Source organism: Tardiphaga sp. GW821-FHT12E02 (genome assembly GCF_058807155.1).
Map to the genome: position 1 here is coordinate 1 of NZ_JBXAQK010000001.1, position 114,485 is coordinate 114,485.

The window sequence follows — 114,485 nt, forward strand, 5'->3', positions numbered from 1 at the left end:
CTGTCGGTACAGACGGCGCGTTCAGGGTGACGAGCGGCCTGCCGAAGGATCTGGTCGTAGGGTCCGCCCGGACAAGGGAGCGAAAGGAGCCGGCGCGGCGGCCTGAAGGCAAAACGGTAAGCCCGATGGGGCCGCGGCGCGCAAAGCGGCGGCAGCGTTCGACCAGCAGCAGCGGAACGCGAACAGGCGCAGCGTCGAGCGGACATAGCTGAGGCGAAGCAGCGGGAACGACGATCGGCACGTATCGCCGAAGCGCAACAAGCATTCGAGGTCGCAGAACAGGATCACGACGCCCGAGAAGCCGCCTTACAGGCGGAACGCGAGAAGCTCGACGAGCGGGCGGATGCGGAACAGCTACGCTGGGAGAGACAACGTGACAAGTTGCGCACCACCCTGGATCGCGCGAAGAAGCATCGCTGACGAAGCCGGTTGCTGGCGAGCGAGCGGCTGCTGGGGCGGCGTGCGAGGGCGCAGAGCCGGATATTTGTCCGCCGATGGCGAAACGAACCGGCAGCGCTGATCTTCCTCTTCATGGCGGCCGCGTGCCGGCGTGGCTGGCGACCCGCATGTCGTCGCTCGGGGAGGTCGTGACACAAGCAATCGTGCACCATTACGGCCGGGACGAATTCCTTCGCCGCCTGTCGCATCCCTTCTGGTTTCAATCGTTTGGCGCGATGATGGGGATGGACTGGCATTCGTCTGGGATCACCACCAGCGTCATCGTCGCCCTCAAGCGAGGTCTGGGGCCGCTCCAGCACGAACTCGGCATCCCATGTCTGCGGCGGCCTTGGTCAGCATCGCGCAAGACGCCGGATGAGCTCCGCGCGCTCGGCGACCGCACAGGCCTCGATGCAGTCGCCCTCACGCGCGCCAGCCGTCTGGTCGCCAAGGGCGATACCGCCGCCGTACGGGACGGCTTCGACCTTTATCTGCACGGCTTCTTCGTCACAAATCCCAGCGCCACGCATCGCCAGCCGTCGGCGGCCAACGCCACCATTTGGGCTTGCCAAATCAGGGAAATGCTTGGCCAGCCGAGCACAAAAATCATGATCGGTCCGTCGGCCGGCCCACGCTCGACGTAGCTCGTCGTATGTCGAGGCGAGCTCGTGGCACGCCGCCTAAGTGACAGTTGGGCGTCGGGAATGCTTGGATTCATTGACTCAACAATCTTCATTCGCTCCGATCTCATTCGTGCGTCCACGAACCTGCGCGGTGCCCATCGAGGACCGCCGCATCCCTCCTATGAGAGACCTGTAACGTCCTTGTCCGCAAAGAGGGAACGCCGTTTGGCATTGCCCTCTGGCGTGCCGGGCATGATTTTCTACGTAGAGTGCAACCGAAGTTCCTCGAAACGGCTGGTCGGCGGTATGTTTTCTCCTCAATCTCCTCTCGGTCGCCTCCTGGCGGCACCCATGCAACCGGGCCGTCTGGAATGGATCGGCGTACGGCCGGGACGCCGCGTGGCGCTGGAAGCGTTGCACACCGCCACCATGACCGCCGGCGTTGGCATCGAGGGGGACAGGTATCGGACGACCCATAACGGTCCGCGACAGGTGACCCTAATCGCTGCAGAGGATCTCGCGGCCATTGCGGCCTTCATAGGCATGCCTTCGCTCGCTCCCGACCTGCTGCGCCGAAACCTGCTCACGTCCGGGCTCAATCTGCATGCGCTCAAGGACCGTCGCTTCCGCGTCGGCACAGTCGTGCTCGAAACCTCCGGCGAATGCGCTCCATGCAGCCGGATGGAGGAGACACTGGGAGCAGGAGGGTACAATGCCGTCCGGGGCCGCGGTGGCATCACCGCCCGAGTCATCGGAAGCGGGACGGCCAGCCTCGGGGACTCGATCGAACGCATCGAATGAGTGACAAAGGGAAGCGATGGTCGCGCCATGTCGCAACGGCCTGGCGCCATCGAGAGTTCGGCTCCAGCCTGGGACGTCGACGTGCCGCCGCTAGGCCGCTACGCTGGAGGCCGTCTCGATCCTCGCCTCCTCCCGCTTGGCATTCATCAGATTCAGCAGGTGGGCAGCGGCTCGTGCATCCGCCAAGGCGCGGTGGTGATCTTTCAATGCGATCCCGAAGGTGACGCACAGGTTACCCAAGCTATATGACTTGTGGCCCGGAAAGCGCCTGCGCATGCCCGCACAAGTGCACACCTTGGGAAACCTGAATCGCCGTTCGAGGCGTTCGAATTCGCGGCTGATGAAGCCGTAATCGAAATTGACATTGTGAGCCGCGAAGATTCCGTCGCCCATGAAGTCCATGAAGCTGTCGGCGACCTCCGCGAACAATGGGGCGCCACGTACCATCTCGTTTGTGATCCCGGTGAGCTGCACGATCTTGGCGGGTATCGATTTCTGCGGGTTCAGAAGCGAATGCCACTCGCCAATGACTTCGTGATTTCGGATCTTCACCGCCCCGATTTCGGTGATGCGGTCCGAAGATGCCCAACCACCGGTGGTCTCGATATCGACGACAACATAATCCTGCTCCGGATCGAACCGGTAGTCGACGCGGCCGATCTCGGCGGAGATGCCTGCGTCGCCGAGTTGCCGGAGACGCGTCAGTTGGTTGCGGCGGATCACATCGCCTTCCGCCTTAACTTCGATAAAAGAAACCCGACCGTCCTTCGCCAGCATGAGATCCGGAAAGCCGTCGCGCATCGAGCGGAAATCATCGCACATGGCCCGGACGATCGCGGAAAGGCCGTCGTTGTCCGCCCCCGCAAGCAGCAGACGCAACGCGTCCATATCGACGTGATCCCACGCGAATACACCGTTCGGCCGTCCCCATCTGGCAGCCACGGTCTTCAGAAGAGCGTTCAGCGCTTCCCCCGACCGCACGGCGGCGAGCTTCGCCTCGATCTGGTCCGCGAACCGCCGCGAAAAGCTTTTGTCTCTCAGACATTGCGGCACCCAATCGAATCCGCTGTGCAGTTGCCCGGATTCGAAAAGCTCGTCCCAGAACAGCAACCCAAAGAGCGACTGCCACAGCGTGTTTTCGGCGAAAAATACCTTGTAGCCCCGGCGTCGCATGACGCCCGCGACGCCGGCCTCCGGATTCCCTCGGTGGGTGTCATCGACCGTGATCGTGCTTCCCGCGCGCAGCAACTCGGTGCAAGCGCTTGTCCTGCGCCCACCAAATTTGCGCGCGTAAAAATCACTGGCGAAGGTAAATTCCTCGTCTGTCGCCGGATCGTCTATCATTCGGCGGAGCAGCTCCTCCGCTTCGGCCTTGTCGCCAGCACCGTATGCAAGGCGCACGAGCCGCTCGCGGCAATCAGCCGATACGCCGGCACTGTAGAGCTGGCGGGCAAGATCGCGCTCGCCCAATTTCTCGAAAAACTGGCCGACTTGGCAGGCAGCGCGTCCTCGCAGGTCCGCAGCATAATCGCTCGGACACGGGGGACCGCAGAGTATCTCGCCGATCGCCTGCCGATAGATCTCTACCGACTTCGTCGCGAGACCGTCGAGCAGCCGGGTATAGTGAAAACACGCCCTCGCCTCCGCGCCGTCCGTGAACCTAGCGCTGAACGACGATGTTTTGTTTATCCGCAGGATTCCGAGATCGCGCAGGGCGAAATTCTTGAGATCGTCTTCCGTCTTTCCGAAATACAGGTAGAGCAGAAATTCGACCGGTCGCGTATCGTCCAGCGCGACGAACCGCTCTCCTCCGCAATGACGCACTGCGGTCTCGAACGGCACACTCGTCATATAGAAGTCAACGAGCCTCGGCTTTGACCACGAGGTGCGCGGTTCTGGAAAGCCACCGTTCTTCGCCCCTTGCAGCAGTTCGGACTTCGGCAGGCAACGCAGGAAGCGATCGTAATCAGCATCGCGCAGTGGTCTGGCGTGGCCACTCGCATGCAGATCTGCCAGCGCCCGATCGACGTCGGCAATCTCTTCGTATCTGAAGTGACCACGATTGAAGATCGCACCACGCCGGTTGATCATCCGGATCAACAGACACTGGGCATCTCGCGTGAAGCCATTGAACCGCGAAACGAACGCGCGATGCTCGTCTGTGAGAATCGAGCCATATGTCGCCTCCACGAGAGACAGCATCTCGGTAAAGCGGTCGAGGTAATAGTAGACCGGTAGAACGGGCGGCTTCATGAGCGAGAAAACGCCGAGAGCGGACCGATGGCGGCGGCTGTCTGCTCGATTTCTTCAGGGGGCCAAGTCGGCATCGACTCGCTCCGAAAACTTCTCAAGTATACGGGTGCGGATTCCCTTGCGGGCATGACCTCGCGTTTTCCGCAGCTCGTTCCAGAGCCGGACGAGTTCCTGCTGTTCGTCTTTTTCCATCACCGTCCTCCGTCGCGCACAAAGAACATAAGAGGAACGATATTGCAAGATGGAGGTTGGGCTGTGGCACAACGGAGTTTTGAAAAATGGCTGACAACACGCAGAAGGATCCGAAAGACTGGGTCTCCGGATCCGATCCGATGACAGGGGCTCAGGGCTCCTATTTGAAAACCCTCAGCGAGCAGGCTCACAAGCCGGATCCGACGACTGAGGCGCTGACGAAAGCCGAGGCTTCCGAGCTGATAGACGAGCTCCGCGAAGACGCTGACCTGTCCAAAGGTTGAAAGATTGGCCGCCCGCTCTGCGCATCATGGCAACTGTCATGACCTTCCTTCTCAAAACCAAAAATCAGGCGTTAGCGAGGTCGTGAATGATGGGCCGCATGCCATTCGGCGTGATCTCGAGCGTCTCAAGCGTGATCGGCAGTTTGAAACGCCGCCGTCCCGCGCTGCCCGGGTTCAGATAGAGCACCCCGCCGATCGTTTCTAACTTCGGCACGTGAGAATGCCCGGAAATGACGACATCGATGCCGAGCGCGTTCGGATCTAGCTCAAGCGTCTTGTGATCGTGCAGGACGAAGATCGATCGATCGGCGATCCGCACGGTCCTGATCTCAGGGAACTCATCGGCCCACGCGCCTGTATCCACATTCCCGCGGATCGCGCTAACCGGCGCGATGCGGTCGAGAGCGGGGACGATATCCGGACTTCCGATATCGCCGGCGTGGATGATGTGATCGACGCCGGCCAAGCATCGTTCCGCCTCCGGTCTCAGCAAACCGTGTGTGTCCGAGATGATCCCGATCTTGAATGTCATCAATCGGACTATCGCGCGCGTCTGATCTCGTCGCGCCTCATAGGCATCGCGTCGACCTTGCCGAACAGATCATCCGCCCCCACCGGCTTATCGGACAATATCGCCGTGTTGCCATCCTTGCCGACGAGCAACACCTAAAATCTCTTACCATCGGCCCCGAGCAGCGATCGGATCTGACGAGATCGCTCGCTGCCGTCGGCCGCCTCGCTTAGGACGATGGCACGCTCGGTCATTCCTTTCACGGCAGAATGATAGATACGACGTTGCTCTGCAGCCGCGGGGTCTCCAAGCGGAGCGACAACGACTAATACACGGTTCTTCCACCGAAACTGATCAAGCGGCGCAGCCTGAACATCATTCATGCTTACGGTCATCCCCGCCAAAATCGTCATGCCGAGAATTCGTAACTTCATCTTGAGCTCCCGCCCCTTCAGGCCCGCGTCTCATGCCCGGTTTGGAACGATCGTCGATACAAGAAAGAGCCTGTCAACCGGCTTGGCCAGATTACGAAATTTAGCCGCACTAGTATTGCCCCAGCGCGGCTTTCAAGAATCTCGCGGTCTGGCTCCGCTCACTCTTCGCGACCAGGACCGGGGCTCCGGCGACCACCACTCGCCCCCCTTCATCTCCCGCGCCGGGACCCATGTCGATGACCCAATCGCTCTCGGCGATCACTGTCATATCGTGCTCGACCACGATCACGGTATTGCCGGCATCGACGAGACCCTGCAACTGCTTCATCAGCTTCTCAACGTCGGACGGATGCAAACCGGTGGTTGGCTCGTCCAACACGTACAGGGTCTTGCCCCGCTGGCTCCGCTGCAGCTCCGTTGCAAGCTTGATGCGCTGAGATTCGCCTCCACTCAATTCGGTCGCCGACTGCCCGAGGCGGATATAGCCCAGGCCGACCGCCCGGATGACGCTTAGCGAGCGCCGCAGTGACGCGTCTTCAACGAAAATCGCGAAGGCATCGTCCACGGTCATGGCCAGTACGTCGGCGATCGATTTCTCGTGGATCTTGATTTCAAGGGTTTTGGCGTTGTAGCGTGAGCCGTGGCAGGTGGGACACGGCGCGTACACGCTTGGGAGAAACAGCAATTCCACGCTGACAAAGCCCTCGCCCTGGCAGGTCTGACGGCGTGCAGACACCGGATCGAATGACGGCAGATTGCCGACGAGATTTGTCCGGACCGACATGCCATCGATCTCCCGGGAAGCTAGGTCCGACCTCCATTTGGCCGACCCTGAATTCCAGGGGCGCCAGCGCACTTGTGCGAACAGCGAAATAGGCCGGCATCCTGCCCTCGGCGTACATGATGCCTTCGCAGCTTAGCAACTTCGCTGCGGATCTATTCGCCTGCACCCAATGTTCCGCTCGGGAGTCCGCTTCGATCTTTCCGATAAACCCCGGCAGTTCGAATCCATTCGCATCGCGAGGAGCAGCCAATGTCGACGGCGAAAGATTCAGCGAGCTCAAAAGCAGCCGTCGGTGCTGGAGGCGCTCGCCACGAAGGAAGTGGTCCGCATTGGGGCTCCCGCTTCGAACAGCGGCCACCACAGCCGCCCGCGGAAGCGCCTGATTTCGTAATCTCGACGGTCTGCAGCTTGCGCCACCACGCGGAAGGCGATCGGTGCTTCCGCAGCGTCCACCTTCTCGATCGCGATGGCTCCTTTATCCCAGACGATGTGACCCTTTCGGTTTTGATGACCGCGCGGAACGACTTCGACGCTGCAGGGGATCGTGACGGGAACGATGAGAGGCTCACTTAGGGGCGACATTAGACCTCCGAGTTCGACCACCATACGGAACGCAGCAGGCGAGTGCGGGAGCCATCACGCCACCTTCTTCCGGCGCCGATCAAGACGCTCACCCGGCTCGACCTCGTAACGCGGCAGCTTGAGAATCTCCGGCAGCATCACGTCCGGCGGGACCTCCCCGTAGTTCTCGCCTTCGGTGCGGGGCGCATGGCCCTGGATGGCATCGCGCTTTTCCGCGTCCAAACCTGCCTTGCGGGCTACGGTCTTGAACCGATGACGCCAACCATGGTTGGGGGCGACGGTCGGATCAGTGATCTTAAGATCCTCCCGCACCCAGTTTGCCAGCTTATTGCCGACGGACGTGTAGGTCGGGTTTTTGCGGTCTTTCTTGCGCTGGCGCTCGATAGCGTAGAACAGCGGGGTCTCGCCCTTTTTCTGCTGTGCGAATTCCACGAAGCCCTGCTCGATCAGGTGCGGGTGGATGGGCACGCTTCGGGCGCGGAGAGTCTTCACGGTGCCCGCTTCCGGACGAATGTGGACGCACCAGATGCCGTCGTAAGTGTGGACGTCCATCGCCCGGAGTTGCGTCATCTCGTTGATGCGGGCGCCGGTATAGGCGCACAGCCAAGGCACCCAGCGCCGAGCCGCCCGGTTCTCCGCCGTCATCAGATCGCTCATCGGCGCCATTGCCGCGGACAGGATCTTGGCGGCCTCATCATCCCGGAAGCCGCGCATTTTGACGTCCTTCTTGCGAACGACCTCGACATGCACGTCGGCGGAGGGATCGGACGGGAGGCGTGTCATCCGCTTGGCCCACCCGAAGAAGCTCTGTGCCGCGGAGATGTGAGCGAACCTCACGGTCTTCGGCGTGATCTTCTTTTCTAGCAGACTGTCCCGCCATCCCAGGATGTGTTTCTGGGTAATCTTGGCCATGTCGCGCGTTCCTGCGAAAGCCATCAGGGCTTCCATGATGGGGAGCCAGCGCTTCACCGTGGACGCCGCCAGAGCGCGGCCGCTCGGGCCGATGTATTCCGGCCAGAGCTTGTCAAACTGATGTTTCGGGTCCGCAGGCGGATCGTAAGCTGGAAACTCCTCGGCGGCGGGGTTCTTCTTGTACTTGCCGTCGGCGTTTTGAAGGAGCTCCTCGAGCGCGATCGTCTTGGCATCGACATAGGCTTCCAGGAACAACTGAAGGCGTTCTCCGACCAGGATGACGCCTTTCGACGTCAGGAAGTCGCGCGCTTCCTCGCTGAAGCCGACGTAAAGATGACGGTCGTGCATGGGGATGCCGGGCGGCGGAAACCGGCGGCGTTTGGTGTCCCTCAGCTCGGCCTCGACCTCAGCGACCTTGCCCGGCTCGTCGCTGCGCGCCGCGATCGTTTCGCGGTAGAACTCGCCAGCGAGTCCGGCGATCTGCCGGGAGGACATCTGCGTCGGCTTCTCTCCGACGAGGCCGACCTTCCACTCGCGCTCGAGGCGCAGATTGTGTTCCGCGCAGAGGGCGACCGCCTCCTCCCAGATCGCGGTTTCGAGCGAGAACTTGATTTCGGCGGGCATGCCAAACTTGCGGTATCGCGCCGGAATACGCCGACGGAACCAGTAGGAGGTGCTGCGTGGGTTTATCCAGGGTGAGAGCATCTTCTTCGCAATTCGGCGCATGTTGTGGCCACCTTTGTGTACCACCGGACCGATTGCAAAAGCCTTGTTTCGAAAGAAACAATTTGAATTTCAGGGCTTTAGGGGAGCTACTGGCGGAGAGAGAGGGATTCGAACCCTCGAAACGGTTTCCCGTTTACACGCGTTCCAGGCGTGCGCCTTCAACCACTCGGCCACCTCCCCAGTGCGCCTCTCATGACGGCTGCACGACCGATTTGCAAGCGCGCGCCGGCGCGGATCGGCGCTTTTTCGCAATTATCTGGAAAATATGGGGATTTCGCTACCTGGCAGGCCGCATCTGCCGCGAAATCATCGCAGCAGAACAGCCAGATCTCAATGCAGACGAGACGTGGCCGCCGCCGAAGCGACCGAATGAACCGGCCAGACCACCGGGGCTGCGCCCGGCATATTGTCGTTCTGCGCGGTGTCGTTGAGTGCATGGGCATCCTGCAACGCACCAACGAAATCGCTGAACCATTCCTGGATCGTGCCGGCGCGCAGCTTGGCCATCATCGCTTCCCAGCGCATCCGGCGCTCGAGCAGCGGCATCGAAAAGGCGGTGGCGATGGTGCGGGCCATGCCGTCGATATCGTGCGGATTCACCAGCAGGGCGGTATCGAGCTCATTGGCAGCACCGGCGAATTTCGACAGCACCAGCACGCCGGGATCGACCGGGTTCTGAGCCGCGACATATTCCTTGGCGACCAGATTCATGCCGTCATGCAGCGGCGTCACCACGCCGACCTGGGCCGTGCGGTAGAGGCCGGCGAGCACGGTCTGGCTGAAGCCCTTGTTGAGATAGCGGATCGGCGTCCAGTCCACCTCGCCGTGGCGGCCATTCACATCGCTGACCAGCTTGGCGAGCTGATTCTGCAGGTCGCCATAAGCCTCGATATTGCCGCGCGACAAAGTCGCGATCTGCAGCAGCGAGACCGAGCGCTTGAGCTGCGGCTTCGCCGTCAGCATGCGATCGAATGCTTCGATGCGATTGACGAGACCCTTCGAGTAATCGACGCGATCGACGCCGATTGCGAGCTTCTCGCCATTCAGGCTGCGACGCAGCCGCGACACATCTGGATGCGACGACGATTTCGCTGCGAAGGCAGCGAACTTTGCGGGATCAATGCCGATCGGGAACACGGCGCAGCGCGACGCGCCATAACGTGACTGTACGGTGCCGGCGGACACCTCGAGACCGAGATCGCCTTCGACATAAGACAGGAAATTGTCGCGATCACCATCGGTCTGGAAGCCGATGAGATCGTAAGCCAACATCGCTTCAACCAGTTCGCGATGATGCGGTACCCCGCCAAAGATATCGCGGGTCGGCCATGGCGTATGCAGGAAGAAGCCAAGCGGCTGCGTCACACCAAGCGTGCGCAACTCGGCGCCAAGCGCGAGAAAATGATAATCCTGAATCCAGAACGCAGTGTCGGGCTTGCGGAATTTCAACAGCGCACGCGCGAAGAACGAGTTCACTTCGCGATAGGATTGATAATTGTCCTGCGTGGTGCGGATCAGATCGGTGCGGGAATGCAGCGCGGGCCACAGCGCCGAATTGGCGAAGCCTTCATAATAGCCTTCGTAATGGGCGGCCGGCAGATCGAGCATCGCCAACGCGCCCGCACCCAGGGCTTCAATTTCAGCGAACGGTTCTTTCTGCGCGCCTTCGCGCAAACGACCGGAGGAACCAACCCAAATCGCGCCGGACTTCTCAACCACGGGCAGCAATGCTGCAGCCAATCCTCCCGTCATCGGTTCATTGGCCGAAGCGCGGGAGACACGGTTTGAGACGACGACGAGATTCACAAGATTCCCTCCTGATGGCTGGTCGAGAATAAACGTCCGTTCATCAATATGGTTCCTGGTCATCATTCGACCCGAATGAAACCAAATTCGGGCACGTGGGAATGGAACCGGACATTTTTGTGGAGTTCCGTCGCTTCATAGTGACGCGACGAAGCCCTTACGCGAGTTTTGCATCATCGATCAGAAGTCGTCCGAGCCACGCACGCACGTCGCGCGGCTCAGCGAAATGCCCTGCAACCCCTTGCGCATGTCGGCCCACGGAGAATGCCAATCCATTCATGCCGGGCATGATGGCGAATACGCTCTCATCGGTCACATCATCACCGAGGAAAATCGGACGCCGTCCCTTGAACGGTTCATGCGTCATCAACTCGATCACGCCGGTCGCCTTGGTGAATCCCGACGGCTTGATCTCGCAGACAAACTTGCCAGGCAGCACTTCGATCGGCGCATTCGGCAGATCGGCGCGGATCGCCGACACCGCATCATAGATCGCCTTCTCCGCATGGGGCGCGAGGCGATAATGCAGCGCGAGTGAATAGCCTTTGTCCTCCAGCAGGATTCCGGGCGAGAGCTTTGCGATCGCAGCTAGCCGCCGCTTCAATTCCTTGTCCATCGGTGGTGCACCGGATGAGACGGATTCCACCTCACGCGCAAGCCGCATCTCGGCGCCATGGCCGCCGACCGCAGGGAACTGCTGCGGCGCGAAGATCAAATCGATATCGTTGACGGAGCGGCCGGACACCAGTGCCATGGCGCCATTGGTCCGCTGCAGCAGCTTGCCCATATTGGTGGCGAGATCCGGTGGCACCCAGACTTCGCGCGGCGTCGGTGCCATATCGAGCAATGTGCCGTCGATATCGAGCAGCAGCGCGCATTCGGAAAGACGCGGCAATTCGATATCGACATGGTCGAAAATTGCGGATGCAGCGGGCGGCGCTTCATCCAAAGCGATTTCGATGATTTTCTGCGGTGAAGTCATGATGTCACTCCGTCGCGGCCAATGGCCGTGCAACTGATTCAAGCGGCTTGCGTTCCGCCGCGATGGCATAGCGCCAGCCGACGATCGCAGCTGCGATCATCAGGACAGCACCAAGGAGATAGCCGGCGAACACGCTGTTGCGCGAACCGGTATCGATGAGGACGCCAAACAACGCCGGGCCGGCGATGCCACCGACACCGGTGCCGATGGCGTAAAACAATGCGATCGCCAGCGCACGAACCTCGATGGGAAAGGTCTCGCTCACCGTGAGATAAGCAGCACTGGCAGCGGGTGATGCGAAGAAGAAGATCACCATCCAGGCAATCGTCTGCGTCTGCGCGCTCAGCACGCCGATGGAAAAGAGATAGCCGGAGCCGGCGAGCAGGATGCCGGACATGCCATAAGTGAAGGCGATCATGGTGCGACGACCGATCGTATCGAACAGCCGCCCGAGCAGCAGCGGCCCGAGGAAATTGCCGGCCGCGAAGGGCAGCAGATACCAGCCGACATGGCTGGACGAGATGCCGTAGAAATCCGTCAGGATCAGCGCATAGGTGAAGAAGATCGCATTGTAGAAAAATGCCTGCGCCGCCATCAGCACCAGCCCGACAATCGAGCGCTGGCGATAGGACACCAGCAGCGTCTTCGCGACTTCCGCCAGCGGCGTGTGATCACGCTGGGTCAGCTTGATCTTCGGCAGGGAGGCGATCACATCAGGTGAGGGCTTTTGATGCGCTGACGCTTCAATGTCGCGCACGATCTCTTCTGCCCGCTCCGGCTGGCCATGGATCATCAGCCAGCGCGGACTTTCCGGAATCCACATGCGCATCAGCAACACCACGAGGCCGATAGCAGCGCCGGTGAAATAGGCGATGCGCCAGCCATAGGCTTGCGACACCACGGCGGGATCAAGCAGCACAATGGCACAGACGGCGCCCATCGCCGCGCCAAGCCAGAAGCTGCCATTGATGACGAGATCGGTCCAGCCGCGATAGCGCGCCGGCACCAGTTCCTGAATCGTTGAATTGATCGCCGTGTATTCACCACCAATGCCGGCACCAGTGAGAAACCGAAACAGCGCGTAGCTGGCGAGGCTCCAGGAGAACGCCGTCGCCGCAGCCGCTGAGAGATAAAGTGCCAGCGTGATGAAGAACAGTTTCTTGCGGCCGATGCGATCGGTGAGCCAGCCGAAACCGAGTGCGCCAGTCACGGCGCCAGCGAGATAGGCGCTGCTGGCGATGCCGATATCGAGATTAGAGAATTTGAGGACGGGGTCGTCCTTCAGGGCGCCGGACAACGCGCCGGCAAGCGTGACTTCAAGCCCGTCGAGAATCCAGGTGACGCCAAGCGCAATCACGACGCGGGTGTGAAAACCGCTCCAGTGCAGATTGTCGAGGCGCGATGGAATATCGGTCTCAATTACACGCGCACCCTGCGCCGGCAGCCCGTCCGGCGCTATCGCTGGCGCGTTATTCATATCGCCCTGCTCCGAAGCATCGACACTGGGGCCCCTCGGTTCAAAGGCAAGACGGCAACACCAAAACGAAGATCACCCGACGCCCACAGGCACGGGTCGATTTGGTCCTGACAGAGAATTCCCACGCCGGGCTAACCGGTTGCCGCTGCGAAGGTTCCCGAAGAGGGCCGCAGTAGCCCGCAGGACGGATTAAGCGCAGCGGAAACCCATCCTGCGATCTCGAAGGGCGCGGTGATGGGTTATCGCTCCGGCGCTGCGTGCCTCCACTCAACCATCCTACCGGCTCGAGACTGGCGCTTGACAATGCCTGCGTTCCCCTCCCTTATTGCGACTAGTTCGCATTAGCATTCGCAGTAAAGACGAGGGTCCAGCTTGGGTTTGGGGAACTGGGTATCGGCGGCGGCGCTTTCCGGAGCGGCCTGCATCCTTGGGGCGAGCGCCGGCGCGGTGCGCGCGCAGGAAGCGTTGTCGGAGATCACTGTCACCGCAGAGCGCGAAAAGAAGGAGGCTGACGCCTTCCAATCCACCACCCAGCTCTCCGGCGAGGCGCTGCAGCGCGCCACCTCGTCGTCCCTCGCCGATCTGCTGGCGACCCAGCCCGGCATTGCCGCCTCGACCTTCGCGCCGGGCGCGAGCCGGCCGAATATTCGCGGCCTCGACGATTATCGCGTGCGCATTCAGGAAAACGGCGTCGGCAGCCAGGACGTCTCGGATTTCAGCCAGGACCATCAGGTGCCGGTCGATCCTCTCACCGCCGACAAAGTCGAAGTGATCCGCGGCCCGGCCACGCTGCGCTATGGCAATCAGGCGATCGGCGGCGTGGTCAATGCCGTCAACAACCGCATTCCGGAGGCGATAGTGCCGAACGGCTTTGCGGCCAAGATCAAGGGTGGCGGCTCATCGGTGGACAGCAGCGTCGATGGCGCGGCAAGCATCGATGCGTCAGGCAATAATGTCGCCATTCATGTGGATGCGTTCGCCCGCCGCGCCGGCGACTACCGCATTCCCGGCGGCGGCGTGCAGGCCAATACGCGCCAGCAATCCGAAGGCCAGGCCATCGGCGGCTCGTATATCTTCGATGGCGGCTATATCGGCACCGCGCTCCAGCACATTACCAGCCTCTACCACATTCCTGGCATCGCCGAGTCCGCGAGCCGCACGCGCATCGATCTCGAACAGACCAAGTGGACGACCAAGGGTGAATGGCGCGCGCCGAACGACAAGATCGACGCGATCCGCTTCGCCGTCGGCGTCAGCGACTACAAGCACAAGGAGCTCGGCATCGGCGGCGACGGCGTCGATGGCCTGCAAAACACCATCACCAACAAGGAGATCGAGGGCCGCATCGAGCTCGATCATGCGGCAGTCGCAACGCCATTCGGCGCGCTGACCGGCAGCTGGGGCATCCAGGCCTCTAATCGTAAGCTCGGCACCGCCGGCGTGTTGGGCGGCCTGCTCGCACCGACCAATACGGACGCCGTGGGCGGCTTTGCCTTCGAGCAGTTGCAACTGAACGATACTCTGAAGCTGCAGGCGGCCGGCCGTATCGAAACCCTCACGGTTTCCGGTATGGCCGCAACCTTCCCTGCCAATTTCCTGCCGCCGCCCGATACGTTCACCGAAACATCCGCGACGCGTAACTTCACGCCGATGAGCTTTAGCTTCGGCCTGCTGCAATCGCTGCCGTGGGACATGGTGGTGTCGCTCAATGCCAGCCGCACCCAGCGCGCACCCGCAGCACCCGAACTGTTTTCGCGCGGCTCGGACGGCGCCTCGGGCACATTCGTGATCGGCAATCCCGATCTCAAGATCGAGACGGCCGAGTCTGTCGAACTCGGCCTCAAGCGCACGGCCGGCCAGTTCCGTTTCGAGGCCAGCATCTATTACACGCGCTATCTCGACTTCATCTTCAAGCAGCTCACCGGCAATTTCTGCACCGATGTGTTCGCCAGCTGCGGCGCGGCAGGCCCGCTGATGCAGGTCGCCTATGGCCAGCGCGATGCGAACTTCCGCGGCGCTGAATTGATGGCGCAGCTCGACGTTGCCCCCATCCATGACGGCATGTTCGGCCTCGACGGCCAGTTCGACGTGGTGCGCGCCACTTTCGCCGATGGCAGCAGCGTACCGCGCATCGCGCCGATGCGGGTCGGCGGCGGCGTCTGGTGGCGCAGTGCGGAATGGTATGCACGGCTCGGCCTGCTGCATGCCTTCACCCAGAACGACATCGCCGAGTATGAGACACCGACCAATGGCTACAATCTTTTGAAGGCCGAAGTGAGCTACACGCACACCTTCACGAAAATCGACGGCGGCATGCGCGACATCACTTTTGGTGTGGTCGGCGACAATCTGCTCGACGAGCGCATCCGCAACCACATATCGTTCAAGAAGGCCGAGGTGTTGCAGCCCGGCCTTGGCGTGCGACTGTTCACGACCTTGCGATTCTAACCGCCATGACCTTGGAATCGCTCCAGTTTAGATCACAACACGCCGCCACGGTGGCGACATCGCCGGTGTCGGGGGATATGGTCCGCCGCACTTTGCACTTGGCCACGATCCACGGAATGCAGCTTCGATGACCGGCTCCCGCTCCACGCTCCTTCTCGCCGCCGCAGCACTCGCCACGCTCACCGTTAAACCCGCCTTCGCCGCCGGCGCCGAGGGACTGCTGCCAGCCAATCTGTCGCCCTGGGGCATGTTCCAGAATGCCGACATCGTGGTGAAAACCGTGATGGTCGGCCTCGCTTGCGCCTCGCTGGCGACCTGGACGGTGTGGCTCGCCAAGACCATCGAATTGCGCCGCGAAACCGATCTCGCGCATAGCCGGCTCGAAATGCTGGAGAGCGACACCTCGCTGCGCCAGGTCGAACGCGACAGCGCCGACGCCCGCGATGCCGTTGCGCAACTGATCCACACCGCCGTGCGCGAGACCGAGCTTTCGCACGGCATTTTCGACGACGGATTCAAGGAGCGCATTGCGTTGCGGCTCGAGCGCGTCGAAGGCGCAATGGCGCGGCGCATTGCGCGCGGCACCGGCATCGTCGCCACTATCGGCTCGACCTCGCCCTTTATCGGCCTGTTCGGCACGGTCTGGGGCATCATGAATGCGTTCATCGGCATCGCCGAGACCAAGACCACCAATCTCGCGGTCGTTGCTCCCGGCATCGCCGAGGCGCTGCTGGCCACCGCACTGGGCCTCGTCGCCGCGATCCCGGCCGTCATGATCTACAACGCGCTGGTGCGCAGCATCACCGGCTATCGCGCGCTGTTGGGCGACGCCTCCGCACAGGTCATGCTGCTGATCAGCCGCGACCATAGCCGCCGCGGCATGCCGCTGGCGCGGGCAGCAGAGTAAGAGCGATGGGCTCCAGGTTAGGCAGCCGTATCGGCGCGGGCGACGATCTCGAAGTCAATCACGAGATCAATGTCACGCCATTCATCGACGTGATGCTGGTGCTGCTGATCATCTTCATGGTCGCAGCGCCGCTGGCCACCGTTGACATGGGTGTCGATCTGCCCGCATCGACCGCCGAACCGCAGCCGCGGCCGGACAAGCCGGTCTTCGTCACCGTGAAGCCGGACATGACGCTGGGTATCGGCGAGGACGTGGTGCCGCGCGAGGGACTGGGCGAGGCGCTTGGCACGGCGACCAGGAACAACAAGGACGAACGCATCTTCGTGCGCGCCGACAAGGCCGTCAGCTATGGCGACCTGATGGAAGTGATGAACATGCTGCGCAATGCCGGCTATCTGAAGATCGCTTTGGTCGGCCTCGACGGACGTGCCGCGCTGCAATGAACGCCTTCGCTCTCCATCACCCCGGCGACAAAGCCGCCTGGCGCTGGACAGGCTCGGCGCTGGCGATCATCGCCATTCACGCCGGCCTGATCGCGGCGGGCATCGCGTTCTATCAGAACCACGCACCGCCGGGCGTTGCCGAAACCACCGTGATGATCGATCTATCGCCCGTCTCGGCCGCGCCGGAAGCGCAGGTGCAGGACGTGGCACCCGGTCCGCAGATGCAGGAAGCCGAGGCGCCGTCCGCGCTGCCGGAGCCGCAGGCGCAGCAACAGGTCGAAGAACAGATTCCGCCGACACCTCTGATGGAGAAGGCCGAGGTTCAAGCCCCGCCGGAGCAGAAGGTCGAACCGACGCCGCCACCGCCGGAGCCCGCCAAGGTCGCGCCCGAACCACCGAAGCCGATCCCGGTGAAGCCGAAGCCCATCCAGGCCGAGGTGAAGAAGAAGCCGGTCGAGAGCAAACCGGCGCCGCGCACCACCGCGCCGCAGCGCGCCGAAAACACCGCGCCGACGACGTCGGCCGCCATGGCCGGCGCCTCGCGCGCCGCCATCGTGAGCTACAATCAGCTCGTTCAGTCCCATGTGCAGCGCTACAAGCAGTATCCGTCCGGCGCGCGCAACGGACAGAGCGGCAAGGTCCGCACCATGGTGGCGTTCACGCTGAGCCGTTCCGGCAGTGTTTTGTCGGTGCGTGCGATCGGCTCGTCGGGCAATCCGGCCTTCGATGCCGAGACCGTGGCAACGGTGCGCCGCGCACAGCCATTTCCGCCCTTCCCCGCCGAGATGGCGATGTCGAGCCAGTCGTTCACGCTGCCGCTGTCGTATGATTTGCGGTGAAGCTGTAGGGCGGATGAGCGCAGCGTCATCCGCCGTTCTTCGCCACACATACTCGGCCGGCGGATGACGCCTTCGGCTCATCCGCTCTACGATTACTGCGCCGGGTTGGCCCGCTCGAACTGCCGCAGCAATTTATTCCCGCGCTCCACCGCTGCATCGAGCGCCTGCTGTGCCGGCTTCCTGCCCGCGAACGCCGCTTCCAGCTCATCCTCGATGGCATCGCGGATCAGCGTGAAAGAGCCGAGTCGCAAGCCCGTCGAATTCTCCGTCGGCGATTTGAGCGTAATCTGCTCGATGGATTTTTCCGTGCCGGGATTGCGCTGATAGAAGCCCTGCGACTTTGTCAGCTCATAGGCCGCACGCGTGCTTGGCAGATAGCCCGTGTTCTGATGCCATGCCGCCTGAATGTCCGGTTGCGACAGGAAGGCGAAGAACTTTGCGACGCCCTTGTATTCGTCACGCGGGCGATCACGCAGCACCCACAACGTGGCGCCGCCGATCATCGAATTCTGCGGCGCACCGGCCACATCCGACCAGTAAGGCAGCATGCCATAGCCGACGTCGAACTTTGCATTCTTGAGAATGTCAGCGCGTGTGCCGGACGAGCCCAGAAATATTCCGCATTCACTCTTCTGGAAGCGTGGCTCCGCGGCCGTCGCGCGGCCGCCATAGTCGAACAGCTTTGTCTTCTGCCATTCCGCCAGCTGCGCGATATGGCGCACCATGGTCGGATTGTTGATGGTCAGCACCGCATCGAGGCCGCCGAGACCGTTGGACTTGGTCGCCATCGGAATATTGTGAAACGCCAAAAAATTCTCGACATTGATCCAGGACGGCCATGACGTGGTGAAGCCGCAAGGGGTGCCCGCCGAGCGCAGCCGCTTGGCCATGCTGGCCAGCTCCGGCCATGTCTTCGGCGGCTGCTCGGGATCAAGGCCGGCCGCGCGGAACAGATCCTTGTTGTAGTACAGGATCGGCGTCGAGGCATTGAACGGAAACGACAGCATGTTGCCCGCCGTATCCGTGTAATAGCCTGTGATCGCCGGCAGATAAGCCGATGGTGTGAAGTTCTCCGCCTGGTCGCGCATCAGCTCATAGACCGGATAGGTCGCGCCCTTGGCCGCCATCATGGTCGCCGTCGCGATCTCGTTGACCTGCACGATGGCCGGCTGACTTCGCGAGCGGAAGGCGAAGATCGCCGACGTCACCGTCTCCGTATAGTTGCCCTTGTAGACAGGAACGATGCGGAAACCGGTCTGGGTGGCGTTGAAGTCGGCCGCCAGCTTCTCGACCTGCCGGCCCAGCTCGCCGGACATGGCATGCCACCACTGCACCTCGATGGCCGCCCGCGCCGGCGCGATCGCCGGCAGCATGGCCGCGAGCAGCGCAAAACATCCCAGCGCGAGTTTTCGCATCATGAAAATGACATGTCCGACAAGGTTTTAACGGGCCGCTGCGTACGGCCAAGGGCGAATTAAGCATGAACCCGCCACCCTGTGTTAAATTCCGATGCCTTTCGGTTCAATCGCAAGTATAGCTGCAAGAGCTTAGACTTAGTTTGTCCGCCAGATGAACCTTTCCCGAAGCCAGATGACACACTCGTGGTGACAAGCCAAAGTGAAGTATCCGAAGGTCAGGAAGGGCTGGCGGCTCAGGGCCGGACCGGCATCGTCGGGCTTGTGCGCGCGATTCCGATCCGCTGGCGCATTCTCTCCATTGCAGCACTGAATTCGGCCGTTGTCCTCGTCCTGGCCGGCCTGATCTGGAGTGGCTCCCGCGTTCTGTCCTCAGCCTGGGAAGATGTGCGCCAGGTGCGCCAGTCCGACCAGGTGCTGGCGCTCTTGGAAAGCGAGACCGGCCGGCTGCAGAACCTGATCCATCGCTATATCAACCAGCCGAGCCCCGAACTCTTCGCCGAGATCCTGCTGCTGCGCGAAGCCGTGCTGGGCACGCTGAACACCCGCGCCTCCACCGACCCGATGATTTCGGGATCGGTCGAGGAACTGGAGCGCGTGACGGAACGCTTCCTCTCGGGCTTCGGCGAGCTGCGCGCGCTGCAGACCACCATCGCCAAGACTTATGAGGACCAGGTGCTCGGCCCGGCCAAGGACATGGCGGGTCTCTATTCCATCATCGAAGGGGCCACCGGGCAGCGCGATGCCCTGATCTGGCCGGCGCTCGGGAAGTCACGCGAAGCCTTTACGGCCATGCTGGTGGCGGCGAATTCCTACTATCTCTCGCTGGCCTCGGCCGCCGCCGAAGAGGCCCGCCGCAATGCCGAGACGATCGAACGCACCATTCCGGTGATGACCGATCTCTCCGACAATGACCTGCAGCGCATCGCCCTGCAGCGGCTACGGGGCCGCGCCATCGCCTTGCGCGAAGGCCTCGCCAAATTGTCGGAGCAATTGTCCAGCCGCACCGATCTGCTGCGCAACTCCATCGATGCCAGCCAGGCCGAAACCATCGCCGCCATCGATGGCCTGTCGGTGAAGATGCGCCAACGCGAACAGGCTGCGCAAACGACCTTCGCCCGTACGCTGGCCGCGATCTCCCGCAATGTGATGGTGATTGCAGGCGCTTTCCTCGGCATCATCCTCACTGCCGGCATCATTATTACGCTCAGCATCCGCCTGCCGCTACGCCAGATCATGACCTCGATGCGAGCCATCACCTCCGGTGATCTCGATCGCAAGGTGCAGGGCACGACCGCTACCGACGAAATCGCCGCAATGGCGCGCGCCGTCGAGGTGTTCCGCCAGAATGCCATCGCCAAGCGCGACGCCGAACTCGAACTGCGCGCCGCCAAGGAAAGGGCCGAGAGCGCGCTGGTCGAACTCAACACCGCCCAGCAGAACCTGATCGATGCCGAACGCCTCGCCGCCCTTGGCGGCCTCGTCGCCGGCGTCGCCCATGAGGTCAACAATCCGATCGGCATCAGCCTCACGGTGGCATCGAGCTTCGCCCGTCGCGCCGAGATGTTCGATGCCGAACTGCGCTCGAAGTCCCCGCTCAAGCGCTCGCAGCTGGAGGATTTCGTCAGGACATCGCAGGATGCTGCGCAGCAACTCGTCGCCAACCTGCATCGCGCGGGCGACCTCATCCAGTCGTTCAAGCAGGTCGCCGTGGACCGTTCCCATGCCGAGCGCCGTCAGTTCAACCTCTCCGAGGCCACCGACCAGATCATCGCCAGCCTGCGGCCGGTATTGAAGAAGGCGCCGATCAGTATCACGGTGGATGTACCGGACGGCCTGCTGGTGGACGGCTATCCCGGCTCCTATGGCCAGATCCTGACCAATCTGTTCCTCAACGCCGCCAATCACGCTTTCCCGGAAGGGCATCCCGGCGCGATTTCGATCACCGCCAAGGCGCGCGGCAGCGATGACATCGAGATCAGTTTCTCGGACAATGGCGTCGGCATGAGCCCTGACGTACAACGGCAGGCATTCGATCCATTTTTTACGACGCGCCGCAACGACGGCGGCACAGGCCTCGGTCTGCATATCGTTTACAATCTGGTCACCCAGCAACTGGGCGGCCGCATGATGCTGGAATCCCGTTTGGGGCAAGGCACGACATTTCGAATTATCATGCCGCGTAGCGCCACCGGTGCCGCCGGCTCATTTGACGGGACGACGCAGCAATGGCCGACCAGGACGATGTCCTCTACCTGATCGAAGACGACGGCGAGGTACTCGAAGAGTCCCATGCCCGCAAATGGAAGATCGCCGTCATCGACGACGATCAGGCGGTGCATGAAGGCACGCGCTTCGCGCTCAGCGACTATGCGCTGAACGGCCAGTCGCTGGAAATTCTTTCGGCTTACTCCGCGGCCGAGGGCCGCGAGCTGATGCGCCAGCATCCCGACATCGCCGCGGTGCTGCTCGATGTCATCATGGAAACCGACGATGCCGGTCTCGCCCTCGTCGAATTCATCCGCAACGAGCTGCATAACGAAACCGTCCGCATCATCCTGCGCACCGGCCAGCCCGGCCAGGCACCCGAGCGCCGCGTGATCGTCGATTACGACATCAATGACTACAAGGCGAAGACCGAACTCACCGCCGACAAGCTGTTCACCTCGCTGACCGCGGCGCTCCGTTCCTATCAGCAGCTCGAACGCATGGTGCAGACCCGGCGTGGCCTCGAAATCATCCTCGACGCCGCATCCACGCTGTACGATTTCCGCTCCATGCAGCGGCTGGCTGAAGGCGTGCTGACCCAGATCGCCTCGCTGCTCAATGTGGACTGTGCGGGCATCCTGGTGCTGCGCGATGGCGGCAGCGGCCAGGAAGACTTTGCCGTGCTCGCGGGCTCCGGCTGCTACAGCCGTTTCACCGGCTGCCCGAAACCGGATCTGCTCGACAAGGATCTGCGGCAGATGGTGGAAGACGCCTTCCGCCGCCGCAAACATGACTTCGACGATCACCGTACCGTACTTTACATCCGCACCGGTTCTGGCCGCGAAGTGGTGGTGCTTCTGCAGGCCGAGCGCGAACTTTCCGAGACCGACCGCTCGCTGGTGGAGCTGTTCGGCAGCCGCCTGTCCATCGCCTTCGACAATGTGATCCTGTATCAGCAGCTCCAGGTCGCCAATACGCAGCTCGAGGATCGCGTCACCCAGCGCACCCGCGCGCTGATGCAGGCCAATCGCCGGCTCTCAGCACAGTGGCTGCGGCTGCAGCGCGCCAATGGCTTCAAGAACGAAATTCTCGGCACCGTCGCCCATGACCTGAAGAACCCGCTCGGCGTCATTCTCGGCCGCACCGAGATGCTGACCGAGCTGATCGCTGCAGGCTCGGCGAAGGAAGGCGTCGTCGCCCAGATCGATCACATTCGCGATGCCACCAAGCGCCTGACTTCGATGGTCGATCACCTGATCTCCGACGCCATGGCCGATGCCTTCGATATCACCATCCGCCGCGAGCCCGTCGATCTCTCGGCATTGGTCACCGAAGTGACCGAGGCCAATCGTCCCTCGGCCGTCAACAAGCAGCAGCAGCTCACGGTGTCATCGCCCGGCCATTCCGATCTCACAATGTGCGATGCCGATCGCATGCGCGAGGCAATCGATAATCTCGTCAGCAACGCGATCAAATATTCGCCCATCGGCGGCAAGATCGATATTCTCGTCGATGGCGATGCCGATCATGTCCGCATCAGCGTCAGCGATGAGGGCGCAGGCCTGTCGCCGGAAGATCTCGACCGCCTGTTCGGCCGCTTCCAGCGTCTGTCCGCCAAACCCACCGGCGGCGAGAGTTCGACCGGCCTCGGCCTCTCCATCGTCAAGCGCATCGTCGACATGCATGGCGGCGAGGTCACCGCCGACAGCGCCGGCCCCGGCCAGGGCGCGACATTTTCCATCCTGCTGCCGGCCACCATCGAGGCCCAGTCATGAGCACGAGCCCGCATATCATCGTCGTCGATGACGAAGCACCCGCCCGCGAGATGGTCGGCGATTATCTGAAGATGCACGGCTTCACCGTGACGCTCTGCGACGGCGGCAAAAGCCTGCGCGGCGAGATCGACACCAAGGTGCCCGATCTCGTGGTGCTCGACCTCAACATGCCCGAGGAAGACGGCCTCTCGATCATCCGTGATCTCAAGAGCCGCATCAATGTGCCGGTGATCATGCTCACCGCCACGGCGAGCCCGATCGACCGCGTGGTCGGCCTCGAACTCGGCGCCGACGACTACATCGCAAAGCCCTGCGAGTTGCGCGAGCTGATGGCACGCATCCGCTCGGTGCTGCGCCGGAGCGGGCCGGCCAAGGCTGCTGCAGAGGCCGCACCGGCAAAGAACAGCAAGGATCATCTCGTCCGCTTCGGCACCAAATGGCTTGATCTCGAAGCCCAGGCGCTGCGCGACGAGGAAGGCAACGAACATCCGCTCACGGCGTCCGAATTCGGCCTGCTGAAGGTGTTCGCCGCCAATCCGAAACGCGTGCTGTCGCGCGAGCGGCTGCTGGAGCTCGCCAATGCCCGCGATGCAGAAGCGTTCGACCGTGCCGTGGACCTCCGCATCATGCGCATCCGCCGCAAGATCGAGCCCGACCCGACAAAACCCGCCGTGATCCGTACAATCCGCGGGGGCGGCTATTTGTTCTCGCCCGCCGGCGAGAAGGCTTAATCCGCCGTCCGGAATGCTATCTCATTAGAAACATTCGATTTTCATGCCCGAATGTTTCGTCGCCCCGGCCCCGACGAAACAATTCTTCCCTACCACGAAACCATTTTCCGCTTTTCAAGCCGCCGTCCTGAAACCGGCAAACCTTAACAACTGGATCCAACGAAACGCCCATCACCGGCGTTTCACCGGGAGCCAGTCATGCAGAACGTCATCGCACTCAACGCCGCAGGCCGTCAGGGCATCATCACCGCTCGGGCCACCACGGACGAGATGCTGCTGGAACGCATCGCCGAGGGCGATCGCTCCGCGATGCACACGCTCTATGCCCGTCACAATGTCCGGGTCTATCGCTTCGTATTGCGCATGCTGCGCGACGTCACCGCGACCGAAGATCTGGTCAGCCAGGTGTTCCTCGACGTGTGGCGCACCGCCAGCCAGTTCGAGGGCCGCTCGCAGGTCTCCACCTGGCTGCTGTCGATCGCGCGCTTCAAGGCGCTTACCGCGCTACGCCAGCGCCGCTATGAGGATATCGACCAGGACGAGGTGATGGACGTCGCCGACAGCGCCGACACGCCGGAAGCCTCCCTGGACCGCAGCCGCACCAGCGAAATCCTGCGCGCCTGCGTCGCCAAGCTCTCGCCGGCGCACCGCGAGATTGTCAATCTCGTCTACTATCACGAGAAGTCGGTGGAAGAAGTCGCCGGAATCGTCGGCATCCCCGCCTCCACCGTGAAGACGCGCATGTTCTATGCCCGCAAGCAGCTCGCCGATCTCCTGCGCAATGCCGGCATCGACAGTATTGCGGCGTAATCCAGCTTTTTCCTCCCAACCTCCAAGCCTCCACCCGGACAGGATGCCTCCTGCTCCGGGTTTTTGTTTGCCCGCGCTTTTAATCAAATCGTCACTCCCGCCAACGACCATGCCGGTAATTCACGGGTTCACGTGCTTGTGCTGCGATGCTATGCACTGCCGTACCGTCAAATCGGGAGAGACCGGATGATCGACCTCCGCCGCCTGCTCGGGCTTGCTGTCATTGCAGCAGCCGGACTGACATTGTCGATCACGCATGCCAGCGCGCAGATGCAGCGCCCCGATGTCGGCGACGAGCCCGGCCTGATCGCCGACGACTCCATCGAGTTGCCGCCGGAATTCCAGAAGCAGATGGTGCTCTACCGCACCACCGAGCCACCCGGCACCATCATCATCTCCACCAACGAACGCTATCTGTATCTCGTGCAGGGCAACGGCCGCGCCATGCGCTACGGCATCGGTGTCGGCCGCGACGGTTTCCAGTGGCAGGGCCTTGTGAAAATCTCGCGCAAGGCGGAGTGGCCGGACTGGACGCCGCCCGCGGAAATGATCCAGCGCCAGCCTTATCTGCCGCGCTTCATGGCCGGCGGCCCCGGCAATCCCATGGGTGCCCGCGCGCTCTATCTCGGCGCCACCGTCTATCGCATCCACGGCACCAACCGGCCCGACACCATCGGCACCGCTGTCTCCTCCGGCTGCTTCCGTCTCGTCAATGCCGATGTCAGCGATCTCTATGAGCGCGTGCCTGTCGGCACCAAGGTCGTGATCCGGCAGAAGCCGGAAATCTGAGCGCTGCCGCTCATCCTTTGCATCACATTCTGCCAGACAATCAGGGGGCTGACCGCTCATGGCGATGAAACGCACTTTCGTGACCGGCCTTGCCATCGGCCTCGCGGTCGCCACCGCCGTGGCTGCCGCCGCGATCACCTATGAACGCTACGACACCAAGACGCTGAAACGCACCGTCAAGCGCGACGCCGTGCTGTGCGGCGTCAATCAGAGCCTGCCGGGCTTCTCGGCGCCGGACGCCCAGGGCAACTGGACCGGCTTCGATGTCGACTTCTGTCGCGCGGTGGCCGCCGCCATCTTCGATGATCCGAAGAAAGTGAAATTCGTCGGCCTCGATGCCAATGAGCGCTTCAAGGAGCTGCAGAGCCGCAAGATCGACATTCTCGCGCGCAACACCACCTGGAGCATGTCGCGCGAAAGCAATCTGGCACTCTATTTCCCCGCCGTCTCCTATTACGACGGCCAGAGCTTCATGATCCCGAAGTCGCGCAATATCGACTCGGCGCTGGAGCTCGATGGCAGCAAGGTCTGTGTCCAGGACAACACCACGACGGTGCTGAATGCGCAGGACTACTTCCGCGCCAACAACATCAAATACACCGAAGTGAAATTCCCGAAGCTGGAGGACGTGCTGAAGGCCTATAATTCCGGCCAGTGCGACACCTTCACCGCCGACGCCTCCCAGCTCTATGCCCTGCGCCTGACGCTGGCGAAGCCGGATGATCATGTGATCCTGCCCGATGTCATCTCGAAGGAGCCGCTGGCTCCCGTCGTCCGCCAGCGCGACGACGACTGGATGATGATCGTGAAATGGACGCTCTATGCGATGATCAATGCCGAGGAGCTCGGCATCACCTCAAAGAATATCGACGAAGCGCTGAAGTCGAAGAAGCCCGACGTGATGCGCCTGGTCGGCACCGATGGCGCCTATGGCGAGGATCTCGGCCTGTCGAAGGACTGGGCCGCCCGCATCATCCGCCATGTCGGCAATTACGGCGAGGTGTATGAGCGCAATGTCGGCGACGGCTCGAAGCTGAAGATCCCGCGGGGATTGAACCAGACCTGGAGCAATGGCGGCATCCAATACGCGCCGCCGATCAGGTGATTTAACTCCCCCCTCTCACTGTCATCGCCCGGCTTGACCGGGCGATCCAGTAGACACTCACATCAGCAATAGCACCGCGGCGTCGGTGTTTACTGGATCACCCGCTTTCGCGGGTGATGACAGACAAAGGATGTTGCCCCCTCAATACTTCTTCATCTTCGCCAATTGATCAGCGTGATAATTGCTGTCTCCCAGCAATTCCTGGCACACCCGCGCGCGCTTCATGAACAGGCCGACATCGAACTGGTCGGTCATGCCCATGCCGCCATGCATCTGCACGCCCTCCTGCACCGCCAGCGTCGCCGTCGTGCCGGCCTTGGCTTTCGCCACAGCAACGGCCGCCGCCGCATTCGGCGCATCGGCATCGAGCAATTGCAGCGCCTTCATCGCCGCCGCCCGCGTCACCTCGATCTCCGTATAGAGATGCGCCGCGCGATGCTGCAGCGCCTGGAATTCGCCAATCAGCTTGCCGAACTGCTTGCGCTCCTTGAGATAGGTCACCGTGCGGCCGAACACCTCGTCCGACAGACCAACCATTTCAGCTGCGACTGCACCACGACCGATATTCAGCACACGATCGAGCAGCGCACCGCCCTGATCGACCTCGCCCAGCACGCTATCCGCATCAACGGCCACATTGTCGAACACGATCCGCGCCGCATTATGCGCGTCCACCATAACCGTGCGTTCAATCGCGATACCCTTGGCCTTGGGGTCGATGGCGAACAGTGTCAGCCCCTCGCGCTCGCCGGCACTGCCGCCGCTGCGCGCCGCGACGATCAGGAGATCGGCGGTATGGCCGTCGATCACAAACGCCTTGTCGCCGTTGAGCTTGAAGCCATTGCCGGAACGCTCGGCCTTGAGCGCGATGTTCAGCGGACGATGCTTGTTGCCTTCATCCACAGCCAGCGCCGCGAGCAGCGCGCCCTCCGCGATCTTCGGCAGATACGCCGCCTGCTGCGCCTCGCTGCCGCCACGGAGCGCGGTGACCGCTAGCACCGACGTGGCGAAGAATGGCGACGGCATCAGCGTGCGCCCGATTTCTTCCATGATGACACCGGCCTCGACAGCGCCGAGCCCGCTGCCGCCATGGGCTTCCGGCACCAGCAGGCCGGCAAAGCCCATCTCGGCAAAGGTCTTCCAATGCGCGCGGGAGAAACCTGTTTCGTCCTTGCTGTCGCGCAGCTGCCGGAAATGAGCAATCGGCGCTTTATCGCCGATGAAACCGCGTGCGCTGTCGCGAAGCATGGTCTGTTCGTCGTTGAGGAGGAGAGGCATGGGATGATCCGACGTTGAAAGGGTTATCTCGGTCCCCTCATGGTGAGGAGGCGCACAGCGCCGTCTCGAACCATAAGGATGCGGAGCTCCGTCGCCATCCTTCGAGACGCGGCCTGCGGCCGCTCCTCAGGATGAGGGCGGAGTGGGAGGCAGCTCATGCCCCTGGCAAATCCAGAATGCGCTTGGCGACAATCCCCAGCATGACTTCACTGGTGCCGCCTTCGATGGAATTCGCCTTTGTCCGCAGCCAGGCGCGCGGCTTGGCACCCTCATGCGACCGCTCGCTCTCCCATTCCAGCGCGCCGCTGCCGCCGGCCGACATCAGGATTTCGTGGCGGCGCTTGTTGAGCTCGGTGCCGTAATATTTCATCGCCGACGAAAACGCGGGATGGCCCTGCCCCGCCTTGGCGAGATCCACCGCGCGCTCGGCCGCACAGGACAGCGCCGCTTCATCCACCTCGAATGTCGCGATCTGCCCGCGCAGCATCGCATCGTCGAGCCTGCCTTCACCATCGACACCGACCGTATCCGCGGCGACCTGGCCGAGCGGACGGCCGACGCCGCGCTCGCCCATGCCGGAGATCATCGCCCGCTCATGCTGCAGCAGATACTTTGCGACATCCCAGCCGCGATTGACGGTGCCGACCACATGCGACTTCGGCACACGCACATTGTCGAAGAAGGTCTCGCAGAACGGCGACCTGCCGGAGATCAGCAGGATCGGCTTGGTCGAGACGCCCGTGGACGCCATGTCGAACAGGATGAAGCTGATGCCGTCATGCTTCTTGGCAGCGCCATCGGTGCGCACCAGACAGAAGATCCAGTCGGCGTAATTCGCGTAAGACGTCCAGATCTTCGAGCCGTTGATCACATAGTGATCGCCGTCGCTCTCGGCGCGCGTCTGCAGCGAGGCGAGATCGGAGCCCGCATTGGGCTCGGAATAGCCCTGGCACCAGCGGATCAGGCCCGCCGCGATCTTCGGCAGATGCTCCTGCTTCAGCGCGTCATTGCCATATTTCAACAGCGCCGGCCCGAGCATCCAGATGCCAAAACTCGACAGCGGTGGCCGCGCGCCGATCCTTGCCATCTCCTCCCGCAACACTTTCGCCTCGGCGCCATCGAGGCCGCCGCCGCCATATTGCTTCGGCCAGTCCGGCACGGTCCAGCCCTTGTCGCGCATGCGCTCGAACCAGAGGCGCTGCGGCTCCGATGCAAATTTGGTGTTGCGGCCGCCCCAGAACACATCCTCGTCGGCCGTGACGGGCTTGCGCATCTCCGGCGGGCAGTTCGCTTCCAGCCAGGCGCGGGTGTCGCTGCGGAATTGATCGAGATCCGGCATCGGGTGTTTCCTGTTGTTTGTGCGCAAGCGTGGGGCGCCCGCATTGTTGTTGGCGCGAAGCTTACCCGCCAGACCGTGGAATTCAATGGCTTGTGGTGGCTTGCGAAGAACCGTTAGTTTCGTTGCCAACAAGACCAAGACGAGGAAACGCGATGCGCCTGAAACTTCTTTCGCCTGGCGAAATGTCCGCCGACCAGAAAGCGATCTATGACGAATCTATCGCCAGCAAGCGCGGCAAGCCGCCGGAGCCGATGATGGCGTGGCTCGCCAGCCCGGAAATGGCGCGCCACGCCACGCGCCTCGGCGCGTTTCTGCGCTACGATACGTCACTGTCGGATGCCCATGCCGAGCTTGCGATCCTGGTCACCGCTCGCCACTGGACGGCGCATTTCGAATGGTATGCCCACAAGCGGTTTGCGCTCAATGCCGGCCTCGATCCGGCCATCATCGAGGACATCAAGAACCGTCGTACGCCGACATTCGGCGAGACGAGGGAGCGCGTGATCTACGATGTCGCGAAATCGCTGCACGAGGCGCAGGGACTGTCGAAGCCGCTTTACGATGAAGCCAATGAGGTACTCGGCGCCAAGGCGCTGGCGGAGATCATCGGGTTGTGCGGCTATTACACGATGGTGTCGATGACGCTGAACACGTATGAGTTCGGCTTGCCGGATGGGCAGGTATCGGAGCTTGCCTCTTCGTAGGATGGGTTGAGCGAAGCGAAACCCATCACCGCATGCGCCAAGCCCTGATGGGTATCGCTGACGCTCAACCCATCCTACGTTCGCGCTATTTCCGGAAACGATGGGTTTCGCGAGGACGCTCTACCCATCCACTGATTCGGTGCCTAGCTCTTTGCGAGCATCACATCACTCAGGAGCCTCTCATGCCCGCCACCAACCCGCCGATCCCCGCCGGCACCAGGATCGGGCATGTGCATCTCAAGGTCGCCGATCTCGACCGCGCGCTCGGCTTCTATCGCGACGTGCTCGGCTTCCAGGTCAAGCAGCGCTATGGCGACCAAGCGGTGTTCATCGCCGCCGGCGACTATCACCATCACATCGGCCTCAACACCTGGGAAAGCAAAGGCGGGCACCCACCGGCGCCCGGCACCACCGGCCTGTTCCACACCGCCATCCTGTATCCGACCCGCGCGGCGCTCGCCGATGCCCTGCACCGCGTGCTCGAAGCCGGCATCCAGCTCGACGGCGCCAGCGATCACGGTGTCAGCCAGGCGCTGTATCTGCGCGATCCCGACCAGAACGGCGTGGAGCTGTATTGGGACCGCCCGGAAAACGAATGGCCGCGCGATGCCAATGGCGAGATCGCGATGTTCACGAAGCGGCTGGATGTGGAGGATTTGTTGAAGGCAAGGGAGGCATAACAACACTCCTCCTCATCCTGAGGAGCGCGCCCTCGCGCGCGTCTCGAAGGATGGCCGCAAACTCCGGAGCGCCACAATCTCATGGTTCGAGACGGCGCTTCGCGCCTCCTCACCATGAGGATCAGAGTTTCACGGCCCGCCCCCGCACCATGATCATCACGGCCGCCATCATCTGCAGCGCCATGCAGCTAAAGAACGGCACGCTATAGCTCCCCGAAAGATCGCGCAGCCAGCCGACGATGCCCGGTCCGAAAGCGTAGGTCACCTGCGTCACCGACGTAATCAAGCTCACCAGCACACCGAATGAGCGCGGATCGAATTCGCGCTGCACGATCAGCGCCGGCAGTGTGATCAGGTTTCCCACCGAGAAGCCGAACAGCGCGCAGGCGAAGAAGATCAGCGCGTCGTTGTGGAAATTGATGACGATCACCAGCGCCACGCCCTGACTGACAAACGAGAATGCCGCTGCCATCCGCTGATTGAGCCGGTCGATCACCGTCGAGAACAGCACACGGCCGACCACCGCCATCACGGTCATCAGCGATATCGCGGCTGCTGCGCGCTCACGGCCGATCACCGGATCGAGAAACGAGATCAGGTGAACGATGAAGCCGACTTGCGCGAACAGCCCGAGCGCGAACGCGATGGTGACCGTGAGGAAGGCGACATCGCGCATCGCCTGCGCGCGAATGCGCGTCGATGACGGCGCATCCGCTGCTGCGACATTGCCGATGGTCGCGCGATGCGGTGGGTGACCGACGAACAAGATGATGACCGGCACCAGCAGCAACAGCATTGCACCAACCGCCGCCATCGTTGCGCCGGCAAAGCCGAACGCATTGCTCGCGGCCACCAGCAGCGGCACCCCGACGATGCCGCCAAAGCTCGCGCCATTGAGCGCGAGGCTGATGGCCATGCCGCGCTTCTTGTCGAACCACATGCCGAGCGTGTTGGTGATGGCGCCGAGACTGGTGCCGGCCCAGCCGAAAGCGAGCAGCACATTCACCGCGTAGAGTTGCCATGGCGCCGTGATCTGGCCCAGCAGGAGGGTCGCGACGCTGAGCATGCCGACGCCGGCAAGCAGAGTGTTGCGCGGCCCGAGCGCGCGCATCGCCTCGCTGACAAAGGCGACCAGCAACGCGCCGACGAGATAGAAAAAGGTGGTGGCCGTGGCGATGGTCGAGGCCGGCCAGCCATGAACGCGCTGGAGTTCCGCAAGATAGACGCTCTGTCCATAGAAGCCGAGCGCCCATCCGAAAGTCGCAAGAACGAAGCAGACACCGACGATCCGCCAGCCTTCGTAACGAATCGAAGCCTCGTCATTCTTCCCCTGTGAAGTCGCGTCCATTCCGGATCTGCTTTCTTGATATTTCCCCGATGCATGCTGCTCTGCGACATCACGCCGCGCAGATTTAGCATCGTTCCAGGCGTTCACCACCCGTTTTCCCGCGAAAAAGCCTGCGTTTTTTAACTTCGCTTGCAAGCTATCCAAATGTTCACGTTCTTGGCAGATGAAGTCTGCGACGCCATATGCTAGGGAAGATTGCAGATGGAGGATTTGAAACCGTGAACGCTCTTGCCGAAGTGACCGAACAGACCGACCGCTCGCTCCTGATCGTTGAGGACGACAAGCCGTTTCTGGAACGCCTGTCACGCGCGATGGAGACCCGCGGTTTTACCGTCACCTCCTGCGATACCGTCTCCGACGGACTTGCTCACATCGGCAAGTCGGCGCCGGCTTTCGCCGTGGTCGATCTTCGCCTCGGTGATGGCAACGGCCTCGATGTCGTCTCCGCATTGAAGCAGCAGCGCCCGGACGCCCGCGCCATCGTGCTCACCGGCTATGGCAACATCGCCACCGCCGTCACCGCGGTGAAGATGGGCGCCGTCGACTATCTGTCGAAGCCGGCCGATGCCGACGACGTCGTCAATGCATTGCTCGCGATCGATAGCGACAAGTCGGAATTGCCGAACAATCCGATGTCGGCGGATCGCGTGCGCTGGGAGCACATCCAGCGCATCTATGAGATGTGCAACCGCAACGTCTCGGAAACCGCGCGCCGCCTCAACATGCATCGCCGCACCCTGCAGCGCATCCTCGCGAAACGCGCGCCGAGGTAAGAGAGCTACACACTCCCCCCTCATCCTGAGGAGCCGCGCACAGCGCGGCGTCTTGAAGGATGGACCAAGCAACTCATGGTTCGAGACGACGCTGTGCGCCTCCTCACCATGAGGGATTGAGATAGCTAAAACTCATTCGGCCAGGCTGCATGACCTTGAGGGTCGTGCAGCCTGTTCAATCTGTGGGCTGCCGTCATTGCAAATCGCAGCATCATCGACTTGCGCGTGGCCGCAGGAAGCTTGTGCTCCGGCGCCTCGCATTGCACATGCGCGCCATAGGCATCCGCCACGATGAGTCCGGTGTCGCCGGGAAAAATCTCGCAGGGCAGATCCTGCGTGAAGGCGAAGAACAGCCGGTCGCAATGGGTGCGGTAGTCCGGCCATTTCTGGTCCGCGCGCAGATCTTCCACCGATGACTTGATCTCGACGATCCAGATCTCGCCCTTCTCGTTCATCGCCACCAGATCCGCCCGCCGCCCCGACGGCAGCGACAGCTCCGCCACGCATGAGAATCCGAGCGAGCGCAGCAGGCGCACGGTTCCGCGCGCGATGGCCAATGCCGTCTCGGACTGGCGGCGGTCGAAAATCAGCGTCGGGCTTTGAACGGCGGTCGATTCCATGGCGACGAACTTAGCCGATTTCAGCAGGAGCGCCCAATACGCCCCGCAGACGCCGGCCGCTGGAATGCCGCTGTGCTGCCTCTGTGTTGCCGCACCAAACCAAACCGGCGCCTGAAACCGCAAAGCACGCTCACGCGCGCGTGATCAAGCGAAAGAACCGGAGACATTCCATGAGTTTAGCCCGTATCGGCCGCGTCGCTCTGATCGCCGCTGCCGCAAGTTTGCCGCAAGTCCTGTTCGCGTCGATTTCGCACGCAAAACCCACTGTCGAAGTCGCTTTTGTGCTCGATACGACCGGCTCCATGGCCGGCCTGATCGAAGGCGCCAAGCGAAAAATCTGGTCGATCGCGACCTCAATCCTCGACCAGAATCCGGACGCTGAGATCCGCATTGGCCTCGTCGCCTATCGCGATATCGGCGATGACTATGTGACAAAGAAATTCGACCTCACCACCGACATCCAGGACCTCTACGCCAACCTGCTGCAGGTGCGTGCGCAGGGCGGCGGCGATTGGCCCGAAAGCGTCAACGAAGCGCTCGATGTCGCCGTCAACAAGCTGCAATGGACCAAAGGCAGCGATGCCCGCCGCATCGTGTTCCTGGTCGGCGACGCCCCGCCGCATATGGATTATGCGCAGGACACCAAATACGAGACCACGATGAAGGTGGCGCAGCAGAAGGACATCATCGTCAATGCGGTGCTGACCGGCGGCGCCCGTGATACCGAACGCGTCTGGCGCGATGTGGCCCAGCGCGGCGATGGCCGCTTCATGGCCATCCCGCAGGATGGCGGACAGGTGGTGATCATCGAGACGCCCTACGATGAGGAGATCATCATCCTGCAGAACGAGATCAACAAGACGGTGATCCCCTATGGCCCGCGTGCGCTGCAGAAGCGCACCGAGGAGAAGACGCGACAGCTGACGGAGGTCGCGCGCGCGGCGCCGGCATCGGCGTCTGACATGGCGAGCTACATCAACAAGAAGGCGAAGGTGTCGTCGGAGGCCGTGACCGGCGGCGGTGATCTGGTGAGCGACGTGGCCTCGGGCGGCAAGAAGCTTGATGGTATCAAGGATGAGGAATTGCCGGATTCGCTGCGAAAACTGTCAATGCAGGATCGCACGGCCGAACTCGGCAAGCAGATGGCAGTGCGTAAGGAACTGAACACCAAGCTCGCGGCACTGGTCGCCAAGCGCGATGCCTATGTGGCCGCCCAACGCGACAAGACGGCGGCCCCAAAGGCTTCGTCGTTTGACCGCGAAGTGGAGGCGACGTTGAAAGTGCAGTTGAAGAAGTAGTTCGGACGGAGCGTAGCCCCCTCACCCGGATCGCACGTGCGATCCGACCTCTCCCCGGTGGGGAAGGTGAAGCGGCTACGATGCTCGCCAAACATCTAGAAACTTCGCAACGACGCTCGGACACCTCTCCCCACCGGGGAGAGGTCGAAACCGAAGGTTTCGGGTGAGGGGCTCTTCCCTCTCGGATAAAAATCGGCATTGTGGCGCGATGACACAGAACGCACCCAAGGCCCAGGCGGGCGGCACCATCATTCCCGTCACGCTGTTTCAGCAGAACTGCATGCTCCTGTGGGATGAAGCCACCCGGCAGGCCGTCGTGATCGATCCCGGCGGCGACGTGCCGCTGATCCTCGAAGCCATCGCGAAAGCCGATGTGAAAGTCGAGCAGATCTGGATCACCCACGGCCATATCGACCATGTCGGCGGCGCTGCCGAATTACGCGATGCGCTGAAGGTCGAGATCATCGGCCCGCACCAGGCCGACGATTACCTGCTCGACAATGTCGAATCCTCTGGCGCCAATTACGGCATCACCGGTGTTCGCAACTTCAAACCGGATCGCTGGCTCAACGAAGGCGACAAAGTCAGCATCGGCGGGCTCTCCTTCGACATCCTGCATTGCCCCGGCCATTCGCCAGGCAGCGTTGTTTACTACAGCAAGGAGATGAAATTCGCCCATGTGGGCGATGTGCTGTTTGCCGGCTCGGTCGGTCGCACGGATCTGCCTGGCGGCAGCCACGAGACGCTGATCAATTCGATCACGACCAAGCTGATCCCGCTCGGTGATGATGTCGGCTTCATCTGCGGCCACGGTCCGGGATCCAGCATCGGCCAGGAGCGGATGACTAATCCGTTCCTCACCGGGATGGCCTGACCGATCATGCCTGAGGAGCACATACCGAAGGCCGAGATCGCGAGGGACAAGGCGCTCTCAAAACATATCCTGCCGAGCTCCGGCACGATGATTGGTGTCTGCGCCACCGTGATCGGCCTGGTGAAAGTGATGGAGCCCGATATCGGCCCCAGCCGGGTCGATGAATATGCGGCGCTGGCATCGATATTCTTTCTCGCCGGCGCCGTGGCGTCCTATGCATCGATGCGCAATGCGGGCCGACCGCATACAGCGGCGCGCTATGAGGCAGTGGCCGACCAGTGCTTTCTCGGCGGCCTGGTCGCCGTGACGTTGATCATCCTGCTGTTTGCTTACGAAGTGATCTGAGGGCCGGCTAGCCGACGCGATCAAGATTGATCCAGTCGTCAATCTGCGAAGCGGCAATGGTCCGCTTGGGCTGAACGGGATTCAGCGTGCCGGCCGTGGCGGTCCAGCCCTTTGCCATGATCTCGCGCGCAAAGACCTTGGCATCGATTTCGGATTTGAATGTTTTGGTGGTGCGGGCCGGCCCCGTCGCGCGGGTATCGGACTTGATCGTCCGGTCCGGTCCAAATGCAACATACCAAGTATCTGGCTTCGTCATCATGGTTTTAGTAACGCCAAATGTGACGAAAAGTTGCACGAGCTGTGGCGCCCCGCAGATTTGTCGCAGTGATTAGTTGGCCTACAAAACAAGGCAGGCCGCCCGACCGGGACGACCTGCAGTTTGGGAGATGCGTTGCTCTCAATGAGTCAGGTGGACGACTCTTAGTCGATCACTTCGACGATACGGTGCGAGCGCGGCTCGACCAGCACCGTACGGCCATTCACCACCGTGTAGCGATATTCGCGGGCGGCCGAATATTCAGCCGGCACCTCGTAATAGGTCACACCGCTGGCGGGCAGCACCGCGCCGACGCGGACATCACTATCATAGGTGTAGGACGGGCGACGCTGATCGACCACATAGCTACGGAAACGCGGGCGGTCATCGACACCAAGGATGCCGGCAACGCCGCCGACAACACCGCCGACGGTGCCACCGACAATGGCGCCGATCGGGCCGGCCGCACGCTCACCATCGCGTGCGCCACGCTCGATGCCACCGGGAACGCCCTGGGCCTGAGCGACGGCAGGAAGTGCCATCGTGGCAACGATGGCGGCAGTTCCAAGAAGACGGCGGATCATGATGATCTCCATTTTGCGATTGCATATATTGCGGCACGACAAGCGCGTCGCCGGGCAATGGTTCCGGAGATAGAAACGCGGAAACACGCGCGTCGAACGGGAATTTTTCGCGTGCGCGGGGGAACCGATTGCCGATGCGGGGATCGGCTAAGTCACCATGGCGCGGATGCGCCGCGACAGCACATCCAGATCGAATGGCTTGGTGATCATTTCCATGCCAGGCAGTAGAAAGCCTTCCGCCATGGCGACGCTTTCGGCGTAGCCGGTGATGAACAGGATCTTGAGATCCGGCCTGGTCTCGCGGGCCTGATCGGCGAGCTGGCGGCCGTTCATGCCGGGCAGGCCGACATCGGTGACAAGCAGATCGATGGTCGGCTCGCGGCGCAATGCTGCCAGGCCCGATGGGCCATCTACCGCTTCCAGCACACGGTAGCCCTCGTCCTGCAGCATCTCGACCACGACCGAGCGCACAACCGGCTCGTCTTCGACCACCAGCACGGTCTCGCCGGCCGATTGATGCTCGTCGCGCTGGCTGCCGGTGATCGCTTCCGACGCAGCGCCTTCATAGCGCGGAAGATAGACATTGACCGTGGTGCCGAAGCCGACGCGGCTGTCGATACTGACATGCCCGTTCGACTGCCGCGCAAAACCATAGATCATGGACAGGCCAAGGCCGGTGCCCTGCCCGATCGGCTTGGTTGTGAAGAACGGGTCGAAGGCGCGTGCCAGCACGTCGGACGTCATGCCGGTGCCGGTATCGGTCACGGCGATGCAGATGTAGTCGCCGGGCGTCAGCGCCGGCGTGTCGGCAGTGATGGTGCCGACGTGAATATTGCGCGTGGCGATGACCAGCTTGCCGCCATCGGGCATCGCGTCGCGCGCATTGATGGCGAGATTCAGCAGCGCGCTTTCCAGCTGGTTGGGATCGCACAGCGTGAACCAGAGATCCGAGGCAGTGGCGATATCGAGATCGAGCTTTTCGCCGATGGTCCGGCGCAGCAGATCCTCCAGCGACACCACCAGCGCATTGGCGTCGACCGATTTCGGCACCAGCGGCTGCCGGCGCGCAAAAGCCAGCAGGCGATGCGTCAGTGCCGCCGCGCGATTGGCCGAGGTCATCGCGGCATCGATATAGCGCGGCAGGCTCTCAAGGCGGTTCTGCCCCAACCGCGTCTGCATCAGATCGAGCGAGCCGACGATGCCGGTGAGCAGATTGTTGAAGTCATGCGCAATGCCGCCGGTGAGCTGGCCGACGGCCTCCATCTTCTGCGACTGGCGCAGGGCCTCCTCGGTCGCCTTCAGCCGCTCTGCTGCGGCTTTCTCCTCGGTGATGTCGCGGGCCACGCAATAAATGAGATCGTCGTCGGGCACGGCGGTCCAGGACAGCCAGCGATAGGAACCATCCTTATGGCGCAGGCGGTTCTCGAAGCGCACCGTTTGCTGGCCGGAAGCGAGCCTCTCGACCTCAGCCATGGTCTTGGCCTGATCGTCGGGATGTTCGAGCCAGCGCGAGGTGCGATCGAGCAGATCGGCTTCGCTCCAGCCGAGTACCTGGGTCCAGGCCGGATTCACGGTGCGCCAGGCGCCGCCGTAATCGGCGACCATCAGGAGATCGCGCGACACGCTCCAGATGCGGTCGCGCTCGCGCGTCTTCTCGCGCACGCGCTCGGCCAGCGTGGCATTGAGCTCGGCGAGCTTGAGCGCAAGTTGCCGCGCCTCCTCTTCACTGCGCAGCAAGGCTTCACGGGCCTGAACTTCCTCGGTGACATCGGTATGCGCGCCCACAAGACGGATCGGCTTGCCATCCTCGTCGCGCTCGATGATTGCCTTGACGGAGATCCAGCGCAGCTCGCCGTCGCTCGGACGATGGATGCGATATTCCACCCCATAGTCACGGGCGCCGCTTTTCACGGCCTCGATGAATTTGCGCTCGGTCGCTTCGCGATCGTCGGGATGAACACGGGCCACCCATTCTTCATGGGTCTCATTGGTGGCGTCCGGCGGCAGGCCGTGGATGCGCAGATATTCCGGCGAGCGGCGGTTACGAAAACCGGTGCGCAGATCGACTTCGAGGCCGCCGATCTTGCCGATTTCCTGCACGCGCGCCAATTCGGCCTCGCGTTCGCGCAAAGCGAGATTGGCGTAATGATCAGCGGTGACGTCGCGGCAGATCACCATCACGCCACTGATACCGTCATCACCATCCAGCGGGCTGTAGCCATATGTCCAGTAGCCGTGGGTCAGCTTACCATTGCGCGTGACGGGGATCTGCTGATTTTCGTTCCAGGTGGGGCCACCGCCCGACATCACCTGATCCACCTGCGGGCCAACCATGGCCCAGACTTCGTGCCAGAATTCACGGCCATACGCGCCCAGGGCGCGCGGGTGCTGCGCATCATCGAGCGTTTGACGATAGGCATCGTTGTAGAACTGGATGAGATTGTCGCCCCACCAGATGAACATCGGATGATAGGTGTTGAGCAGGATACGGATCGCGGTGCGCAGCCCTTGCGGCCATGTGGATGGCACGCCGATCGACGTGGAACCCCAATCATAGGCCCGCATCAATGCGCCCATTTCGCCGCCGTCGGCGAGGAAATCGACCTGGTTCTCTTTGAGCTCTGCCGCCATATGCGGGAACAATCGATCCGTATGAATTGACGCGCGACGTTAGCCGCGGCGCATCACGCACGCAAATCGCAACGTCCGCGCGCGATCCGGCCAGCGACTATTTGATGAGGCCTGTCGCCTTCAGCGCGCGGGTGATGGTGCCGGAGACGTCGAGTGCCCGCCGGCCTGGGGGATCACGCCGCGCATTGCGGCGATCTTGGTCCGCGCGCGGCTGCTGCGGGCGCGACGGTCGGGTGCCCGACTCTTCCAGGGCCGCTGTGTAGATCGGCGCTTGCTTGGTCAGACCAAAAAACTTCGCAATGTGCCAGGAGGATGCGATACCGGCATCGAGCATGAATTTGGTGGCCGCGCCGTACGCGTCCTCCTGGCCCTCGATGGCGAGCGGCGTGCCATGGGCCATTCCAGTGATGGTGTAGGACTCCACCATCGTCTCGCCATCGCCATTCCACCACACGTCGCGCGGATAGCCATCGACATCGCCAGCCGACATCGGCGCATCCGGCAGGCCGTGCAGATCGAGCCACTGCTTGACGATCTCGCCGGCATTGGCAGGATTGACGGTACGATCGGCGGCACCATGCCAGACCGACACACGCGGCCATGGCCCTTGATGCGGCGACGCCTTGCGGACGAGATCGCCGAGTTCCTGCGCGCTGCGGGTGGGCGCACGATACATCCCGGCCAGCGCTTCCTGCATGGATTGTGCGACGCCATAAGGCAGGCCGGCAATAATGGCGCCGGCGGCAAAGACCTCCGGATAGGTGGCGAGCATCACCGAGGTCATGGCGCCGCCGGCCGACAGGCCGGTGATATAGATGCGGGCGGGATCGACGCCATGGGCGATGGCGGCATGTTCGACCATCTGGCGGATCGACAGCGCTTCGCCGCTACCGCGCGCGATATCTTCGGGCGTGAACCAGTTGAAACAGGTGTTGCTGTTATTGGCGCGCTTCTGCTCCGGCATCAGCAGCACGAAGCCATAGCGCTGCGCCAGCTTCGACCAGCCGCTGCCGATGTCATAGCCAGCGGCCGTTTGCGTGCAACCATGCAGCACCACAACGAGGGCCGGCTTTGGCGCCAGCCGCTCCGGTGCGTAAACGAACATCTTCAGATCGCCGGGATTGCTGCCGAACTCGGTGACTTCATCGAGCGGGCTATCACCGGCGGGAAGCTGCGTACGCCCCAGGCCGTTCATCGCACCCGGTATTTTCGGCAGGTTGCGGAAGAATTCGATGTTATCGGCGAGGGACACGGCAGCTCCTAGGGTCGGCGTGCTTATACAACAGCACCGACGACATATGGTTGCTGCACTGCAAAATAATAGCGATTCGCCCTCAAAAACCCATCAACCAAACGCGATCTGCAGAAATACTTTGCAAGAAAGGTATTATGAGAAGCCCTGCATGACAGGTCATGCAGGGCAGAGGCACCGACGAGGCCTAATTCTTCTTCATCATCATGTTGTTGTCCTTCTTCATGCCGTCCTTGTGCATGGAGTCTTTCTTCATGCCGTCTTTCTTCATGCTGTCCTTGGCCATGCCCTGCGACGCGCCGTCGCTCTTCTGCATGCCTCCGCCCATCTTGGAGTCCTGCGCCATGGCAGCGAACGGGGTTACTCCAATGGCAACGGCGCAGACGGCGGCGAGAACGGTTTTCTTCATGGTCGTTTCTCCCAGGTGAGCAACGTCGCTCGACGTCATGTCGAACGTCACGTTCCTCCCCTCTCCCTACGCGCAGACGCGGCGAACGTTACATCCCAGGCCAAAGGACTGTCGCAAATCCGTTGTAGAGATGTCGGCGCACACCGTCTGGCCTGATTGCTGCATGAGTTTGTAGCCGGCTCATTTCCCTCCGAGACATTGCCCCATGCATGACTACGATATGATCGTCATCGGCTCTGGCCCATCGGGCCGGCGTGCCGCCATCCAGTGTGCCAAGCTCGGAAAATCGGTGCTGGTGGTGGAGAAAGGACGGCGGGTCGGCGGGGTCTCGGTGCATACAGGCACGATCCCCTCCAAGACGCTGCGTGAAACCGTGCTGAACCTCTCCGGCTGGCGCGAGCGCGGCTTTTACGGGCTCGGCTATCGCGTCAAGCAGGATATCGGCGCACAGGATCTGATCGCGCGGCTGCACAAGACGCTCAATCACGAAGTCGAAGTGCTGGAGCATCAGTTCAGCCGCAACGGCGTGCGCACCGCGAACGGCGAAGCACGCTTCACCGGCCCGCACGACATCGAGATCGTCTCGGAACGCGGCGATATCAAACGGGTCACCGGCGCAAAAATCCTGATCGCCTGTGGCACCCGGCCTTTCCGTCCGGATTACGTGCCGTTCAATGGCAGTAGCGTGCTCGATAGCGATGAAGTGGTCGAACTGCCAAAGCTGCCCCGCAGCCTCGCCGTGGTCGGCGCCGGCGTGATCGGCGTCGAATATGCGACCATCTTCAGCGCGCTCGACGTGGCGGTGACGCTGATCGAGCCACGATCGAGCTTTCTGGATTTCATCGACAAGGAGCTGATCGGCGAGTTCATGCATGAACTGCGCGATCGTAATGTCGCATTGCGGTTGGGATCGAAGGTGTCGTCGATCAGACTGGCCGAGAGCGGGCATATCGTCACTGACCTCGCCGATGGTCGCCATGTCACGTCCGACATGCTGCTCTTCGCCGCCGGCCGCGTCGGCGCAACCGACGCGCTAAAGCTCGACTCCGCCGGCATCGAGGTCGATCATCGCGGCCGCATCAAGGTGGATCCGACGACCATGCAGACCAATATCCCGCATATCTATGCGGCCGGCGACGTGATCGGCTTTCCGTCGCTCGCCTCCACATCGATGGAACAGGGTCGCGTCGCTGCCTGCCACGCGCTTGGCATTGACGCGCATGCGCCCCCGGAATTCTTCCCATATGGCATCTATTCGGTGCCGGAGATCTCGACCACGGGCCTCACTGAAGAGGAAGTGCGCGAAAAGGGCATTCCTTACGAGGTCGGTATCGCGCGTTTCCGCGAGACCTCACGTGGCCATATCATGGGGCTGAACACCGGCATGATGAAAATGATATTCTCGACCCGTACCAAGCGTCTGCTGGGCGTGCATATTCTGGGCGAAGGCGCCACGGAGTTGATCCATATCGGCCAGGCCGTGCTCAATTTGAAGGGCACCATCGACTACTTCATCCAGAACACGTTCAACTATCCAACGCTGGCGGAAGCCTACAAGATCGCCGGGCTGGACGCGTGGAACAGGATGACGGCGAAATAGACCCGTCATCAGTTCAGCTTCACGACCTCCACGCGCCGGTTCTTGGCGCGCCCGTCATCGGCATCATTCGATGCTGCGGGCGCCAGCATGCCGACGCCGGCCGCGCGCAGGCGTTTGCCGTCGGCGCGGTAACTGGCGGTCAGCGCAGCAACCACTGCTTCCGCGCGACGGCGGGACAGATCGAGATTGTAGTCGTAAGCGCCCTGATTGTCGGTATGGCCCACGATCAGCACGGCGAGCTTCGGATCGGATGACAGCAAGCCTGCGATTTCCTGCAAAGTCGGCGCCGACTCCGGCTTGAGATCCGACTTCGCGGTATCGAAGAAGATTCCGTATAGCGCGACACGGCCGGTCGAGCCGATCGTCTTCGCCATCTCGTCGGCCTTCACCACCACCATCTTCTGCTCGCGCGGCTTCGGCTCCACGACATGCACCAGCGCGACCGTCCGCTCGTTGAACGCCTTGCAGTAGAGATCGTCTTTCACCTGGAACGTATGCACGGTGACGTAAGCCTCGCCGCCGGGCTGCGGAATTTTTGCCGCGAAGAAACGCTGATCATCGATACCTGATGCCAAAGCGCATTTGCCGTTGGAGAAATCGGCATCCTTGATCTGAGCTTCGGTGACGAAATGCATCATCAAGCTCATATCGCCGCCGCCACCCGAGCTCGCGCGGGTCGCTTCGCCGCCGCAATCCTCGCCCTTGCAGCTGAACAGGACTTCGCCGCCGGCCGATTTCACCACATCCTGATAGTTGCGCAGCACTTCCAGCGGCGAGCGGTTGGCGGGCAGCAGATAGGCGATGCGTGTTCTTGCGCCCTCGACCTCAAGCGCCTGCTTCGGTTTGTAAATCTGGTTGTTCATCCGATCGCGTTCGCTCTCGCCGGCCTTTTCCAGCTTCGACAGCGGGATCGTCAGATCGGTGAAGGCCAGCCGTTCATAACTGACGATGAATGAACCGTCATAGCGCTTGAGCAACACATTATCACGCGCGTTTGGAATATCCTTGGTGGGGATCGTGGCCTCAGCGAATGAGCCACCAGCGCCGACCAGGCAGAAAAGACCAAGCATCAGAAGGCGTCGCAGCATCGGTGACATATCTCCGTGGCACTGACGGACACGATCACCATTCAGAATGCGGACACAAGAAAACTCGTCAGTGGCTGAACGCCGCGCAGCCATGTCCGGATTTCGTTGAACCGAACATGGCTGCGCAGTGACTTATTCGATCGCCTTTGCGGGCGATCAGCCCCACGGGCCACGACGCGGCGCATTGCCGCCATTCCACGGGCCGGTCGCGGCGGGCGCTACCGGTCGCTGCTGCAGCGTGCCGCCGCGTGCGCCCATCTGGCTCGCCAGCTGCTGCAGCGCCGCGATTCGGTTTTGCGTGGCCGGATGCGTCGTGAACAGACTGTCCATGGCCCGGCCCGACAGCGGATTGATGATGAACATATGCGCGGTCGCCGGTGCGCGCTCGGCATCCTCATTCGGGATCTGATGCGACGCGTTTTCGATCTTGGCCAGCGCCGAGGCGAGCCACATGGGCTGGCCGCAGATGCGTGCGCCCATCTCGTCCGCCGCATATTCGCGGGTGCGGCTGATCGCCATCTGCACCAGCATGGCGGCGAGCGGCGCGAGGATCATCAGCGCGATCTGGCCGATCATGCCGGGACCATTGTTGTTGCGGTTGCCGCCAAAGAACATGCCGAACTGGGCGATCATCGAGATCGCACCGGCAATGGTGGCGGTGATGGTCATCAGCAGCGTGTCATGATGCTTGATATGCGCCAGCTCGTGCGCAACCACGCCGGCGAGCTCTTCGCGCGACAGCTGCTGCATCAAACCGGTGGTGACGGCGACCGCGCCATTTTCCGGATTGCGGCCGGTTGCAAACGCGTTCGGCTGCGGGTTGTCCATGATATAGACCTTGGGCATCGGCAGACCGGCATTGTGGGCGAGCTCACCGACCATGCGATACAGGTCCGGCGCGTTGCGCGCGTCCACCGGCTGCGCGCCGTGCATCGACAGCACCGCGCGATCCGAATTCCAGTAGGCGAACATGTTCATGCCGGCGGCAACCACCAGCGCGATCATCGCGCCTGACGCGCCGCCCATGAGATAGCCAACGCCCATGAACAAAGCGGTCATGCCGGCCAACAGAATAGCGGTCTTGAAATAGCTCATTGGTCCTCCTGCCCGCCTGCATCAGCAATGCGGTGCAGGCTTAAAATGGTGATGGCAGTGATTGTTCCGCAAGGCGGCACGATGCGGCAGCGCGTCGCGGCCATGCTGCCAAATGCATTGACGCCGCCAATGGCAGCCATAGGCTGCGGACAACGAAAAACATTACAAAGAGGAAACCTCCATGGCTCGCGTGAAGTTCGGCGCCTTTCTCGCTCCCCACCATCCGATCGGCGAACATCCGATGCTGCAATTCCGGCGGGATCTCGATCTGGTCGAGCAGCTGGATTCACTCGGCTATGACGAATTCTGGTGCGGCGAGCATCATTCCTCTGGCTGGGAGATGATCGCCTCGCCGGAGATGTTTCTGGCCGCCGCCGGCGAGCGTACCAAGCGGATCCGGCTCGGCACCGGCGTGATCTCGCTACCCTATCATCACCCCTACAATGTCGCCCAGCGCATGGTGCAGCTCGACCATATGACCGGCGGGCGGGCCATCTTTGGCTCCGGGCCGGGCGCGCTCGCCTCCGATGCGCATACGCTCGGCATCGATCCGATGACCCAGCGCGATCGCCAGGACGAAGCGATCGACATCATCCGCCGGCTGTTCAAAGGCGAGCGCGTCACGGCCAAGAGTGACTGGTTCACCATGAATGACGCTGCACTGCAGATCCTGCCGCTGCAGGAAGAGATGCCATTCGTGGTGGCGTCGCAGATCTCGCCGTCGGGCATGACGCTGGCCGGCAAATACGGGATCGGCATCATATCGCTCGGCTCAATGTCCACGCAGGGACTGATGGCGCTGCCGACCCAATGGGGCTTTGCCGAGGATGCCGCCAAAAAGCACGGCACCACGGTGGACCGGGCCAACTGGCGGGTGCTGTTGAGCTGGCACATTGCCGAGACACGCGAACAGGCGGCGCGCGAGGCCGGGCCGGGGCTGATGCGCTGGCATAACGAATATACGGTGAAGACGCTGCAGCGGCCGGGCGTGCAGCCGTTCAGCTCACCCGAAGATGCCGTCGAGAAGACGGCGGGTGGCGAGAATGCCGCCTCGACCATCGGCACGCCGGACGATCTGATCAAAACCATCAAAAACCTGATGCAGGTGTCGGGTGGCGTCGGCACCATTATCGGCTTCGTGCACGACTGGGCCAATCCGGAAAACACACGGCGCAGTTGGGACATGGTGGCGCGCTATGTTGTGCCGGAAATTAACGGCTATATCGCGAGCCTGCGCAAGTCGCAGACCTGGGTGATCGAGAACCGTGAAATCTTCGAGCGCGCAGGACAGGCCGTGATGGCAAAAATCATGCAGAACGACAAAGCCGCAGCGGCACTGCCGCTGACTGGACCAGGACGCGTGGCGATCCCGACGGTGAATGCACCGGATTTGCGGAAGGGATGAGGCGACGACCTCAACTGTCATCACCCGCGAAAGCGGGTGATCTGATAAACACTCCTGTCAGTCAAATGCGTAGGCTGCTGTGTCTACTGGATCGCCCGGTCCGGCCGGGCGACGACAGTGGAGGCTCTTGCGATATAAACGAGTCCTACTTCCCGTAATATTCCTGCGTGGTCTCCCACGCCGCTGCCTGCAGGACCCCAGCCGTCGCAGCATCGAGGCCGGCGCGATACGGACTGCCGACCGGCGAACGGCCCGTCAAAGCCGTGAACACCACGCAGGATGCGAGATAGGTCCCCGCCATGCTCGGATGACGCTTGTCGGGCTGATACAGATTGAGCTCAGGCTGTTTCGCCCGCACCTTGGCAAAAGCCAGCCCCGCCGGGATCACCAGCGCATCATTGGCATTGCCGGCCACCGTATAGGCCTCCGCCAGTTCCGCTGTCATTTCGGGCTTGTCGAGATAGGCCCATGACATGAAGAAGATCGGCCGGGCGCCATGCGCGCGCACGATATCCGCATCCTTCTTGGCATAGTCGGTGAAGACCGATTTCAGCTTGGGATGGATCGGACATTGGCTGCAATCCATCATGATGGCCGCATCGAACAACTTGTCGCGCTTGTTGAAGATGATGTTGTTGTTGTCATCGAATGAATAGGAGGCGATGGCGTTCGGCCGGAAATAACTTTCGACATCGTGCCATTCGAAGCCGGAACCACCGATTGTGACGGAGGTCGCCTGATAGCTGGCTCGGTTGGCAGGATCGGCTGCGCGGACCATCGCCAGCACATGGCTGTGCATGCTGTTGTTGAAATAGAAGAAGCTGTTGCCGATGAAGATTTCGGTCTTCGGGAAATCCGGGCCGAGCGTGGTAACCTTCGGTTTGGTCTGCGCCCATGCCGAATGGACGTCGAAAGTCACGGCGACAAGGGCCGCGAAGACAATGCGGATCAGAATGGACATGTCCCTCTCCTTCGCGCAATGCGCTCAATGATTGTCCGTTCCGAACATCTGCCGCATACCGACATAACCGGCTTGCTGCTGACTCCAGTTACGGCCGCCAATCACGCCACCATCGACCACGAGATCGGTGCCGTTGACGAAGCTCGACTCGTCACTCGCAAAGAAGACGGCGGCATGCGCGATGTCGTCCGGCAGGCCGGCGCGCGGGATCGGCTGCGCGGCCTTGAACACCTCGCGCATCTTCGCTGCGGTGTTGTCTGCGTCCTCCACCGAGAGGCCGAGCGCCTTGCCGAAAATGCCGGTGGCAATGGCACCCGGCGAAATGCTGTTGACGCGCACGCCGCTCTCGCCGAGCTCCATGGCCACACATTTGGTAAGATGGATCACGGCAGCCTTGGCAGCGCCATAGACCACCGACGACGAATAGCCGGCAAGATGACCGGCAATGCTGCCATTATTGATGATGCTGCCGGAGCCCTGCTTCTTCATATGTGGCGCGGCGTGTTTCATGCCGAGCATGACGCTGCGGACCAAGGTTGCCATCGCGGCATCGAAGCGATCGACCTCGAGGCCTTCGATGCCGCCGGTCTGGGCGGGACCACCGGCATTGTTGAACAGGCAATCGATACGGCCGAACTGATCGACCGCGAGCGCAATCAGCGCCTTCATCTGCGCTTCATCGGTCACGTCAGTCTGCAGGAAGCGGCAATTGGCACCGAGCTGCCTGGCGAGTGCATCGCCTTCGGCCGCGCGGCGCCCGGCGATCACAATCTTCGCGCCTTCGGCCACGAAGACCTCGGCCGTGCGCAAACCGATGCCACTGGTCGCACCAGTGATGACGGCGACCTTGTTGTCCAGACGTCCCATGAACGCTTCCCCATTCTTGATTTTATGGGGAGCATTTGACGCCGGAGCATGGCCGCGGCGCAAGGCGTATTTCAGTGATTTATTTCACCCGCAGCGAAAGCTTCATCAAGTCTGCCGGTTCGGGCATTCGCATCTGCACGCCGGCCATGATCGGCGCATCGCGGTAATGGCGCACGCCGTTCAGATCGAGCACGAATAGCGGCTGGTGATTGAGCAATTGCACATCTTCCACCATGGCCATGCGGCGATTGTCGAGCAGCCACCAGCGGCCATCGAGGCGGATCGAGGCGACGGCATGGTCTTCCTGGCGCAGCGTATCGCGCAGGATGACAAGACGAAGATCACTGTTGGCGACACCGGTGGCGCGCAAAGCGACGAATTTGGCAATCGCATAATCCTCGCAATCACCGGCACCAGTGGTCAGGAAAGCCAGCGGCGCACGCCAGACATCGGCCTCGCCATAGAGGGCGAGATCATCGCCGGGACGCGCTGCAAGATTGATAGCGCGGTTGATCTCGCCAGCACGGGCGCGACCATCCTTGGCTTTGCCGGCATCGACGATGGCGAGAAACTTTCTCGCAACGGGTGATGTGCATTTGCTGCGATCTTCCTCGCAAAGGGCGAGGACCAGCATCTCATCGTCGATCTGGCGTTCGACGCCGCGCCACTTTTCACTCAGCGCGCTGTCGTCCGGCAGCGTTGTGGCCTGGCGTGAGAACGGCTCAAAGGATCGTAGAATATCCGACGCCTGGAACGGCATCATCGGCGCAGCGACCGCGCTGCCAGCAACAAAGCACAATCCACAAGCGAAAATTGTTGCGCGTATCCTGCGCGACAGACCAAGTTCGAACATCTGAAACACCCCGTCCCGTCCGGGTCATCGGCGAGCCCCCGCTCGCACGTGTCCGGATCATTGATGCGGGCAGCATGGGCGCGGGTGTTTGCCGCCTCGTTAAATGCGGGCAATGGCCCGGCGGTTTCATCGAATGCGGCTAAGCCGACCTCTCGCATTTAGTGACAATTTGAACGATCGCGAGGCTGGGCGGGCATTCTGTCCGCCCGGTTCGGTTCCGGGGGTACCGCGGTTCCGAGGACGGAACCAAATCTTCAGGCTGAAATCAGGGTTAACGAGAATTTACCTTTGAGATCAAACGCCTAGAAGACGCGGATGAAGCGGCATTTCCAATCGCAACGTGCTGCGTACACGTCCACTTTCGCATTGCACCCCGTGGTGGTATGCATGGCTCAATCCTTAGTAAATTCTTAATGATGAGCGCAGGCTTTGAACTACGCCGGCAATTTTGATTTCGGGCTGCTCGGGAACTCGTCTTCCATCGATGAGGGCACTGGCGTTGTCACAACACGCGTTGCCACTGATGCCTCGGCCATCGTCGTTGACGATGCACAATTGCTGTTCGGCGGCGATTACGCGCGCCGGGGCTCCGATCTCGTCTTGTCCAAAGACGGTCATGACCATGTCATCGCCGATTATTTCAAAAGCGCCCAGCGCAAGGCGCTGAGTTCGTCCGACGGGGCGATGCTTTCACCCGATCTCGTCAAGGCGCTGGTTGGAGAAGTGCAAGTCGCCCAGGCCGGCGGTGCGGCAGCCGGTGCGGCGCAGGTGATCGGCTCCGTGAGCAAGCTCGCCGGCTCTGCCACCGCGATCCGCAACGGCGTCTCGGTGATGCTCAATGTCGGCGATAACGTGCAGAAGGGCGATGTCGTCCAGGCCGGCGCGGATTCGTCGCTCAATCTCACTTTCATCGACGGCACCGTGTTCGGCCTTTCGGCCAATGCCCGCATGGTGCTGAACGAGATGGTCTACGATCCGCAAGGGTCGGCAAACTCCTCGCTGCTGAGCCTCATTCAAGGCACCATCACCTTCGTTGCCGGCGAGACCGCGAAGAATGGCGACATGCGTGTCGATACGCCGGTAGCGACCATGGGCATCCGCGGCACCGCGGTTCTGGTCGAGATCGGCTTCGAGGTGCCCGGTCAGGGAAGCGCACCACCGGTGAAATTCCAGGTGCTGGTGGAGCCGAACGGCCGCACCGGCTCTTACGTGCTCTACAATAAGAACACCGGCGCCATCATGGGCACGGTGAACCAGGCCGGACAGGTGACATCCATCACCGGCGGTGGTGACCTGTCGGTTGGCACGGCCGAACCGCTGTCCTCCATCGCCCAGTCGATCATCCAGCAGACCCTGCAGCAGTATTTTCCGAGCTATGTGCCGAATGCCAACCCGCGCAGCGGCGGTGGCGGCGGTGATTCGACGCCGTCAGACCCCAATTCCGGCACCAACCCCGACCCGCTGAAATTCGCACCACCGCCAGAGCCCTTCCCCGGCCAGCCATTCCAAGTGCCGATCAACCTGCCCGGCAGCGACATCAATACGCCGCCCGTCAATGTCACCATCACGCGCTTCAACACTGCGCCCACGGTGACCGTGACGCCGGTGGTGGTCGTGCTGCCGCAGGACCAGACCAGTTTTGATATCGGCAAGCAGGTGGTTATCGCCGATCCGGACGTCGATGATGTCGCCACGCCTTACGTGCCGGGCAGTGCGCGGATCGTTTCCGCCACTGGACCGAATGGCACGCCTGCCTCGCTGAACCTGAAATCGCTGGTGATCGTCGATCCGCAGACCGGCCACGTCAGCTATGATCCTGTCGCCTTCAAGTTTCTCGCTGCCGGGCAGAAGGCCGTCTATGTCATCGAATTCGACAGCCAGTCCGGCCCGGATACGACGCATCAGACGCTGACATTCACGGTCGATGGGACCAACGATGTGCCGGTGGTGACAACGGCACTGACGGGTGCGGCGACACAGGGCCAGGCTGTTCAGAGCTTCGATTTGCTCGCGGGCGCATCCGATCCGGATCTGGGCGAGACAGCCAGCCTAACAGTGGGCAGTGTCAAATACGCGCTCCACGGCAATCTATTGCCGAACGGCGCGCCAAACGGCGTGACACTGACTGGCACCGTGCTGCATGTGGATCCCGGCGCCTTCGCGTATCTCGGCGCGGGACACACTGCGACGCTACTCGTGTCCTACATGATCATCGATGCTCAGGGCGCGAGCGTCGCGCAGACCCAGACAATTACGATCACCGGGACCAATGATGGCCCGGAGATCGATGCCGACAACACCACGGCGACAGCAACTGCAGCGCTCGGAAGCGAGGGCGTTTCCGCCCAAGGCAGTATCGCTTTTGCCGATGCCGATCTTGGCGATATTCACCAGGCCGATGCTATAGCTGCCACGGGCACCATCGGTTCGCTCACCCTGAGCATCACAGAATCCAACGGCAGCGCCGCAAATGGCAGTGTCACCTGGACCTATCATGGCGACCCGGCCACCATCGCCGCCGCCCTGATTGCGTCGGAAAACGGATCGATCGAGGAGACCTTCACAGTCACCATCGATGACGGACATGGCGGAAGTATCCAGCAGTCCGTCACAGTGACCATCGCTGCCAATGTCTGGACGGGTGGCGGCATTGGCCAGCTCCGTTTCTCATCGGAAGCGGCGCCGAGAAACAACTGGAGCAGCGGCGGAAACTGGAGTCTGGGCGAGCCGCCGGACGGCAAACAATTCGTCCTGTTCAGCAGCGACGTGACCATCAATCTGGATGTGACGGCGCATGTCGGATCGCTATTGATCGGTAACGGCGTCGATATTTTGCTGACCGCATCCGGCAATGGCCGCACGCTCAATGTGGCCGGCGATGTGGTCAATCACGGTGACGTCACGCTGGCTCCGGGCGTTACGCTGCACGTCAGCGGCGACATCCACAATTACGGCCAACTGACCATCGACCATCATACGTCTGGTTCGACGCTGCTGATCGATGGTCATGTCGAACTTGATGGCGGCGGCATCGTCAGTCTCGATGGCAGCGCCGACCGGATTACCGGTGTGACCCACAATTCGATACTTGAGAATATCGACAACAAGATCGATGGCTACGGCAAGATCGGCGATGGCCATCTTACGCTGATCAACGCTGCCGGCGGCATCATCGCAGCGACCGATCTATGGCATGGCATCACCATCAATACCGGCCTGGGTACATTTACCAATGACGGCTTGATCGTCTCGGCATCCCTGTTTGGCGGTTTGAGGATTGCCGGCGACCTCGTCAACAATGGAACGATCGAGGCGCGCAAGGGCGTTCTCGAAATTGACGGTGACGTCACCGGCGGCAGCGGGCTCCATCATGGTGGCCATGCCGTCATCGACGGTGGCGTTCTGAAATTCGGGGGCGCGTCTAACAGTGACGTGCTGTTCTCCGGAAATACCGCAGATCTCCTGATTCTCGAAGATCCCTGGCACTTCACCGGGACTGTGACCGGCTTTTCCTTCGGAGATACAATCGATCTGGAAGGCGTGTCGTGGTGGAACGTGCGCCTGATCGACAAGGGCGACTGGTTGCAGGTCAAGTTCGGCAATTATTCGTTCCGGATCGACGGTGACTACGATGCCAGCCACTTCCTGATCAGCACCGATTTTCACGGTGGCACGATCATCACCTGGATGGATCAGGCGCCACAGATCGAGACCGACGATCTCCGTATCACCCAGCATGGCCAGACGACGACGATCACCGGCCTGTCGATGTTCGATGACGATGCCGGACGCCGCGAAACTTTCTCATATGAGATCGTCGCAGATGGCCATTCAACGGAACATGGCAGTGGCCGGCTCGCTACAATCAACAGCGAGCTCTCGCATGGCTTCAGCTATACAGCCCAGAATGGTGAAACTGTTGGCAAGGTTGCCGTGACAGTCACCGACGGCCATGGCGCTTCCGATACAGTGAACTTTATCTTCGGCACAGCGAATGCGCTGGCGACGACCTCGCTGACGCTGAATGGCACTGCGGGCAAGGACGTCCTGATCGCGACCAGCCACGCTGACACGCTGACCGGCGGCGCCAGTGCCGACCAGTTCGTGTTCCAGTCGAAATCCGGCCAGCACGTGATCACCGATTTTGCCGTCGGACAGGACAAGATCGAATTCGATTTTGTTCACGGCAGCAATTACGCGTTCCGGCAATGGCTGACCGATCACGCCTCACAGCAGGGCGCCGACACATTGATCACATTCGGCAACCAGGATAGCGACGGCACGCTGCTGCTCAAACACATCAATGTCGCGGATCTGAAAGCGAGCGATTTCATTCATGGTGGCGGACATCTTCTGGTGTGATCTCGGTTCCTCGGAATGAACCTTTCGAGCCGTTACGGAGCCAATCCGAACTTCGATGTCACCATTAACCGTGCCTTATCCCCCACCTGCACAAGTCGCCCGATTGATGGCATAATGCCTCCCGTCCGGGGAACAGACAGATCGAATGCGAGCCGGCGCGCGACGCCTGACAGAGCCGCATTCTGATAATCCGCAAAGGCTTGACGATGCAGCGTGCTTTGTCGCGACCCTCCAGCCCACCGGCGCGGACCGAGCTTGGCGATGCCTTGCGCGCCTGCCGCGGCGCCTTTCTGGGCGTCGGGCTGATGAGCTGCATGATCAACATCCTGTATCTCACCGGCTCGTTCTTCATGCTCGAAGTCTATGACCGGGTGCTGCCGAGCCGCAGCGTGCCAACGCTGGTGGGGCTGATCGTGCTCGCCGGCGGGCTCTACATCGCACAAGGCGTGCTCGACCTGCTGCGGGGACGCATTCTGGTGCGGATCGGTTCCTCCCTCGACGAAGCCCTGAGCCCACGCGTGTTCCAGACCGTGGTGCGGTTGCCCCTGCTGGCCGGCAAGAGCAATGAAGGCCTGCAGCCGCTGCGCGATCTCGACAATGTCCGCTCTTTCCTCTCCGGACAGGGACCGAGCGCGCTGTTCGACCTGCCCTGGCTGCCGCTCTATCTCGCCATCTGCTTCGCATTCCATCCCATGATCGGCGTCACCGCGCTGGTCGGTGCATTGCTGCTGGTGGCACTGACCGTGCTCACCGAATTCATGACCCGCGCGCCAGCACAGGAAGCCGCCAGTCTTGCCGCCAGGCGCGGCAGCATCGCGGCATCCGGCCGGCGCAATGCCGAAGTCGTGGTCGCCATGGGTATGGCCGGCAGGCTGGCGCAACGCTGGAAGGATGCCAACGAGACCTATCTGGCCGGCAATCAGCGCACCAGCGATGTCGCCGGCGGGCTGGGTGCCATCGCCAAGGTGATGCGCATGATGCTGCAATCTGCCGTGCTCGGTGTCGGCGCCTATCTCGTGATCAATCAGGAAGCCACCGCCGGCATCATCATTGCCGGTTCGATCCTCAGCGCCCGCGCGCTGGCGCCGGTGGACCTCGCCATCGCCCACTGGAAGAGTTTTGTCACGGCGCGCCAGAGCTGGCATCGGCTGAACGGTCTACTCCACGTGCTGCCCGAGCAGTCGCCGCTCACGCAACTGCAGAATCCTCGTGACACGCTTAGCGTCGAGACCGTCAGCATTGCCCCGCCAGGCGAACAGCGTGTCACCGTGAGCGATGTCACGTTTGCACTGAAGGCCGGCAACGGGCTCGGCATCATCGGACCGTCCGGCTCCGGCAAATCGTCGCTGCTGCGGGCGCTGGTCGGCGTGTGGCGGCCGGTGCGTGGCCATGTCCGCCTCGATGCGGCGGCCATCGAACAATGGGCACCGGACGATCTCGGCCGCCATATCGGTTATCTGCCCCAGGATGTGGAACTGTTCTCCGGCTCCATCGCGGATAACATCAGCCGCTTCGATCCCGACGCCAGGGATGGCGACATTATCGATGCCGCAAAGCAGGCCGGCGTGCATGAGCTGATCGTGAGCATGCGGGAAGGCTACGACACTGAAGTCGGCGACCATGGCAGCGTACTTTCCGCCGGCCAGGCACAGCGCATCGCGCTGGCGCGGGCGCTGTACGGCAACCCGTTCCTGATCGTGCTCGACGAACCGAATTCCAATCTCGACACCGATGGCGACGAAGCGCTGACACGCGCAGTACGTGCCGCCCGCACGCGCGGCGCCATCGTCGTCGTGGTGGCCCATCGCCCGATCGGCATCGAGGGCGTCGATATGCTGCTGGTGATGAAGGACGGTCGCATGCAGGCTTTTGGGCCGAAGGAAACCGTGCTCGGCCAGGTGCTGCAGCGCCCGGCGCCGCAGCCGATCAAGATCGTCGCCGATGGCGGAGTGGCCAAGCCATGACGACAACCAACACGCCTTCACAGCGCTCCATCCGTTTTCACCTGATCATCGGGCTCGCCGTAGTCCTTATACTAGGCGGCGGCCTTGGTGGCTGGGCTGCAACCGCACAGCTCGCCGGCGCGCTGATCGCGCCGGGCTCGGTGGTGGTCGATACCAACGTCAAGAAAGTGCAGCACCCGACCGGGGGCGTGGTCGGCGAAGTTCGCGCGCGCGATGGCGACATCGTAAAGGCTGGCGACGTCGTGGTGCGGCTGGATGACACCGTGACCAAAGCGGGCCTCGCCATTGTCACCAAGAACCTCAACGGTCTGTGGGCGCGTGCCGCACGACTCGAGGCCGAACAACGCGGCGCCGATCGCATCACCTTCCCGCCGCAGCTACTGGATCAGATCGCGGACGAGGACGTGAAGAACGTCATCGCCAGCGAGACGAAACTGTTCAATGTCCGCTCGACCGGTCGGGTCGGCCAGAAGCAGCAGTTGCGCGAGCGCATCGCCCAGTTGAATGAGGAGATCTCCGGCCTGATCGCACAGGAAGCTGCCAAGACCCGCGAGATTGCGCTGGTGGAAAAAGAACTGGTCGGTGTCCGCGGTCTGTTCGACCAGCAATTGGTGCAGATTTCACGTCTGACCGTGCTGGAGCGCGACGCTGCCCGCTTGGCGGGCGAGCGCGCGCAATTCATCGCGGCGCGCGCACAAGCCAAGGGCAAGATCACTGAAATCGAACTGCAGATCTTCCAGATCGACAAGGATCTGGTCAGCGAGGTCTCGAAGGATCTGCGCGAGACCAATGACAAGATCGGCGAGTTCGTCGAACGCAAGGTGACCGCAGAGGACCAGTTGCGCCGCATCGACATCCGCGCGCCGCAGGACGGCGTGGTGCTGCAATCCAATGTCCATACGGTCGGCGGCGTCATCACCGCCGGTGACACCTTGATGCTGATCGTGCCGCAAACCGACAGTCTCTCGGTGGAAGCCCGTGTCAATCCGCAGGACATCGACAAGCTGATGATCGGTCAGAAGACCGTGCTGCGCCTCACCGCCTTCAACCAGCGCACCACACCTGAATTGAACGGCGAAGTCAGCCGTGTCTCCGCCGACACGACAACCGACCAGCGCACCGGGCAGGCCTATTACACGATCCGCATCTCACTGCCGCCGTCGGAGGTGACGCGGCTGGGCGATGTTCGCCTGATCCCCGGCATGCCGGTGGAAGCCTTCGTGCAGACGGGCGAGCGCACGATGCTCTCTTATCTCGCCAAGCCACTCAGCGACCAGTTCATGCGTGCGTTCCGCGAGAAGTGATGCACGCATTATGAAATTTGCTCGGCGACTGAGACGGCTGGCGCGGCGGTTCGGCAAAGCCCGCGCCTTTTGCGTCGTGCTGCTTTTCGCACTGGCTGCGCTGCGAATCGCCGACATCCCCGCGCTTGAAGAGCTACGCCTGCGCAGCTTCGACACCTATCAGGTAATCGAGCCACGGGTGAAAACCGTGAAACCTGTCGCGATCGTCGATATCGACGAAAAGAGCATCCAGAAATACGGTCAGTTCCCATGGCCGCGGACTCTCCTCGCGGACCTCGTGAACAAGCTGCGGATGGCAGGCGCAGTGGTGATCGCTTTCGACGTGGTATTCCCCGAGCCAGACCGGCTCAATCCCGATCTCGCAGCGAATACATTTGCCGGCCTCGACGACGACACGCGTGCGCGCCTGAAGGCGCTGCCGAGCAATGACCAGGTCTTCGCCGACGCCATCAAGCGATCGCGCGTCGTGCTTGGCGAATCTGGCCTTCCTTACGTGCTGCGCGAACTCGACAAGAAGCTCCCGGTGACAGGCCTGGCGACGCTTGGCGGCGAGCCACAACCTTTCATGCTGAATTTTCCCGGCCTGCTGCGCAATATCGAGCTGATCGAGAATGCTGCGTCCGGACGCGGTATCTTTTCGATCCGCAACGAGCGCGACGGCATCGTGCGTCGCGTGCCGATGTTGATGCAGACGCAGGGCATCATCATGCCCTCGCTCAGCTTCGAGATGCTGCGCGTGGCCTCCGGCAACGACACCATCCTGGTGAAATCCGACCGCGCCGGCATCAAGAGCATCGGCGTGCGCGGCCTCGAAATCCCCACCGACCGCAACGGCCAGCTCTGGGTTCATTTCGCCAAACATGATCCGAGCATCTATGTCTCGGCTGCCGATATCCTCGACGGCACCGCGCCGCTACAGGCTCTGGCCCGCAAGCTGGTGCTGATCGGCACATCGGCAGTGGGGCTGCTCGACGTCAAGACAACACCGTTGGACGCCTCGATGCCGGGCGTGGAAGTCCATGCGCAGGTTCTAGAAAGCGCGCTGACCAAGACCATCCTGTCGCAGCCGAATTATGCGATCGGCGCCGAACTACTCACCGCGATCATCCTCGGCATCATCGTGATCTGGCTGGCGCCGATGTTCGGCCCAATCACACTGGTGATCATGGGATCGATCTTCGCGGCGCTGGTGATCGGCACGTCGTGGTATTTCTTCCAGCAGCAACGCCTGTTGATCGACTTCACCTATCCATTGCTCTCGACGACGCTGATCTATCTGATCCTCATCTTCAGCAATTTCGTCCGCGAGCAGGCGCAGCGCCGCCGTATCCGCTCGGCCTTCAGCCAGTATCTGTCCCCTGCCCTCGTCGCGCAGCTCGCGCAGTCACCCGAGAAGCTGAAACTCGGCGGTGAAGAGCGCGAAATGACCATCATGTTCTCGGACGTGCGCGGCTTCACCACCATCTCGGAGTCCTACAAGCACGATCCGCATGGCCTGACCACGCTGATGAACCGCTTCCTGACACCGCTCACCAATGCGATCCTCGACCGCAAGGGGACCATCGACAAATATATGGGCGATGCCATCATGGCGTTCTGGAATGCGCCGCTCGACGATCACGAGCACCAGATCAATGCCTGTCATGCCGCGCTCGACATGCTGGAGAAGATCGAAGCGCTGAACAAATTACGCGAGGATGAGGCCGCCCATGGCGGGCACGTCTACATCCCGCTGAATGTTGGTATCGGCCTCAACACCGGCATTTGCGTGGTCGGCAATATGGGCTCCGACCTGCGCTTCGATTATTCGGTCCTCGGCGACAGCGTGAATCTCGCATCGCGCCTGGAGGGACAATCCAAGGAATACGGATTCCCGATCATTGTGGGGTCGAAGACTGCACTCGCGGCAAAGGACAAATTCGCGATTCTCGAACTCGATTTCATCATGGTGAAGGGAAAGACCGAGCCGGAAGTGATCTATGCCGTCGCTGGCCGTGAGGATATGGCACGATCGGAGCGCTTCCAGCAATTGCGCAACCTCACCATCGAGATGCTTGCCTGCTATCGAAATCGCGACTGGGACGGCGCGCTGTTTGCCATCGAGCGAGGGCGTGGCTCGGATGCCGGCCATCAGCTGGAAGCGCTATACGGATTATACGAGAAACGGCTTCACACCTATCGCGACAGCCCGCCGCCGGCGGACTGGAATGGCGCATTTGCGCTGCTGACCAAATAGATGATCAAATCTCCCGCAACGCCCGTGGCGTCGGCAGGCTCACTTCCGCGAGCTTGAGATTATCTTCGTTCTGATCGATCGCCACATATTGTCCGTCCCAATAGGTCAGGGCCGTGTGCGGGGCGGCCGTCACGACATCGCGAACCCGGCCGATAACGATGGCGTGGGAGTGACGCTCGATCACGTCCTCGACTTCGCAATCGAGGGCCGCGAGCGCGCCAGATAACAGCGGCACGCCGGTAGCACGCGTTATCCATTGCGCGCCCGTAAAACGATCTGCCCCCTTGAGGCCTCCCTTGCCGGAGAAACGCTCGGCGACATCGACTTGTTCGGCGGAGAGAATGTTGACGCCGAAAGCGCCGTAGCGCTGTAGCAGTGGCCACGAGGAAGACTGCCGATTGACGCTGACGATCAGCGTCGGCGGCTCGACCGAGAGCGACGATACGGATGTCACCGTCATGCCGGTGATGTCCTTGCCGCGTCCGACGGTGATCACGCTCACGCCGCCCGCAAGCGACCGCATCGCGCCCCGGAACGCATCGGACGGTGCATCGCTATCGAAGGTGATGTTGCGCACAATAGAGTTCATGGCGTCCTCGCGGGTAATGACTAGACGTCCGTGCCGAGCAGGTTGCGGAGGATTTCACCCTCGAGCGCGGCCTGATCTGCAGCACCATGCTGGCGCGGACGTGGAATATCGACAGTGATATCGTGAGCGATACGGCCTTCTTCGATCACCAGAACGCGGTCGGCCAGCGCAACGGCTTCCGACACGTCGTGAGTGACCAGGATCGAGGTAAACCCCTGATCGGCCCAGACGCGGTTGAGGAGGCCCTGCATCGAAATGCGGGTCAATGCATCGAGGGCGCCGAGCGGCTCGTCCAGCGCGAGCACACGCGGATGGCTGACCAGCGCGCGAGCCAGGGCAACGCGCTGTTTCTGGCCACCGGACAGAACCGAAGGCCACTGATCACGCTTGTCGGTGAGGCCGACTTCGCCGAGTGCCTGTTCGGCGCGCGCTTTCGCATCCGCCTTGCGGCGATCGCGACCGAGGCCGACTTCCACATTCGACAGCACGCTGGCCCAGGGCAGCAAGCGCGGCTCCTGGAACATGACCCGGATGTCTTCTGCACGCGTATCGTCGCTGAAGCTGATGGTGCCCGCAGTCGGCTTTTCGAGACCCGCGATCAGGCGCAACAGCGTGCTCTTGCCGCAACCGCTCTGGCCGACAATCGCGACGAACTGGCCGGCGGGAATGTGAAGATCGATGCCGCGCAGGACTTCATTGTCGCCGAACGCCTTGCTCAGACCGCGGATGGTCAGCGCCGCGCCGCGCTTCGACTGCGAACGGCGCGCCTTTTCAGCCAGCGCCTGCTCGACACCGACGGGCGCCTCGACGCGCTGGGCTTCGGCATGGCTGAGACGAAGGGATTGCTGAAGGGTCATGTCAAAACTCTCGCTTTCGAGTTCGCTCAGTGTTTCTGAAAAGCCGGATGCCAGGACAAAGTCAGGCGCTCGAGCAGGCGGGAGGCGCTATCGGCGACCTTGCCGAGCAGCGCATAGATCAGGATGCTGAGCACGACGACGTCGATCTGCATGAATTCACGTGCCTGCATGGCCATGTAGCCGAGGCCCGACGAGGCAGCGATGGTTTCCGCGACAATCAAGGTCAGCCACATGATGCCGAGCGCGAAGCGCACGCCGACAAAGATCGACGGCAGCGCGCCTGGGAAGATCACGCGACGGAACAGCTCGCTATTCGTCATGCCATAGATGCGGCCCATCTCGATGAGCTGCGGATCGACGGTTCGGATGCCATGCAGCGTGTTGATATAGATCGGGAAGAACACGCCAAGCGCGACCAGGAACAGTTTTGCCGACTCATCGATACCGAACCACAGGATAACCAGCGGGATCAGGGCCAGATGGGGGACGTTACGCACCATCTGTAGTGTGGTGTCGGTGAGCGTGCTCGACAGGCGCGACAGGCCATTGGCGAGACCGAAGGCGAAGCCGATACTGCCGCCAATCAGGAAGCCGACGGACGCCCGCCAGAACGACACCCAGATATTCTGGGCGAGCTCACCTGACATGAGCAGCTTCCAGCCTGCGACGGCCACATCGGTCGGCGCCGGCATGACGCGGGATGGCATCAAGCCGGTGACGCTGGCGGTCTGCCACGCCAGCAGGATCACGAGCGGAACAATCCACTGCGCCAGACCATCGATACGCGGCAGCCGCAGACTCCGTGCGCGAGGAAGGATTTCAACGATGCTCATGATGGGATTGCCTGTGGGATTTACGATGCGCTTTGCGCGCGATGCTCATTGGCGACGATTTCGCCGACCGGGCCGGTGCGGGAGCGCAGCGACGTCACGTTGTCGTGGTTCTGCAGCGACAACAGCGGGAAGACGAGTTCGGCGAAGCGATAGGCTTCTTCGAGATGCGGATAGCCGGACATGATGAACGTATCGACGCCGACGTCCTGATATTCCTTGACCCGTGCAGCCACTGTCTCCGCATCGCCGACCAGCGCCGTGCCAGCGCCACCGCGCACCAGACCGACACCGGCCCAGAGATTAGGGCTGATCTCGAGCTTGTCGCGGCGTCCGCCATGCAGCTGCATCATACGCTGCTGGCCGACCGAGTCCTGACGAGCCAGCGTCTTCTGCGCATTGGCGATCACGTCATCGGTGACATACTTGATCAGATCGTCTGCAGCTGCCCACGCAGCTTCGTTAGTCTCGCGCACGATGACATGCAGACGGATGCCGAAGGACAGTTGACGGCCACGCTTTTCGGCCGCCGCCTTCACCCGCGCGACCTTTTCGGCCACCTGCGCCGGAGGCTCACCCCAGGTCAGATATTTATCCACGCTATCGACGGCGACATCGATGCCGGCGTCCGACGATCCGCCGAAATAAAGCGGCGGGCGGGGCGACTGCACCGGCGGAAAGATCAGGCGACCATCCGCGATACGGATATGCTTGCCTTCGACATTGACCGTCTTGCCAGCAAGCAGATCGTTATAAACGCTCAGGAACTCGCGCGTGACCTCATAGCGTTCGTCATGCGACAGGAAAATGCCGTCGCCAGCATTCTCGACGGGATCGCCGCCGGTGACGACATTGATGAGCAGTCGGCCATTGGTGACACGATCCAGCGTCGCGGTCATGCGTGCAGCGACGGCCGGCGATTGCAGGCCGGGGCGCACCGCAACCAAATAGCGTAGATGCTCTGTCCAGGGCGCAACAGCGGAGGCAACGACCCAGGAATCCTCGCAGCTGCGCCCGGTCGGGAGCAACACGCCGTAGTAGCCGAGCTGATCGGCGGCCTGGGCGATCTGGCGGAGATAATTGAAATCGACCTCGCGCGCACCATGCGCGGAGGCCAGATAGCGGCCGTCGCCGTGGGTCGGCAAAAACCAGAGCACTTTGGCTGGCGACGGATTGCTCATAAAAACGTATCCCAAGCATGGCTATTGCGAATGCAAGGGATGATGGGGACACCTTCTCAACCTGTCGAGACGCCCGCAAAAATAGCGACATGCGCACTGTGACATCCGTCAAGCACGCAGTGTTCGTTTCGTTTTTGAAGCGGGTTGAAGGGCATTTTTCTCCGCGCACAACACCCAATCGGTCGATCACGAGATCGTGGACCGTTCAGGAAGCCCGTCATGCAATTTGGCGGGCGCCGCTCATAGACAAAAAATCTACAAGGCCCGAGAATACGACAAGAACGATCTTCCCTTCCCTCGATTTGAAGGGCGTCATTTCGCAGAGGCCATTGACGTTCTGTTAATGACGTCGGTGTCCTGATCCCACAATTGCGCCAACATTTACACAACTACCGTCTTTCCGAGATCGGTTTAACCAAACTTACAAGGCGTTTTGCGAGGTTCCACAACCATGCAGAATGCATCAGCCCCACAGTTGCCGCCTCCTCCGGAACAGACCGACCAATCTGCCTCGCCTGCGCGCGGCGCGGAGGGATCGCCCCATGACGTGTCCGCTATCGAACTTTCGATGCTGCGTGAGATCGTCCGCATGCTGCCCTCCGCGGTCACGGTGCAGGATGAACAGGGCGAGTTCGTGCTCGTCAACGATGCTGCCGCAGCGCAATTCAACACGGCGCCGGACAGCTTTCTGGCGCATAGCGAGAGTTCGGATTTCCTGAAACAGGCGCTGTCGCATCGCCGTGCCACAGCGCTCAACCTGATCGAATCGGGCCGCACCGCGGTGTTCGAGGAGCGCGTCAATTCGGAACTCGACAAGCGCGTTTTCCTCACCACGCACCGGCCGGTGACGATCGGCGAGCGCACATTGCTGCTCTCCACCGCCAGCGATGTGAGCCGGCAGAAGCAGATCGAGGAAGAGCTGTTTCGCCGCGCCTATTACGATGAACTGACCGACCTGCCGACCCGGCGCGTGATCGAGAAACATGTCGGCGATCTCATTGCGGAGGACACCGCTTGCCCGGAAGGCGGCTATGGCCATTTCGCGCTGGCCTTCCTCGACATCGACAATTTCAAGCATATCAACGACTATTACGGCCATAGCACCGGCGACGGATTGCTGGTGCAATTCGCCAAGCGCATCGGCCTCGAATTGCGCCCGACAGACATGCTGTCGCGCATCTCCGGCGATGAATTCCTGCTGCTGCTCAATCCGATCCAAAGCCAGCAGGAAGTTGCCGACTATCTGGAGCGACTGGTGCAACGCCTGCGCGCCCCCTTCTTCATTGAGGACTCCGAGGTCTTCGCAACGGCATCGATCGGCGTCAGCCTCTATCCCGAGCACGGCCGGACCTACGACATCCTGCATCAGAATGCGGATATCGCCATGTATCAGGTGAAGAACGACACCAAGGGCGCCGCGGTGTTCTTCAATGCCGGCATGGAAAGCGAAGCGCTCGCCCGCATGGCCACCGAGCAGGCGCTTCGGCTTGCCATTCTCGACAAGCGTTTCTGCTGCGCGTTCCAGCCCAAGGTCGATATCCGCACCAAGGAGATCCAGGGCATCGAAGCGCTGGTACGCCTGCGCGACGACAAGGGCGTGATCCAGGCGCCCGGCGCCTTCATCAATCTGGCCGTCGAACTCGGCCTGATCGACGAACTCACGCATCTCGTTCTCGCGGAGATCATGAAATCGATCGACCTGATCGACGAAGCCTTCGGCCCCGGCGCCACCATCAGCATCAATGTCGCCGCCAAACAGGCCGGCAATGCCGAATTCATGCGCTCTTTCGCGCGCGCGCTGGAGGATACGGGCTGCCCGACCCGTTTCATGGTCGAAGTCACCGAAGACGCGTTCGTCGCCAAGACGCATTTTCAGGACGATATCCTGCCGATGTTGCGCACGATCGGTGTTGGCGTGTCCATCGATGATTTCGGCGTCGGCTATTCGTCGCTGTCGGCGCTGGCCGATATTACGGCCGACGAGATCAAGATCGATCGCTCCTTCATCACGGACATCCACAAACGGCCGCGCAGCCAGGGCATCCTGCGCGCCATCGAGTCACTCAGCGAGGCGCTGGGCATGAAGGTGATCGCCGAGGGCGTCGAGACTTTCGAGGAGTTGGCCTATCTGCAGGCCGCGACCAAGATCCGCTATGCCCAGGGCTACTACTTCTCCAAGCCGATCTTCCTGGAGGAGCTGCAACCCCAGCCGCAATCCAATAGCGACGTTCGTATGGCATTGGACACGCGACCTTCCGACAGCGCGCGGCCGGCCTATTCGCGGGCCGGTGGACGGGGCTACTGAGCTCCTTTCACGCATTGTCATCCCGTTCGCGCATCCCATCTGTTAAGGGATAGGTCAACGCCGCCTATCGCATCACCCGAGAGCTCCCATGCCCATCCTGCCGCTGTTTCTGAATATTCTCTGGATCGTATTTGGCGGATTGTGGATGGCTGCAGGCTGGGTGCTGGCTGCGGTGATCATGGCCATTACCATTGTCGGCCTGCCCTGGGCGCGCGCCGCCTTCAACATCGCAGCCTATACACTGCTGCCATTCGGCCAGCGTGCCGTGCGCCGCGAGGTCGTGACCGGGCGCGAGGATATCGGCACCGGCCTGCTCGGCTTTCTCGGCAATCTGATCTGGCTGGTGCTGGCCGGCTGGTGGCTAGCCATCGCCCACCTCGTCACTGCGCTCGGCCTTGCCATTACGATTGTCGGCATTCCCTTTGCGTGGGCGCATCTCAAGCTTGCCGGCATCGCACTTTGGCCGATCGGGCGCGCCATCGTACCGGCTTAACGCGCAATCTGTTGAATTGTGACGAATTTTCCCGCCGAGAGTGCATGCTGCATACGCTCGGTTAACTATTCCGCTCAATGGTGATCCGAGGTGGGCCTCGGGCGCCGGAGTGGATATGCGTAAACTTCCTTTCTTGATTGTTGCTGGTTCTGTTTCGGCTGTTGTCGCCGCAGGTGCAGGCGCGTGGCACTTTTTCGGCCCTGCCGATGTCACATCATCAGCCAAGAGCGACAAGGGCGAGCTGACCACCGCCTCGGTCGATACGCGCTGGCCGAAACCCGCATCGAAAGCCCCCGCCGAACCCGCTCCCAAGGTGCAGGCCGTTGCCGCCACTCCGAGCGCAGCACCGCTGCCCGCCCAGCCCGCGGTCGAGAAGCGTCCAGCCTATACCAAGCCGGCCTGCAACAATCCGAACGCCCTCGGCGTCTCGCGCACCGTGCAGCTCGACACCACCGGCGGCCCTGGCCTCGGCATGTCGCAATATCGCGATTACGACTTCCTGCAGCCTGGCGAAGTCGTGCTGACCTTCGACGACGGCCCGTGGCCGAATACGACGCCGGCCGTGCTCAACGCGCTGGCTGCCCAGTGCGTGCAGGCGATCTTCTTCCCGATCGGCAAGCACTCGACCTGGCACCCCGCCGTGTTGAAGCAGGTGATCGCCGCTGGCCACAGCGTCGGGACCCATACCTGGTCGCACCAGAATCTTGCGAACAAGAGCCCCCAGGAAGCCATCGACGAAATCGAGCGCGGGATCAGCGCGATCACGCTGATGGCTGGCCAGCCCCTGTCTCCATTCTTCCGCTTCCCGCAGCTGCGACAGACCGCGGAGCTGAAGGCGCATCTCGCTAAACGCAACATCGCAGCCTTTTCGATCGATATAGACTCCGAGGACTTCCGCGTCCACAACGCGCAGAAGCTCGTCGTCTCGATGATGGACAAGCTGAAAAAGAAGGGCAAAGGCATCCTGTTGATGCACGACCTGCACAAGTGGTCGGCCGCAGCGGTGCCGGACCTGCTCGCCCAGCTCAAGGCCGGCGGCTACAAGGTGGTCTTCATCCGCCCGAAGGAGATGCTGACCACGCTGCCCGAATATGACGCCGCGATCCAGGCCGAGCTGCAGCCGGTGAAAACCAGCAATGCCCGGCCGATTTCGAGCGTCATCCAGACCGTGGATTGAACGGCCGCTGATCTTGGTCAGACAAAAATGGCGCCCTACGGCGCCATTTTTCGTATCTATCGCCTGCCAGCGACACGCAAAGCGAGAACATGCTGCAGCGCCCACCGGAAGGGGATTTGCAGCCAGAATTTGACCCCTGGAAGCCCGGCCGGCCGTTGCCGCTGCGCATCCGATCGGCTACATCATGGCCAATCGCACCCGTAGCTCAGCTGGATAGAGCGTTGCCCTCCGAAGGCAAAGGTCACACGTTCGAATCGTGTCGGGTGCGCCAGCGATAACCGATTCAATCGACTGGTGTTTTTGCTAGGCGTTCTCGCCTCTGATCTCTCATAGAACCCAATCCGTCACAGCCCTTTCACAGCTGGACGTAAAACCATGCCTATGATCCACAAAAGAGGTGACACTTGGCAAGCTCAGGCTCCCCGCATGGGTTATCCCGCAAAGAGAGAAGGAACGTTCTATTGAACGCTCAGCGCTACCGACTGACATCAAAGAGTTGAAGCCGCTGACCATCGCTGACCTGTTGCGTCGGTACGAGCAGGAGGTCATGCCAAGGAAGCGAGGGGCGGTCTTTGAGCGATCCCGCATCCGTCAACTCATGGCCCACCGGATGTCACAGACGAGTCTGAAGAACGTATCCGGCGCAACAATCTCACAGTATCGAGACGATCGGCTAAAGCTTGTGAAGCCGCCCTCGGTGCGAGACCTGGTTGTTCTTCGCTATGTCTTCAAGGTCGCTCGGCGGAAGTGGGGTCTGCCTATCCAAGAGAACCATTTAGACGGATCAGACCGCATCAGGATGGACGGCCACGCGAGCGCCGCCTCACTGGAAAGGATGAGAGCCAATTGTTCAGAGCCTTACGGAGGAGGTTCTCATCAATCCGCGGCATCGTCTCACCTTCCAGATGAATCACAGTAGCCTCATCATGGTTCTAAAGTGTGGCGCCGTTGCGCACGCATCGTGCGGGCCATCACGATTACGGGACAATGTAAACAAACCCGATACAACCCGCCGCAATGAGCATCGTTGCCACTTGGTGACACATGTGTGGTTAATGTCTCGTAGTCGGATTGGAGACATAAATCGCAGATGCCCGCTTCATCGGCCACTCCTTCCCAAGCCATAAGCGCCAGCCTGTTCAAGACCTGGGGGGCGACTGTTATCCAGAAGATGCAACTACCATCTACCTGAAAAGTTGCCCGGCGATGCACCCGTCCCGTGCTTCGGGAACACATCGTGCTGGCGCGACGATCTAATCGTGATGCAAGGATCTCAATCACGCTCACGAGCGCCACGCGCCCAGAGTATTGCGATCCTCGAACGCATCTCAAAGAACTGCTTCAGATCAGCGACAACTGCCGATCCGCCAGACTATCAATGGCTTGCCAGCCCCCGTGCAATGCTGGCCATCGAAACGATCGCCAGCGCCAAGCAATAGCCCGGCCGCGCGGCACCCGGGCGCCCGCGCTCCACCAGAGGCGCGTTCGCAACGCGCTCAACGTCACGACTGATCGATGGGCCCCTCGTCGGGCAACTCGTGGGCGCTTTTTTCCTTGTTGCGAAGTCGCTCTTCCTGCACGCGAATATTATGCATGAGCGCCGTCAACCGCCGCCCGGTGATCGGCTGACCATCCCCTTGCGTCACACCTTGCGCTGCGAGACCCGCGGCGATTTCGGTCCATGTCGCACCATCTTCGCGATGCATGCGTTCCAATTCATGGCGATTCCTCCGAATAATTTCGGTCGCACCTGATTTAACTTTTCCGATTGGCGAATCCTGCCGCTCGGCTTTCAGCGATTTCACGTAATCGCGCAAACGTTCCAGATCGATACTCATGAGCCCGGCAATAAGGTTCGTTTATTAAGACGTCGCTTCTCTGTTCGATGAATAGATCCTGCCAACTCGTTATCGTGATTTGGCAGATTAGATTCAACGTTTTGAACCACGACGCGATTCGGTAGGTTTTCAAACGATGCCATCCGCGCTGGATGGCCTTTTAAAGATCGCAATCGATTTTGTTTTCCGAAAATTAGATTTGATTGAAAAGAACTACGTTGATCGTATCAGTCCAACTATTCGCACAGTTCTGACATTTCACCTCCGACGTCACGCGACTGGTGAAGACCACACATATACCACACAAAATTCACGCGTGACCTCACTATCTTGACGCATCTCCGCGAACGCCAGTCAGCACTCTGCGTGATCTGCACCAATTTTGAGCTGCGTCACGTTGCTTGCAGGCAGACGCTTTTCGCTTTCGTGTGGCCACCCTCAACTGCTCCACACAAGCTACGCTTGATACGTCAATGCTACCGCATCGCGATCTGTCGGTCGCGGGCAATGCAAGAAGCCATATAATGATGTCTCGAACGACATCCGATCTCCGGTCAAAGACCGTGGACAAAAACGAAGCAGCGAGTTCGTCAGCGCGCACCACGCCGGCGACTAGACCGCATGTTGCGGCAGCCGCAGCAATCGACGAACTTCTCGCGAATGAAGCTCGCGCGAGTCTTCGACGGACACGCGAAGCACTGCGCGAAGAACCACCCAAAGCGAGGATACGCATCAACGTGCCACCGGCGCGCATTGTCGCAAAACCTTTACAATCACCTGCCTGGAAAGCACCGTTCTTCTCGCTGGCCATGGTTGTGGGCATTTCCACGCTGATATCCGCGGGCGGACTCGCCTATCTGTTCCTGCGCCCACAGATGGCTCGTAACGTCTCTGAAACCGAACTCCGCAGTCTGCGCGACTCCGTCACTCAATTGCGTCGGCAAGTCGCAGACCTATCCTCGAGCACGGCAGCAATCCGCACAGCGAACGCACCAAAGCCGACTGTCGAACGTGTTGCAGTCCGCGATGTCGAGCGGGAACCACCGGCGCAACGCACGAGGACCACACGCGCTCCTGACGACGCTCTCACAAACGCATCACCCAACCACACACCCGAATTTACGGGGTCGCTGCAAACCGCCATCGCACAGACGAGCACCGCACGCGGCACGATCGAAGGTTGGTACATTCGTCGCGTCTATGAAGGAGTGGCAGTGCTTGAAGGAAAATCCGGAGTTATCGAGGTGTCGCCAGGACAGGACGTTCCGACACTCGGTCGGATTCAGGAAATCAAGAATGACGATGGCCACTGGCAAGTCATAACGAGCAAGGGAATCGTCTTCGGCCGATGAGCCAGACGCCGTTATTTACAAGAAAAACGCAACGCACAGGCAGGACGCTAGCGATGCATGGAACGAAAAATAAGCATGATGCCGACGCTTACGGCATCTATTCAGCCGCGACCGTCCGCACGGTAAGCGCCCGCAGCATGGCCTCTGCGATACATGCAACAGCAGCCATGCATCATAACATCTGCGCATTGCGCGACATTTCGTGAGCAACGAATGATCGGCGCGACATCATGTCCGTTTCTCTCCACTGCAAATCACGCATGGACGAGCGCTCATCAGCATGATGCTTTTGAGTGTGACGCTGACGTCAACTATCCACCGTCGATTTCTGGGAATGCGTTGCTACGCTTCACGCCACTTCGTGCATCCGAAATGAATTATCCACTTATTCATTCAAGCAAAGGGCAAGATCGGCATTGACGACTCTTTGCAAATCTTCGCGGGTCAATTACTTGATGATGAGGTACCATCTTGACGTATTGAGTGAAGTGAGTCCTGCACGGTTCGGATCGGAAGATCGCTACACATGCCAAGCCGTTCGCTTGGCGACAACGATCGCTCGCCCGACCTTTGTATATGCTGACGAGGCCGGAGCATGAGACGTTATCTCATGCCCTTCAAATGAGAGGGAGCTCTCAGACCGATCGAGCTAACAATCGAGAGCAGGCAGCCGACCGCATCATTTGCTCCTAACCCGGTAAAAGCGACCCGGACTTCGGAGCATTGTCGGCCCGCCTTTCGACAGAGTTTCCTCGATCTCCAAGTAGCTGTTGTGTTGCGTCTTCAAGACAAAAATGGGGCGAGTACGCCTAATTCGACCCCATGACGACATTCAGGCGAACACGCAGGGGATTAAAATGTTTGTTGTGATTGATGACCGAGAGGGCGTCACGCAAGGCTACGCGGCCGGGTTTGACCGCGAAGGCGTCGTTTCTATTGGCTTTACATCCACCGACTTCCGCGATTGGCTCGAAGGCGCTGTTGGCAATGATCTGACTGCCATCCGCGCTTTCCTGCTCGGCGACTGCCCGGATCGCACGAGCATCCCGTCGAGCATTCGCAATCGATCGCGCGCGCCGATCATTGCGCTGAACAGTCTGAAGCATCTCAAGCAGACCATCGAGCTATTCGAAGCCGGCGTGGACGACGTCGTCCATGCACCAGTTCACGTCAAGGAGATCATGGCGCGCACGGCGGTGATCCGCCGCCGCAGCATTGATCAGAATGAGCCGGCCCAGACCAGCATCATCCGCGTGTTCCTCGACGGACGCGATCCGGAAATCGCTGGACGGACGCTGGCTCTCCCGCGCCGCGAATTGCGCATTCTCGAACACCTGGTCGGCCATCAAGGCAAGTGGCTGACCAAGACCCAGCTCTTCAACGCGGTCTATGGTCTGTTCGATGCGAGCTTTGATGAGAACGTGATCGAGAGCCATGTGAGCAAACTGCGCAAGAAACTGCGCGATCACCTCGGTTTCGATCCGATCGAATCGAAGCGCTACATGGGCTATCGGCTCGACGACATGAAGTCTCGCTCCATCGGCGAGATGCCGGTCTCAAGAGCCAACTGAGGCTCAAGCCTCCCGCGCAAGAGGACGCCGACCACCGGCGTTGGCGTCCACCGCCGCCTCTCCAACTCCCGCTGATGGTTGGGAGACATTTGCGCGAAGAGAAGTACCACACAAATACCACGCTATATCACATCAGACCACTCGATCATCCATTGGATGCCATGCGGCACGCTGTCGATCGTCAGCGGCGCAGTTGGTCCTTCGATACATAATTGAAATCCTGCACCAGAACTTCCTGAAGCGCATCGACCTGCAGCCGTTTATTGACCTGCATGCGCACAGCCCGCGCGAATTGCGCCAGGTCGTAGCGAGCGAGATTCTTGAAATCGAGCTTCTGATCGCTGTAGAGCGTGCGGAAGGCTTCATCGACGACGAACGGCTCTGGTGGAACGGGCAGTTGGCGCAACACTTTCGCATCGGCCGTGAAAACGAGCTGGGCAATCACATATCCCTGCACATTGCCCTCGGCGATCATCGGCACATTGATCACCTTCACTTTTTCATAGACGAGCCCTTCAGGCTGTTCCTGCTTCGCCGGCAACGCTGCCGCACTTTCCTTCCAGTAGGAAATGCCAAGGCTCGTTCCGACGGTCACCAGACAGGCCCAGACACCCGTCACCAGCAGCTTCATCATGAGTGGATACCCGGCAAGGCGCGCGAATAGGTGCCGTCGGATTCGACGTCCTGTATCGACTTCGCGATGATGGCCGATACTTCGCGTACGGCATCGAGATGGATCTGCAACGCGGCTTGATTGCGGATCAGACTGGCTCGCAGATGCGTCAGTTGCGGCGTCACGCGCGGATCGACCTTGACGTCAGAGATCAGCCGGATTGCGCGCGTAAGTTCGAGCAGACCGCGATTCTTGCGCTGGCTGAACGTGTCGAAGTCGACAACGGCGCGCGATTCGAGTTTCGAGGTTTCCTCGTCGATCGTCGCCTTGAGGCGCTCGATCGCGATGAGTGCGTTGTTTTGCGTGCCGATCCAATCGGCCGGCGCGCCTGCTTCTTCGACCGGCGGCGCGTCTACTGCCGCTTGCATTTCGGAATCCGGAGGCGCGAGTGTCTGCCCTGTGAGAGCCAGTGCCGCATCCTGCTGATGAATCTGTTCCATGTCTTGACCTGCTGTCATGGCCATCATCGGCCGTTATGCTTCAGTGCCCGGTGTTGCGACCGCGCGTGATTTCGCCAGCTGCTGGGCAATGCCAATGCCCTTGCCTTTCGCCATCTCATTGCCGATCTGTTCGGCCATCATCGAACGCCAGATATTGCCGGCACTCCCTTTGCCGAACACTTGCTCCGCATCCTTGGGAAGCATCGATTCGACGAACATCTGCAGGACAAAAGCTTCAAACTTCCGATAGACGCCGTGACTGCCGTCATTCTGACGAATGACAGGCGTCGTCGGGACCGGTTCGCCCGCGGGAATCGCCGACGCTTGCGCATGGCCGGCCGTAAATTCACCCTTCAGTGTCGATGCGAATTCGGCTTGCTGTGCTGGCGTCATGCGTTCAAGCCGATGCATCGCACTGCGCTGGGCGACCGGATCGGCCGCATTGATGACATCCGTAATCAGATCGTTTGCGACTGCGGCGACCGTCATCTCGTGCTCCAATCAAATCTGGTTAGATCATGTAGTCCGCAACGAACGACGAACCGCCTTGTCGATCTCGTCGTCGAGCAGGCGCTTTTCGTCGTCCTTCGCCATATGGGTCGCAGCGTCGTGAACAAGGCGCTCCACATGCTTCATTTTGCGTCCCTCGGTCCGGGCATGCTCGGCCAGCCGATCCTTCATTTTCGCGACTGCACCTTGCTCGACGCTTGCGGCACGCAGGCTACGGCCCGCCGTATGAACCAGTAAATCCGGAAGTTTGCTCTCGTCGTTGAACGCTTCGAGGATGCGCCGCTGCTTGTCCTCGAGCTCGGTTTCGCGGGCCTGGCATTCCATCAGGTGCCACTCGGCAATGCGATGGAGCCGCGCCTGGACGGCGGCGATGCGGCGGATCTTGCGGTCTCGCTTCTGCATCATGTCTCAGCCCGCCAGCCAGGCTGCAAATGCGATACTGAATTGCAGGATCAATTCGCGGCATGTGAGATAAAGCAGCATCAGACCGCCCATCAGAACGAATGGCAGCGAGATGAAGTAAACGGGGATGCTCGGCGTCAGCTTGTTGGCGAGGCCGACCGCGAAATTGACGATCACGGCATACACGACGAACGGGCTCGCGACCCGCAGCGCGAGCGTGAACGCCTGGGACAGATGATCGACCAGCTGCGCAAGCCCGCCCTCCGCGCTGATCCCTGTGGCAGGCAACCAGATCTGGTACGACCCGATCAAGCCTCGCAACAGCTCCCAATGCTGCCCGGTGACGAAGAAGATCACCGTTGCCGTCAGCGTAATCAACGGCACGAGCGCGGGAACATGTTCGTTGTCATCAGAGACACTCGGCATGGTCAGGCCGATGCCTGATGCCATGAATGTCGCCATGGTTTCGAGTGCGGCAAAAAACATGCGCGCGGTGAGGCCGATCACCAGGCCGACAAAGAGCTCCGAGAAAATCAACCGGATCAGATCCGACGCCGCAGCACCTTCAACCGCAGGACGAACCGATGGTTCGAGCAGCGGGGTCAGCATCAGTGTCACGCTGACGGCAAGGAACAGGCGCACCTGGGTGGGGATATTGACGCGCGAATAGCCCGGCGCCACCATCATGCAGGTGCCGACACGGCAGAAGATCAGAAAGGTCGCCAGAATCGAGACGGAGATGCCGGGGATCAAGACACGGCCCCGAGCGATTTGACCTCTGCGCCGCGCGCGATCTCCACATGCGAGAGCACCGGCAGTGTCGGGAACATGCGTTCGGTGATCATCCGCACATAGGGGCGAACGTCAGGCGGCGCGACGAGAACAGCAGTATCGCCATTGCTCGCAGCCTTGCGCACCGCGACCGAGACGTCGTCCGCGAATTGCTCGACAAGTCGCGGATCCGCGTCGAACTCCACAATCTCCCCCTTGCCGTCGCGCTTGAGGCTCTGATGAAAGGCGAGATCCCAGCGATTGCCGAGACGCAACACCTTGAGTACGCCATTGTCGGCAAAGTCGCCGCAGATCTGCTGCGCGATCCGCATGCGAACATGTTCGGCGATCTGCTCCGAGCGCCGCACATGCGGAGCGATCTCGGCGATAGCCTCAAGGATCAGATGCAGGTTACGGATCGAGACACGCTCGGCGAGCAGGATCTTGAACACGGCCTGCAGGCCGGAATACGAGATCTGCGACGGCACCATGTCCTCGACCAGCCGCTTGTATTCGGGGTCAAGACGATCGATCAGCGCGCGTGTGTCCTTGTAGGTCAGCAGCTGAGCCAGGTTGCTGCGGACGACCTCGCTGAGATGTGTCAGCACGATCGAGATATTGTCGGCAATCTTGAAGCCATCCTGCTTGATCTCGTCCACGAAAGCCTGGGGCACCCACATCGCTTTCATGCCGAACGCCGGTTCGATCGTCTCGTCGCCCGGCACGTCAGGCCGGCGATCGCCGTCGAACAGAACCAGTGATTCGCCGATGCGCAGTTCGTGATGCGCCACGATCGTCCCGTAGATCTTGATCCGATACGACTTCGCCCCGATCGATAGATCGTCGGTAAGTTTGATTTCAGGGACAACGAAGCCGTATTGCGACGCGAAACGCCGGCGAACCTTGGCGACGCGATGCGCCAGTTCGCCATGCGCATTGAGCATCTGGATGGCCAGCTGGCTGCCGACGCAGAGTTCGACGTCGGACGTCTTGAGCAGTTCCTTGACCGAATCCTTGGCTTCGATCTGCGCCTTTTCCTGAATCTGGGCACGCTTCGCCTGCTCCAGCTTCTCACGCGCCGCCTGTTGGCGCGGCAGCGAGAAGCTCAGGAACCCCATGATGGTGCCAAGCAACGCAAATGGCAGGAATGGCAATCCCGGCAGAAGACCGAGCGCAAACATCATCAGCGCCGCAACCGATTGTGCACGCGGATAGCTGCCGAGCTGCTTCAACACGGTCTGCTCAGCCGATCCGCGCGTTCCGCCCTTCGAGACGAGCAAGCCGGCAGACAGCGAGACGATCAGCGCGGGAATCTGCGAGACAAGACCGTCGCCGACCGAAAGCTTGACGAACACGTCGGCGGCGCGCGACAGCGGCATGCCGTGATGCGTGACACCGATGATGATGCCGCCGAAAATGTTGATTGCCGTGATGATGAGACCCGCAATGGCATCGCCTCGGACGAATTTCGATGCACCGTCCATGGCGCCAAAGAACGAACTCTCTTCTTCCAGCTCACGCCGGCGCGCCTGCGCTTCCTTGTCGTCGATCAAGCCTGCGGAGAGGTCGGCATCGATCGCCATCTGCTTGCCGGGAATGGCGTCGAGCGTGAATCGCGCGCCGACTTCGGCGATACGGGTCGCGCCCTTGGTGATCACGACGAAATTGACCGTCACCAGGATCGCGAAGATGATCAGGCCGATGACGAAGTCGCCACCCATCACGAATTTGGCAAAGCCCGCCACCACATAGCCCGCCGCATGCTCGCCCTCGCCGCCATGCGAGAGAATGACGCGCGTGGTAGCGACATTCAGCGCGAGGCGCAGGATCGTGGCGATCAGAAGGACCGTGGGAAAGGCCGAGAAATCCAGCGGCCGTTGGATCCATAGCGACACCATCAGGATCAAGGCTGATAATGCGATGGAAAAAGAAAGCCCGACATCGATCAGGAAGGTCGGGACCGGCAGGACCAGCATCACCAGGATGGCGACAATGCCGAAAGCAAAGGCCACATCCGTACCGATTCGCCGTTCGCTCGGGAGGGCGGAGATCGTTACATCGGCCATGACGCTTCCTGCGCAAATATCATTGCTGCATTTTGCAGCGCCGACCTTGCGCGGGGATGGTGGGGAGCAACGTGGCTAGAAGCCCCGTTCGATCCGGCCGTAAAGCACCTCGGTGAACGCGTAGATATGCGCGCCCATGAAGGTACCGCTCACGGCGCAGACGATCAGCATCACCACGATCTTCGGGATGAAGGTGAGCGTCATCTCCTGCACCTGGGTCAGCGCCTGCAGCAGCGCAATGATGATGCCGACCAACATCGCCGCGCCCACAGCCGGCCCGGCAGCGACGATGATGGTCCAGATCGCCTGCTGGGCGATATCGAGGGCGTCGCGCTCGTTCATGGCTCAGCTGATCGTAATGCCGGCGCCGAGGGCAACCTTCACGCCATTTTCGAGTGTCGCAACCGCGCCACCCGAAATGATGGTCACTTCCTTGATCTTGCTGCTGGTGGTCTGACCGCTCTCATCGGTGAACGATGCCGTGCGACCGATCAGGCCCTCCGCCTGCTGGATGGCGCTGGATGACAGAAGGCTGTCGAGCTTGGCATTCGTCTGCACGGCCTGCTCGACCGTCGAAAGCTGCGCCAACTGGCTCATATATTCGGTCGAGTCGGTCGGGTTCGTCGGATCCTGATTGCGCATCTGGGCAATCAGGAGCTGCAGAAATCCGTTGTAATCGATCATCCCCGCCGATTTGGACGACGACGTTGCAGTCGTGTTCGTCGTGGAACTGTTTGTATTGACGCCGTTGACTTCCATATCCGCTTCTCCGTTCTCAGGCGACTGCCACTGGGAGCAACATCTCTGCGCTGGTCAAAATCGACTGCTCGATCTCGAACAATGACCGGATTTTACGCAATGCCTCGTAGTAGCGCTTGGCTTCGACCAGCGTTTCGACGCTATCCAGGCCGCTCAGCAGCTCGGCATTGTCGGCCGCCGCATAGAGCGCGCAGCGCTGATGCCCGAAAACGGATTTCGCCTGTTCGAGATCGCCCGGGCTCATCAGCATCAACTGCACGACGAAATAGAGCTGACGCATCGGTGTCGTTGCGTCCTCGACCTGCATGACCTGACTTTCGAGCAAGAATGTCACGTCGTTGATCAATTCCAGCGTAACCTTGCGATCGACACGCAGCACTGCGCCATTGACATAGATCTTCTCGCCAGAACGCAGCGAGATGCACATGGGCTTCTTCATCCGAGCGAATCCCGGATCGCGACATTCACAGCGACGAGATCGGCGACATCGCTCAGCTTCCCTTCGCGATTGCGCTCTGCCTCCTTGACGACCCAGAGACCGATCGAGATCAACTGGGCGCGCAACTGCTCGGGCAGGCCATTGCGGGGATTCGACAGATCCTGAACGAAGAACGACCACAGATCGCGGATATAGAGAAACGCATCGGTCTGTTCAGGCAGCGAGAGTTGGCCGGCTTGCATTTTCTCCAGCAAGACGATGCCGTGATTGAGCGCCCTCCGCTCGCGCGAGCGAGCCTCGAATCCGCTATCCTCGATTTCCGCGTCGTAACTTGCCAATGTCATATCGAACGACAACCCGCTGCTGGTGGAACCATAATACTAATCAAAGATAGTTCAGGATGCTGAGCCGCTGGATCTGCGCGGTCAGCGCATGAGACATTTCCAACTGGTTTCGAAGACTGGTGACCCGGACCGACGCCTCTTCCGGATCGACATTCTCCATCGCGTTGACCTGCTTGATCACAATATCGCTCTGCACCTTCAGCCGGCTCGTGGCGTTGGTGGTCTGCTCCTGCGAGGTACCGAGCCGCGCGCCGACGCTGGCGAGATCCGCGACAGCGCCGGCCACGAGCAGCAAGGCTCTGTCCGTGATCGTCTGGAACGTGGTCTGATTCATCTGCTCGACACCGAGGCCGGACAGCATCGTGTAGGCCATCGCCAGCTTGCGAAACGCGACATCATTGGCGCTGGCGGATGAGTCGATCGTCTGGGTCGTGGAAATACGGCTGCGCATGACCTGATCCGAGGCGACCGACCAGTTGGTCCCCCAGGCGGGATCGGCAAATTCGGCCGCGAATGCGTTGTCGAGAAACGTTTCCATATCCGCAGGCAGGATGCTTTCGGCCCCCGCCGCGCCCGGCGCAAATCCGAACTCTGCGGTGAACGCCGCATCGATCGCCGTCTTGGTCGCCGACCCATTCTCATACGGCGTCATTGGCTCTTGCGACGAATTGATGCCGCCGAACAGGAACTGGCCATCCATCGAGACATTCAAGGTCGCCAGCAACGACTCCAGGTTCGACGTGGCAGACTGAGCGATGATGCCGCCGCCATTCGCCGAATTTCGCGCGGCAAGCAGATCCTTCTGAAAATTCTGCGCGATCTCGATTGTCTGCGACAAGCGTTCCTGAGCGACTTCCAGCCGCGCACCAACCAGCACATTGGTATCGACAAGCTTGTCGATCTCCTGCAGTTCGGCGCGCAGCGTTACATTTCGTCCAGTCAGCGCGCCAAGTTCCTTGCCCACATCGTCGAGCCGGCCGGTGGTCGCTTCCTTGACACCCTTCGCGATGGCGACCTGGCTTTTGGACGCCGAAATGCGCAACGTTGTCGCGATGGAATTCGACGAGATGAATGTCGCAGCCATTTCGTTTACCTCACCGCCTGGAGAAGATTTTGCAGCATCTGGTCAATCGTCGCGATCAGCTTTGACGTTGCGGAATATGTGCGCTCGACCTGCAGCATGAATGACATCTCGTCGTCCATATTGACGCCGTTGACGTTCGACAGTGCATCGGCGCTGCGTTCCAGCAGCGTCTGATTGTAGCTCGCTTCGGCGGCCACGGTCTTGCGCTCGGCTTCAAGCCAGCTCACGGATGAGCCTGCGAAATCGATCAGGGTGCCGCTGGGCTTGCCAAGGGCATTCGGATCGAACGGGCGAACGGCGCCCATCTCATCCACGAGCCCCTGGATACGCGCGAAGAAACCTGCTTCACCGCCGGCATTGTAGACATAGTCGGCGCCATTGAGTCCGCCATCGCGGATCAGCGTCGGATCGCCTCCCAAAGCCTGATCGACGAGATCCGTGACCCGAATGGTGCCAGCAAGGCCGGGATTGATAGTTCCCGCCACCGGCATGGCCGGGCCGCCGCCATAGGTGAAGAGACCCGTGCGATCCGGCCCGCCGCCACCCGTCTGATCCCGCTCGGCGAATATCTCGATCACACCGCGCGCAATTTCGTCGAGCTGGTTCTGATAGGTGACCATCTTGTCGTCGCGCAGCGTGGCAAGGCCCGCCAGTTTGCCCGAGCTGATCGGCATCACCGAATTTGGCCCGGTGACCGCAACGCCGTCGATTACGACCGCGTTGCCCGTGATGGCGGCCGTGTAGGAATTCGTCGGCTCGAACGCGACCGTTCGCGCCGTTCGCTCGAACAGGGTCACGCCGGAATCGGTATAGATGACCATGTCGTTGTTGCTACGCGTGGCGAACGTAACACCGACTTCCTGCGACAGTTTCGAAAGAATGCTGTCACGGGTGTCGAGATAGTCGGTGACATCAGCACCGGCAGTCGTTCCCTTCACGATCGCTGTGTTGACCTGCTCGAATTGCGCCAGCAACTCGTTGATGGTCCTGACCGATGTGGCCATCTCCGCATCTGCATCGGCTCGCGCCTTCTGCACGGTTGTCGTTGAATCGTTGAGCGCAACGGCGACGTCCTTCGCCGCCTGAACGGCTGACTGCGCAAATGTCACATTGTCCGGCGCCGATGTGTATTGCTGCAGGGCGCTCTTCAATTTAGCGAGTTGCGCAGCAGCGGATTGATCGAGTTCAGGATCATCGATCGTGACCGCTGCGACTTTTTGCAGACCGTTGTAAAGCGCGTCCTGTTGGGCTGTGTTGGCGACAGCCTTGACCACATTGTTGAACAGCCCAGCGCTGGCAGCGCGCTGGATGCCGTTGACATAGACGCCACTTCCCGGCTGCGACACGATCATCGCATTCTTGCGCGAATAGCCGTCCTGCTGCGTTCCCGCGACGTTTCGCGAGATAACAGAGGACTGGACACCCGCGGCCATGAGCGAGGAGCGGGCCGAGCTGAGCGCGATCGTGAGTGACATCGTGGACCTCCGTCAGGATTGACGAGCGACGGTTAGCGCTTCAGGTTGACGAGAACGTCGAGCAGGTCGGCGCCGGTCTGGAACACCTTGGAATTCGCGGTGTAGCCGCGCTGCGATTCGATCATCGATGTCAGTTCGTTGGCGAGATCGACATTCGATGCTTCAAGCGCTTCAGGCTTGATGGTGCCGAGGCCGCTGCGGCCGGCAAAATCCACCTGGATGTTGCCGGAATTGATGCTGACCGAATAGACGTTGCCAGCTTCCGGCGAAAGATTGTCCGGGCTCGGCACAGTGGCGAGCGGAATTTTGTAGGTCGCAAGCCGCGTTCCGTCATCGAAGATCGAATACATCGTGCCATCGGATGCGACTTCCACGCGATCGAGACCACTTGGCGCATTGCCATTGGTGGTCGCCTTGAACTGGAATTCATCGGCCACCTGAGTGAGATTCGCCATATCGAACGTCACTGCAGAGCCGCCCGGAATGGTGAACGTCATCGAGTTGGCGCTGGCAGCATCGAGCCTGCCCTTACCCGTTGCGCTGACGTCGAAAGTGAAGGTTTCCGTCGATAGCGGCGCGCCGGCATAAGGGAAGCCACCACCAGCTGCAGCGTCAGCACTGTTGTAGATTTCCACGTCCCAGGTATTGGCGGCCGTCTTGAACATGTACATGTCCAGCTTCACGGCGTTGCCGATATTGTCGTAGGTAATGAGCGATGTTTTGGACGTGAAGTTTGGCGCGCCAGCGGTGATGGCCGCATTGGCGTCCAGATTGGCGCCGTCAAGCTTGGCCTGAGTGGTCGGATTACCGACCAGCGTTTGCTGCGCGATGTTGACGACCTCCAGATTACCGAGGCCGTTGGCCACGACATCCGGTACCGCTCCATTCTGGACATTATAGCCCATCAGATAGTAGCCGGACGTATTGTAGAGGTTTCCTTGCCCATCCGGAACAAACGAACCCGCGCGAGTCAGAAACGGCGTACCGCCTGCATCGCTGACGATGAAGAAACCATTGCCCTGGATCGCGAGATCAGTCGCCGACGTCGTGTAATTCATCGTTCCGGGATCGGAGATCGCGTAGCGAACCTGCGTCTCGACACTGCCCGAATTGTAGTTGCCGCTACCGCTGCGCAGGATGAGCGACGAGAATTCCGTCGAGGCGCGCTTGTAGCCGGTCGTATTCACATTCGCGATGTTATCAGCGACCGTCGCGAGTTTGTTCGATTGCGCGTTCATGCCGGAGCCACCCGTGCGCATAACACCATACAGACTCATCGATCATCCTCCGTTTGACGTGGGGGTATTAGAGTGGAGATTGCTTGTGCGGGGCTGGCGGTTATCCACAGCCTGCGGCGCCGCTATTCGGTCCGCACAAAAGCTGCGTGCATTGCTCGTCCATGATCCAAAGCCACTCGCAACGAGACTGCCGATTACGCTACAAATATAGCGTTTTTGACCGATGACGTTGTTCGGCCCCGCATTGTAGCGGGCGACAGCCATCGTCCAGTTGCCTTCGCGGTTGCGCAGTTCCTTGAGAAAGCGCGCGGCGTAGTCGACGTTGCGAGCTGGATCCAGCATCGCTTCGAGACTGGAAAATTTATCGCCGTGATAGTGATGGTTGATCTGCATGCAACCGAGATCCACCAGCTTGGCGCCCTTGCGCTTCTCGTTGATGAAGCGTGCGACGGCATCGCGCGTGTCGGTGGCGAGAACGGTTCGTCCATCGACATTAAGAGCATATGGATTGAGCCTCCCCTTCCGCCCGGTCTCGCTGAGACCGATCGCGTAGAGGACACCGAGCGGCACGCTGTGCCGGCTCGCGGCGCGCGCCATTTCGCGTTCGCATGGGCCTTCCGCTCGCGCGGCTTCCGAAATGCTAGAGGTAAACAGTGCTGCTGCGAATGTTGCGACCAGCTTGATCCTGGCTGCGTTCGGAAGCCGACGCGTGAGATTGGTCATGATCCTGCCTGTTCTGTCGCGCACCGCTTTGGCTGTCACCGGATGACCGCCCCGAGGATCCACCATCCGTCTGCGAGCCATTGGACGACTGCATCGAGCCACGCTGATCGGACGATGTCTGTTGTTGCTGCGACTGCGATTGGCCGTTGTTCATGCTGCCGTCGGGCGTGCGCGTATGATCGATGGCGGCGATATCGAAGCTGTATCCGGCAGATTGCATCGCATCGGTCAGGGCACCACGCTCCTGGCGCAGAAGCTGCGTGGTCTCGAGGCGATCGGCAGTCAGGTGAACCTCGACGGAATCGCCGGCGAGCCGCATCTTGATCGTCACCGACCCGAGATTTGGTGGGTCGAGCTCCAATGTCATCATGCGCACCGGGCGGCTTTCCGCCGCTTTCGCAGCGTCATGCGACGGTGTTTCGGCGGCCTGCGCACCTTCGGGCGCCGCCACGGCCGGAAGATCGCTCGCCATGCGATCAACGATCTTCTGCAGTGTCGTCACCTGCTGCACGGGCTCGAAATGCGTCTCCTGCTCGCGAACGACAGCTTTCGCGATCGGCGTCGGCTTCGTATCGGCAGCTTCAACAGTGACGGTGAACCGTTTCGATCCTGGCTGATCAATCTCTGGGCTATCGATATCCGTCGCACTGACGATGTCTTTTGGATCTGGCAACTGATCGCTGCTCGTGACATCGATCTGCGGCGCAAGAGTCTTCGCCGCTGACTTTTCACCCTGCGCGCCATTCTGCTGGGCCTGATCGAGTCTGGACATCACCGCGCCGATGGCCGCAGTCGGGTCGCGCCAATCCTGGGCCGTCGGTGATGCCTGCTTGCCCTCGTCAGCGGTCTTGGCGCCGTCTTCGTCCTTCTCCACGCTCTCGCTCGTCGCCGGCTTAGGTTTGGCGTTGCCGGTGAGTTCAGCCAGAATAGCCGCCGCTTCCAACACGGGCGTGGCGACTGTCGTTACATGGCTGGCATTTTTGTCGATTTTGGTGACCGCAACCGACGGCTCATTGGCGACCTGTCGCATCTGCTCGCGAAAATGCTCGGCTTTCTCTTTCCCGTCCTTGGCATGCAGCGCATTGGCCAAGCCGCCCTTCCCGCCCGTCTTTGCAGATGCGAGCTGGCGAAACGCTGCGGTCAGCATATCGGCCTGCTTCATCGTGTCGTCTCCTTCAGTTGTTCTTGCGACTGATCGAGCAGCTTCTGTGCCTGATCGACCACGGCGAGCGATTTGGTGAAATCGATCCGCGGCCGCATCACCGTCATTGGACCGGTGTCACTAACGGTTTTTGCAGCCTCCGGCAGCGCCTTGCGGACATTGAGACCAATCGCGAGCGCAGCCGCCTGGATCTCCACATCGCGCTCGGAGAGCTTGCTCTTGTCGATCTTTTCAAGCTCTGCAATTGCCCGGCTGTGATCGGGCGTCACGACGCGAGCAGCAGCATGATAGAGATGGGCACGAAGGCGCTCCGGGCTGCCTTCTTCCGACAACAGGGCAACATGCTTGGCTGCGAGCAAGGCCATCTCCGGCTTGCCCCGGATCAGCGCGGTGCGCGCGATCAGCAGATACAGCCCACGCTGGGCGGTTGGATCGAGATGATCAAGCACCGCAACCAGGCGCGGAAACCGATCTGGCCGCTGCGCGAAACTGAATCGGGCGACCGAGAGCGCAAAACGCTGGCGGAAATTTCCTGCATAAATCGAATAGCGGTAGCGGCGGAAATAGCGGACGGCGAGTGCCTCGAACTTATCGAAATCGTCGTCCTGGCCGACGATAAAGATCTCTCGCCGCAACGCCGCTTCTTCCACCAGCGTGCCGGGCATCATCAGCCGCACGTCGTCGAGCAATGCGATTGCGGCTTTCGGATCGTCCTGCGCGACCAATGCCGACTGCACCAGCGCAAGCTCCGCCCCGAGCGTGGCCGGCATGTTGCGCGGCTTGATCTGGCCAAGCTTGGCTTTCGCCTCATCAGTCCGGCCATCCACATAAGCAAGGGCGCCATCGACGATGGCTTCATCGATATTCAGCACATTGCGGGACCGAAGCGAGGCGATCACTTGCGGCGTCCCGCCGCTCAATAGATATGTCACCGCTGCGCGTGAATTGCGCGGCTCCTTCCAGAGCGCGGCATCGGCTTTCAGGAAGCTTTCGCCGATGCGCTTGAGAAGCGCAGGCTGCGCATTATGCGCCTCAAGATCGCCGCGCGCGATCTGGTCCTGCAACATCTGCAGTGACCTTACCATCTGATACGGCTCGCGGACCGCCTCAGCAGCCGGCTGCGCATGGGCGCTGCCAATGCACATCGTCAACGCCACCGCGATGGTCCGGCATGAGGTCATAGCGTCGGTGCACGGATCAGAATTTCGATCCGTCGATTCTGCGCTGCCAGGGGATCACTCTGGTTCTTGAGGCGACGATCGGCATAGCCCTCGATCCGCTCCACGCGCGCCGCATCGAGGCCACCACGGACCAGCATGTGATAGGCCATATGGGCACGCGCGGTGGACAGGCGCCAGTTGTCGTATTCAGCAGTCCGAAACACACGCGCATCGGTGTGCCCGCGTAGGACGACCTGGCCGCGATTCTGGGCGATCATCGGCGTGATCTTGTCCAGCGTGCGAACGAGGCCAGCCGTCGGCTCGGCCGAACCGTTGGCGAACATGCCGTAATTCGCATCATCGGTCAGGTTGATGAGCAGCCCTTCAGGCGTTTCGCGCACTTCAGCAACAGGATGAGCTGCGCCGAGCGTAGCGAGCACAGCGGAGATGGCCGATTGAAGTTTCGCTGCATCGGCCTGTGTGGTCTTGGCACTCTGCGCTTGAGGCTTGTCGGGCATCGCGGCGGGCTTGTCTGCCGTCGCGGCCTGCTTTTGCTCAATCGTCGCATTCGGCTTCGCTGCATCATCGGAGAACAGACCAACCGGCTTCGGTATAGCCGGCTTGTCTGTTTTCGGCGGCGTCTCGCTGGTGCCGGACATCTCCGGTACCGGCGTTCCCGTTGCATCCGGCTTGGGATCGGCCGGACGCTGCTCCTGCCCTTCGGTGATGGCGGCGATATCCTCGCCGTAAGGCAGGCTGCCCGCCTCCTTACGCCCCGAGGGCTTCTTTTCGAGCGCGGAAATCGATGCCATCGGCCAGTTGATCGGATCGAAGGGATCGCGATAGGCCTCTCCGCCCTTCAGGCCTTCCTTGCGCGCCGGATCGAGCGCGCCGCTGGCCTGTCCGGCACGCGGCGGACCTCCGGCGATCTCCGTCAATACGGCATAGGGATCGCGAAACAACACGGCATCGCCATAGCGGGGCTGCGGCTGCTGCGGCTGCGTGACCTCGGTCGTCGGCTCACCCGGCTCCGGCAATGGCGACTTGCTGCTGCCCTCCGTGGCCTTGCCGGGATCGACGCGACGCGCATCGTTGATGCCTTTGCGATCCGGCGTCGAGTCGGTCAGCTTGATCGGATTGAAGTAGGTCGCGACGCTCTCGCGTGCCTCCTGGCTGGTGACATTGATCAGCCACATCACCAGGAAGAACGCCATCATCGCCGTCATGAAGTCGGCATAGGCGATCTTCCAGACGCTGTTCTTCGTCTCGGCCGCATCGAGCGAGCTGCGGCGACGAATGATCAGGATTTCTGTTGGTTGCTGATCGGCCATTTTAACTCTGGAGTGCCAGCTTCAATCGATCGGCCCAGGCTTTCAGCTGGGTTTCGAGCACCACCTGATCGATGGTGATCGACGCCTCGACCTCAGGGCCCGGACGCAATTCGATGGCGATGGCGCGGACGCCAAGCTTGGTGCGGATCAGGTCGAGGAGTTCGGACGGACCGGTCAGACGCAGCACCGGGCGGCGCACGTCCGTCGTGATCGACGACAAATGCTCGACGAAGCTGCTCACCGCCTGTTTTTGCGCGGCATTGAGGATGATCGGTTCGAGAATCCGCGCCGCAACACCGGCAATCCTGCTCTGCAGCTCGTCACCGGCCTCTGTCACGTGAGCGACCAGCTTCGCCGCAGTCTCGTTGAGCAGCTGCAGACGCTCCTCGGCTGCCTGCTCTGCAAGCGCCAGTCGCTGCTGATCCAGTTGCTGCTCGAACTCGGCCTTCGCGCGCGCATAACCATCCGCCTCGCCGCGCTCGTAACCATCGTCTTCGGGGACGACTGCCTGGAGTGGCTGTTGCTGTGGCTGCGACGGACGCGGCTGTTTCTCCACCAGCGGCTGATACTGCGGGCGCCCGCCGGAATGGTGCAACTGATCGAACGGAACCACGCGGCTGCGCGGCTTTCCGGTCTCAGGCCGATCGAAGTCCGCGATCAGTCGGGCAACTTTCTCTGCGCTCATGCCGCCTCCTCCTGCCTAATCCATTGTTTGAGAATTGCTGCAGCCTGTTTCTCGTCGAGCTGGATAATCTGCTCCAGCCGTTTCTGCGGGGCGTTCTGAATACCGAGTGTCACATCCTGAACGAGATTGGGCGCAGGCTCGTTCGATAGCGCAGCGGCCATCGAGCCCGCCGCTCCGCCACCACTGAGCAACGCATTTGCCTCGGCCTGGAATTGCGCCGCCTCATCCGTCTTGGCGCTGGCCAGGATCGTGTTGATCGCCGGACGCAGACCGAACCAGATCAGCATGCCAGCCACCGCGAGAATCGTGATCGCGCTGACAAGGCTGCCCGCCTGGCGCATCATCACTTCCGTGAACGTGATGGACGGTACCGGCGCCATGTCACGCGCGCCTTCCATGAATTCGACGGCAGACACCTGGATCTGATCGCCGCGTGGCTTGTCGATGCCCGCAGCGGTCGCCGCGATCTGAGCGATCTCGGCAACCTTGGCCTCGATCGTCGCATCGCTCGCCTTGTCACCGAGGCTGGCGACCAGGCGCGGGCGATTGACCAGCACCGCCAGGAACATCTTGTTCACCACATAGCCATCGCTGACCGTGGTCACCGTCTTCGATGACACTTCGTAATTGGTGATATCTTCGCGACGCTGCTTCTCATCACTGGAGTTCTTGGCCCCATTCGCATTCACCTGCTGATCAGGCAGGTTCTGCTGGACCGTCGTCGGCTGCTGTCGATCGAGGCTCTGCGACGACTCCTTCTCACGCACTGCGCGGACCGACCGCTGCACACGCGAATCCGGATCGTAGACCGTTTCGTTCGTCTGTCTCTTGTCGGTCGATAGCTGGGTCGCGATGCTGACCTCGAAATTATCGAGACCGAGATAGGGCGTGAGCGCCCGGCTGACATTCTCCTGGATCGAGCGACTGACGATGCGCTGAAGGTTTGCCATGGTGGTCGGTGTCGCACCGAGCCCACCACCATCATCGTCGGACAGCAGCGAGCCATTGCTATCGAGCACGGTGACCTTGTCCGCCGTCATGCCGGGGACAGCGGCCGCCACGAGGTGTCTGACCGACCGCGCCGTGCGGGCATCGGCAGGACCATCCGTTCTCAGCACGACCGAAGCCGACGGCGGCAATTGTTCGCGCCGAAACGATCCCCGCGCGGGGATCACGATATGAACGCGCGCGGCCTTGACGTCTTTGAGGACCTGGATCGTTCGCGCGATCTCGCCTTCCAGCGCGCGCACGCGCGTCACTTCCTGCATGAAGGAGGTCAGTCCGAGCGAACCGATCTTGTCGAACAGCTCATAGCCACCGCTGGTATTGTTCGGCAGTCCCTTGTCCGCCAGCAATGTGCGGGCCTGGGCTGTTTGTGCGGGCCGAACATAGATGGTGTCGCCAGCGGCGTTGATGTCGAACGCGATATTGCCATCGCGCAATGCGGAGCTGACGCGCGTGACGTCTTCCCGGCTGAGGCCGGCATAGAGCGTATTGTATTCGGGGCGACTGAGATAATAGGCGCCGCCGCCGACTCCGGCAAAAACGGCAACGCCGATCACCGCCAGCAGAATAAGACGTTTGGTGCCGAGCTCCAGGAGATTGTTCCAGAGCTTCTGCGCGTGCTGGCGATTGACCATCGAATCCTCTGCCGTACTTTCGACGCGATCATCGATTGCGAAGCTTGTCCGGGCATTACGAGATCCTTAACGTGAAATGGCCGCGCTATTGCTAGCGCGGCCACCTCTACCAAGTCGCGCGAGCGAGCGATTAGCCGCGGAACAGCGACAGGATCGACTGGCTGCCTGCGTTCGCGATCGACAGCGCCTGGATGCCGAGCTGCTGCTGCGTCTGCAGAGCCTGGAGGCGGGTCGATTCGGCGTTCATGTCGGCGTCGACCAGCTGGCCGATACCGCGATCGAGCGAGTCGGTCAGAACCTTCACGAAGTCCTGCTGCAGGCCGATACGGTTTTTGATGGCGCCGAGATTGGTGGCGGCATCGGTGATCGTGGCGAGTGCGTCGTCCACGCCGGAGATGTAGGTTTCCAGCGCGGCGAGGTCGGTCTGGCTGTCCGTGAACTTCGAGATGTCCAGGTCGGCGACGCTGAATTCAGCCCAGGCGCCGTTCTGATACACGTCGTAGGTCTTGTCCAGAACGCCCTTCTCGGTCTTGACGGCAACGTCGGCCGCAGCCATTCCGGCGATGTTGGTCGCTGCAACGCCACCATCCGTGGTGGTGATGTCAACGGCCGTTCCGCTCGCGTTCTTGATTTCGATGGTTTCGCCATCGGCATTGATACCGACGGTGAGACCTTCAACACCCAGACCCTTGATCGCCGAAACGATATCTTCGATCTTGGAATTCTGCGAAACGTTGATCGTGGTGGCGACGGCAGTGCCACCAGCCGGCGTGACGGTGAAGGTGATCGTGCCCGTGGTGGTCGCCGGGGGACCAGCGGCGCCAACGGTCGTCGGATCGAACGCGAGGGTGGCGTCGATGGCATTGCCGTGAGCCGTAATGAAGTCGGCATCCAGCGTCTTGTCGTAGAGCTTGATCGCGTCGAGATCGACCGTCAGGGTATCGACCTTCACCACGCCATCGGCGCGGGAGAACGACGACACGACCGACTTTTGGGCGTTGTAGGTGGCCTTCTGCGAGTCGACCGAGATCCAGTTTTCACCGTTGAACACGGCGCTGTCGGCGGTGTTCTTCAGCTGCTTCTGGAGTTCGGTGATTTCCGACTGGATCTTTTCACGGTCAACGCCCGGCGTACGGGCAGCAACCAGCTTTTCCTTGATCGACGAAACGACGTCCACCGTGCCTTCCAGGCCGGTATACATCGTGTCGATGGTCGCGGCACCCAGACCGAGAGCGTCCTGAACGGCGCCCAGAGCCTGCACGTCCGAACGCATCGTGGTGGCGATCGACCAGTAAGCGGCGTTGTCCGAAGCGGTCGCGACGCGATAGCCGGTCGAGATGCGGTTCATCGTGGTGGAGAGGTTGGAGTTGACCGTGCGCAGCGTCTGCAGCGCGGTCATCGCCTGTGAGTTGGTCATCAAGCTAGACATCGTATGTCCCTTTATTCGATTTGAATGTTTGCTGGGGACATACCGGACTTTCACCGGTACGACAGGGCGGCATCATGCCTTTGGAAATGTCGATGTCTGATCGACCCAACCCGTCGTGAATTGCACGCTATCCGCCAAACCTTACCCAAAGCTGAAGTTGGCGAACAGCGGTATAGTTAACAGCGTCCATCCTTATCGATTCATTTCGATGACAATCGGATGAACTACAAGAACGATTTGACGAGACCGACGGCGAGCAAATTCCAGCCATCGATCAGCACGAAGAACAACACCTTGAACGGCAACGCGAAAACCGTGGGCGGCATCATCATCATGCCCATCGACATCGTGAGCGTCGCCACGATCATGTCGATTACCAGGAACGGCATCACGATGAGAAAGCCGATCTCGAAGGCACGACGAAGTTCGGAAACCATGAAAGCCGGAATAATGATTCGCAGATCGATCCGTTGACCATCGAGCTTCACCTTCAAGCTCTCCGCTGCGAGATTCTCGAAAGTCTGCAGGTCCTTCTCGCGCACATGCTGCAACATGAACTCGCGAAACGGATCGGTGATACGCCCATAGGCTTCCTGTTCGCTGATCTCGTTCTTCATCAGCGGTTGGATACCGTTCTGCCAGGCACGATCAAATGTCGGCGCCATGACGTAGAAAGTGAGAAACAGCGCCAGGCTGATCATCACGATGTTCGACGGCGTCGTCTGCAGGCCCAGTCCCGTGCGCAGAAACGACAGAGCGACCACGAATCTGGTGAAGCTGGTCACCATGATCAGCAGCCCCGGCGCCAGCGAGAGCACCGTGAGCAACGCCACCATCTGGATGATGCGACCGCTGGCGCTTCCCTCGCCTTGCGGCAGCAGGGTCGACAGATCGGGAATCTGCGCCATGGCTGCCGTCGGCAGCATCACGGCGACCAGGATCAGAAACGCACGCGTCATTGCACCACCAGCGTTTCGATGATCAGCTCACGCACCTTGCCGCCCGACCGCGTCACCGCGCGTTCGTTCAGGTCCTCACGCAGATATTGAAGGCCCCGTGCCCCCTCGATCTGGTTCGGTGTGAGGGTGCGCAAATAAGCGACGATATCCTCGCCCACCTTTGCGGTCAGCGCATGTGATTCCTCGTCATTCAGCTTGTCGGTGACGATCGAGGCTTCCATCCTGATCCAGGAGTCCGGAGGCGCCGCCAGATTCGTCGTCACCGGCGCGATCTTGCGTAACCGGTCGCTGGGATTGAACGCTGAAATCACTGGTGCTTCGACCACTTCCTTCCGGCTATCGACAAGGCGGTCGACCGTCGCCAGCATATGAAAGCTGGCGAGCGTCCCCGCACCGGCAGACAGTCCGGTCACGACCACCAGCGCGACAATCCATTGCAGACTGCCGCGTCCCTGCCCGTCATTGTCCACATCAGCCATGGTCGATCCTCATCAGAACGGCGCGACCTGATCGTAGACCTGCTGGCCCCAGTTCGGCTGCTGCACTTCCATGATGCGACCGCGGCCACCATAGGAGATGCGCGCTTCGGCAATCTTCTCGTAAGGAATCGTATTGTTGCGGGCGACATCGATCGGCCGCACGATGCCGCCGACATTGACGATGCGCATCTCATAATTGACGCGCATTTCCTGCGACCCGCTGATCAGGAGATTTCCGTTCGGCAGGACGTCGACCACGACGGCTGCGATGGAGAACCGCACTTCTTCCGCACGATCGATCTTGCCCGATCCCTTGCTGGAGGATTGTGAACTCACATTGGCATCGAAACTTCCAGCCGAGATCCATTTTGCGACATCGGCGGCATAATCGGTGCCGAGCTTGACCTGTGAATCCCGCGACCTGTCCGTCTTGTTGTCCAGAATGGCCTTGTCGTTCATGACGACATTGACCGTAAGGATATCACCAATGCGGGTCGCACGCGGATCGCGATACAGATCCTTGCGCTCGTTCCAGATCGAATGTTGGCCCGTGCCGCGATCGGCCCGCTTCTCCATGGGAATTCCACGCGCATCCACCTGCAGGCCCTGGCCGACCGGAGACATGTTGGGCGCCTGGCCGATCTCGGCCAACCTGTTGGCACAGCCGGCGAGACCGGGTAGCGCAACAGCAACAAGCAGAACTCTCAGCAGCTTCATTTCCTGGGTTTCCCGTCGTCGGTGCGACGCATGCCGGCAAGCGTATCGGCGAGATGCGCGCCACGTGCCGGTTCCATCTCGTTCAGGATCGAACTTGCGACCCTGACCTTTAGTTTGGCGAGAACCGCGGCGGCCGTGTCGTCGGCCATGCTGGCGATCTGCTGGGCGGCAGCTTCCGGGTTCATTCGCGAATAGATTTCGACGACGTTTTCCTCGGCCTTCTTGAGGAAGTCCTCGCGCAGCTTCAACCACTCTTCATATTCGGCGCGCTTCGCTTCGAGCTCGGCGATCCGCTGCTTCAGCTTCACTTCCGTCGCTTCGAGCTCTTTCTGCTGCCAGGCGACGCGCGCGTCGAGCGCCTGATCCGTGATGTTGCTGCAGAAGCGCGCGACGTCGGATTCCTGTGTCGGCGCTGCCGCTTCTTTCTTGTCGACCGATCCCGTGAACAGCGGCGCTTCGGTCAGCGACTTCGCAGCCGGTTCAGGCTTGGTTGCCGTTTCCGGTTTAGCCGCGACCTCCGACTTGGGTGCCGGCTTCTGGCGCTGTGGCTGTGCCGTGCGTGTGAATTCCGCAAGATTGAGCGGCTTCGATCGCTGCACCGGCTCTGCCAGTGCGACATCCAAGGAGACTGCTGCAGCGATGGTGCAGATCGACCAGGTTACGGCGCGCGTCATTCGTGCTCTCGTGAATCGGTTAAGCAAGCGTTGCACCTTCAGCCTTGTGCGACGCTGACCCGGCCCGCTATTGAATGACGAGTTCGGCCTGCAGCGCGCCGGCAGCCTTGATCGCCTGCAGGATCGCAATGATGCCTTGCGGCTTCAGCCCGATCTGATTCAGGCCGCGCACGAGGCGCTGCAGGTCCGTGCCGCGCAGGATGGCGACCTTCGCGCCATTCTCGTTCGCCTCGATGAATGTTTGCGGCACCACCACCGTCTGGCCGTTGCGCGCAAACGGATTGGGCTGCGAGACGATCGGCGCCTCCGTGATGCGGACTGACAGATTGCCGTGCGTCACGGCCACGGTGGAGATCTGCACATTGCGGCCGATCACCACGGTTCCAGTACGTTCATCCACCACGACACGCGCCGGCGAATCCGGCTCGATCAGCAATTCCTCAATCTCTGCAATGAAACGCACGGGAGGTGCAGATCGCGGCCGCTGCAGCATGACCGTGCGATAGTCGCGCTCGAAAGCAATATTCATCTGGTAGCGGCCGCGGCCATGCGCGTTGATTGCATCGATAATTCGCGTGGCCGTCGCATAGTCCGGATTCTTCAGTTCGAGCGTCAGCGAATGCATGTCGCTGAAATTACCCTTCACTTCGCGTTCGATCAGCGCACCGTTCGGAATACGGCCAGCCGTCGCGACGCCTGCGCTGACGGTCTGGGCGGCGCCTTCCACATTGTAGCCGCCAACGGCGATCGCGCCTTGCGCCACCGCATAGGTCTCGCCATCGGCGCCGCGCAGCTGGGTCAGCACCAGCGTGCCGCCGAGCAGCGACGATGCGTCGCCCATGGATGAGATTGCCACATCGATGCGCGACCCACCTGCCGCGAAGGGCGGCAAATCGGCGGTCACCATGACGGCGGCGACGTTGCGCGTCCGCAGCTGGGTGCCTCGGATATTGATGCCCATATTGTCGAGCATCGATTGCAGCGACTGCTCGGTGAAGGGCGCGTTGCGCAGCGTGTCACCGGAGCCCTTGAGGCCGATCACCAGGCCGTAGCCCACGATCTGGTTCTCGCGCACGCCCTTGAGGCTCGCGATATCCTTGATACGTACGGCTGCTTCCGCCGCCGAGACCGACAGCGCGAGAAGCAGCCCGCAAAGAAGACGTAGCATCATCCGTTCTGAATCCGCACTGATCCGTCCTGCTGGACGATGCCCCGGATGGTCACGCCGGTATCGAGATTGCGCAGCTGCACCACCATGCCCGGACTGCCCGACTGCAGCGACGTCGCATAGGTGACGATGACCAGACCATCGTCTTCCACCAGCACCTTCACAACGGCGCCGCGGGTGACCGCCTTCTGGTCTTCGAGCCCGTTGATGGGAATGAGATGTCCGGCGAGCAACGTGCGCCGGGCGGTGCGCCCGGTCAGCGCGGCCCGATCGTTGATGAACGCGCTCGCGCCCTGGATATTGGGCGCAAAATTGCGGTCCATGATCATTTCGTCCTTGATCACGTCCCCTGGATAGATTGTCGTTGCCGGCACCGGATACTTGACCGACTCTTCCGCCGCCACGGCATCGCCCGCGAGCATGGCGCCCGCGAGCATTACGGAAACGATCTTCAGGACGCGCATCGGACGCAGCTCCGGCATCATGCGTTAGCGAAGGCCCTTCGAGACGGTGGAAGCCATCTCGTCGGCGGCCTGGATGACCTTGGAGTTCATCTCGTAGGAACGCTGCGCCGATATCAGCTCGGTGATTTCCTTCACCGGATCGACATTCGAGTTCTCGAGATAACGCTGATGTAGCTTGCCGTAGCCGATGTCCCCGGCGAAGCCGACGACCGGCACGCCCGACGACAGCGTTTCACGATAGAGGTTGCCGCCGAGCGGTTCGAGACCGGATTCATTGGCGAAGTTCGCCAGCTGCATCTGCCCGATCTGAACCGGCGCGACTTCACCATCAATCTTGGCGTAGATCTGCCCGGACTCGTTGATGATGACATCGACCGCATTCGCCGGAACGACGACCGCTGGATTCACCAGATAGCCGTCGGGCGACACCAGCTGCCGGTTTTCATTCAGATTGAACGCACCGGCACGCGTATAGAGCGTCTCGCCATTGGGACCTGCGATCTGGAACCAGCCGCGCCCGTTGATCGCGAGATCATAGGTGTTGCCGGTCTGCGCCATGGCACCCTGGATGTGCAGTTTTCGCACGGCGGCGGAGCGCACGCCGAGGCCGAGCTTGGCACCTTCCGGCACGGCACCTTCGCCAGCGCGATTCGGCACGCCCTGCGCGCGGTCGATCTGATAGAACAGATCGGTGAATTCCGCCCGCGATCGCTTGTAGGATGTGGTGTTGATGTTCGCGATATTGTTCGCGATCACTTCCACATTGAGTTGCTGCGCACCCATGCCGGTGGCAGCGATAGCAAGTGCTCTCATGATCGAACCTCAAATCGCCATTCGGCTGACTTCTTGATAGGCCTGAACGACCTTGTCGCGGACAGCCACCGCCATCTGCAACGACCGCTCGGCCGACATCACCGCTTCGACCACTTTCTGCGCCGAGAGCTTACCCTGGATGGACTGGATCGAGGCGGCTTCGCCGGCCTTCATCGAGCCGATGGAATCGGCTGCGACCTGTTCCAGAACATTGTTGAAGCCCATGCCTGCCGAAGCAGGCTGTGCCGTCGGCGCCGCATTGCTGGTCTTGAAGACCTCGCTCGTCTTTGCGAGTTCGCCAGCGCTGCTGACAACCGACGATACGGAATCAAGCATATTCAGCTCCTCAGGAGATCGATGGTCATCGACACCATCGAGCGGACTTGTTTGATGACCTGCAGATTGGCTTCATAGGACCGGTTGGTTTCCCGCATGTCGCCCATCTCGATGAGCGAATTCACGTTGGGAAACTTCACATAGCCCGACGCATCCGCCGCGGGATGTCCCGGTTCGTAATCGACACGGAACGGCGCCTGGTCGGTGCCGATGTCCTTGACCTTGACCATGCGCACGCCGGCCGCGCGATCCATTTCTGCCGTGAACGTCGTGGTCTTTCGGCGATACGGATCAGAGCCAGGCGTGCGGCCCGTCGCATTCGCATTGGCGATGTTTTCCGACACGACGCGCAGACGCGTGGACTGCGCTTCGAGGCCGGAACTCGCGATCTGGGTCGATGCCTGCAATGGATCGATCATGTCTCTCTCCGTCAGGACTTCATGCTGGTCATGAACATGCGATGGAAGGACTTCACGATCGCCGTATTCAAGGAGTAGTCGCGATTGATATCGCCCGCCTTGAGCATTTCCTGTTCGAGGCTGACCGAGTTGCCGGAATGCACCGTCTCCCAGGTCTTTTCCTTGCGCATGGCCTGCGCTTCGACGCGCGATCCGGTGGTGATATGCATCGGCGACGTCACCGTCACCGGCACCACTTTGGCATCGAGAATCTTGTTGAATGGCTCGATATCCCGGGCGCGATAGCCCGGCGTATTGGCATTGGCGACATTCGCCGAGACCGATGCCTGTCGCAGTGACAGCCATCGCTCATGCGACGAGGCGAGGTCCATTAGATAGACGGGTCCCACATTGTCCCCACGGTTCAAGATTCGTTAGTATTGGTTTACGGATGGAAACTTGTCTGGGGCTTGAGGTGCGCGACCGGGCACACGCTCATGCATTCTTCTTCTGCTGCTTGCGCGAGTGCAGGAAGTAGATGATCTCCGCAACGGGACGGAAGAACTCGGCCGGAATCATGCGATCGATCTGCGCGACGTCATACATCGAGCGCGCCAGTGCCTTGTCCTCGACGACAGGCACGTCATTCTTCTCGGCAATTTCCCTGATCTTCAACGCGATCAGATCCTGCCCCTTGGCTAGCACCGTGGGTGCCGCATCTTCGCCTTGCGTATATTTCAACGCGATTGCGAAGTGAGTTGGATTGGCGATCACCAAAGTTGCCTTGGGCACCGCGGCCAGCATCGTGTTGCGTGCACGGTCGCGCGCCAGCGAGCGCATGCGAGACTTGAGGATGGGATCACCTTCAGCCTGCTTGAACTCATCCTTCACTTCCTGCTTGGTCATGCGCATTTCGCGTCGCCAGTGGAAGCGCGCCCAGACCAGATCGAGCGACACCAGCACGATGGTGGCGATGCTGATCGCCGAGACGAGACGCATCGCCGTCGTCAGGACCAGCTCCGGAACGGCGGTCGGATCGCTGAACAATGCATTCACGGCCACGGCCTCCTCTGCCCGCAGGACGATCGAGACGACCAGGCTGATGGCAATGAATTTGAAGACCGATTTGGCAAACTCGACACGTCCCTGTGCGCCAAAAATCCGCTCGAAACCCTTCATGATCGAAATGCGCTCGAGTTTCGGTTCGATACGATCAAACACGAGTTGCGGTGCGTTTTGCAGGAACGACGACGCCAGACCAGCCAGCAAGAGAACAATGACGATGGGAATGATCAGCTCCGCCATGGCCATTCCGACTGTCGAGAAGAACGCAACTGCATCCGCACTGTTACGAAGGCGGATACCCGATGGATCATCGAGCAGTCTGGCGAGCGAATAAGTGAGCTTCCGCACATTGTCGGACATCAGGAAGCTCATGATGATCAATAGCGCAAGCATCGAGGCGAAGATCGGCGCTTCACGCGAAACAGGGATTTGCCCCTTCTCGACGGAGTCGCGAACCTTCTTCTCGGTCGCCTCTTCTGTTTTGCTATCCTTTTCGGGCGCCTCGGACACTGCAATCTATCTTCAGGTGAAAAATGGCTGGTCGTCCTGATCGGGATTGAGCTCGATCTCGCCCCGGCCGGCCATATCGAGCGCAAGATCCGTAATCGCGCGACGTGCATCGAGAATTTCGCGCTGGTTGGATGGAATTCCACTCGACAATTCGTGCTCGACCAGGCGGCGGGTACGTCCCGCCAGCGACGACAGGATGAGTTCGCGGAAACTGGCTTCCGATCCCTTCAGCGCCATCACCGTCCGATCGGTCGGCACCTGATCGAAAATCAGCATGCGCGCCTTTGCCGTCAGCTTCACGATATCGTCGAAGGTGAACAGCATGCCCTTCAGGATTTCCGCCGACTTCGGCCGCGATTCCGTCAGGCTCTTCAGCGACTCCTCCATCTGCGCGCGCTCCATCTTGTTGATGATGTCGGCCATGCGCGGATAGGTATCGGACGCCAGATTGCGGGCAAAATTGATCATGAAGTCTTCATGCATCGTCTTTTCGATGATGCTCATGGCATCCTCGACCACCGGCTTGAGACTGAGCATTCGCCGCATCAGGTCATGGCGGATATCAGGCGGGAGGTGGCTCATCACCCGCGCCGCGCAGGCCGGCTTGACGCGCGATAGAATGAGCGCCGCTGTCTGCGGATGCTCCTTCAGCAGGTAATTTGCAAGCAGACCTTCGGAGACGAGCGAGATGCGCTCCCACACCGATTTTGTCTTGTTACCCAGCACTTCGGATATGATGTCTGTGATCTGATCAGGCGGCAGAACGCCGTTCAGAAGCTTCTCGAGTTCACCGACCGTGCCGAAGATATTCGGCCCTTGCGAGAAGTTCTGCGCGAACTCCTCGATGATCGCTTCCAGCTCCGATGTCGAGATCGGCTTCAGTTCCGCGGCAGCCCGCGTTACGAGCTTGATTTCGTCGGGATCCAGTTCCTTGAGGATCCCCCCGGAGAGGTCACGGCCCATGGCCAGCAGAAGCACAGCAGCCTTCTCCGTGCCGCCGAGAGGCTTTACGGAGGTGCTACGCTTGACGGGTGCATTGAATGCCATGGGTGGGACCTATCAGGCGTCCGGATCTCCGGCCATGCCACCGACGATTTCCGTCAACGACACGCCGAATCGCGAATTTTCATCTTCCACCACGACCACGGCGCCACGCGCCACGATGCGGCCATTGACGACCACCTCGACGGGCTCGCCGACGCGATGATCGAGCGGAATCACAGCACCACGGCCAAGCTTCATCAGATCGGCCACCGGCATGGTGGCCGAGCCGAGCAGCACTTGCACAGTGACGGGAATGCGCAGGATCGGCTCGATATTCGTCAGTCGGCTGGTCTCTTCGGCCGCGCGGGCAGCGAGATCCGCCAGCTTGCCGAACGACGTATTCTCGACACCGAGCGCGTCGGACGTCGCCGCGGCCGCCGGATCTGCTTCGTATGATTGCTTCATGGTCCCCTGCCTTCTGAAAATGAATTCGGACTAGCTCAAGCCGGATTGGTGTTGCGCGCATCGATCTCGGCGATCGTCCGTCGCGCTTCGTCGATCTTGTCGCCGAGCGCATGGACCATCTGCCGTCCGTCTGAACTGAATTCGCGCACCATCAGGACCATGTCATCGACCGTCTCGTTGGTCTTCTCGAGTACAGCCGTGAACTCGCTGTGATGCGCGCGCAACCGCACCAGTTCACGATGCATCTTGGTGACGCGGACGCTTGTGAACAGCAGCGCGGCGAACAGAATGATGTCAACGACTGAGGATATCATCGATGAACTCCCGCTTCTGATCCCCGGACTCCTTGACCTGCAGCGAATAGACGCCGTTCATCTGGCCGAGCTGGCACCAGAACAGCCGCTGCTCGTTGCATTCGAGCCGCACCAGCGTATCCGGCGTGGCATTCAGCTGCAGCACCTGACCGACCTTGAAATTGGCGACCTCGCCGAGCGTAAACTGCCGCTCCTCCAGGATCGCCTTCAGCGTGACTTCGGTGCGCTTGATCTCGCTCTGCAGCTGGCGGCTCCACTTCGGATCTGTCGATGCCGATTCGCCGGAGACGATCTGCGACATTGCTGTGCGGATCGGATTGAGCGCCGCATGCGGAATGACGATGAACATCTCGCCGCCGCGATCGAGCCCCTGAAGCAGGATCTTGGAGCAGACCGCCATATTGTTGAGACGGCCGATCGCCAGATAATCCATGCGCGTTTCGACGCGCTCCAGATTGAAGGTGACTTCGGTCGCTCGCTCGAATGAGGATTGGAGCGCCTTGCCGAAGCGCTCGAACAGCGCTTGCGCCACGTGCAGCTCCACATTCGAGAACACACGCGGCATGTCGAGCGGCGGCTCGCCGCCATCGGCCCCGAACAGAAGTTCGATCATCGTATAGACGAAATCGCGATCGAAGCCGATCAGCACACGCGCATCCCATGCCTGCGCATAGAACACCGCGGCGATTGCCTCGCCCTCGTGGCGGTCCAGAATATCCGACAACCGCTCGCTGCCGACGCTCATCAGCGAGAAGTACGATTGCGACGGCGACATCGAGCGCAGGCTTTCCGCGCACAGATTTGTCATCGTATCGAAGATCACATGCAGCATCGGCATGCGTTCGACGGAAATACCCGCAGCGCCGAGAAGCTGGTCTGATCCCTGATCGCGGCCTGCCTTGACGTCCGACATCAACCGCGTGCTCCTGCTTTAGCCGGCGCCTCGGCCGCATCGGCCTTGGGCGGGCCGCCATTGATTGTCTCGCTTTCCACCACATCGATGGACGGACGATCGGCCGGACCGATCATCTTGCGACCATGCTCGATCGCGATCTGCGGCAATGCGCCGTTCATGAAGGCCAGCAACGACTGCTTGACGATCACATACAGCCGGGCGCGCTGCTCACGCACCATCTTCACTTTGAGCGCCAGCGGCGCGACGATACCGTAAGACAGGAAGATGCCGACGAAGGTGCCGACCAGCGCGGCGCCGATGAAGCCGCCGAGCAGCTTGGGCGACTGATCGAGCGCGCCCATCGCCTTGATGACGCCGAGCACGGCGGCGACGATGCCGAGCGCGGGCAGCCCCTCGGCGATCATCATCAACGCATTATACGGCTTCAGCTTGCTGCGAACGATGGTTTCGATTTCCTCGTCCATCAACGCCTCGATCTCATGGGTGCGCGCGCTGCCCATGACGATCAGGCGGAAATAGTCGCAGATGAATGCCGTCAACGGCTCGTTCGCCAGCACGGTCGGGAACGACGTGAAGATTTCCGAATTCGGGGGATCGTCGATATGCGCCTCGACCTCGTTGCGGCCCTTGTTGCGCACCTCGCGCATCAAGGTGTGCATCAGCCCGAGCAGATCGAGATAATGCCGCTGCTTGGGCACATCGACCGTAATCGCCTGGATGGTTGCCTTGCCTGTGTCGATCACGGTTTTCCAGGGATTGGCGACGACGAAGGTGCCGGCCGACATCCCCATGATGATGACGAATTCCCAGGGCTGCCAGATCACCGCGAGATGCCCGCCCATCGCAACATAGCCGCCGATCAGACTGGCGAGTGTGATGATGACACCAATGAGAACGTTCAAGCGCACCGCTCCAATTTGAGGATGCCCCCCGTGTAGGCAGTGATGCTTGCACGAGGCTGACATGCGCCGGTTCCGGCCAGCCCCGGACAAGCCTGCTCGCCGAGTTTCACATCCAGTCGCGCATGCGAAGCTGAAACCCGGAATCCAAGATGCAATCTGCGCTCTATGTCAGCCTTTCGGCCCAGGTCTCGCTCGAGAAGCGGCTCACCACCATCGCCAACAACATGGCGAATATGAAAACGGCGGCGTTTCGCGCCGATGCCGTGAAATTCGAGACCGCGATGTCACGCGCCGCCACCCAGCCGGTCGCGTTTTCCTCGCCCGGCGAGAACTTCATCTCGCGCAAGGAAGGCGCCGTGACGCAGACCGGCAATCCACTTGATGTCGCGATCGCCGGCAACAGCATGGCCGCTTATCCCGGCGGCCCCGATCCCGGCGCCACCACCTGGATGGCGTTTCAGGGTCCCACCGGCACGGTCTATACCCGCGACGGCCGCATGCAGATGGACATCAACGGGCAGCTGCGCAATCTCGCCGGCTTCCCTGTGCTCGACTCCGGCGGCACACCGATCATGATCGATCCCGATGGCGGCCCGGTGACCATCGCGCGCGACGGCACCATCGCCCAGGGCGTCAATCAGGTCGGCCAGCTCGGCCTGTTCGATATCGCCTCGGATGCGAAGCTGGAGCGGTTCGGCAATTCCGGCGTGATCCCGGACAAGCCGGCCACCGCTGCGCTCGATTTCGTCACCGTCGGCTTCCAGCAAGGTTTTGTCGAAGGATCGAATGTCGATCCGCTCTCCGAGCTCACGCAGATGATGATGGCGACAAAGACCTTCCAGAATGTGAGTTCGCTGATCCAGGATTCCGAGAGCTCGGTTCAGAACGCCATTCGCACCCTCGGCGATCCGGCCAAGGCCTGACGCTGACTGCAAGGCTGGGAGTTTCAGATGAACGCGCTCGAACGGCTCGAATCCACCATCTCGGTGCTGCGCAAGGATGTGCCTGTGGTCCGCGTCGGAGGTCTCGTCTCCGAGGTGACCTCGACGCATTTCCGCGTGGCCGGCCTCGCGCGCCACGTCAAGCTCGGCGAACTGATCGGACTTGAGATCGACAAGCGGGTTCATCTCAGCGAGGTCGTGCGCATCGATAGCGACGGTGTCACCGCCAAACCGTTCGAATCGAATATCGCGGCCGGCCTCGGCCTGCCGGCCTTCCGCATGCCGCCAAAAGCGCTCACACCGCATCCCGGCTGGAAAGGCCGCGTCATCAACGCGCTCGGCGAACCGCTCGACGGCCTCGGCCACATGCCGGTGGGCGACCGCGCGATGCATACGGATAGCGATCCGCCGCCGGCCTTGAAGCGCGCGCGTGTCACCGCCCCCTTGCGCACCGGCGTCAAGGTGATCGACCTCTTCACGCCGCTCTGCAAGGGCCAGCGCATCGGCATCTTTGCCGGCTCCGGCGTCGGCAAGACGACGCTGCTCTCGATGCTGGCCCGCAGCACCGGCTTCGACACCGTGGTCACCGCGCTGGTGGGCGAACGCGGCCGCGAAGTGCGCGAATTCCTCGAAGAGTCGCTGGTGCACCACAAGACGCGCGCCGTCACCGTGGTCTCCACGTCGGACGAAAGCCCGATGATGCGGCGCCTGGCGCCGAAGACGGCCATGACCATCGCCGAATATTTCCGCGATCGCGGCGAATCCGTCCTGCTGATCGTCGATTCCGTGACGCGCTTCGCCCATGCCTCGCGCGAAGTGGCGCTGGCCACCGGCGAGCCCGCCATCGCCCGCGGTTATGCGCCGAGCGTGTTCAGCGAATTGCCTCGCCTGCTCGAACGGTCCGGTCCCGGCCTTGAAGGCCGGGGCAACATCACCGGCGTGTTCGCCGTGCTGGTGGATGGCGATGATCACAACGAACCCGTGGCCGACACCGTGCGCGGCACGCTGGACGGCCATATCGTGCTCGATCGCGATGTCGCCGATCAGGGCCGATATCCCGCGGTGAATGTCCTCGCCTCGGTCTCGCGTCTCGGCCAGCATGTGTGGTCGCCGGAGGAAGCGACGCTGGTGCGCAAGCTACGCGCCATGATCGCACGCTTTGAAGATACGCGAGACCTGCGCCTGATGGGGGGCTATCAGCCCGGTCGCGATACCGAACTCGATCAGGCCGTCAATCTGGTGCCGAAGATCTACGATGTGCTTGGCCAGCTTCCTGCCGAGCCGCCTTGCGACGAGCCGTTCCAGGAACTGCTCTCCGTCATCAAGAGTGCGATTGGCTGATCGCGCAGCGTCTCCTTTCATCCAACTGTCGTCATTCGCGGCGCGCTCTCATGGCGCGCCGCGTTGCATGGCTCGCGCCATGTTGCGGCCTCAGATGGCCGCGATGACGAAAGGAATGCAGATAAAGGGAGCGTTCGAGGCATGCGATTCAGCCGGACCATCCGTTTCGCTTTTGTCGTCGCTGTCAGCCTCTCAGCTATCCCGCCGGGCAATGCCGGCCAGCAGGACATGCTGGCGCTCATGCAGCGCATCACGGCGCTTGCCAAGGAGGGCCGCTATGGCGATGCCATTCCGTTGGCCCGCAAGCTCACCGTCGAGGCCGAAAAGACCGCTGGCCGCCAATCGCCGCTGACGGCCACCACTTATGTCGTGCTCGCGCAGGCCCTGCAGGCGCAAGGCGAACTCACCGAGGCCGAAACCAATCTGCGCAAGGCGCTGGCCATCCGCGAAAAAGCGATGGGCCCGACCCATGCGGAGGTTGCTGCCGTGCTCGGCCCGCTTGGCCAGATCGCCTTTACACGCGACCGCCTGGCGGACGCCGAGCAATATGCGCAACGCGCTGTCGCCATCAATGAGCGCAGCTCCGGCGCCGACAGCACCGCCACCGCATTATCGCGGATGCAGCTCGGCAATATCCGCCATCGCCAGCTGCGCGAGGACGAGGCCTTCGAGATCTTCAGCCGGGCGCTGGCGAGCTTCAAATCTGCCGGTGCGCAAGCCGAAATCATGGTGCCGGTGGCGCTCAACAACATGGCCGAAGTCGCCAAGGCGCAGGGCAAATTGCAGGTCGCCGATGATCAATTCCGCGAAGCCCTGGCGCTGCAGCAGAAGCTGCACGGCCCGGACAATCTCCAGGTCGCCGCGACGCTCAATAATCTCGGCGAACTCCGCCGCATGCAGGAGCGGCTGCCGGAGGCCGAAGACCTCGCCCGCCGCGCACTCGCGATCCGCGAAAAATCCCTCGGCCCCGATCACGCCGATGTCGCCGCCAGCCTCAACAATCTCGCCATCATTTTCACCCGCCAGCGCCGCGCCACCGAGGCCGAAGGTCTGCTGACCCGCGCACTGGCGATCCAGCAGAAATCCTTCGGCCCGGATCACCCCAATGTGGCCATTGCGCTGAACAATCTCGCCGAAGCCAAGTCCAGTGCTGGCCAGAAGAAAGAAGCCGAAGAGCTGTTCCGCCGCTCTCTTGCCATCCGCGAGAAGAGCGCCGGCCGCGACCATGTCGAAACTGCGACAGCCATCGACAATCTCGTCAACCTGCTCACGAACGATAACCGTGCCAATGAGGCCGAACCTTTGGCCCGTCGTTCGCTTGCGATTCGCGAAGCGGCAATCGGCCCGCGCCATCCGCGCGTGGCGGGCAGCCTCAACAATCTCGCCGTGGTGCTCGATACGCTCGGCAATGCCCACGAGGCCGAACCGTTGCTGAAGCGCGCCTTGGAGATCCGCATCGCCGCCCTCGGCGACGGCCACCCCGATGTCGCCAACAGCTACAACAATCTCGGCGCACACTATCTCGATGTCAGGGACTGGCAGCAGGCCAACGACGCCTTCGCCCGCTCGGCAGCGATCCTGATCGCGCGCAACGCCACCGATGCCGGCGATGCGTCACCCGGCAGTGATCTCGGTTTCAAGGACGGCACCAACCCCTTTCCCGGTGCCATCGTCGCCGCCTATCAGCTCGCCGACACCGCGCCGGCTCAGCAGGTCGCCTTGCGGGCACAGGCCTTCGACAACGCACAACGCATCGGCGACGAACAGGCGGCCAAGGCGATTGCCGGCATGTCCGCCCGCGTCGCGGCCGGTGGTGGTGATCTCTCCGCCAAAGTGCGGCAGCGACAGGATCTCGCCGATCAGGCTGTTGCCAACGATCAGCTCTTGATATCAGCGCTCTCGCAGCCGGCGTCCGCTCGCAATCAGCAGACCGAACAAGCCATCCTCACCCGTGCCGCAGCAATCACGAGCCAGATCAAGGATCTCGACCGCACCATCGCCGCGCAATTCCCGGATTACGCGACATTCGTCACCCGCACGCCGATTGCGCTGGCGGATGTGCAGAAGCAACTCGGTCCGAAGGAAGCCCTGCTGCTCTTCACCACCACCGAGCGTTTCACCTTCGTCTGGACGGTGACCAAATCCGATATCCGCTGGCATGCCGCACCGCTCGGCGCAAAGCAGCTCACCGACACCGTGCGCATCCTGCGCTGTGGTCTCGATGACGAAGCCTGGCTCGGCAAGGCCAGCGACTGCACGGACAAATACGGCTTGAAGAAGCCACCGGGCGGCGGCCAGCTGCCGTTCGACAACGAGCGCGCCTATGGCCTCTATCACGCGCTGCTCGAGCCGGTCGCAAAGGAGATCGACGGCAAGGAACTGATCCTGGTGCCATCCGGCCCGCTGGCGACGCTGCCATTCCAGGTGTTGCTCACCGAGCGCCCGCCGAATGGGCCGCAAGCCTTTGCCGATATGCCGTGGCTCGCCAAGCGCTTTGCCAGCACCGTGCTGCCGTCGGTGTCGAGCCTGACATCGCTGCGCCAGGTGGCAAAATCGAGCCGCGCGCAAAAGCCCTATATCGGCATCGGCAATCCCCTCCTCGATGGCGGCGACGCCGAGCGTGCCAGGCTGGCGCGCCAGTTCCAGAGCTGTGCGGCGATCATGGAGGCGCGGCAGGACCAGCTTGCCCAGCGCAAGGTGCAGACCGCCTTCTCCCTCACCGGTGGCACTGCCGATCTCGACCAGCTCAAGCGCCTCGCGCCGCTGCCGGAGACAGCCATAGAGCTTTGCGCCGTGGCCGAGCGCTTCTCGCCGGTGCGCGGCGACGTCTATCTCGCCAGTGCGGCTACCGAGACGAATATCAAATCGCTGAATGCTGGCGGACAGCTCGCGCAATATCGCGTGTTGCATTTCGCCACCCATGGCGCGCTGGCCGGCCAGGTCCGCGGCACCGTCGAGCCCGGCCTGATCATGACGCCGCCGCAACAGACCTCGCGTGATGATGACGGCTATCTGTCATCCTCGGACATTTCCGCCCTGAAGCTCGATGCCGATTGGGTGGTGCTCTCGGCCTGCAACACCGCTGGCGGCGACAAGACCAATAGCGAGGCTTTTTCAGGCCTCACCCGCGCCTTCTTCTATGCGGGCTCGCGCGCGCTGCTGGTCACCCACTGGCCGGTCAATTCGCAGGCTGCGGTTATCATCACCACCGGCACCACCAATGCGCTGGCGACCCAGCGCGATCTCGGCCGTGCCGAGGCATTCCGCCGCTCGCTGGTCAATCTGATCGGCAAAGGCGGCGCCTATGCGCATCCCAGCGTCTGGGCGCCCTTCGTGCTGGTGGGGAATGGCGGGGCTTAGCGCCTTTTCAATTTAAGACGACGCACCTTCTCCACTAACTCTCCCTCATCCTGAGGAGCCGCGCGTTTGCGCGGCGTCTCGAAGGATGGGCGACACACGCCATGGTTCGAGACGCGCGCCAATGGGCGCGCTCCTCACCATGAGGACGGTGGTAGTCTCAATTCAAAACGCTCTAATAATCAGCCACCGGCCCGGCTCTGCTTCTGCATCTCGTCCCGGCGCATCGGCATCGCATCGATACGGCCGAAGATGTCCTGAGCGGCAAGCGGATCGTTGGCGGCGAAAGCAGTGTTGCCGTCCTTGCCGACAAGGAAGACACGGAATTCATTGCCATCGGTCGCGAGCCGCTTGCGCAACTGGCGGGCTTGATGCGCGTCGCCCACCGCTTCCATCAGCACGATATTGCGCTCGAACATGCCGCCCGATGCAGCTTCCAGGTTCCGGCGTTGAACACGCAGCTCGCCATCTTGCGACGATGGCGCGACCAGGACCAGTACACGGCTCTTCCAGCGCAGGCCGGCCAGCGGATCGGCTTTGGCCGGCGTGGCCATGGCCAGTGCGGCACAGGCGCTGACGGTCAGAGCAATAGCAGTACGACCGCCCAAGGCGGTGCGACGAAAAAAACGGTTCATGGCGATGTCCCCTGCCGTCATTGCGGCATCTCCTGCGCCCGCCTCCAAGCATGACGCATTTTCAACCGGCTTACACCGCCTTTGTTTCATTCCCGCGTCAGCACGAAACAAAAGGCCGCATCGACGAAGCCGTTTTCGGTTGCGACGCCAACGCCCGGAAACCCGACATGGTTATCAAGCCATCCAACGACGCAGCGAACATCGCGCAGACCTTAGATGGAGACAGCCATGCGGACCCTCAGCTTCATTCTCGCTTTCGGCTTCGCTTTCGCCGCTCCCGGCGTCAACGCAACGGCGGAAAGCAGCCTGCCCGGCGCCGGCACCTTCACCTATTCGGGCGCGCAACTGGAGACGATCACCACCGTTGCACATCTGACGCTGACACCCCGCGGCAGGCAGCTGCCAACGAATGCGCAGGGCAGTGCGAGCAATGTCGCCCGCGGTTGATCAACACTGACAGGCTGGATCGTCTAGCCGACGTCCCGATGACCACCGGCATCATCGCCAATGTCTTCATCCGACCATTTCCAGCGTCCGCCGCCGGCCCGCTTGGCCGCGTAAAGCGCCCGATCGACCTGTTCGAGCAGGTCCGACGTTGTCGCTTCCGGATGATCCATCGCAGCGGTGACGAGAATGCCGGCGCTGGCACCGACACGGATCGCGATGTCGCCGACCAGATAGGGCATCGACAGCTCCACCACCGCTTCCCGCGCCAAGGACAGCGCCACTTCGCGGCCGAGATCGCCGCCCTGCACCCGCTTCAGCAACATGAATTCGTCGCCGCCAAAGCGGCACGCCATGCCGTCATCGCCCATGCATGCGACCAGCCGCGCGGCGACCTGTCGCAGCAATTCGTCGCCGGCATGGTGGCCATGGCGGTCGTTCACCGGCTTGAAGCCATCGAGATCGATGGCCACGATCGCCACATGGCCGCTGCCATTTTGCAGAGCCGAGACAAAAGCCGAGCGGTTCGGCAGGCCGGTGAGAAAGTCCTGGTTGGCCTGCCGCGCCAGTGCCTGCTTGGCTTCGAGACGCTCGATGAAGGCGGTGCTGAGATGGCGCGACGCCTCGCGCAGCGTCAGCCAGAACAGGAACAGCATGGTGGCGCCGATGGAATAGGACGCCTCCGGCCGCATGAACGCGCCGGTCACGATGGGCCCGAACAGCAAGGCCGCCGTCAGCAGCACGATCCAGGGGCGGATCGCCGCCCGCGACACCATGCCCACGCAAAATGACATCGCCAAGCCGAAAGCGAGCCAGGCTCCCGGCGCGTCGCCGAGTTGCAGCGCCCGGAATGACAACATGCCGAGCGAGGCGCCAAACGCGGCTGCGCCGGCGCCATAGAGCCGCTCCCAGCGCACGACTCCGGCATCCGAGGCATTAGGCCCGCGCGACTTGTAGAGCTGCAGGCTGACGATCCGGCATGCTGCGGTGATGAAGACGAAAAACGAGATGATCGAATAGACGCGATCGCCGCTCATCCAGGCGAGCGCAACGCCGCCGATCACCGACGTCAGGCTGATCGCGGCAACCTGTGGCAATGCCGTATAGAGCAGCTCGACCAGCTCGCGCCGGATCTGCGGACTTGGATGGCGGAAGTTGGAACGGACAAGGCGCTGCATGGCGCCGGAACATGCCACCGGATCCCTAACAACGGGTGCTCAAGGGCGTGAAAGTGACGGGTTACGCACAACAAAAAGGCCAGCCTCGCGGCTGGCCTTGATGGATCGATCGACAGCCGATCCCACCCTGCGCCGTGCGAGCGCAGTGTGTCGGTTGCTCGACTTATGGCTTGTAGCCGCCACCCGGGAGCGGACCGTGATACGGCGTGTTACGGCAATGGCCCCACGGACCGCGCCAGTAGCCGGGAGGGCAGCCGTTGCCGGCAACCGGGGCTTCCTGATAGTAGCCGCCCGGAAGCGGACCGTAATACGGCGTGGTGCGGCAACCGCCCCACGGACCGCGCCAGGCATTGGGGCCGCAGCCGCCGGACACCTGGATCACCTGCGCGTCAACAGCGAGGCTCTGGCCGATCATCGGCGCAGCACTGGCCTGCGTCGAAACGATGAACATGGCGACAAGGCACGCCGCCATGACGTGAAGTAGCTTGGTCATTCTATTCCTCTTTGATTGGAGACAATTATCAGCCCCGACCAATGCACTTCCCGTTTGCGACGGTTGCTACTTGAAAGTGCGTTTGTCTGCGATCTTGCATAGAACCCCATTTTACCTTTGGCAATTGCGATCAGCGTGTTCCGCTGCGCAACTCCATCGGTTAGTTATCTGGCCGTTAAGAAGCAGCGTTCGCGCTGCTCACTGGCGCCGATGCTGCGTCACATGCTCGCATCGCAAGCTTGTTCGTAGCTGATTGCTGAAGAACTTCGTGACAACTGCACGAATCTGGAACCAATCGAATCTGCTGCTACAAAAACGAAACCCGCACTGCTGCTGAAAGATCATCGTGCTTCCCTGGAAACTGATCGACACCACCGACGTGCCCGATGGCAATGTGCCGCTGCGCCTGATGCAGCGTGGCAAGGAGTTCACCATCAAGCTCGGCCAGAACGAGCTGATGAGCAGCCGTCTCTACGGCTCCGAAGAGGCACTGGCGACACTGACCTGTTTTCGCCTCAAGGATACGAAAGCGCCGAAGCTGCTGATCGGCGGCTATGGCATGGGCTTCACGCTGCGTGCGGCACTCAAGGTGCTGGAGCCGAAGGCGAAGGTCACCGTCGTCGAATTGCTGCCCGCCATCGTCGCATGGGCGCGCGGGCCGATGGCCGAGCTCACCGGCGACAGCCTCACGGATCCGCGCGTCAGCATCGTCGAGGGCGATGTGGTCAAGGCGATCTCATCGGCACGGGATAGCTACGATGCGATCCTGCTCGACGTCGATAACGGGCCGGAAGGCCTGACGCGCAAATCCAATGACGCGCTCTATGATCTCTCCGGCCTGCATGCGAGCCTCAACGCGCTGCGCCCCGGCGGCGTCCTTGCGGTGTGGTCGTCATTCCCGCATCCGAAATTCACCACCCTGCTGCGCAAGGCCGGCTTCGCCACCGAAGAGATTCCGATCCGCGCCGCCGGCCCCCGCGGCGGCGCCCGGCACGTGATCTGGCTGGCGACCAAACCGAAGATGGCGCCTGCGAAAGCAGCCAAGCCGACACCTGCGAAACCTGCTGTTGCGAAAGCCAGGGTAGCGAGCAAACCACCGACAAAGCGCAAGCCAACTCCGGCCAAGAAGAAATCCTAAAAGCAAAGAAAGCCCGCGACCTCGGTCGCGGGCTTCTTGATTGAGACCTACAAACTCCGCCCTCATCCTGAGGAGCGCGCTCTTGCGCGCGTCTCGAAGGATGGCAGTACGCTCGGAGCCCAGCCATCTCATGGTTCGAGACGGCGCCAAGAGGCGCCTCCTCACCATGAGGGCCGGAGTTAATCGACCTTGAGATTGGCGGCCTTGACCACCTTCTCCCACTTCTCGGTTTCGGCCGCGATCATCTTGCCGAAGGCTTCCGGCGGCCCGATCAGCGGATCACCGCCGAGATCGATCAGCTTCGCCTTGATCGCCGGTTCAGCCAGCACTTCGTTCACCGCAGCATTCAGCTTGGCGATGATCTCCGGTGGTGTCTTCTTTGGCGCGCCCATGCCGAACAATGCGCTGGCTTCATAGCCCGGCACGGTTTCAGCGACGGTCGGGACGTCCGGCAGCAGCGCCGACTTCTCTGTGGTGGTAACGCCGAGCGCGCGCAGATTGCCCGAGCGGATATGCTGGATGATCGACGGCATATTGTCGAAGATCACCTGCACCTGACCGCCGGTCATGTCGGTGATGGCCAGCGCAGCGCCGCGATAGGGCACGTGCTGCATCTTGGCGCCGGTCATCATCATGAACATCTCGCCCGACAGATGCACCGAGGTGCCGTTGCCCGACGACGCCATGTTCACCTTGCCCGGATTGGCTTTCACATAGGCGATGAATTCGGCGACGTTCTTGGCCGTGATGTCCTTGTTGACGGTCATCACATTGGCGGTGCGGTGGAAGGCAGCGACCGGCGCGATATCACGCACGAAGTTGAAGCTCAGCTTCGAATACAGCGTGGCATTGATGTAGTTGGCCGGATTGACCAGCAGCACGGTGTAGCCATCGGGCTCCGCATTCACCACGGACTCGGTGCCGATATTGTTGCCGGCGCCCGGCTTGTTCTCGATGATGAGTTGCTGGCCCAGCTTTTCCGACAGCCGCTGGCCGATGAGGCGAGCCAGAATGTCGGTAGCGCCGCCGGGCGGATAGCCCACGACGAAGCGGATCGGCTTGTTCGGATAGGTCGACGCCTGCGCCAGAGCGGCGCTGGTGGGCACGAGAGCGGATGAGACGAATGCAGAAAAGCCAAGCGCGATCAGACCGATCGCGGCGCGACGAGAAGCCATGATTTTTATTCCCTCCAGCTGCCGCAACTTGGCGCGCGGTCAGCGTGTGTGTTGAATTGACAACACCCGTCTGTAACAAACAATTCGACTATCGACCAGTGCGGCATTACCTGCGGCGGCCGCGGATATTTGCCTGCGGCGCCGCGCGATGGCACAACATCACGACAAACAAGAAGAACAAGGAAGCCGCGACGCGCATGCCCCGGCGGTTTCCGCAGGAGGACACATGCCCAATCCCGCCCTCGCGCCCGGTTCGATCAGCCCATTCGACGGCATGGATGTGCCCTGGCTGCTGCGCATGCGCGCCGAGACGCGGCGCGATCATCCCTTCATCATCTGGTCACCCTTCGATGCGCCCGCGCGGCCCTGGACCTATGGCGAATTCCACGAGCGGGTCGGCGCTCTGGCCGCCGGCCTCGCGAAGCGCGGCATCAGGCAGGGCGACTACGTCCTGATCCATCTCGACAACTGCGTCGAGCAGCTCCTCTCATGGTTCGCCTGTGTCGAGCTCGGCGCCATCGCCGTCACCACCAACACCCGTTCCTCCGCCGCGGAAATCGAATATTTCGCCGATCATTGCGGCGCCGTCGCCGCCATCACCCAGCCATCCCTTGCCGAACTTGTCGCGGGAAATTGCAAGAACCTGCGCTGGATCGCCGTCACCTCGCACAATGCGGGCGCCCCCGCCGATTCCGGCATCAAGGCCGAGCGCTTTGAGGCGCTGTTCGCCGACAGCGCCGATCGCCCGCGCCGGCCGATCGACCCATGGGCGCATTGCAGCGTGCAATATACGTCCGGCACCACATCGCGCCCGAAAGCCGTGCTGTGGACGCACGCCAATGCGCTGTGGGGCGCCAAGATCAATGCATCGCATCAGGACCTGCATGCGTCCGACACGCATATGACCTATCTGCCGCTGTTCCACACCAATGCACTGGCCTATTCGATGCTGGCGACGCTCTGGGTCGGCGCCTCCATCATCCTGCAGCCGCGTTTTTCGGCCAGCCGGTTCTGGCCCACCGCGCTCGCGCATCGCGCCACCTGGCTCTCCACCATCCCGTTCTGCATGAAGGCGCTGCTGGAGCAGGAGGTGCCGAAGCAGCATCACTTCCGCATGTGGGGCGCGTCGTTCTGCGATCCGCCGGCCTTTGCCAAATTCGGCATCAAGATCATCGGCTGGTGGGGCATGACCGAAACCATCACCCACGGCATCATCGGCGAGGTCGACCAGCCCAACACGCCCATGGCCATCGGCCGCACCGCTGCCGAATACGGCATCCGCATCACCCGCGATGACGGCACGCCCGTCGAGGTCGGCGAGACCGGCAATCTCACCATCCTGGGCACGCCGGGCCTGACGCTGTTCAAGGAGTATCTGCACAACGAGGCTGCCACGAATGACAGCTTCGATTCCAATGGCTTCTTCATCACCGGCGATCGCGTCACGCTGCTGGAGCGCGGCTATATCAAATTCGGCGATCGCGCCAAGGACATGCTCAAGGTCGGCGGCGAGAATGTCGCCGCGTCGGAGATCGAGCAGGTGGTCATCACCGTGCCCGGCGTGCGCGAAGCCGCCGTGGTCGCCAAGAAACATCCGATGCTGGATGAGGTGCCGGTGGTGTTCATCATCCCGCACGCGGGCGTCACGAATTGCCCGCCGGCACTGCATGACAACGTCATGTCCGCCTGCAAGAACGGTCTCGCCGATTTCAAGGTGCCGCGCGAAATCCACTTCGTCGATGACATGCCGCGATCGACCCTGGAGAAGGTGGCAAAGGCGGAGTTGCGGAAATTGCTGACTTAGCCACCGCGCTCCGCTTGTCATCCCCGCGAAAGCGGGAATCCAGCAAACGCAGATTTCGGCGAGCAAACGCAGACAGCAGTCTCTACTGGATCGCCCGGTCAAGCCGGGCGATGACAGAAGGGCTAGATCCCCAGCGCCACCGGGCGAAACGCCTGCAGCAGCTGCTGGTCGATCTTGTCGCCCATCTGCTCCATCATCTCGAATGCCTTGGCGTGGGTGAACGGCATGCGATAGGCGCGCCTCTCGACCAGTGCGGCATGAATATCCACGATGGTCATCAGCCGCACGATGTCGCTGATCTGGTCGCCGGCAAGGCCATCGGGATAGCCGGAGCCATCGAGAAATTCGTGGTGATGCAGCACCACGTCGAGCATTTCGCGCGGGAACGAGCCCTGCGCCGCCAAGGCCTCGAAGCCGAGCCGCGGATGCTTGCGCACTTCCAGCGTCTCTTCTTCCGTCAGCTTGCCGGGCTTGTCGAGAATGGCGACCGGAATGAACGCCTTGCCCACGTCATGCACCAGCGCCGCACGGGTCAACCGGCGCTGGTCCTCGTCGCGCATGCCGAGATGCTGCGCGAAGGCGACGGCGAATCCGGTGACAAACAGGCAATGCCGATAGCTGTGATTGTGATGGCGTCCAACGGCGGCCAGCCATTCGCGCAGTGACGAGCGCTTGATCGCCTTGATGATCAGGCTTTCCGCCTGCATCACATCGCTGAACGACAGCGGCACGCCGGCCGGAATCTTCTCGAAGATCTTGACGATGACCGCATGCGCCGCCTCGACCCCACGATTGAGCGTCTTGCCGCGCGCGGCAAAGTCTTCGTCATGCGGCCCTGGAAATGCCGCGCGAATACGCTGCAGCACGCCGCGCGCATCGAACGGTCGCGCAATGGTGTCGGTGGCGCCGAGCGCCCAGGCCTGCATGGCGCCGTGATGCATGGAATCGGCCAGCACGAACAGCCGCGGCATTGATTCATAATTCTTGTGGCGCAGCCGGTTGCGCACGCGCTGCACGGCCTCGGCCGAACGCAGATTGATATCGACCACGATCCCCGACAGATCGCGCGACGGCGCCTCGGGAATGCGCGTCGTCGGCACGACGTCGACATCCCCGACCGTGGCCAGGATGTGCGCCAGTTCTCGCGACTGGTCATTGCTATCCGATGCCAGCAGCAGGCGGCGACGGGGCGATGAATGGGATGCGACGCTCATTTGTCCTCGTTCACTTGCAGCGTCCGGCTGCACAAGCGGGGACAGGGATACCTCGAAATCCGGTTCCCGAAGCTTAAAACCTAGCGTTAACAATCGGTATCAGGGCGGTTGCGAAGCCTGTTCGCGCCGTTATCGATAGCGATCCGTCAAAGCGATGGATAAAAATTGAGACGATCCGCCTTGCGCGACACACGGATTCGCAGAGACACTGGCATCATGACCCATCGCATCCACCTGGCCGCCATGTCTCTGGCAGCGTTGCCCGCCCTCTGGGTGATGGCGACAACCACACCTGTCACGGCGCAACCATTGGTGCCGGTGGATGCGCCTTTCGCGGCGACGCTGTCCAACACCACGCCCCTTGCCTTCGGCATGCCGGCAGATGCCGCCGCTCACGCGCTCGGCGTGCCGCTGACCTATCTGAAAGGCCGGCCGGGTGATGAGATATTCCTCGCTTATCGCGACATCGGCGGCAGCGGATTGTTCCCGCGCAAGGACCGGCTGTTTCTTCAGTTTCGCAAGGGCCGCCTGACCGGATGGAAAGGCGACTGGGGCCAGAACTGGATGTGGGAGTAACGTATAGCTGTGGTCGTAGGGCGGATGAGGCGAAGCCGTAATCCGCCGGCCGAAGTCATGGTTGAAACTCCGCGGCGGATGACGCTGCGCTCATCCGCCC

Annotated in this window: 105 protein-coding genes, 2 tRNA genes and 3 pseudogenes; 38 read left to right on the plus strand and 72 right to left on the minus strand. The window is 61.4% G+C overall.

Going from position 1 to position 114,485, the window contains the following annotated elements; genetic code table 11:
- Window positions 1–494 precede the first annotated feature (494 nt).
- Window positions 495–1,082, plus strand: a complete 588-nt coding sequence (locus AC1RQ5_RS00005; protein ID WP_493196613.1) for a DUF763 domain-containing protein — start codon at window positions 495–497, stop codon at window positions 1,080–1,082.
- A 204-nt stretch (window positions 1,083–1,286) separates the two neighbouring features.
- Complete coding sequence (locus tag AC1RQ5_RS00010) at window positions 1,287–1,862, plus strand: MOSC domain-containing protein (protein ID WP_493196614.1); 576 nt, start codon at window positions 1,287–1,289, stop codon at window positions 1,860–1,862.
- Between the two features lie 90 nt (window positions 1,863–1,952).
- On the opposite strand, the gene AC1RQ5_RS00015 is transcribed toward AC1RQ5_RS00010, so the two are convergent.
- Both AC1RQ5_RS00015 and AC1RQ5_RS00020 read right to left on the minus strand, forming a co-directional pair.
- Window positions 1,953–4,115, minus strand: a complete 2,163-nt coding sequence (locus AC1RQ5_RS00015) for an exonuclease domain-containing protein (protein ID WP_493196615.1) — start codon at window positions 4,113–4,115, stop codon at window positions 1,953–1,955.
- 54 nt (window positions 4,116–4,169) lie between these two features.
- On the minus strand, window positions 4,170–4,307 hold the full coding sequence (locus AC1RQ5_RS00020) for a hypothetical protein (RefSeq protein ID WP_493196616.1): 138 nt from the start codon (window positions 4,305–4,307) through the stop codon (window positions 4,170–4,172).
- Window positions 4,308–4,393: 86 nt separating this feature from the next.
- Between AC1RQ5_RS00020 and AC1RQ5_RS00025 the strand changes: the two genes are divergently transcribed.
- The gene (locus tag AC1RQ5_RS00025) at window positions 4,394–4,591 is read left to right on the plus strand and encodes a DUF3072 domain-containing protein (RefSeq protein ID WP_493196617.1); all 198 of its coding nucleotides are present in this window, start codon (window positions 4,394–4,396) and stop codon (window positions 4,589–4,591) included.
- Between the two features lie 64 nt (window positions 4,592–4,655).
- Here the strand turns inward: AC1RQ5_RS00025 and AC1RQ5_RS00030 are convergent, their stop codons facing one another.
- The 9 genes and pseudogenes from AC1RQ5_RS00030 to AC1RQ5_RS00070 form a co-directional block, all read right to left on the minus strand.
- On the minus strand, window positions 4,656–5,123 hold the full coding sequence (locus AC1RQ5_RS00030) for a metallophosphoesterase family protein (RefSeq protein ID WP_493196618.1): 468 nt from the start codon (window positions 5,121–5,123) through the stop codon (window positions 4,656–4,658).
- A gap of 8 nt (window positions 5,124–5,131) precedes the next feature.
- Window positions 5,132–5,536, minus strand: a pseudogene (locus AC1RQ5_RS00035) (DUF4174 domain-containing protein).
- Between the two features lie 109 nt (window positions 5,537–5,645).
- Window positions 5,646–6,284 (minus strand): annotated as a pseudogene (locus AC1RQ5_RS00040) (excinuclease ABC subunit A); the annotation flags it as partial.
- Window positions 6,285–6,596: 312 nt separating this feature from the next.
- Entirely contained in the window at window positions 6,597–6,902 is a 306-nt protein-coding gene (locus tag AC1RQ5_RS00045; RefSeq protein WP_493196619.1) for a DUF8359 domain-containing protein, read from the minus strand.
- A 54-nt stretch (window positions 6,903–6,956) separates the two neighbouring features.
- Window positions 6,957–8,540: a DUF6538 domain-containing protein gene (locus AC1RQ5_RS00050; RefSeq protein WP_493196620.1), complete on the minus strand. Its 1,584-nt coding sequence runs from the start codon at window positions 8,538–8,540 to the stop codon at window positions 6,957–6,959.
- A gap of 90 nt (window positions 8,541–8,630) precedes the next feature.
- A tRNA-Ser gene (locus AC1RQ5_RS00055) sits at window positions 8,631–8,720 on the minus strand.
- A gap of 150 nt (window positions 8,721–8,870) precedes the next feature.
- Complete coding sequence (locus tag AC1RQ5_RS00060; protein ID WP_398478046.1) at window positions 8,871–10,346, minus strand: trehalose-6-phosphate synthase; 1,476 nt, start codon at window positions 10,344–10,346, stop codon at window positions 8,871–8,873.
- A gap of 157 nt (window positions 10,347–10,503) precedes the next feature.
- Window positions 10,504–11,328 (minus strand): trehalose-phosphatase, encoded by an 825-nt coding sequence (gene otsB / locus AC1RQ5_RS00065; RefSeq protein WP_398478048.1) that lies wholly within the window; start codon window positions 11,326–11,328, stop codon window positions 10,504–10,506.
- A gap of 4 nt (window positions 11,329–11,332) precedes the next feature.
- Window positions 11,333–12,805 (minus strand): MFS transporter, encoded by a 1,473-nt coding sequence (locus tag AC1RQ5_RS00070; RefSeq protein ID WP_493196621.1) that lies wholly within the window; start codon window positions 12,803–12,805, stop codon window positions 11,333–11,335.
- Window positions 12,806–13,177: 372 nt separating this feature from the next.
- On the opposite strand from AC1RQ5_RS00070, the gene AC1RQ5_RS00075 reads away from it, so the two are divergent.
- The 4 genes from AC1RQ5_RS00075 (at window position 13,178) to AC1RQ5_RS00090 (ending at window position 17,442) form a co-directional block, all read left to right on the plus strand.
- On the plus strand, window positions 13,178–15,253 hold the full coding sequence (locus tag AC1RQ5_RS00075) for a TonB-dependent receptor (protein WP_493196622.1): 2,076 nt from the start codon (window positions 13,178–13,180) through the stop codon (window positions 15,251–15,253).
- A gap of 127 nt (window positions 15,254–15,380) precedes the next feature.
- Window positions 15,381–16,160, plus strand: a complete 780-nt coding sequence (gene exbB / locus AC1RQ5_RS00080; protein ID WP_493196623.1) for a tonB-system energizer ExbB — start codon at window positions 15,381–15,383, stop codon at window positions 16,158–16,160.
- Between the two features lie 5 nt (window positions 16,161–16,165).
- On the plus strand, window positions 16,166–16,603 hold the full coding sequence (gene exbD / locus AC1RQ5_RS00085) for a TonB system transport protein ExbD (protein WP_398478056.1): 438 nt from the start codon (window positions 16,166–16,168) through the stop codon (window positions 16,601–16,603).
- The gene (locus AC1RQ5_RS00090) at window positions 16,600–17,442 is read left to right on the plus strand and encodes an energy transducer TonB family protein (RefSeq protein ID WP_398478058.1); all 843 of its coding nucleotides are present in this window, start codon (window positions 16,600–16,602) and stop codon (window positions 17,440–17,442) included. Before exbD ends, AC1RQ5_RS00090 begins: the two co-directional genes overlap by 4 nt.
- A gap of 92 nt (window positions 17,443–17,534) precedes the next feature.
- On the opposite strand, the gene ugpB is transcribed toward AC1RQ5_RS00090, so the two are convergent.
- Window positions 17,535–18,860 (minus strand): sn-glycerol-3-phosphate ABC transporter substrate-binding protein UgpB, encoded by a 1,326-nt coding sequence (gene ugpB, locus AC1RQ5_RS00095; protein ID WP_493196624.1) that lies wholly within the window; start codon window positions 18,858–18,860, stop codon window positions 17,535–17,537.
- Between the two features lie 270 nt (window positions 18,861–19,130).
- Here ugpB and AC1RQ5_RS00100 point away from each other — a divergent pair, with 270 nt between their 5' ends.
- From AC1RQ5_RS00100 to AC1RQ5_RS00125, 6 genes are all read left to right on the plus strand, one after another.
- Window positions 19,131–21,116, plus strand: a complete 1,986-nt coding sequence (locus AC1RQ5_RS00100; RefSeq protein WP_493203238.1) for a sensor histidine kinase — start codon at window positions 19,131–19,133, stop codon at window positions 21,114–21,116.
- Window positions 21,086–22,840 (plus strand): ATP-binding response regulator, encoded by a 1,755-nt coding sequence (locus AC1RQ5_RS00105; RefSeq protein WP_493196625.1) that lies wholly within the window; start codon window positions 21,086–21,088, stop codon window positions 22,838–22,840. The genes AC1RQ5_RS00100 and AC1RQ5_RS00105 overlap by 31 nt, the downstream gene beginning before the upstream one ends.
- Window positions 22,837–23,571: a response regulator gene (locus AC1RQ5_RS00110; RefSeq protein WP_493196627.1), complete on the plus strand. Its 735-nt coding sequence runs from the start codon at window positions 22,837–22,839 to the stop codon at window positions 23,569–23,571. The genes AC1RQ5_RS00105 and AC1RQ5_RS00110 overlap by 4 nt, the downstream gene beginning before the upstream one ends.
- Before the next feature lie 198 nt (window positions 23,572–23,769).
- The gene (locus AC1RQ5_RS00115; protein ID WP_398478066.1) at window positions 23,770–24,381 is read left to right on the plus strand and encodes a sigma-70 family RNA polymerase sigma factor; all 612 of its coding nucleotides are present in this window, start codon (window positions 23,770–23,772) and stop codon (window positions 24,379–24,381) included.
- A gap of 186 nt (window positions 24,382–24,567) precedes the next feature.
- Window positions 24,568–25,170, plus strand: a complete 603-nt coding sequence (locus AC1RQ5_RS00120) for a L,D-transpeptidase (protein ID WP_493196628.1) — start codon at window positions 24,568–24,570, stop codon at window positions 25,168–25,170.
- A 64-nt stretch (window positions 25,171–25,234) separates the two neighbouring features.
- Window positions 25,235–26,275, plus strand: a complete 1,041-nt coding sequence (locus AC1RQ5_RS00125) for an amino acid ABC transporter substrate-binding protein (RefSeq protein WP_493203240.1) — start codon at window positions 25,235–25,237, stop codon at window positions 26,273–26,275.
- Between the two features lie 141 nt (window positions 26,276–26,416).
- On the opposite strand, the gene AC1RQ5_RS00130 is transcribed toward AC1RQ5_RS00125, so the two are convergent.
- Both AC1RQ5_RS00130 and AC1RQ5_RS00135 read right to left on the minus strand, forming a co-directional pair.
- Complete coding sequence (locus tag AC1RQ5_RS00130; RefSeq protein ID WP_493196629.1) at window positions 26,417–27,553, minus strand: acyl-CoA dehydrogenase family protein; 1,137 nt, start codon at window positions 27,551–27,553, stop codon at window positions 26,417–26,419.
- 154 nt (window positions 27,554–27,707) lie between these two features.
- Window positions 27,708–28,892 (minus strand): acyl-CoA dehydrogenase family protein, encoded by a 1,185-nt coding sequence (locus tag AC1RQ5_RS00135; protein WP_493196630.1) that lies wholly within the window; start codon window positions 28,890–28,892, stop codon window positions 27,708–27,710.
- A 152-nt stretch (window positions 28,893–29,044) separates the two neighbouring features.
- On the opposite strand from AC1RQ5_RS00135, the gene AC1RQ5_RS00140 reads away from it, so the two are divergent.
- Window positions 29,045–29,596 (plus strand): carboxymuconolactone decarboxylase family protein, encoded by a 552-nt coding sequence (locus AC1RQ5_RS00140; RefSeq protein WP_493196631.1) that lies wholly within the window; start codon window positions 29,045–29,047, stop codon window positions 29,594–29,596.
- Window positions 29,597–29,778: 182 nt separating this feature from the next.
- A complete protein-coding gene (locus AC1RQ5_RS00145) occupies window positions 29,779–30,276 on the plus strand; it encodes a VOC family protein (protein WP_493196632.1) in 498 nt (165 codons plus the stop codon).
- Between the two features lie 121 nt (window positions 30,277–30,397).
- Here AC1RQ5_RS00145 and AC1RQ5_RS00150 read toward each other — a convergent pair whose 3' ends face one another.
- Window positions 30,398–31,624, minus strand: coding sequence for an MFS transporter (locus AC1RQ5_RS00150; RefSeq protein WP_493196633.1), 1,227 nt, complete (start codon window positions 31,622–31,624; stop codon window positions 30,398–30,400).
- A 218-nt stretch (window positions 31,625–31,842) separates the two neighbouring features.
- Between AC1RQ5_RS00150 and AC1RQ5_RS00155 the strand changes: the two genes are divergently transcribed.
- A complete protein-coding gene (locus AC1RQ5_RS00155; RefSeq protein WP_398478080.1) occupies window positions 31,843–32,397 on the plus strand; it encodes an ActR/PrrA/RegA family redox response regulator transcription factor in 555 nt (184 codons plus the stop codon).
- A 125-nt stretch (window positions 32,398–32,522) separates the two neighbouring features.
- On the opposite strand, the gene AC1RQ5_RS00160 is transcribed toward AC1RQ5_RS00155, so the two are convergent.
- Entirely contained in the window at window positions 32,523–33,017 is a 495-nt protein-coding gene (locus tag AC1RQ5_RS00160; RefSeq protein WP_493196634.1) for an MmcB family DNA repair protein, read from the minus strand.
- Window positions 33,018–33,187: 170 nt separating this feature from the next.
- On the opposite strand from AC1RQ5_RS00160, the gene AC1RQ5_RS00165 reads away from it, so the two are divergent.
- From AC1RQ5_RS00165 to AC1RQ5_RS00175, 3 genes are all read left to right on the plus strand, one after another.
- Entirely contained in the window at window positions 33,188–34,315 is a 1,128-nt protein-coding gene (locus AC1RQ5_RS00165) for a vWA domain-containing protein (protein WP_493196635.1), read from the plus strand.
- Between the two features lie 208 nt (window positions 34,316–34,523).
- Entirely contained in the window at window positions 34,524–35,189 is a 666-nt protein-coding gene (locus tag AC1RQ5_RS00170; RefSeq protein ID WP_493196636.1) for an MBL fold metallo-hydrolase, read from the plus strand.
- 6 nt (window positions 35,190–35,195) lie between these two features.
- Window positions 35,196–35,534: a hypothetical protein gene (locus AC1RQ5_RS00175; protein ID WP_493196637.1), complete on the plus strand. Its 339-nt coding sequence runs from the start codon at window positions 35,196–35,198 to the stop codon at window positions 35,532–35,534.
- Window positions 35,535–35,541: 7 nt separating this feature from the next.
- Here AC1RQ5_RS00175 and AC1RQ5_RS00180 read toward each other — a convergent pair whose 3' ends face one another.
- The 5 genes from AC1RQ5_RS00180 to AC1RQ5_RS00200 form a co-directional block, all read right to left on the minus strand.
- Window positions 35,542–35,790 carry a hypothetical protein gene (locus AC1RQ5_RS00180; RefSeq protein ID WP_493196638.1) on the minus strand — a complete coding sequence of 83 codons (249 nt, stop codon included), beginning with the start codon at window positions 35,788–35,790 and terminating at the stop codon, window positions 35,542–35,544.
- Window positions 35,791–35,954: 164 nt separating this feature from the next.
- A complete protein-coding gene (locus AC1RQ5_RS00185; protein WP_493196639.1) occupies window positions 35,955–36,374 on the minus strand; it encodes a DUF1236 domain-containing protein in 420 nt (139 codons plus the stop codon).
- A 147-nt stretch (window positions 36,375–36,521) separates the two neighbouring features.
- Window positions 36,522–39,005: a hybrid sensor histidine kinase/response regulator gene (locus AC1RQ5_RS00190; RefSeq protein WP_493196640.1), complete on the minus strand. Its 2,484-nt coding sequence runs from the start codon at window positions 39,003–39,005 to the stop codon at window positions 36,522–36,524.
- Window positions 39,006–39,102: 97 nt separating this feature from the next.
- Window positions 39,103–40,257 (minus strand): extracellular catalytic domain type 1 short-chain-length polyhydroxyalkanoate depolymerase, encoded by a 1,155-nt coding sequence (locus AC1RQ5_RS00195; RefSeq protein WP_493196641.1) that lies wholly within the window; start codon window positions 40,255–40,257, stop codon window positions 39,103–39,105.
- A gap of 187 nt (window positions 40,258–40,444) precedes the next feature.
- Window positions 40,445–40,666 (minus strand): pentapeptide MXKDX repeat protein, encoded by a 222-nt coding sequence (locus AC1RQ5_RS00200; RefSeq protein ID WP_398478099.1) that lies wholly within the window; start codon window positions 40,664–40,666, stop codon window positions 40,445–40,447.
- Between the two features lie 205 nt (window positions 40,667–40,871).
- Here AC1RQ5_RS00200 and sthA point away from each other — a divergent pair, with 205 nt between their 5' ends.
- Entirely contained in the window at window positions 40,872–42,266 is a 1,395-nt protein-coding gene (sthA, locus tag AC1RQ5_RS00205; protein WP_493196642.1) for a Si-specific NAD(P)(+) transhydrogenase, read from the plus strand.
- An 8-nt stretch (window positions 42,267–42,274) separates the two neighbouring features.
- Here sthA and AC1RQ5_RS00210 read toward each other — a convergent pair whose 3' ends face one another.
- Entirely contained in the window at window positions 42,275–43,354 is a 1,080-nt protein-coding gene (locus AC1RQ5_RS00210) for a DUF4892 domain-containing protein (RefSeq protein WP_398478103.1), read from the minus strand.
- A gap of 156 nt (window positions 43,355–43,510) precedes the next feature.
- Window positions 43,511–44,449, minus strand: coding sequence for a zinc metalloprotease HtpX (gene htpX / locus AC1RQ5_RS00215; RefSeq protein ID WP_493196643.1), 939 nt, complete (start codon window positions 44,447–44,449; stop codon window positions 43,511–43,513).
- 181 nt (window positions 44,450–44,630) lie between these two features.
- On the opposite strand from htpX, the gene AC1RQ5_RS00220 reads away from it, so the two are divergent.
- Window positions 44,631–45,854, plus strand: a complete 1,224-nt coding sequence (locus tag AC1RQ5_RS00220) for an LLM class flavin-dependent oxidoreductase (protein ID WP_398478107.1) — start codon at window positions 44,631–44,633, stop codon at window positions 45,852–45,854.
- Between the two features lie 145 nt (window positions 45,855–45,999).
- On the opposite strand, the gene AC1RQ5_RS00225 is transcribed toward AC1RQ5_RS00220, so the two are convergent.
- The 3 genes from AC1RQ5_RS00225 to AC1RQ5_RS00235 form a co-directional block, all read right to left on the minus strand.
- A complete protein-coding gene (locus AC1RQ5_RS00225) occupies window positions 46,000–46,815 on the minus strand; it encodes a hypothetical protein (protein ID WP_398478109.1) in 816 nt (271 codons plus the stop codon).
- 24 nt (window positions 46,816–46,839) lie between these two features.
- Window positions 46,840–47,682 (minus strand): SDR family NAD(P)-dependent oxidoreductase, encoded by an 843-nt coding sequence (locus AC1RQ5_RS00230; RefSeq protein WP_398478111.1) that lies wholly within the window; start codon window positions 47,680–47,682, stop codon window positions 46,840–46,842.
- A 79-nt stretch (window positions 47,683–47,761) separates the two neighbouring features.
- The gene (locus AC1RQ5_RS00235) at window positions 47,762–48,535 is read right to left on the minus strand and encodes a transglutaminase-like cysteine peptidase (protein WP_398478113.1); all 774 of its coding nucleotides are present in this window, start codon (window positions 48,533–48,535) and stop codon (window positions 47,762–47,764) included.
- A gap of 429 nt (window positions 48,536–48,964) precedes the next feature.
- On the opposite strand from AC1RQ5_RS00235, the gene AC1RQ5_RS00240 reads away from it, so the two are divergent.
- The 4 genes from AC1RQ5_RS00240 (at window position 48,965) to AC1RQ5_RS00255 (ending at window position 58,401) form a co-directional block, all read left to right on the plus strand.
- Window positions 48,965–52,897: a VCBS domain-containing protein gene (locus AC1RQ5_RS00240; protein ID WP_493196644.1), complete on the plus strand. Its 3,933-nt coding sequence runs from the start codon at window positions 48,965–48,967 to the stop codon at window positions 52,895–52,897.
- Window positions 52,898–53,103: 206 nt separating this feature from the next.
- Window positions 53,104–54,861 carry a type I secretion system permease/ATPase gene (locus AC1RQ5_RS00245; RefSeq protein WP_493196645.1) on the plus strand — a complete coding sequence of 586 codons (1,758 nt, stop codon included), beginning with the start codon at window positions 53,104–53,106 and terminating at the stop codon, window positions 54,859–54,861.
- Window positions 54,858–56,165, plus strand: coding sequence for an HlyD family type I secretion periplasmic adaptor subunit (locus tag AC1RQ5_RS00250; protein ID WP_398478120.1), 1,308 nt, complete (start codon window positions 54,858–54,860; stop codon window positions 56,163–56,165). Before AC1RQ5_RS00245 ends, AC1RQ5_RS00250 begins: the two co-directional genes overlap by 4 nt.
- Before the next feature lie 10 nt (window positions 56,166–56,175).
- Window positions 56,176–58,401, plus strand: a complete 2,226-nt coding sequence (locus AC1RQ5_RS00255) for a CHASE2 domain-containing protein (RefSeq protein WP_493196646.1) — start codon at window positions 56,176–56,178, stop codon at window positions 58,399–58,401.
- Between the two features lie 4 nt (window positions 58,402–58,405).
- Here AC1RQ5_RS00255 and AC1RQ5_RS00260 read toward each other — a convergent pair whose 3' ends face one another.
- The 4 genes from AC1RQ5_RS00260 to ssuD are packed head-to-tail and all read right to left on the minus strand — an operon-like array spanning window position 58,406 to window position 61,858.
- On the minus strand, window positions 58,406–58,990 hold the full coding sequence (locus AC1RQ5_RS00260; RefSeq protein WP_493196647.1) for a flavin reductase family protein: 585 nt from the start codon (window positions 58,988–58,990) through the stop codon (window positions 58,406–58,408).
- Window positions 58,991–59,010: 20 nt separating this feature from the next.
- Entirely contained in the window at window positions 59,011–59,847 is an 837-nt protein-coding gene (locus AC1RQ5_RS00265; RefSeq protein WP_398478127.1) for an ATP-binding cassette domain-containing protein, read from the minus strand.
- 26 nt (window positions 59,848–59,873) lie between these two features.
- Window positions 59,874–60,680, minus strand: a complete 807-nt coding sequence (gene ssuC, locus AC1RQ5_RS00270; protein ID WP_493196648.1) for an aliphatic sulfonate ABC transporter permease SsuC — start codon at window positions 60,678–60,680, stop codon at window positions 59,874–59,876.
- A 20-nt stretch (window positions 60,681–60,700) separates the two neighbouring features.
- A complete protein-coding gene (gene ssuD, locus AC1RQ5_RS00275) occupies window positions 60,701–61,858 on the minus strand; it encodes an FMNH2-dependent alkanesulfonate monooxygenase (RefSeq protein ID WP_493196649.1) in 1,158 nt (385 codons plus the stop codon).
- Window positions 61,859–62,426: 568 nt separating this feature from the next.
- Here ssuD and AC1RQ5_RS00280 point away from each other — a divergent pair.
- From AC1RQ5_RS00280 to AC1RQ5_RS00295, 4 genes are all read left to right on the plus strand, one after another.
- A complete protein-coding gene (locus AC1RQ5_RS00280) occupies window positions 62,427–64,163 on the plus strand; it encodes a putative bifunctional diguanylate cyclase/phosphodiesterase (RefSeq protein ID WP_493203241.1) in 1,737 nt (578 codons plus the stop codon).
- Window positions 64,164–64,251: 88 nt separating this feature from the next.
- Window positions 64,252–64,656 (plus strand): YccF domain-containing protein, encoded by a 405-nt coding sequence (locus AC1RQ5_RS00285; protein ID WP_398478133.1) that lies wholly within the window; start codon window positions 64,252–64,254, stop codon window positions 64,654–64,656.
- 115 nt (window positions 64,657–64,771) lie between these two features.
- Entirely contained in the window at window positions 64,772–65,833 is a 1,062-nt protein-coding gene (locus AC1RQ5_RS00290) for a polysaccharide deacetylase family protein (protein WP_493196650.1), read from the plus strand.
- Window positions 65,834–66,027: 194 nt separating this feature from the next.
- Window positions 66,028–66,104 (plus strand) — tRNA-Arg (locus AC1RQ5_RS00295).
- Window positions 66,105–67,335: 1,231 nt separating this feature from the next.
- Here the strand turns inward: AC1RQ5_RS00295 and AC1RQ5_RS00300 are convergent.
- Entirely contained in the window at window positions 67,336–67,671 is a 336-nt protein-coding gene (locus AC1RQ5_RS00300; RefSeq protein ID WP_493196651.1) for a hypothetical protein, read from the minus strand.
- Between the two features lie 563 nt (window positions 67,672–68,234).
- Between AC1RQ5_RS00300 and AC1RQ5_RS00305 the strand changes: the two genes are divergently transcribed.
- Window positions 68,235–69,023 carry a hypothetical protein gene (locus AC1RQ5_RS00305; protein WP_493196652.1) on the plus strand — a complete coding sequence of 263 codons (789 nt, stop codon included), beginning with the start codon at window positions 68,235–68,237 and terminating at the stop codon, window positions 69,021–69,023.
- A gap of 857 nt (window positions 69,024–69,880) precedes the next feature.
- Window positions 69,881–70,594: a response regulator transcription factor gene (locus tag AC1RQ5_RS00310; RefSeq protein WP_493196653.1), complete on the plus strand. Its 714-nt coding sequence runs from the start codon at window positions 69,881–69,883 to the stop codon at window positions 70,592–70,594.
- 181 nt (window positions 70,595–70,775) lie between these two features.
- Here the strand turns inward: AC1RQ5_RS00310 and AC1RQ5_RS00315 are convergent, their stop codons facing one another.
- From AC1RQ5_RS00315 to motA, 36 genes are all read right to left on the minus strand, one after another.
- Window positions 70,776–71,228, minus strand: coding sequence for a hypothetical protein (locus AC1RQ5_RS00315; RefSeq protein WP_493196654.1), 453 nt, complete (start codon window positions 71,226–71,228; stop codon window positions 70,776–70,778).
- On the minus strand, window positions 71,225–71,707 hold the full coding sequence (locus AC1RQ5_RS00320) for a hypothetical protein (protein WP_493196655.1): 483 nt from the start codon (window positions 71,705–71,707) through the stop codon (window positions 71,225–71,227). The genes AC1RQ5_RS00315 and AC1RQ5_RS00320 overlap by 4 nt, the downstream gene beginning before the upstream one ends.
- A 33-nt stretch (window positions 71,708–71,740) precedes the next feature.
- The gene (locus AC1RQ5_RS00325; protein ID WP_493196656.1) at window positions 71,741–72,196 is read right to left on the minus strand and encodes a rod-binding protein; all 456 of its coding nucleotides are present in this window, start codon (window positions 72,194–72,196) and stop codon (window positions 71,741–71,743) included.
- Window positions 72,197–72,223: 27 nt separating this feature from the next.
- Window positions 72,224–72,622, minus strand: a complete 399-nt coding sequence (locus AC1RQ5_RS00330; protein WP_493196657.1) for a hypothetical protein — start codon at window positions 72,620–72,622, stop codon at window positions 72,224–72,226.
- 3 nt (window positions 72,623–72,625) lie between these two features.
- Complete coding sequence (fliR, locus tag AC1RQ5_RS00335) at window positions 72,626–73,372, minus strand: flagellar biosynthesis protein FliR (protein ID WP_493196658.1); 747 nt, start codon at window positions 73,370–73,372, stop codon at window positions 72,626–72,628.
- Entirely contained in the window at window positions 73,369–75,456 is a 2,088-nt protein-coding gene (gene flhA, locus AC1RQ5_RS00340; RefSeq protein WP_493196659.1) for a flagellar biosynthesis protein FlhA, read from the minus strand. Before flhA ends, fliR begins: the two co-directional genes overlap by 4 nt.
- A gap of 75 nt (window positions 75,457–75,531) precedes the next feature.
- The gene (gene fliQ, locus AC1RQ5_RS00345) at window positions 75,532–75,798 is read right to left on the minus strand and encodes a flagellar biosynthesis protein FliQ (protein ID WP_398476198.1); all 267 of its coding nucleotides are present in this window, start codon (window positions 75,796–75,798) and stop codon (window positions 75,532–75,534) included.
- Window positions 75,799–75,801: 3 nt separating this feature from the next.
- Window positions 75,802–76,215, minus strand: coding sequence for a flagellar hook assembly protein FlgD (gene flgD, locus AC1RQ5_RS00350; protein WP_398476200.1), 414 nt, complete (start codon window positions 76,213–76,215; stop codon window positions 75,802–75,804).
- Between the two features lie 16 nt (window positions 76,216–76,231).
- A complete protein-coding gene (gene flbT / locus AC1RQ5_RS00355) occupies window positions 76,232–76,642 on the minus strand; it encodes a flagellar biosynthesis repressor FlbT (protein WP_398476355.1) in 411 nt (136 codons plus the stop codon).
- A gap of 8 nt (window positions 76,643–76,650) precedes the next feature.
- Entirely contained in the window at window positions 76,651–76,998 is a 348-nt protein-coding gene (flaF, locus tag AC1RQ5_RS00360; RefSeq protein ID WP_493196660.1) for a flagellar biosynthesis regulator FlaF, read from the minus strand.
- A gap of 40 nt (window positions 76,999–77,038) precedes the next feature.
- Window positions 77,039–78,082, minus strand: a complete 1,044-nt coding sequence (locus AC1RQ5_RS00365) for a flagellar hook-associated family protein (RefSeq protein ID WP_493196661.1) — start codon at window positions 78,080–78,082, stop codon at window positions 77,039–77,041.
- 5 nt (window positions 78,083–78,087) lie between these two features.
- On the minus strand, window positions 78,088–79,557 hold the full coding sequence (gene flgK / locus AC1RQ5_RS00370) for a flagellar hook-associated protein FlgK (protein WP_493196662.1): 1,470 nt from the start codon (window positions 79,555–79,557) through the stop codon (window positions 78,088–78,090).
- A 32-nt stretch (window positions 79,558–79,589) separates the two neighbouring features.
- Window positions 79,590–80,834: a flagellar hook protein FlgE gene (locus tag AC1RQ5_RS00375; RefSeq protein WP_493196664.1), complete on the minus strand. Its 1,245-nt coding sequence runs from the start codon at window positions 80,832–80,834 to the stop codon at window positions 79,590–79,592.
- Window positions 80,835–80,837: 3 nt separating this feature from the next.
- Window positions 80,838–81,518: a transglycosylase SLT domain-containing protein gene (locus AC1RQ5_RS00380; protein ID WP_493196665.1), complete on the minus strand. Its 681-nt coding sequence runs from the start codon at window positions 81,516–81,518 to the stop codon at window positions 80,838–80,840.
- The gene (gene fliK / locus AC1RQ5_RS00385) at window positions 81,436–82,680 is read right to left on the minus strand and encodes a flagellar hook-length control protein FliK (protein ID WP_493196666.1); all 1,245 of its coding nucleotides are present in this window, start codon (window positions 82,678–82,680) and stop codon (window positions 81,436–81,438) included. The genes AC1RQ5_RS00380 and fliK overlap by 83 nt, the downstream gene beginning before the upstream one ends.
- A complete protein-coding gene (locus AC1RQ5_RS00390; RefSeq protein WP_398476214.1) occupies window positions 82,677–83,861 on the minus strand; it encodes a chemotaxis protein in 1,185 nt (394 codons plus the stop codon). Before AC1RQ5_RS00390 ends, fliK begins: the two co-directional genes overlap by 4 nt.
- Complete coding sequence (locus AC1RQ5_RS00395) at window positions 83,858–85,171, minus strand: MotB family protein (protein ID WP_493196667.1); 1,314 nt, start codon at window positions 85,169–85,171, stop codon at window positions 83,858–83,860. The genes AC1RQ5_RS00390 and AC1RQ5_RS00395 overlap by 4 nt, the downstream gene beginning before the upstream one ends.
- A 1-nt stretch (window position 85,172) precedes the next feature.
- Entirely contained in the window at window positions 85,173–85,856 is a 684-nt protein-coding gene (locus AC1RQ5_RS00400; protein ID WP_493196669.1) for a hypothetical protein, read from the minus strand.
- On the minus strand, window positions 85,853–87,496 hold the full coding sequence (gene fliF / locus AC1RQ5_RS00405) for a flagellar basal-body MS-ring/collar protein FliF (RefSeq protein ID WP_493196670.1): 1,644 nt from the start codon (window positions 87,494–87,496) through the stop codon (window positions 85,853–85,855). The genes AC1RQ5_RS00400 and fliF overlap by 4 nt, the downstream gene beginning before the upstream one ends.
- Before the next feature lie 130 nt (window positions 87,497–87,626).
- Window positions 87,627–88,925, minus strand: coding sequence for a flagellin N-terminal helical domain-containing protein (locus AC1RQ5_RS00410; protein ID WP_398476222.1), 1,299 nt, complete (start codon window positions 88,923–88,925; stop codon window positions 87,627–87,629).
- 224 nt (window positions 88,926–89,149) lie between these two features.
- The gene (gene fliP, locus AC1RQ5_RS00415; protein ID WP_398476224.1) at window positions 89,150–89,884 is read right to left on the minus strand and encodes a flagellar type III secretion system pore protein FliP; all 735 of its coding nucleotides are present in this window, start codon (window positions 89,882–89,884) and stop codon (window positions 89,150–89,152) included.
- Window positions 89,881–90,363, minus strand: a complete 483-nt coding sequence (locus AC1RQ5_RS00420; RefSeq protein ID WP_493196671.1) for a flagellar basal body-associated FliL family protein — start codon at window positions 90,361–90,363, stop codon at window positions 89,881–89,883. The genes fliP and AC1RQ5_RS00420 overlap by 4 nt, the downstream gene beginning before the upstream one ends.
- Window positions 90,364–90,375: 12 nt before the next feature.
- Window positions 90,376–91,071: a flagellar basal body L-ring protein FlgH gene (gene flgH, locus AC1RQ5_RS00425; protein WP_493203243.1), complete on the minus strand. Its 696-nt coding sequence runs from the start codon at window positions 91,069–91,071 to the stop codon at window positions 90,376–90,378.
- A 5-nt stretch (window positions 91,072–91,076) separates the two neighbouring features.
- Window positions 91,077–91,754, minus strand: a complete 678-nt coding sequence (locus tag AC1RQ5_RS00430; protein ID WP_398476228.1) for a MotE family protein — start codon at window positions 91,752–91,754, stop codon at window positions 91,077–91,079.
- A 67-nt stretch (window positions 91,755–91,821) separates the two neighbouring features.
- Entirely contained in the window at window positions 91,822–92,922 is a 1,101-nt protein-coding gene (gene flgI / locus AC1RQ5_RS00435; RefSeq protein ID WP_493203245.1) for a flagellar basal body P-ring protein FlgI, read from the minus strand.
- Window positions 92,922–93,386 (minus strand): flagellar basal body P-ring formation chaperone FlgA, encoded by a 465-nt coding sequence (gene flgA / locus AC1RQ5_RS00440; RefSeq protein ID WP_493196672.1) that lies wholly within the window; start codon window positions 93,384–93,386, stop codon window positions 92,922–92,924. The genes flgI and flgA overlap by 1 nt, the downstream gene beginning before the upstream one ends.
- Before the next feature lie 24 nt (window positions 93,387–93,410).
- The gene (gene flgG / locus AC1RQ5_RS00445; protein ID WP_398476232.1) at window positions 93,411–94,199 is read right to left on the minus strand and encodes a flagellar basal-body rod protein FlgG; all 789 of its coding nucleotides are present in this window, start codon (window positions 94,197–94,199) and stop codon (window positions 93,411–93,413) included.
- A 9-nt stretch (window positions 94,200–94,208) separates the two neighbouring features.
- A complete protein-coding gene (gene fliE, locus AC1RQ5_RS00450) occupies window positions 94,209–94,535 on the minus strand; it encodes a flagellar hook-basal body complex protein FliE (protein WP_493196673.1) in 327 nt (108 codons plus the stop codon).
- A 2-nt stretch (window positions 94,536–94,537) separates the two neighbouring features.
- Entirely contained in the window at window positions 94,538–94,954 is a 417-nt protein-coding gene (gene flgC, locus AC1RQ5_RS00455) for a flagellar basal body rod protein FlgC (RefSeq protein WP_398476236.1), read from the minus strand.
- Between the two features lie 11 nt (window positions 94,955–94,965).
- Entirely contained in the window at window positions 94,966–95,343 is a 378-nt protein-coding gene (gene flgB / locus AC1RQ5_RS00460) for a flagellar basal body rod protein FlgB (protein WP_398476238.1), read from the minus strand.
- An 85-nt stretch (window positions 95,344–95,428) separates the two neighbouring features.
- Window positions 95,429–96,508, minus strand: a complete 1,080-nt coding sequence (flhB, locus tag AC1RQ5_RS00465; RefSeq protein WP_398476241.1) for a flagellar biosynthesis protein FlhB — start codon at window positions 96,506–96,508, stop codon at window positions 95,429–95,431.
- 12 nt (window positions 96,509–96,520) lie between these two features.
- Window positions 96,521–97,555, minus strand: coding sequence for a flagellar motor switch protein FliG (locus AC1RQ5_RS00470; RefSeq protein WP_398476243.1), 1,035 nt, complete (start codon window positions 97,553–97,555; stop codon window positions 96,521–96,523).
- Between the two features lie 12 nt (window positions 97,556–97,567).
- On the minus strand, window positions 97,568–97,957 hold the full coding sequence (gene fliN, locus AC1RQ5_RS00475) for a flagellar motor switch protein FliN (protein ID WP_493196674.1): 390 nt from the start codon (window positions 97,955–97,957) through the stop codon (window positions 97,568–97,570).
- A gap of 35 nt (window positions 97,958–97,992) precedes the next feature.
- Window positions 97,993–98,271 (minus strand): hypothetical protein, encoded by a 279-nt coding sequence (locus tag AC1RQ5_RS00480; RefSeq protein WP_398476247.1) that lies wholly within the window; start codon window positions 98,269–98,271, stop codon window positions 97,993–97,995.
- Window positions 98,252–99,184 carry a flagellar motor switch protein FliM gene (locus tag AC1RQ5_RS00485; RefSeq protein ID WP_493196675.1) on the minus strand — a complete coding sequence of 311 codons (933 nt, stop codon included), beginning with the start codon at window positions 99,182–99,184 and terminating at the stop codon, window positions 98,252–98,254. The genes AC1RQ5_RS00480 and AC1RQ5_RS00485 overlap by 20 nt, the downstream gene beginning before the upstream one ends.
- The gene (gene motA / locus AC1RQ5_RS00490) at window positions 99,184–100,089 is read right to left on the minus strand and encodes a flagellar motor stator protein MotA (protein WP_493196676.1); all 906 of its coding nucleotides are present in this window, start codon (window positions 100,087–100,089) and stop codon (window positions 99,184–99,186) included. The genes AC1RQ5_RS00485 and motA overlap by 1 nt, the downstream gene beginning before the upstream one ends.
- Before the next feature lie 149 nt (window positions 100,090–100,238).
- Here motA and flgF point away from each other — a divergent pair, with 149 nt between their 5' ends.
- The 3 genes from flgF to AC1RQ5_RS00505 all read left to right on the plus strand — a co-directional run bounded on the left by flgF (window position 100,239) and on the right by AC1RQ5_RS00505 (window position 105,731).
- Window positions 100,239–101,012 (plus strand): flagellar basal-body rod protein FlgF, encoded by a 774-nt coding sequence (gene flgF / locus AC1RQ5_RS00495; protein WP_493196677.1) that lies wholly within the window; start codon window positions 100,239–100,241, stop codon window positions 101,010–101,012.
- 27 nt (window positions 101,013–101,039) lie between these two features.
- Window positions 101,040–102,371, plus strand: a complete 1,332-nt coding sequence (gene fliI / locus AC1RQ5_RS00500; RefSeq protein ID WP_493196678.1) for a flagellar protein export ATPase FliI — start codon at window positions 101,040–101,042, stop codon at window positions 102,369–102,371.
- Between the two features lie 141 nt (window positions 102,372–102,512).
- Window positions 102,513–105,731: a CHAT domain-containing tetratricopeptide repeat protein gene (locus tag AC1RQ5_RS00505; RefSeq protein ID WP_493196679.1), complete on the plus strand. Its 3,219-nt coding sequence runs from the start codon at window positions 102,513–102,515 to the stop codon at window positions 105,729–105,731.
- 179 nt (window positions 105,732–105,910) lie between these two features.
- Here AC1RQ5_RS00505 and AC1RQ5_RS00510 read toward each other — a convergent pair whose 3' ends face one another.
- Window positions 105,911–106,411 carry a DUF4174 domain-containing protein gene (locus tag AC1RQ5_RS00510; RefSeq protein WP_493196680.1) on the minus strand — a complete coding sequence of 167 codons (501 nt, stop codon included), beginning with the start codon at window positions 106,409–106,411 and terminating at the stop codon, window positions 105,911–105,913.
- A gap of 180 nt (window positions 106,412–106,591) precedes the next feature.
- Here AC1RQ5_RS00510 and AC1RQ5_RS00515 point away from each other — a divergent pair, with 180 nt between their 5' ends.
- Window positions 106,592–106,810, plus strand: coding sequence for a hypothetical protein (locus AC1RQ5_RS00515; protein WP_493196681.1), 219 nt, complete (start codon window positions 106,592–106,594; stop codon window positions 106,808–106,810).
- A gap of 23 nt (window positions 106,811–106,833) precedes the next feature.
- Here the strand turns inward: AC1RQ5_RS00515 and AC1RQ5_RS00520 are convergent, their stop codons facing one another.
- Together AC1RQ5_RS00520 and AC1RQ5_RS00525 are read right to left on the minus strand one after the other, a co-directional pair.
- Window positions 106,834–107,985 (minus strand): diguanylate cyclase domain-containing protein, encoded by a 1,152-nt coding sequence (locus AC1RQ5_RS00520; RefSeq protein ID WP_493196682.1) that lies wholly within the window; start codon window positions 107,983–107,985, stop codon window positions 106,834–106,836.
- 163 nt (window positions 107,986–108,148) lie between these two features.
- Window positions 108,149–108,478 carry a GCG_CRPN prefix-to-repeats domain-containing protein gene (locus AC1RQ5_RS00525; RefSeq protein WP_493196683.1) on the minus strand — a complete coding sequence of 110 codons (330 nt, stop codon included), beginning with the start codon at window positions 108,476–108,478 and terminating at the stop codon, window positions 108,149–108,151.
- A gap of 346 nt (window positions 108,479–108,824) precedes the next feature.
- On the opposite strand from AC1RQ5_RS00525, the pseudogene AC1RQ5_RS00530 reads away from it, so the two are divergent.
- Window positions 108,825–109,496, plus strand: a pseudogene (locus AC1RQ5_RS00530) (spermidine synthase); the annotation flags it as partial.
- A 299-nt stretch (window positions 109,497–109,795) separates the two neighbouring features.
- Here AC1RQ5_RS00530 and AC1RQ5_RS00535 read toward each other — a convergent pair.
- Entirely contained in the window at window positions 109,796–110,791 is a 996-nt protein-coding gene (locus AC1RQ5_RS00535; RefSeq protein ID WP_398476269.1) for a Bug family tripartite tricarboxylate transporter substrate binding protein, read from the minus strand.
- A 226-nt stretch (window positions 110,792–111,017) separates the two neighbouring features.
- On the opposite strand from AC1RQ5_RS00535, the gene AC1RQ5_RS00540 reads away from it, so the two are divergent.
- Complete coding sequence (locus AC1RQ5_RS00540) at window positions 111,018–112,595, plus strand: AMP-binding protein (protein ID WP_493196684.1); 1,578 nt, start codon at window positions 111,018–111,020, stop codon at window positions 112,593–112,595.
- Window positions 112,596–112,717: 122 nt separating this feature from the next.
- Here AC1RQ5_RS00540 and AC1RQ5_RS00545 read toward each other — a convergent pair whose 3' ends face one another.
- On the minus strand, window positions 112,718–113,809 hold the full coding sequence (locus AC1RQ5_RS00545; RefSeq protein ID WP_398476273.1) for an HD-GYP domain-containing protein: 1,092 nt from the start codon (window positions 113,807–113,809) through the stop codon (window positions 112,718–112,720).
- Between the two features lie 216 nt (window positions 113,810–114,025).
- Here AC1RQ5_RS00545 and AC1RQ5_RS00550 point away from each other — a divergent pair, with 216 nt between their 5' ends.
- Complete coding sequence (locus AC1RQ5_RS00550) at window positions 114,026–114,385, plus strand: hypothetical protein (RefSeq protein WP_398476275.1); 360 nt, start codon at window positions 114,026–114,028, stop codon at window positions 114,383–114,385.
- Window positions 114,386–114,485 lie beyond the last annotated feature (100 nt).

What these genes read in the sequence shown, in the direction of transcription:
- AC1RQ5_RS00255 (WP_493196646.1), top strand. Translation starts at nt 56,176, where the DNA reads ATGAAATTTGCTCGGCGACTGAGACGGCTGGCGCGGCGGTTCGGCAAA.
- otsB (WP_398478048.1), bottom strand. Translation starts at nt 11,328, where the DNA reads ATGACTTCACCGCAGAAAATCATCGAAATCGCTTTGGATGAAGCGCCG.
- AC1RQ5_RS00515 (WP_493196681.1), top strand. Translation starts at nt 106,592, where the DNA reads ATGCGGACCCTCAGCTTCATTCTCGCTTTCGGCTTCGCTTTCGCCGCT.
- flgD (WP_398476200.1), bottom strand. Translation starts at nt 76,215, where the DNA reads ATGGAAGTCAACGGCGTCAATACAAACAGTTCCACGACGAACACGACT.
- flgC (WP_398476236.1), bottom strand. Translation starts at nt 94,954, where the DNA reads ATGATCGATCCATTGCAGGCATCGACCCAGATCGCGAGTTCCGGCCTC.
- AC1RQ5_RS00050 (WP_493196620.1), bottom strand. Translation starts at nt 8,540, where the DNA reads ATGCGCCGAATTGCGAAGAAGATGCTCTCACCCTGGATAAACCCACGC.
- AC1RQ5_RS00290 (WP_493196650.1), top strand. Translation starts at nt 64,772, where the DNA reads ATGCGTAAACTTCCTTTCTTGATTGTTGCTGGTTCTGTTTCGGCTGTT.
- ugpB (WP_493196624.1), bottom strand. Translation starts at nt 18,860, where the DNA reads ATGATGCGAAAACTCGCGCTGGGATGTTTTGCGCTGCTCGCGGCCATG.
- AC1RQ5_RS00140 (WP_493196631.1), top strand. Translation starts at nt 29,045, where the DNA reads ATGCGCCTGAAACTTCTTTCGCCTGGCGAAATGTCCGCCGACCAGAAA.
- AC1RQ5_RS00180 (WP_493196638.1), bottom strand. Translation starts at nt 35,790, where the DNA reads ATGACGAAGCCAGATACTTGGTATGTTGCATTTGGACCGGACCGGACG.
- flgG (WP_398476232.1), bottom strand. Translation starts at nt 94,199, where the DNA reads ATGAGAGCACTTGCTATCGCTGCCACCGGCATGGGTGCGCAGCAACTC.
- ssuC (WP_493196648.1), bottom strand. Translation starts at nt 60,680, where the DNA reads ATGAGCATCGTTGAAATCCTTCCTCGCGCACGGAGTCTGCGGCTGCCG.
- AC1RQ5_RS00005 (WP_493196613.1), top strand. Translation starts at nt 495, where the DNA reads ATGGCGAAACGAACCGGCAGCGCTGATCTTCCTCTTCATGGCGGCCGC.
- flhA (WP_493196659.1), bottom strand. Translation starts at nt 75,456, where the DNA reads ATGGCCGATGTAACGATCTCCGCCCTCCCGAGCGAACGGCGAATCGGT.
- AC1RQ5_RS00125 (WP_493203240.1), top strand. Translation starts at nt 25,235, where the DNA reads ATGAAACGCACTTTCGTGACCGGCCTTGCCATCGGCCTCGCGGTCGCC.
- flgA (WP_493196672.1), bottom strand. Translation starts at nt 93,386, where the DNA reads ATGCGCGTCCTGAAGATCGTTTCCGTAATGCTCGCGGGCGCCATGCTC.
- fliP (WP_398476224.1), bottom strand. Translation starts at nt 89,884, where the DNA reads ATGACGCGTGCGTTTCTGATCCTGGTCGCCGTGATGCTGCCGACGGCA.
- AC1RQ5_RS00420 (WP_493196671.1), bottom strand. Translation starts at nt 90,363, where the DNA reads ATGGCTGATGTGGACAATGACGGGCAGGGACGCGGCAGTCTGCAATGG.
- AC1RQ5_RS00170 (WP_493196636.1), top strand. Translation starts at nt 34,524, where the DNA reads ATGACACAGAACGCACCCAAGGCCCAGGCGGGCGGCACCATCATTCCC.
- AC1RQ5_RS00025 (WP_493196617.1), top strand. Translation starts at nt 4,394, where the DNA reads ATGGCTGACAACACGCAGAAGGATCCGAAAGACTGGGTCTCCGGATCC.
- AC1RQ5_RS00525 (WP_493196683.1), bottom strand. Translation starts at nt 108,478, where the DNA reads ATGACCAAGCTACTTCACGTCATGGCGGCGTGCCTTGTCGCCATGTTC.
- AC1RQ5_RS00150 (WP_493196633.1), bottom strand. Translation starts at nt 31,624, where the DNA reads ATGGACGCGACTTCACAGGGGAAGAATGACGAGGCTTCGATTCGTTAC.
- AC1RQ5_RS00015 (WP_493196615.1), bottom strand. Translation starts at nt 4,115, where the DNA reads ATGAAGCCGCCCGTTCTACCGGTCTACTATTACCTCGACCGCTTTACC.
- AC1RQ5_RS00300 (WP_493196651.1), bottom strand. Translation starts at nt 67,671, where the DNA reads ATGAGTATCGATCTGGAACGTTTGCGCGATTACGTGAAATCGCTGAAA.
- AC1RQ5_RS00045 (WP_493196619.1), bottom strand. Translation starts at nt 6,902, where the DNA reads ATGTCGCCCCTAAGTGAGCCTCTCATCGTTCCCGTCACGATCCCCTGC.
- flgK (WP_493196662.1), bottom strand. Translation starts at nt 79,557, where the DNA reads ATGTCACTCACGATCGCGCTCAGCTCGGCCCGCTCCTCGCTCATGGCC.
- AC1RQ5_RS00245 (WP_493196645.1), top strand. Translation starts at nt 53,104, where the DNA reads ATGCAGCGTGCTTTGTCGCGACCCTCCAGCCCACCGGCGCGGACCGAG.
- AC1RQ5_RS00315 (WP_493196654.1), bottom strand. Translation starts at nt 71,228, where the DNA reads ATGATGAAGCTGCTGGTGACGGGTGTCTGGGCCTGTCTGGTGACCGTC.
- AC1RQ5_RS00145 (WP_493196632.1), top strand. Translation starts at nt 29,779, where the DNA reads ATGCCCGCCACCAACCCGCCGATCCCCGCCGGCACCAGGATCGGGCAT.
- htpX (WP_493196643.1), bottom strand. Translation starts at nt 44,449, where the DNA reads ATGAGCTATTTCAAGACCGCTATTCTGTTGGCCGGCATGACCGCTTTG.
- AC1RQ5_RS00200 (WP_398478099.1), bottom strand. Translation starts at nt 40,666, where the DNA reads ATGAAGAAAACCGTTCTCGCCGCCGTCTGCGCCGTTGCCATTGGAGTA.
- AC1RQ5_RS00280 (WP_493203241.1), top strand. Translation starts at nt 62,427, where the DNA reads ATGCTGCGTGAGATCGTCCGCATGCTGCCCTCCGCGGTCACGGTGCAG.
- AC1RQ5_RS00310 (WP_493196653.1), top strand. Translation starts at nt 69,881, where the DNA reads ATGTTTGTTGTGATTGATGACCGAGAGGGCGTCACGCAAGGCTACGCG.
- AC1RQ5_RS00265 (WP_398478127.1), bottom strand. Translation starts at nt 59,847, where the DNA reads ATGACCCTTCAGCAATCCCTTCGTCTCAGCCATGCCGAAGCCCAGCGC.
- AC1RQ5_RS00410 (WP_398476222.1), bottom strand. Translation starts at nt 88,925, where the DNA reads ATGTCTAGCTTGATGACCAACTCACAGGCGATGACCGCGCTGCAGACG.
- AC1RQ5_RS00190 (WP_493196640.1), bottom strand. Translation starts at nt 39,005, where the DNA reads ATGGCGGCAGAGCTCAAAGAGAACCAGGTCGATTTCCTCGCCGACGGC.
- AC1RQ5_RS00230 (WP_398478111.1), bottom strand. Translation starts at nt 47,682, where the DNA reads ATGGGACGTCTGGACAACAAGGTCGCCGTCATCACTGGTGCGACCAGT.
- AC1RQ5_RS00110 (WP_493196627.1), top strand. Translation starts at nt 22,837, where the DNA reads ATGAGCACGAGCCCGCATATCATCGTCGTCGATGACGAAGCACCCGCC.
- AC1RQ5_RS00390 (WP_398476214.1), bottom strand. Translation starts at nt 83,861, where the DNA reads ATGACCTCATGCCGGACCATCGCGGTGGCGTTGACGATGTGCATTGGC.
- AC1RQ5_RS00505 (WP_493196679.1), top strand. Translation starts at nt 102,513, where the DNA reads ATGCGATTCAGCCGGACCATCCGTTTCGCTTTTGTCGTCGCTGTCAGC.
- AC1RQ5_RS00480 (WP_398476247.1), bottom strand. Translation starts at nt 98,271, where the DNA reads ATGATATCCTCAGTCGTTGACATCATTCTGTTCGCCGCGCTGCTGTTC.
- AC1RQ5_RS00365 (WP_493196661.1), bottom strand. Translation starts at nt 78,082, where the DNA reads ATGGCTGCGACATTCATCTCGTCGAATTCCATCGCGACAACGTTGCGC.
- AC1RQ5_RS00220 (WP_398478107.1), top strand. Translation starts at nt 44,631, where the DNA reads ATGGCTCGCGTGAAGTTCGGCGCCTTTCTCGCTCCCCACCATCCGATC.
- AC1RQ5_RS00485 (WP_493196675.1), bottom strand. Translation starts at nt 99,184, where the DNA reads ATGTCGGACGTCAAGGCAGGCCGCGATCAGGGATCAGACCAGCTTCTC.
- AC1RQ5_RS00535 (WP_398476269.1), bottom strand. Translation starts at nt 110,791, where the DNA reads ATGGCTTCTCGTCGCGCCGCGATCGGTCTGATCGCGCTTGGCTTTTCT.
- AC1RQ5_RS00285 (WP_398478133.1), top strand. Translation starts at nt 64,252, where the DNA reads ATGCCCATCCTGCCGCTGTTTCTGAATATTCTCTGGATCGTATTTGGC.
- AC1RQ5_RS00135 (WP_493196630.1), bottom strand. Translation starts at nt 28,892, where the DNA reads ATGCCGGATCTCGATCAATTCCGCAGCGACACCCGCGCCTGGCTGGAA.
- flaF (WP_493196660.1), bottom strand. Translation starts at nt 76,998, where the DNA reads ATGACATTGGCAAGTTACGACGCGGAAATCGAGGATAGCGGATTCGAG.
- ssuD (WP_493196649.1), bottom strand. Translation starts at nt 61,858, where the DNA reads ATGAGCAATCCGTCGCCAGCCAAAGTGCTCTGGTTTTTGCCGACCCAC.
- AC1RQ5_RS00070 (WP_493196621.1), bottom strand. Translation starts at nt 12,805, where the DNA reads ATGAATAACGCGCCAGCGATAGCGCCGGACGGGCTGCCGGCGCAGGGT.
- AC1RQ5_RS00540 (WP_493196684.1), top strand. Translation starts at nt 111,018, where the DNA reads ATGCCCAATCCCGCCCTCGCGCCCGGTTCGATCAGCCCATTCGACGGC.
- AC1RQ5_RS00105 (WP_493196625.1), top strand. Translation starts at nt 21,086, where the DNA reads ATGGCCGACCAGGACGATGTCCTCTACCTGATCGAAGACGACGGCGAG.
- AC1RQ5_RS00430 (WP_398476228.1), bottom strand. Translation starts at nt 91,754, where the DNA reads ATGACGCGCGCCGTAACCTGGTCGATCTGCACCATCGCTGCAGCAGTC.
- sthA (WP_493196642.1), top strand. Translation starts at nt 40,872, where the DNA reads ATGCATGACTACGATATGATCGTCATCGGCTCTGGCCCATCGGGCCGG.
- fliF (WP_493196670.1), bottom strand. Translation starts at nt 87,496, where the DNA reads ATGGTCAATCGCCAGCACGCGCAGAAGCTCTGGAACAATCTCCTGGAG.
- exbD (WP_398478056.1), top strand. Translation starts at nt 16,166, where the DNA reads ATGGGCTCCAGGTTAGGCAGCCGTATCGGCGCGGGCGACGATCTCGAA.
- AC1RQ5_RS00185 (WP_493196639.1), bottom strand. Translation starts at nt 36,374, where the DNA reads ATGATCCGCCGTCTTCTTGGAACTGCCGCCATCGTTGCCACGATGGCA.
- AC1RQ5_RS00400 (WP_493196669.1), bottom strand. Translation starts at nt 85,856, where the DNA reads ATGAGCGCAGAGAAAGTTGCCCGACTGATCGCGGACTTCGATCGGCCT.
- AC1RQ5_RS00395 (WP_493196667.1), bottom strand. Translation starts at nt 85,171, where the DNA reads ATGGCCGATCAGCAACCAACAGAAATCCTGATCATTCGTCGCCGCAGC.
- AC1RQ5_RS00380 (WP_493196665.1), bottom strand. Translation starts at nt 81,518, where the DNA reads ATGACCAATCTCACGCGTCGGCTTCCGAACGCAGCCAGGATCAAGCTG.
- AC1RQ5_RS00250 (WP_398478120.1), top strand. Translation starts at nt 54,858, where the DNA reads ATGACGACAACCAACACGCCTTCACAGCGCTCCATCCGTTTTCACCTG.
- AC1RQ5_RS00020 (WP_493196616.1), bottom strand. Translation starts at nt 4,307, where the DNA reads ATGGAAAAAGACGAACAGCAGGAACTCGTCCGGCTCTGGAACGAGCTG.
- fliQ (WP_398476198.1), bottom strand. Translation starts at nt 75,798, where the DNA reads ATGAACGAGCGCGACGCCCTCGATATCGCCCAGCAGGCGATCTGGACC.
- AC1RQ5_RS00090 (WP_398478058.1), top strand. Translation starts at nt 16,600, where the DNA reads ATGAACGCCTTCGCTCTCCATCACCCCGGCGACAAAGCCGCCTGGCGC.
- AC1RQ5_RS00320 (WP_493196655.1), bottom strand. Translation starts at nt 71,707, where the DNA reads ATGGAACAGATTCATCAGCAGGATGCGGCACTGGCTCTCACAGGGCAG.
- AC1RQ5_RS00520 (WP_493196682.1), bottom strand. Translation starts at nt 107,985, where the DNA reads ATGCAGCGCCTTGTCCGTTCCAACTTCCGCCATCCAAGTCCGCAGATC.
- AC1RQ5_RS00545 (WP_398476273.1), bottom strand. Translation starts at nt 113,809, where the DNA reads ATGAGCGTCGCATCCCATTCATCGCCCCGTCGCCGCCTGCTGCTGGCA.
- fliI (WP_493196678.1), top strand. Translation starts at nt 101,040, where the DNA reads ATGAACGCGCTCGAACGGCTCGAATCCACCATCTCGGTGCTGCGCAAG.
- AC1RQ5_RS00175 (WP_493196637.1), top strand. Translation starts at nt 35,196, where the DNA reads ATGCCTGAGGAGCACATACCGAAGGCCGAGATCGCGAGGGACAAGGCG.
- AC1RQ5_RS00470 (WP_398476243.1), bottom strand. Translation starts at nt 97,555, where the DNA reads ATGGCATTCAATGCACCCGTCAAGCGTAGCACCTCCGTAAAGCCTCTC.
- flgF (WP_493196677.1), top strand. Translation starts at nt 100,239, where the DNA reads ATGCAATCTGCGCTCTATGTCAGCCTTTCGGCCCAGGTCTCGCTCGAG.
- AC1RQ5_RS00550 (WP_398476275.1), top strand. Translation starts at nt 114,026, where the DNA reads ATGACCCATCGCATCCACCTGGCCGCCATGTCTCTGGCAGCGTTGCCC.
- AC1RQ5_RS00260 (WP_493196647.1), bottom strand. Translation starts at nt 58,990, where the DNA reads ATGAACTCTATTGTGCGCAACATCACCTTCGATAGCGATGCACCGTCC.
- AC1RQ5_RS00160 (WP_493196634.1), bottom strand. Translation starts at nt 33,017, where the DNA reads ATGGAATCGACCGCCGTTCAAAGCCCGACGCTGATTTTCGACCGCCGC.
- flgI (WP_493203245.1), bottom strand. Translation starts at nt 92,922, where the DNA reads ATGCTACGTCTTCTTTGCGGGCTGCTTCTCGCGCTGTCGGTCTCGGCG.
- exbB (WP_493196623.1), top strand. Translation starts at nt 15,381, where the DNA reads ATGACCGGCTCCCGCTCCACGCTCCTTCTCGCCGCCGCAGCACTCGCC.
- AC1RQ5_RS00235 (WP_398478113.1), bottom strand. Translation starts at nt 48,535, where the DNA reads ATGTTCGAACTTGGTCTGTCGCGCAGGATACGCGCAACAATTTTCGCT.
- AC1RQ5_RS00130 (WP_493196629.1), bottom strand. Translation starts at nt 27,553, where the DNA reads ATGCCTCTCCTCCTCAACGACGAACAGACCATGCTTCGCGACAGCGCA.
- AC1RQ5_RS00115 (WP_398478066.1), top strand. Translation starts at nt 23,770, where the DNA reads ATGCAGAACGTCATCGCACTCAACGCCGCAGGCCGTCAGGGCATCATC.
- flbT (WP_398476355.1), bottom strand. Translation starts at nt 76,642, where the DNA reads ATGTGCATCTCGCTGCGTTCTGGCGAGAAGATCTATGTCAATGGCGCA.
- AC1RQ5_RS00325 (WP_493196656.1), bottom strand. Translation starts at nt 72,196, where the DNA reads ATGACGGTCGCCGCAGTCGCAAACGATCTGATTACGGATGTCATCAAT.
- fliN (WP_493196674.1), bottom strand. Translation starts at nt 97,957, where the DNA reads ATGAAGCAATCATACGAAGCAGATCCGGCGGCCGCGGCGACGTCCGAC.
- AC1RQ5_RS00030 (WP_493196618.1), bottom strand. Translation starts at nt 5,123, where the DNA reads ATGACATTCAAGATCGGGATCATCTCGGACACACACGGTTTGCTGAGA.
- AC1RQ5_RS00225 (WP_398478109.1), bottom strand. Translation starts at nt 46,815, where the DNA reads ATGTCCATTCTGATCCGCATTGTCTTCGCGGCCCTTGTCGCCGTGACT.
- fliK (WP_493196666.1), bottom strand. Translation starts at nt 82,680, where the DNA reads ATGAAGCAGGCCGATATGCTGACCGCAGCGTTTCGCCAGCTCGCATCT.
- AC1RQ5_RS00165 (WP_493196635.1), top strand. Translation starts at nt 33,188, where the DNA reads ATGAGTTTAGCCCGTATCGGCCGCGTCGCTCTGATCGCCGCTGCCGCA.
- AC1RQ5_RS00330 (WP_493196657.1), bottom strand. Translation starts at nt 72,622, where the DNA reads ATGATGCAGAAGCGAGACCGCAAGATCCGCCGCATCGCCGCCGTCCAG.
- AC1RQ5_RS00120 (WP_493196628.1), top strand. Translation starts at nt 24,568, where the DNA reads ATGATCGACCTCCGCCGCCTGCTCGGGCTTGCTGTCATTGCAGCAGCC.
- AC1RQ5_RS00210 (WP_398478103.1), bottom strand. Translation starts at nt 43,354, where the DNA reads ATGCTGCGACGCCTTCTGATGCTTGGTCTTTTCTGCCTGGTCGGCGCT.
- fliE (WP_493196673.1), bottom strand. Translation starts at nt 94,535, where the DNA reads ATGCTTGATTCCGTATCGTCGGTTGTCAGCAGCGCTGGCGAACTCGCA.
- AC1RQ5_RS00375 (WP_493196664.1), bottom strand. Translation starts at nt 80,834, where the DNA reads ATGAGTCTGTATGGTGTTATGCGCACGGGTGGCTCCGGCATGAACGCG.